The organism is Nonomuraea sp. NPDC050691, from assembly GCF_040654455.1.
Taxonomy (GTDB): domain Bacteria; phylum Actinomycetota; class Actinomycetes; order Streptosporangiales; family Streptosporangiaceae; genus Nonomuraea.
In genome coordinates, this window is the sequence record NZ_JBFAIA010000005.1 from 56127 (window position 1) to 141632 (window position 85506).

83 protein-coding genes, 1 pseudogene and 1 riboswitch (1 of these 85 cut by a window edge) are annotated in these 85506 nt (G+C 71.6%); of the genes and pseudogenes, 42 read left to right on the forward strand and 42 right to left on the reverse strand.

The features are described from left to right. Nucleotides 1–374, forward strand: the 3' portion of a protein-coding gene (locus AB0H81_RS03505) for a type III pantothenate kinase (protein WP_358368625.1). It extends 409 nt beyond the left edge of the window; the window shows 374 of its 783 coding nt (coding positions 410–783); the start codon falls outside the window, past its left edge; its stop codon occupies nucleotides 372–374. Between the two features lie 82 nt (nucleotides 375–456). Here AB0H81_RS03505 and AB0H81_RS03510 read toward each other — a convergent pair whose 3' ends face one another. After that, on the reverse strand, nucleotides 457–939 hold the full coding sequence (locus tag AB0H81_RS03510) for a hypothetical protein (protein ID WP_358368627.1): 483 nt from the start codon (nucleotides 937–939) through the stop codon (nucleotides 457–459). A gap of 161 nt (nucleotides 940–1100) precedes the next feature. Here AB0H81_RS03510 and lysX point away from each other — a divergent pair, with 161 nt between their 5' ends. Together lysX and AB0H81_RS03520 are read left to right on the forward strand one after the other, a co-directional pair. Beyond that, nucleotides 1101–2582: a bifunctional lysylphosphatidylglycerol synthetase/lysine--tRNA ligase LysX gene (gene lysX, locus AB0H81_RS03515; protein WP_358368629.1), complete on the forward strand. Its 1482-nt coding sequence runs from the start codon at nucleotides 1101–1103 to the stop codon at nucleotides 2580–2582. A gap of 374 nt (nucleotides 2583–2956) precedes the next feature. Further along, on the forward strand, nucleotides 2957–3169 hold the full coding sequence (locus tag AB0H81_RS03520; RefSeq protein WP_175603236.1) for a LuxR C-terminal-related transcriptional regulator: 213 nt from the start codon (nucleotides 2957–2959) through the stop codon (nucleotides 3167–3169). Nucleotides 3170–3187: 18 nt separating this feature from the next. On the opposite strand, the gene AB0H81_RS03525 is transcribed toward AB0H81_RS03520, so the two are convergent. Continuing rightward, nucleotides 3188–4228 (reverse strand): NlpC/P60 family protein, encoded by a 1041-nt coding sequence (locus tag AB0H81_RS03525; protein WP_358368633.1) that lies wholly within the window; start codon nucleotides 4226–4228, stop codon nucleotides 3188–3190. A gap of 5 nt (nucleotides 4229–4233) precedes the next feature. Continuing rightward, nucleotides 4234–4389: riboswitch (cyclic di-AMP (ydaO/yuaA leader) on the reverse strand. Between the two features lie 265 nt (nucleotides 4390–4654). On the opposite strand from AB0H81_RS03525, the gene AB0H81_RS03530 reads away from it, so the two are divergent. From AB0H81_RS03530 to AB0H81_RS03555, 6 genes are all read left to right on the forward strand, one after another. Further along, a complete protein-coding gene (locus tag AB0H81_RS03530; RefSeq protein WP_358368635.1) occupies nucleotides 4655–5224 on the forward strand; it encodes an amino-acid N-acetyltransferase in 570 nt (189 codons plus the stop codon). Nucleotides 5225–5309: 85 nt separating this feature from the next. Then, on the forward strand, nucleotides 5310–6725 hold the full coding sequence (locus tag AB0H81_RS03535) for an RDD family protein (RefSeq protein ID WP_358368637.1): 1416 nt from the start codon (nucleotides 5310–5312) through the stop codon (nucleotides 6723–6725). Between the two features lie 103 nt (nucleotides 6726–6828). Further along, entirely contained in the window at nucleotides 6829–7311 is a 483-nt protein-coding gene (locus AB0H81_RS03540) for an RDD family protein (RefSeq protein ID WP_358368639.1), read from the forward strand. Nucleotides 7312–7835: 524 nt separating this feature from the next. Then, nucleotides 7836–8168 (forward strand): Lsr2 family protein, encoded by a 333-nt coding sequence (locus AB0H81_RS03545; protein ID WP_358368642.1) that lies wholly within the window; start codon nucleotides 7836–7838, stop codon nucleotides 8166–8168. An 804-nt stretch (nucleotides 8169–8972) separates the two neighbouring features. After that, nucleotides 8973–11477, forward strand: a complete 2505-nt coding sequence (locus tag AB0H81_RS03550) for an ATP-dependent Clp protease ATP-binding subunit (protein WP_358368645.1) — start codon at nucleotides 8973–8975, stop codon at nucleotides 11475–11477. Between the two features lie 649 nt (nucleotides 11478–12126). Further along, the gene (locus tag AB0H81_RS03555) at nucleotides 12127–13065 is read left to right on the forward strand and encodes a TIM barrel protein (RefSeq protein WP_358368648.1); all 939 of its coding nucleotides are present in this window, start codon (nucleotides 12127–12129) and stop codon (nucleotides 13063–13065) included. Nucleotides 13066–13288: 223 nt separating this feature from the next. Here AB0H81_RS03555 and AB0H81_RS03560 read toward each other — a convergent pair whose 3' ends face one another. Continuing rightward, nucleotides 13289–14164, reverse strand: coding sequence for an A/G-specific adenine glycosylase (locus tag AB0H81_RS03560; RefSeq protein ID WP_358368651.1), 876 nt, complete (start codon nucleotides 14162–14164; stop codon nucleotides 13289–13291). Nucleotides 14165–14242: 78 nt separating this feature from the next. Here AB0H81_RS03560 and AB0H81_RS03565 point away from each other — a divergent pair, with 78 nt between their 5' ends. Then, the gene (locus tag AB0H81_RS03565; RefSeq protein WP_358368653.1) at nucleotides 14243–14938 is read left to right on the forward strand and encodes a hypothetical protein; all 696 of its coding nucleotides are present in this window, start codon (nucleotides 14243–14245) and stop codon (nucleotides 14936–14938) included. A gap of 383 nt (nucleotides 14939–15321) precedes the next feature. Here AB0H81_RS03565 and disA read toward each other — a convergent pair whose 3' ends face one another. From disA to AB0H81_RS03590, 5 genes are read right to left on the reverse strand one after another with little or no spacing between them, the layout of a single operon-like run. Further along, on the reverse strand, nucleotides 15322–16404 hold the full coding sequence (disA, locus tag AB0H81_RS03570) for a DNA integrity scanning diadenylate cyclase DisA (protein WP_358368656.1): 1083 nt from the start codon (nucleotides 16402–16404) through the stop codon (nucleotides 15322–15324). A gap of 41 nt (nucleotides 16405–16445) precedes the next feature. Continuing rightward, entirely contained in the window at nucleotides 16446–17852 is a 1407-nt protein-coding gene (gene radA, locus AB0H81_RS03575) for a DNA repair protein RadA (RefSeq protein ID WP_358368659.1), read from the reverse strand. A gap of 60 nt (nucleotides 17853–17912) precedes the next feature. Beyond that, a complete protein-coding gene (gene trxA / locus AB0H81_RS03580) occupies nucleotides 17913–18218 on the reverse strand; it encodes a thioredoxin (protein ID WP_358368660.1) in 306 nt (101 codons plus the stop codon). Next, complete coding sequence (locus AB0H81_RS03585; protein WP_358368663.1) at nucleotides 18215–18625, reverse strand: MerR family transcriptional regulator; 411 nt, start codon at nucleotides 18623–18625, stop codon at nucleotides 18215–18217. Before AB0H81_RS03585 ends, trxA begins: the two co-directional genes overlap by 4 nt. A 42-nt stretch (nucleotides 18626–18667) precedes the next feature. Continuing rightward, the gene (locus AB0H81_RS03590; RefSeq protein WP_358368666.1) at nucleotides 18668–19366 is read right to left on the reverse strand and encodes a class I SAM-dependent methyltransferase; all 699 of its coding nucleotides are present in this window, start codon (nucleotides 19364–19366) and stop codon (nucleotides 18668–18670) included. 55 nt (nucleotides 19367–19421) lie between these two features. Here AB0H81_RS03590 and AB0H81_RS03595 point away from each other — a divergent pair, with 55 nt between their 5' ends. The 6 genes from AB0H81_RS03595 (at nucleotide 19422) to AB0H81_RS03620 (ending at nucleotide 25398) form a co-directional block, all read left to right on the forward strand. After that, nucleotides 19422–20231 carry a sugar phosphate isomerase/epimerase gene (locus tag AB0H81_RS03595; RefSeq protein WP_358368669.1) on the forward strand — a complete coding sequence of 270 codons (810 nt, stop codon included), beginning with the start codon at nucleotides 19422–19424 and terminating at the stop codon, nucleotides 20229–20231. Beyond that, entirely contained in the window at nucleotides 20228–20809 is a 582-nt protein-coding gene (locus tag AB0H81_RS03600) for a TetR family transcriptional regulator (protein WP_358368672.1), read from the forward strand. Before AB0H81_RS03595 ends, AB0H81_RS03600 begins: the two co-directional genes overlap by 4 nt. Nucleotides 20810–20967: 158 nt before the next feature. Then, nucleotides 20968–23070, forward strand: a complete 2103-nt coding sequence (locus AB0H81_RS03605; protein WP_358368674.1) for a (Fe-S)-binding protein — start codon at nucleotides 20968–20970, stop codon at nucleotides 23068–23070. Between the two features lie 148 nt (nucleotides 23071–23218). Beyond that, nucleotides 23219–24016: a hypothetical protein gene (locus tag AB0H81_RS03610; protein ID WP_358368677.1), complete on the forward strand. Its 798-nt coding sequence runs from the start codon at nucleotides 23219–23221 to the stop codon at nucleotides 24014–24016. After that, complete coding sequence (locus tag AB0H81_RS03615; RefSeq protein WP_358368679.1) at nucleotides 24013–25086, forward strand: glycosyltransferase; 1074 nt, start codon at nucleotides 24013–24015, stop codon at nucleotides 25084–25086. The genes AB0H81_RS03610 and AB0H81_RS03615 overlap by 4 nt, the downstream gene beginning before the upstream one ends. Before the next feature lie 30 nt (nucleotides 25087–25116). Further along, nucleotides 25117–25398: a metal-sensitive transcriptional regulator gene (locus tag AB0H81_RS03620; protein WP_358368681.1), complete on the forward strand. Its 282-nt coding sequence runs from the start codon at nucleotides 25117–25119 to the stop codon at nucleotides 25396–25398. 121 nt (nucleotides 25399–25519) lie between these two features. Here AB0H81_RS03620 and AB0H81_RS03625 read toward each other — a convergent pair whose 3' ends face one another. Then, nucleotides 25520–25681, reverse strand: a complete 162-nt coding sequence (locus AB0H81_RS03625; RefSeq protein ID WP_175589978.1) for a hypothetical protein — start codon at nucleotides 25679–25681, stop codon at nucleotides 25520–25522. 213 nt (nucleotides 25682–25894) lie between these two features. Beyond that, a complete protein-coding gene (locus AB0H81_RS03630) occupies nucleotides 25895–28177 on the reverse strand; it encodes a hypothetical protein (protein ID WP_358368684.1) in 2283 nt (760 codons plus the stop codon). A 75-nt stretch (nucleotides 28178–28252) separates the two neighbouring features. Here AB0H81_RS03630 and AB0H81_RS03635 point away from each other — a divergent pair, with 75 nt between their 5' ends. Further along, the gene (locus AB0H81_RS03635; RefSeq protein ID WP_358368686.1) at nucleotides 28253–29143 is read left to right on the forward strand and encodes a hypothetical protein; all 891 of its coding nucleotides are present in this window, start codon (nucleotides 28253–28255) and stop codon (nucleotides 29141–29143) included. Here AB0H81_RS03635 and AB0H81_RS03640 read toward each other — a convergent pair. Further along, nucleotides 29115–29636 carry a gamma carbonic anhydrase family protein gene (locus tag AB0H81_RS03640; RefSeq protein ID WP_358368689.1) on the reverse strand — a complete coding sequence of 174 codons (522 nt, stop codon included), beginning with the start codon at nucleotides 29634–29636 and terminating at the stop codon, nucleotides 29115–29117. The two genes, AB0H81_RS03635 and AB0H81_RS03640, sit on opposite strands and share 29 nt — an antisense overlap. 147 nt (nucleotides 29637–29783) lie before the next feature. Here AB0H81_RS03640 and AB0H81_RS03645 point away from each other — a divergent pair, with 147 nt between their 5' ends. Then, nucleotides 29784–31073 (forward strand): hypothetical protein, encoded by a 1290-nt coding sequence (locus AB0H81_RS03645; protein WP_358368692.1) that lies wholly within the window; start codon nucleotides 29784–29786, stop codon nucleotides 31071–31073. Between the two features lie 198 nt (nucleotides 31074–31271). Here the strand turns inward: AB0H81_RS03645 and AB0H81_RS03650 are convergent, their stop codons facing one another. The 4 genes from AB0H81_RS03650 to AB0H81_RS03665 form a co-directional block, all read right to left on the reverse strand. After that, nucleotides 31272–31532 (reverse strand): hypothetical protein, encoded by a 261-nt coding sequence (locus tag AB0H81_RS03650; protein WP_358368695.1) that lies wholly within the window; start codon nucleotides 31530–31532, stop codon nucleotides 31272–31274. 123 nt (nucleotides 31533–31655) lie between these two features. Further along, nucleotides 31656–32408, reverse strand: coding sequence for a GntR family transcriptional regulator (locus AB0H81_RS03655; protein ID WP_358368698.1), 753 nt, complete (start codon nucleotides 32406–32408; stop codon nucleotides 31656–31658). Between the two features lie 151 nt (nucleotides 32409–32559). Next, nucleotides 32560–33054: a VanZ family protein gene (locus tag AB0H81_RS03660; protein WP_358368701.1), complete on the reverse strand. Its 495-nt coding sequence runs from the start codon at nucleotides 33052–33054 to the stop codon at nucleotides 32560–32562. 312 nt (nucleotides 33055–33366) lie between these two features. After that, a complete protein-coding gene (locus AB0H81_RS03665) occupies nucleotides 33367–34071 on the reverse strand; it encodes a dienelactone hydrolase family protein (protein WP_358368704.1) in 705 nt (234 codons plus the stop codon). A 109-nt stretch (nucleotides 34072–34180) separates the two neighbouring features. Here AB0H81_RS03665 and AB0H81_RS03670 point away from each other — a divergent pair, with 109 nt between their 5' ends. The 3 genes from AB0H81_RS03670 to AB0H81_RS03680 all read left to right on the forward strand — a co-directional run bounded on the left by AB0H81_RS03670 (nucleotide 34181) and on the right by AB0H81_RS03680 (nucleotide 37522). Beyond that, on the forward strand, nucleotides 34181–34978 hold the full coding sequence (locus tag AB0H81_RS03670; RefSeq protein WP_358368707.1) for a fumarylacetoacetate hydrolase family protein: 798 nt from the start codon (nucleotides 34181–34183) through the stop codon (nucleotides 34976–34978). After that, the gene (locus tag AB0H81_RS03675) at nucleotides 34975–36156 is read left to right on the forward strand and encodes an ABC transporter substrate-binding protein (protein ID WP_358368710.1); all 1182 of its coding nucleotides are present in this window, start codon (nucleotides 34975–34977) and stop codon (nucleotides 36154–36156) included. The genes AB0H81_RS03670 and AB0H81_RS03675 overlap by 4 nt, the downstream gene beginning before the upstream one ends. A 160-nt stretch (nucleotides 36157–36316) precedes the next feature. Then, the gene (locus tag AB0H81_RS03680) at nucleotides 36317–37522 is read left to right on the forward strand and encodes a serine hydrolase domain-containing protein (protein WP_358368713.1); all 1206 of its coding nucleotides are present in this window, start codon (nucleotides 36317–36319) and stop codon (nucleotides 37520–37522) included. A 1-nt stretch (nucleotide 37523) separates the two neighbouring features. Here the strand turns inward: AB0H81_RS03680 and AB0H81_RS03685 are convergent, their stop codons facing one another. Together AB0H81_RS03685 and AB0H81_RS03690 are read right to left on the reverse strand one after the other, a co-directional pair. Continuing rightward, nucleotides 37524–37898: an MmcQ/YjbR family DNA-binding protein gene (locus AB0H81_RS03685; protein ID WP_358368715.1), complete on the reverse strand. Its 375-nt coding sequence runs from the start codon at nucleotides 37896–37898 to the stop codon at nucleotides 37524–37526. Beyond that, entirely contained in the window at nucleotides 37895–38941 is a 1047-nt protein-coding gene (locus AB0H81_RS03690) for a DUF2293 domain-containing protein (protein ID WP_358368717.1), read from the reverse strand. The genes AB0H81_RS03685 and AB0H81_RS03690 overlap by 4 nt, the downstream gene beginning before the upstream one ends. A 147-nt stretch (nucleotides 38942–39088) precedes the next feature. Here AB0H81_RS03690 and AB0H81_RS03695 point away from each other — a divergent pair, with 147 nt between their 5' ends. Next, a complete protein-coding gene (locus AB0H81_RS03695; RefSeq protein WP_358368719.1) occupies nucleotides 39089–39895 on the forward strand; it encodes a hypothetical protein in 807 nt (268 codons plus the stop codon). 169 nt (nucleotides 39896–40064) lie between these two features. On the opposite strand, the gene AB0H81_RS03700 is transcribed toward AB0H81_RS03695, so the two are convergent. Next, on the reverse strand, nucleotides 40065–41498 hold the full coding sequence (locus AB0H81_RS03700) for an N-acetylmuramoyl-L-alanine amidase (protein ID WP_358368722.1): 1434 nt from the start codon (nucleotides 41496–41498) through the stop codon (nucleotides 40065–40067). Next, nucleotides 41495–42451: a M23 family metallopeptidase gene (locus tag AB0H81_RS03705; RefSeq protein ID WP_358368725.1), complete on the reverse strand. Its 957-nt coding sequence runs from the start codon at nucleotides 42449–42451 to the stop codon at nucleotides 41495–41497. The genes AB0H81_RS03700 and AB0H81_RS03705 overlap by 4 nt, the downstream gene beginning before the upstream one ends. Before the next feature lie 113 nt (nucleotides 42452–42564). Here AB0H81_RS03705 and AB0H81_RS03710 point away from each other — a divergent pair, with 113 nt between their 5' ends. Further along, entirely contained in the window at nucleotides 42565–45240 is a 2676-nt protein-coding gene (locus AB0H81_RS03710) for a BTAD domain-containing putative transcriptional regulator (RefSeq protein WP_358368727.1), read from the forward strand. Here the strand turns inward: AB0H81_RS03710 and AB0H81_RS03715 are convergent. Together AB0H81_RS03715 and AB0H81_RS03720 are read right to left on the reverse strand one after the other, a co-directional pair. Then, nucleotides 45200–45502 (reverse strand): ATP-binding protein, encoded by a 303-nt coding sequence (locus AB0H81_RS03715; RefSeq protein WP_358368834.1) that lies wholly within the window; start codon nucleotides 45500–45502, stop codon nucleotides 45200–45202. The two genes, AB0H81_RS03710 and AB0H81_RS03715, sit on opposite strands and share 41 nt — an antisense overlap. Before the next feature lie 21 nt (nucleotides 45503–45523). Beyond that, nucleotides 45524–46870, reverse strand: a complete 1347-nt coding sequence (locus AB0H81_RS03720; protein ID WP_358368729.1) for an NERD domain-containing protein — start codon at nucleotides 46868–46870, stop codon at nucleotides 45524–45526. A 60-nt stretch (nucleotides 46871–46930) separates the two neighbouring features. Between AB0H81_RS03720 and AB0H81_RS03725 the strand changes: the two genes are divergently transcribed. From AB0H81_RS03725 to AB0H81_RS03740, 4 genes are all read left to right on the forward strand, one after another. Then, a complete protein-coding gene (locus AB0H81_RS03725; protein WP_358368732.1) occupies nucleotides 46931–47557 on the forward strand; it encodes a DJ-1/PfpI family protein in 627 nt (208 codons plus the stop codon). Then, nucleotides 47554–48027 carry a MarR family transcriptional regulator gene (locus AB0H81_RS03730; protein ID WP_358368734.1) on the forward strand — a complete coding sequence of 158 codons (474 nt, stop codon included), beginning with the start codon at nucleotides 47554–47556 and terminating at the stop codon, nucleotides 48025–48027. The genes AB0H81_RS03725 and AB0H81_RS03730 overlap by 4 nt, the downstream gene beginning before the upstream one ends. A gap of 258 nt (nucleotides 48028–48285) precedes the next feature. Next, entirely contained in the window at nucleotides 48286–48525 is a 240-nt protein-coding gene (locus AB0H81_RS03735; RefSeq protein ID WP_358368737.1) for a hypothetical protein, read from the forward strand. Between the two features lie 523 nt (nucleotides 48526–49048). Next, nucleotides 49049–49636, forward strand: a complete 588-nt coding sequence (locus AB0H81_RS03740) for a hypothetical protein (protein ID WP_358368739.1) — start codon at nucleotides 49049–49051, stop codon at nucleotides 49634–49636. Nucleotides 49637–49758: 122 nt separating this feature from the next. Here the strand turns inward: AB0H81_RS03740 and AB0H81_RS03745 are convergent, their stop codons facing one another. Then, entirely contained in the window at nucleotides 49759–49908 is a 150-nt protein-coding gene (locus AB0H81_RS03745) for a hypothetical protein (RefSeq protein ID WP_358368742.1), read from the reverse strand. A gap of 372 nt (nucleotides 49909–50280) precedes the next feature. Between AB0H81_RS03745 and AB0H81_RS03750 the strand changes: the two genes are divergently transcribed. Beyond that, the gene (locus AB0H81_RS03750; RefSeq protein WP_358368744.1) at nucleotides 50281–50703 is read left to right on the forward strand and encodes an STAS domain-containing protein; all 423 of its coding nucleotides are present in this window, start codon (nucleotides 50281–50283) and stop codon (nucleotides 50701–50703) included. 10 nt (nucleotides 50704–50713) lie between these two features. On the opposite strand, the gene AB0H81_RS03755 is transcribed toward AB0H81_RS03750, so the two are convergent. The 4 genes from AB0H81_RS03755 to AB0H81_RS03770 form a co-directional block, all read right to left on the reverse strand. Further along, nucleotides 50714–52894, reverse strand: coding sequence for a terpene synthase family protein (locus tag AB0H81_RS03755; RefSeq protein WP_358368747.1), 2181 nt, complete (start codon nucleotides 52892–52894; stop codon nucleotides 50714–50716). 4 nt (nucleotides 52895–52898) lie between these two features. Further along, nucleotides 52899–54425: a family 2B encapsulin nanocompartment shell protein gene (locus AB0H81_RS03760; protein WP_358368750.1), complete on the reverse strand. Its 1527-nt coding sequence runs from the start codon at nucleotides 54423–54425 to the stop codon at nucleotides 52899–52901. 20 nt (nucleotides 54426–54445) lie between these two features. Continuing rightward, nucleotides 54446–55855: a family 2B encapsulin nanocompartment shell protein gene (locus tag AB0H81_RS03765; RefSeq protein WP_358368752.1), complete on the reverse strand. Its 1410-nt coding sequence runs from the start codon at nucleotides 55853–55855 to the stop codon at nucleotides 54446–54448. A gap of 102 nt (nucleotides 55856–55957) precedes the next feature. Next, entirely contained in the window at nucleotides 55958–56956 is a 999-nt protein-coding gene (locus tag AB0H81_RS03770) for a polyprenyl synthetase family protein (RefSeq protein WP_358368755.1), read from the reverse strand. Nucleotides 56957–57244: 288 nt separating this feature from the next. On the opposite strand from AB0H81_RS03770, the gene AB0H81_RS03775 reads away from it, so the two are divergent. The 5 genes from AB0H81_RS03775 to AB0H81_RS03795 all read left to right on the forward strand — a co-directional run bounded on the left by AB0H81_RS03775 (nucleotide 57245) and on the right by AB0H81_RS03795 (nucleotide 62440). Further along, nucleotides 57245–57802 carry a DUF4142 domain-containing protein gene (locus AB0H81_RS03775; RefSeq protein WP_358368757.1) on the forward strand — a complete coding sequence of 186 codons (558 nt, stop codon included), beginning with the start codon at nucleotides 57245–57247 and terminating at the stop codon, nucleotides 57800–57802. A 246-nt stretch (nucleotides 57803–58048) separates the two neighbouring features. Then, the gene (locus tag AB0H81_RS03780; RefSeq protein WP_358368760.1) at nucleotides 58049–59230 is read left to right on the forward strand and encodes a zinc-dependent alcohol dehydrogenase; all 1182 of its coding nucleotides are present in this window, start codon (nucleotides 58049–58051) and stop codon (nucleotides 59228–59230) included. A gap of 36 nt (nucleotides 59231–59266) precedes the next feature. Continuing rightward, nucleotides 59267–60316 carry an NAD-dependent epimerase/dehydratase family protein gene (locus AB0H81_RS03785; RefSeq protein WP_358368763.1) on the forward strand — a complete coding sequence of 350 codons (1050 nt, stop codon included), beginning with the start codon at nucleotides 59267–59269 and terminating at the stop codon, nucleotides 60314–60316. Nucleotides 60317–60422: 106 nt separating this feature from the next. Then, nucleotides 60423–60911, forward strand: coding sequence for a MarR family winged helix-turn-helix transcriptional regulator (locus AB0H81_RS03790; protein WP_358368766.1), 489 nt, complete (start codon nucleotides 60423–60425; stop codon nucleotides 60909–60911). Between the two features lie 80 nt (nucleotides 60912–60991). Continuing rightward, nucleotides 60992–62440, forward strand: coding sequence for an MFS transporter (locus AB0H81_RS03795; RefSeq protein WP_358368769.1), 1449 nt, complete (start codon nucleotides 60992–60994; stop codon nucleotides 62438–62440). A 154-nt stretch (nucleotides 62441–62594) separates the two neighbouring features. Here AB0H81_RS03795 and AB0H81_RS03800 read toward each other — a convergent pair whose 3' ends face one another. The 3 genes from AB0H81_RS03800 to AB0H81_RS03810 form a co-directional block, all read right to left on the reverse strand. Continuing rightward, on the reverse strand, nucleotides 62595–62993 hold the full coding sequence (locus AB0H81_RS03800; RefSeq protein ID WP_358368771.1) for an STAS domain-containing protein: 399 nt from the start codon (nucleotides 62991–62993) through the stop codon (nucleotides 62595–62597). Between the two features lie 179 nt (nucleotides 62994–63172). Next, a complete protein-coding gene (locus AB0H81_RS03805; protein ID WP_358368774.1) occupies nucleotides 63173–63532 on the reverse strand; it encodes an STAS domain-containing protein in 360 nt (119 codons plus the stop codon). Next, a complete protein-coding gene (locus tag AB0H81_RS03810) occupies nucleotides 63529–64842 on the reverse strand; it encodes a GAF domain-containing SpoIIE family protein phosphatase (protein WP_358368777.1) in 1314 nt (437 codons plus the stop codon). Before AB0H81_RS03810 ends, AB0H81_RS03805 begins: the two co-directional genes overlap by 4 nt. 332 nt (nucleotides 64843–65174) lie before the next feature. On the opposite strand from AB0H81_RS03810, the gene AB0H81_RS03815 reads away from it, so the two are divergent. After that, a complete protein-coding gene (locus tag AB0H81_RS03815; protein WP_358368778.1) occupies nucleotides 65175–66524 on the forward strand; it encodes a cytochrome P450 in 1350 nt (449 codons plus the stop codon). Here the strand turns inward: AB0H81_RS03815 and AB0H81_RS03820 are convergent. Together AB0H81_RS03820 and AB0H81_RS03825 are read right to left on the reverse strand one after the other, a co-directional pair. Next, nucleotides 66509–67021 carry a glycosyltransferase gene (locus tag AB0H81_RS03820; RefSeq protein ID WP_358368781.1) on the reverse strand — a complete coding sequence of 171 codons (513 nt, stop codon included), beginning with the start codon at nucleotides 67019–67021 and terminating at the stop codon, nucleotides 66509–66511. The genes AB0H81_RS03815 and AB0H81_RS03820 overlap by 16 nt on opposite strands. Before the next feature lie 83 nt (nucleotides 67022–67104). Continuing rightward, on the reverse strand, nucleotides 67105–67863 hold the full coding sequence (locus AB0H81_RS03825) for a sulfotransferase (protein WP_358368784.1): 759 nt from the start codon (nucleotides 67861–67863) through the stop codon (nucleotides 67105–67107). 137 nt (nucleotides 67864–68000) lie between these two features. Here AB0H81_RS03825 and AB0H81_RS03830 point away from each other — a divergent pair, with 137 nt between their 5' ends. Beyond that, nucleotides 68001–68228 (forward strand): hypothetical protein, encoded by a 228-nt coding sequence (locus tag AB0H81_RS03830; protein WP_358368785.1) that lies wholly within the window; start codon nucleotides 68001–68003, stop codon nucleotides 68226–68228. A gap of 233 nt (nucleotides 68229–68461) precedes the next feature. On the opposite strand, the gene AB0H81_RS03835 is transcribed toward AB0H81_RS03830, so the two are convergent. Next, complete coding sequence (locus tag AB0H81_RS03835; protein ID WP_358368787.1) at nucleotides 68462–68644, reverse strand: hypothetical protein; 183 nt, start codon at nucleotides 68642–68644, stop codon at nucleotides 68462–68464. A 295-nt stretch (nucleotides 68645–68939) separates the two neighbouring features. Here AB0H81_RS03835 and AB0H81_RS03840 point away from each other — a divergent pair, with 295 nt between their 5' ends. The 4 genes from AB0H81_RS03840 to AB0H81_RS03855 all read left to right on the forward strand — a co-directional run bounded on the left by AB0H81_RS03840 (nucleotide 68940) and on the right by AB0H81_RS03855 (nucleotide 73243). Further along, entirely contained in the window at nucleotides 68940–70454 is a 1515-nt protein-coding gene (locus AB0H81_RS03840) for a M28 family metallopeptidase (protein WP_358368790.1), read from the forward strand. 126 nt (nucleotides 70455–70580) lie between these two features. Further along, the gene (locus AB0H81_RS03845) at nucleotides 70581–71090 is read left to right on the forward strand and encodes a SigE family RNA polymerase sigma factor (RefSeq protein ID WP_358368792.1); all 510 of its coding nucleotides are present in this window, start codon (nucleotides 70581–70583) and stop codon (nucleotides 71088–71090) included. Then, nucleotides 71087–72337: a hypothetical protein gene (locus tag AB0H81_RS03850; protein WP_358368795.1), complete on the forward strand. Its 1251-nt coding sequence runs from the start codon at nucleotides 71087–71089 to the stop codon at nucleotides 72335–72337. The genes AB0H81_RS03845 and AB0H81_RS03850 overlap by 4 nt, the downstream gene beginning before the upstream one ends. A gap of 84 nt (nucleotides 72338–72421) precedes the next feature. After that, on the forward strand, nucleotides 72422–73243 hold the full coding sequence (locus tag AB0H81_RS03855; RefSeq protein ID WP_358368798.1) for a DUF1206 domain-containing protein: 822 nt from the start codon (nucleotides 72422–72424) through the stop codon (nucleotides 73241–73243). 37 nt (nucleotides 73244–73280) lie between these two features. Here the strand turns inward: AB0H81_RS03855 and AB0H81_RS03860 are convergent, their stop codons facing one another. The 4 genes from AB0H81_RS03860 to AB0H81_RS03875 all read right to left on the reverse strand — a co-directional run bounded on the left by AB0H81_RS03860 (nucleotide 73281) and on the right by AB0H81_RS03875 (nucleotide 77812). After that, a complete protein-coding gene (locus AB0H81_RS03860; RefSeq protein ID WP_358368836.1) occupies nucleotides 73281–74702 on the reverse strand; it encodes an aspartate aminotransferase family protein in 1422 nt (473 codons plus the stop codon). Between the two features lie 48 nt (nucleotides 74703–74750). Then, nucleotides 74751–75860, reverse strand: a complete 1110-nt coding sequence (locus AB0H81_RS03865) for a class I SAM-dependent methyltransferase (RefSeq protein ID WP_358368800.1) — start codon at nucleotides 75858–75860, stop codon at nucleotides 74751–74753. 161 nt (nucleotides 75861–76021) lie between these two features. Beyond that, a complete protein-coding gene (locus AB0H81_RS03870) occupies nucleotides 76022–76909 on the reverse strand; it encodes a helix-turn-helix transcriptional regulator (RefSeq protein WP_358368803.1) in 888 nt (295 codons plus the stop codon). 219 nt (nucleotides 76910–77128) lie between these two features. Then, nucleotides 77129–77812, reverse strand: coding sequence for a sensor domain-containing protein (locus tag AB0H81_RS03875; RefSeq protein ID WP_358368805.1), 684 nt, complete (start codon nucleotides 77810–77812; stop codon nucleotides 77129–77131). Here AB0H81_RS03875 and AB0H81_RS03880 point away from each other — a divergent pair. After that, nucleotides 77811–78041: pseudogene (locus AB0H81_RS03880) on the forward strand (sigma factor); the annotation flags it as partial. The gene AB0H81_RS03875 and the pseudogene AB0H81_RS03880 sit on opposite strands and share 2 nt — an antisense overlap. A 94-nt stretch (nucleotides 78042–78135) precedes the next feature. Here the strand turns inward: AB0H81_RS03880 and AB0H81_RS03885 are convergent. The 5 genes from AB0H81_RS03885 to AB0H81_RS03905 form a co-directional block, all read right to left on the reverse strand. After that, nucleotides 78136–78606, reverse strand: coding sequence for a hypothetical protein (locus tag AB0H81_RS03885; protein WP_358368808.1), 471 nt, complete (start codon nucleotides 78604–78606; stop codon nucleotides 78136–78138). A 5-nt stretch (nucleotides 78607–78611) separates the two neighbouring features. After that, nucleotides 78612–79187: a hemerythrin domain-containing protein gene (locus AB0H81_RS03890; RefSeq protein ID WP_358368810.1), complete on the reverse strand. Its 576-nt coding sequence runs from the start codon at nucleotides 79185–79187 to the stop codon at nucleotides 78612–78614. Nucleotides 79188–79544: 357 nt separating this feature from the next. Next, nucleotides 79545–80081, reverse strand: a complete 537-nt coding sequence (locus AB0H81_RS03895; RefSeq protein WP_358368813.1) for a hypothetical protein — start codon at nucleotides 80079–80081, stop codon at nucleotides 79545–79547. 26 nt (nucleotides 80082–80107) lie between these two features. Further along, a complete protein-coding gene (locus AB0H81_RS03900) occupies nucleotides 80108–81190 on the reverse strand; it encodes a lytic polysaccharide monooxygenase (RefSeq protein ID WP_358368816.1) in 1083 nt (360 codons plus the stop codon). A gap of 145 nt (nucleotides 81191–81335) precedes the next feature. After that, the gene (locus AB0H81_RS03905; RefSeq protein ID WP_358368819.1) at nucleotides 81336–82535 is read right to left on the reverse strand and encodes a DUF418 domain-containing protein; all 1200 of its coding nucleotides are present in this window, start codon (nucleotides 82533–82535) and stop codon (nucleotides 81336–81338) included. Between the two features lie 104 nt (nucleotides 82536–82639). On the opposite strand from AB0H81_RS03905, the gene AB0H81_RS03910 reads away from it, so the two are divergent. After that, nucleotides 82640–83401 (forward strand): TetR/AcrR family transcriptional regulator, encoded by a 762-nt coding sequence (locus tag AB0H81_RS03910; RefSeq protein WP_358368822.1) that lies wholly within the window; start codon nucleotides 82640–82642, stop codon nucleotides 83399–83401. Between the two features lie 10 nt (nucleotides 83402–83411). Here AB0H81_RS03910 and AB0H81_RS03915 read toward each other — a convergent pair whose 3' ends face one another. Further along, on the reverse strand, nucleotides 83412–83987 hold the full coding sequence (locus tag AB0H81_RS03915) for a DUF2306 domain-containing protein (protein WP_358368825.1): 576 nt from the start codon (nucleotides 83985–83987) through the stop codon (nucleotides 83412–83414). A gap of 378 nt (nucleotides 83988–84365) precedes the next feature. On the opposite strand from AB0H81_RS03915, the gene AB0H81_RS03920 reads away from it, so the two are divergent. Next, the coding region (locus AB0H81_RS03920) for an AAA family ATPase (RefSeq protein WP_358368828.1) at nucleotides 84366–85506 on the forward strand (1141 nt) is incomplete at its 3' end.

The following is an 85506-nucleotide window of genomic DNA, read 5'->3' on the forward strand; positions in this document are numbered from 1 at the left end:
CGTTCGACGCGGTGTCGGCCAAGGGTGAGTACGTCGGGGCCGTCACCGCGCCCGGCATCGAGATCTCCGTCGACGCGCTGGCGGCGGCCGGCGCCCAGCTCCACAAGGTCGAGCTGGTCCGCCCCCGCTCGGTCATCGCCAAGAACACCGTCGAGGCGCTCCAGGCGGGCATCATCTACGGCTTCGCGGGCCAGGTCGACGGCATCGTCGAGCGGATGGTGGCCGAGCTGGCCGACGACCCCGACGACGTGACCGTGGTCGCCACCGGCGGGCACGCGGCGCTCGTGGTCAGCGAGTCGCGCTCCATCGACGTGCACGAGCCGTGGCTGACGCTCATCGGCCTGCGGCTCATCTACAACCGCAACACCGCCTGACCCCAGGCCGCGGCCTCTGACGCGAACAAGCGGCCCCCCGCTCGGGAAGGGGGCCGCTTGAGCAGGTGAGCGCCGGCGCGGGCTACTCGTTCTCGGCGGTGTAGATGTACTCCCAGCGGCTGCACTTGGTCGGGTACGAGCGGTGCTGGTCGACCTGGCAGACCTTCACCCGCACGCCGGAGGAGTCCTCCGTGTGGAAGCCGAACCGCTTGAAGCCGGGGAAGCCGCAGTACTTCTTGCTGTAGACCGGCGACCAGTCGTGGTCGAAGTCGCTGGACTCGAACTTCACGTACGCGCACTTGCCGCCCTCGTCGTAGTCGCGGTCGTCCAGGTCGAAGAGCCGGCCCCTGACGTCGACGGTGTTGGACTCCTGGTCCTCGTCCCACTCGACGTTGATCCAGCCGTCGGCCTTGGCGAGGTGGTTGCGCGAGAACACCGGGCCCCAGGAGTCGCGGTCGTAGTGCGCCGAGGAGGCGGTGGTGGCGCTCGCCGCCGTCGGCAGCGACAGCGCGAGGGCGGTGGTCGCCGCGACAGCCAGGACGCCGGTCGCGATCTGCTTGATCATGATGTCTCCCTGAGCTCTCTCTCCCCGGGCCGGCTCCTTGCCAGGTCCCCCCTGAGCTCTTGGGTCATGGGTAACGCGGAGGTCTTGCAGAGGCGTTGCAGTGGAACTGCAACGAACCGACGAGCCCTTGCAGTTCGCCATATCCCCTACTCTTTGATGCTGTGAGCGACGAACTTCCCGAGCAGATGCGCATCCGGAGGGAGAAGCTCGACCGCCTTCGCAGCGAAGGCGTCGACCCCTACCCGGTGAGCTTCCCGCGCACGGCGACCAACGCCGAGGTCAGGGCAAGACACGAGGGCCTGGAGCCCGACACCGCGACCGGTGAGCAGGTCGCGGTCGCGGGCCGCGTCATGCTCAACCGGATCGGCGGGAAACTCTGCTTCGCCACGCTCCGCGACGGCTCCGGCGACCTCCAGGTGATGATCTCCCTGGACCGCGTCGGCGAGGAGTCGCTGGCCGGCTGGAAGCGCGACGTCGACCTGGGCGACCACGTGGGCGTCATCGGCGAGGTGATCACCTCCCGCCGCGGCGAGCTGTCGATCATGGTCGAGAGCTGGCAGATCACCTCCAAGTGCCTGCGCCCGCTGCCGGAGAAGCACATCGGCCTCACCGACCCGGAGGCGCGGGTCCGCCAGCGCTACGTCGACCTCATCGTCAACGACGAGGCGCGCGAGATGGCCCGCATCCGCAGCGCCACCGTGCGCGCGGTGCGCGACTTCTGGCACGAGGAGGGCTACCTCGAGGTCGAGACGCCCATGCTCCAGCCGATCCACGGCGGTGCGACGGCCCGGCCGTTCAAGACCCACATCAACGCCTACGACATGGAGCTCTACCTCCGCATCGCGATCGAGCTCTACCTCAAGCGGCTCGTCGTCGGCGGCATCGAGAAGGTCTTCGAGGTCAACCGCAACTTCCGCAACGAGGGCGCCGACTCGACGCACAACCCCGAGTTCACCATGCTCGAGGCGTACGGCACCTACCTCGACTACAACGACATGGCCGACCTGACCCAGCGGATGTACCAGAAGGCCGTGGTCGCGGCGCTGGGCACCTCGGTGGTCGTGCACGACGGCGTCGAGATCGACCTCGGCATCCCCGAGTGGCCCCGCATCACCCTGTACGGCGCCGTGTCGGAGGCGGTGGGTGAGGAGATCACCACCGAGACGCCGATCGAGCGCCTGCGCGAGCTGGCCGGCAAGCACGACGTCCCCTGCGACGCCAAGTGGGGGCCGGGCAAGCTGGTCCAGGAGCTGTTCGAGGCGCTGGTGGAGCACACCCTCATCCAGCCGACGTTCGTCATGGACTACCCGCTGGAGACCTCGCCGCTGACCCGTCAGCACCGCGACAACCCGCTGCTGACCGAGAAGTGGGACCTCATCGGGTTCGGCACCGAGCTGGGCACCGCCTACTCCGAGCTCATCGACCCGATCGAGCAGCGCCGCCGCCTGGTCGAGCAGTCGCTGCTGGCCGCGGGCGGCGACCCGGAGGCCATGCAGGTCGACGAGGACTTCCTGCAGGCCCTGGAGTACGCGATGCCGCCGACCGGCGGCATGGGGGCCGGCATCGACCGGATGATCATGGCCTTCACCGGCAAGAACATCCGCGAGACCATCCTCTTCCCGCTGGTCAAGCCCACCCGCTGACGGCTCCCCGTCATCCCGCCGCCCGGGGCGGCGGGATGACGCGCCGGACGGCCGTGTCGAAGCGGCGGCGGAAAGGCGGCCGGAGTACGGGTCGCGCGCAATTGCGGGATCGTGCCGGACGAAATGCGGCGCACGGCGACCGCGTCAGGAACCGTTGTGAGGGCCTGTAAGGGCCGCTGTGATCGCACAGCCCGCCCCCAAGTGCCGACATCCGCCGAGTCCCCCACATACGACGGATCAAGTCAATGGCAGCCGTCAAGTGCCACGGTTATCGCGCTTGACGGCCTTTCCCGTATGCGTTTACCGTCTGCGGAGCGAACAGCTTTGCACGGGCCGACGACGACTCCGGACTGCTGTTGGGGGGAGGGCTCCCGATGGATGTGCTCACCGATCAGGTTGAGCTTAGCCACGCCGATCTAGCCTTGCTGGCGGAGCTTGCCAAGGGAGTCACCGTCGATCGGGTGGGCAGGCGCCTCGACATCAGCGGGCGCACCGTACGCCGCCGGCTGCGCGGCATCTGCGACCGCATCGGGGTCGCCACGGCCATCGAGGCCGTGGCGTGGGCCGCCCGCCGCCAGCTCATCTGACCGCCCTGCGCCTCGCGCTCAGTTGGCGACGCGGACGGCGCCCACGAACGGCCGGTTGGCCAGCGACGCCACCCTGACGACGTCGCCCGTGCGCGGCGCGTGGACCATCATGTTGCCGCCGATGTAGATGCCGACGTGGTGCAGGTCGCTGTAGAAGAAGACCAGGTCGCCGGGCCGCAGCTCCTCCCTGGAGATGTGCCGGCCGGCGGTCCACTGGCTGCCGGTGTAGTGGGGCAGCGAGATGCCGACCCGCTGGTAGGCGGCCATGACCAGGCCCGAGCAGTCGTACGAGCCCGGCCCCTCGGCGCCCCACACGTACGGCTTGAGCTGCTGCGTGAGGGCCCACCTGGCCGCCTCGGCGGCCTTGCCCGCGCCCGCGATCGGCAGGGCGACGCGCTGGGCGCGCGTGCCGGGACGGCCCGCCTCGCCGATCGCCCGCCTGAACAGGTTGCTCTCCACCTTGGCCACCAGCTTGACGATCTTGTCCCGCTTGGTGTCGAGGTCGTCGACGAGCTTCTCGACCTCGTCGATGTGGGCCTTGGCCTCGTCCTTGGCCTGCCTGGCCTGCTCCATGGCCTTGACGACCTGGTTGACCTCCTGGCCCGCCTCCTGCTCCAGCGCGTAGCTGGTGGCGGCCCGGTCGAGGAAGCCGTCGGGGTCCTCGGCGCCCAGCATGGTGAAGGCGTGGCCGAGGCCGCCCGTCATGTACTCCTGCTGAGCCAGCTGCCGGGTCCTGGCGCGCTTGGCGGAGAGGTCGGCCTCACTGGTGGCCAGCACCTTCTTGGCCTGCTCGGCCGACTTGCGGGCGCTCTTCAGCTTCTCGCGCTGGCCGTTGTACTGCTCGCTGAGGGTCTCGATCTGGGTGTGCATCGCTTCGACCCGCTTGGACAGCTCCTCCAGGGAGGGCTCGGGGTCGGCGGTGGCGGCTCCGGACGGGATCACGAAGCTGAGCGCCACCACGGCGGCGCTCAGGACGGCGAAACGGCGCAGGAGCGCCTGTTTCGGGGGGCGGGCATGCCGGCCCGCCCTCGTCCTTCCGCGACCGCGCGTACGCTTCACCGACCAGCTCCTCTCATCGACGCCTACCGGGTTAGCTGACGGGTTCGGGCCGGAGCAGCCCTACCGAGCGTGTGCTCGGATTCACCCCATGTGGTGGCATTCGTGAGCTCGCCACCGGCGGGTCCCCGGTTCCCCGTACGGGGATTGGGCGCGTCCCACGCGGGGGTCGCGCGGGTGACATCGTCGCTGGACATTAGTGCACCTCGGGTTCCTGCTCAACCAGAACTGCCAAGTCTGTAGAGGTATCGCTACCGAAGGGTCACTAGGTGACAAGGGGTCCCCTGCTGCCTGTCCGACTTTATGTCTACTTTGCCATGGGTTGGGACGCGCGTTGCCTGGACGGAAGAGGCTGGAGTGACATGTCGGATGCCGGAGGCGGAGAGGATTTTGGTACGAGCCGTAATGGGATCTGTACTCTGGATGCCCATGGAACAGGTCGCCGAAGTCACCGTGTCTGACACCGACATCGTGGTGCGTCGCGCCCGCACGTCGGATGTCAGGACGATCAGGCGCCTGGTCGACACCTATGCCGGTGCCGGTCCACGTCTCCTGGAGAAGGCCACCGTCACCCTGTACGAGGACGTGCAGGAGTTCTGGGTCGCCGAGCGAGGCGGCGCCGTCGTCGGCTGCGGCGCCCTCCACGTGCTCTGGGAGGACCTGGCCGAGATCAGGACGGTCGCCGTGGACCCCGCCTTCCGTGGGCTGGGCATCGGCCACCGGATCGTCTCCGCGCTGATCCGCACCGCGAGGGAGCTCGGGCTCAGCCGGGTGTTCTGCCTGACCTTCGAGGTCGACTTCTTCGCCCGTCACGGGTTCCGGCGGATCCAGGGCACCCCGGTCTCCCCGGAGGTCTACGCCGAGCTTCTGGCCTCGTACGACGAGGGCGTGGCGGAGTTCCTCGACCTCGAGCACGTCAAGCCCAACACCCTGGGCAACACCCGCATGCTGCTCCATCTGACATCCGGTGACGCCGACCTTGACCAACGAGAAAGGTGATTGTTGATACCTATGTCGATACGTTGGGCAGCACAGGCATGTGTCCTGACATGTGCTACATGCACTCTCGAAGCGAGGTGACACGGTGAGCACCGGACAGCCGCCGTATCCACAGGACGAATCCGGCGAGCACGCTGCCGGGACTCCCCAGTACGGACAACCCCCGAACCGCCCCCACGGTGAGGCCGATCCCGACGCGACGGTCGTGGGCTACCGCGCCGAGGACTACGGTCAGCCGGGCTACGGCCAGCCGCAGTACGGGCAGCAGCCCGGCTACGGTCAGCAGGGCCAGTCGCAGCCCGGCTACGGCCAGCAGCCCCAGCAGGGCTACGGTCAGGGCCAGCAGCAGTACGGCCAGCAGGGCTACGGTCAGCAGGGCCAGCCGCAGTACGAGCAGCAGGGCTACGGCCAGCAGGGCCAGTCGCAGCCCGGCTACGGCCAGCCCCAGCAGGGCTACGGCCAGGGCCAGCAGCAGTACGGGCAGCAGCAGCAGTACGGGCAGCCCGGCGGCCAGCAGCAGTACGGGCAGAACGCCGCGTACGGCCAGCAGCCGCCCTCCCAGCCCGACTACGGCCGGCAGCCGCCCTCCCAGCCGGAGTACGGCCAGCAGGGCTACGGCCAGCAGCCCCCCTCGGGCCAGCAGTACGGCCAGCAGCCTCCCTCAGGCCAGCAGTACGGCCAGCCCGGCTACGCGCCCCCGCCCCAGCAGGGCTACGGCCAGCAGCAGTACGGGCAGCAGCCGCCCTCCCAGCCCGGCTACGGCCAGCCCCAGCAGGGCTACGGCCAGGGGCAGCAGCAGTACGGCCAGCAGGGCTACGGTCAGCAGGGCCAGTCGCAGCCCGGCTACGGCCAGCCGCAGCAGGACTACGGCCAGGGTCAGTACGGCCAGCCCCAGCAGGGCTACGGCCCGGCGCAGTACGGCCAAGGCCAGCAGTACGGTCAGCAGTACGGCCAGCCCTTCGGCCAGCCGGTCGGCCTGCAGCCGCCGGGCGCCCCGGCTCCGCTCGCCGAGTGGTGGCAGCGGCTGGTGGCCCGGGTCATCGACGGGGTGATCTTCGGTGTGGTGAGCCTGATCATCTCGGGCCTCTTCACGGCGATCTTCCTGTCCAGCTTCGACTGGTCCTCCGGGACGTCGTCGGGCTTCATGAGCGGGACGATGCTCACGATCCTGATCGGCCTCGTGCTGACCGCCATCTACGTCGGCTACGAGTTCCTCATGACCAAGATGAGGGGCCAGACGCTCGGCAAGATGGTCATGGGCATCAAGATCGCTCCGGTCGGCGGCCCCGTGCCGGTGGCCGGCCTGCCCTCGGATGTCGCGATCAAGCGGGCCGGCGTCACGTGGGGCGGTTACGTCCTGACCGCGCTCCCGATCTTCCTCTCGACGACCCTCGGCGGGCTGCTGGTGGCCGTGAACGGCGCCTCGCAGCTCTGGGACAAGCCGCTGCAGCAGACGTTCGCCGACAAGGTGAGCGGCACCGTGGTGGTCAAGATCAAGTAATCCGCGCACCCGAAGCAGAGGCCGGCTCCCCGCCGGCCTCTGTTTTGTACCCGGACCGTGTCAATATGAAGGCCACTGGTCCGGTGCCGAGCCGAGGTGCGTTATGGAGGCGACGCGGACGGGCGTGAGACCCGCTGAATGGTGGGAACGCCTTGCCGCGCGGCTCATTGAGGGTCTTGCCTTCGGGGTGTTCTATTACATTCTGTTCATCGCCCTATGGGTGTCCTTCCGGACTGTCGGGGCGCCCGACTTGTCGGCCGGTCGCTTGGCCGGGGCGGTGACCTGGTTCACGGCGGGCCTGGCATATACCGCCTATGAGTGGGAGGCCCTTTGTGGCGCCGGCTGCACGTTCGGCAAAGTGATCATGAAGATTCGGGTGACGCCGCGTGATCTTCCTCGGCGCGCTCTGCTGAAACGTGCCCTGCTGTATCCCGGGCCTGTCATGCTGTTGGGCATTCCGCTGGTCAATCTGGTGGCCGGAATCTTCGTCTTCACCGTGGGGATGCTCATCTTGATCGACAGGCCGGCGCAGCGCGGGCCGCATGACCGGTTGGCCGGAACGAAGGTGGTCAAAGATCTTCGCTGAGGTGGGTGTACCTGCGGCGATGTCTTTCAGCAAAAATTTCGCTTGATCCGGTAAGGAGCCTGGAGAGACTGGCATTAGGCTATGGGGCAACCAGGGCGGCCCAAGTCGCCGGCCCGGTCAGGCGCGGAGCGCTCACGTGCCGCCATGGTCCGGAGCGGATGCCTGTGACCCCGAGCGGCATGAGCCCCGCTCATGCTCCCCGCGCCCCGTCGTGCATAAAGGGAGTCCCCTGAAACCCCGTCCGCTGTGGAGGCGAGGACGAATGCAAGCCGTTACGGACGTATTGTCGGCGCTCATCCCCCCGGTGGTGGTCGGCGGCGCCTTCATCTTTGGCGTGGTGAAGTTGTGGCGGTCGGAGGCCGCCGGGCGCAGGTCAAACCGGCAGGATGAGGCCGAGAACCGCAACTGATCGGCACTGAGCGGTCAGTCAGCCGATTCGCGGCGCCGCTGAATTGTCTCCGCGCCTTTCCGGGTATATGTTTGGGCCAGCGAATGAAACAATGCTCCGGGAAAGGATTGCGTAGATGGCCAAGCAGATCCAGGAGATTCTCATCGATGACCTCGATGGGGGCGAGGCCAATGAGACGGTCAGCTTCGCCATTGACGGCTCCTCCTATGAGATTGACCTCAGCGACCTTAACGCCAAGAAGCTGCGGGACGCCCTCACGCCTTTCGTCCAGCACGCACGCCGGGCAGGCGCCGTGTCGACGCGGCGGCGCGGGCGCGGCAGCCAGCGGGCGATGAGCCGCGAGAAGAGCTCGGAGATCCGTCAGTGGGCGAAGGCTCATGGCCTGCCGGTCAGCGAGCGTGGCCGCATCGCCTCCACCGTCGTCGAGAAGTACGAAGCCGCCCACTGAGCGACTGCGGACCATGCGCTTATGGCGCTCGCCTAGGACCCCGGCGAACGCCATAAGCGCATGATCATTTTTATGCCTCTCAAATGCTGGACAGCCCGCGTGCTTATTGATCTTGGTTTCGTCGCATGAGCGGGTATTTGGGGCCTGACGTCCGTTCTCCTGCCCGTCGCCGAATGCCGCCGGCGTAAGCCCTTTGGTCGCCGGCCCCCGGACACCGTTTCTTCGCCGTGGCCCGTTCCACCCCCGCGGGCCGTCCGCCCCGCGCAATCCCGGCCGCCCGCCCCGCCGCCTGCTGACAGGCCCGGCGGGCGGTCTCCCGGCCTCCGGTAACCGGGCTGACCAGACCACGGATTTCGCCGGTCGTGAACCCCGTCATGAACGATTGGCGGCTCTTTGAGACGGCACGTAGGATGTTGACGCAGGGGTTTCGGACATGGTTCCACGTCATGTGCGGGCGGCGGTCACATCCAAGGCCGGTTCTCCCGAGGCGTCCCGGAGGTGTCCGGTGGCGGTGTCCGATGACAAGGTGATCCCACGTTCGGACACATGGATCCACCCCTGCTGGAGCGGCGAATTGGAGTCGCTTCCCCGAGTCCCCTAAACATCGTTCGCTTGCGGCGTATCGGGAACACGCCACCCCCGAACGGTAGTTGGATAGAGGGTGAACGCCCTGCTCTCGGGGAACGTCTCTGCTATAGAGCGTGTCAGCGGCAGTGGGCACGGTTCGCCGAGCCAGGGCTAGCATGCGGGATGACGGGACCGGACTAAACCGGCCTGACTGACCGCTCTGTGAGGAGCGACGAGATGTTCGAGAGGTTCACCGACCGAGCGAGGCGGGTTGTCGTCCTGGCGCAAGAAGAGGCCAGGATGCTCAACCACAACTACATCGGCACTGAGCACATTCTTCTTGGTTTGATCCACGAAGGAGAGGGCGTAGCCGCCAAGGCTCTGGAGAGCCTCGGCATCAGCCTTGAAGGAGTGCGCCAGCAGGTCGAGGAGATCATCGGCCAGGGCCAGTCGGCTCCGTCGGGGCACATTCCGTTCACCCCGCGGGCCAAGAAGGTTCTTGAGCTGTCGCTCCGTGAGGCTTTGCAGCTGGGTCACAACTACATCGGCACCGAGCACATCCTGCTCGGGCTCATCCGTGAGGGTGAAGGTGTGGCGGCTCAGGTGCTGGTCAAGCTTGGAGCTGATCTCAACCGTGTCAGGCAGCAGGTCATCCAGTTGCTCCACGGCTACCAGGGCAAGGAGCCGGCCGCCGCGGGCGGCCCTCAGGAGTCGGCCCCGTCGACGTCCCTGGTGCTCGACCAGTTCGGCCGCAACCTGACCCAGGCCGCCCGCGAGGGCAAGCTGGATCCGGTCATCGGCCGCGAGAAGGAGATCGAGCGGGTTATGCAGGTCCTCTCCCGGAGGACCAAGAACAACCCCGTTCTCATCGGCGAGCCCGGCGTCGGCAAGACCGCCGTCGTCGAGGGCCTGTCGCAGAAGATCGTCAGGGGCGAGGTGCCCGAGACGCTGAAGGACAAGCAGCTCTACACGCTTGACCTCGGCGCCCTGGTCGCCGGCTCCCGCTACCGCGGCGACTTCGAAGAGCGTCTGAAGAAGGTGCTCAAGGAGATCCGCACGCGTGGCGACATCATCCTGTTCATCGACGAGCTGCACACGCTCGTGGGTGCGGGTGCCGCCGAGGGCGCGATCGACGCCGCCAGCATCCTCAAGCCGATGCTGGCCCGCGGCGAGCTGCAGACCATCGGTGCCACGACCCTCGACGAGTACCGCAAGTACCTCGAGAAGGACGCGGCGCTGGAGCGGCGCTTCCAGCCGATCCAGGTGGCCGAGCCCTCGCTCAGCCACACGATCGAGATTCTCAAGGGTCTGCGCGACCGCTACGAGGCGCACCACCGGGTGTCCATCACCGACGGCGCGCTGGTGGCCGCCGCGCAGCTGGCCGACCGCTACATCAGCGACCGCTACCTTCCCGACAAGGCGATCGACCTTATCGACGAGGCCGGTTCGCGGATGCGCATCCGCCGGATGACCGCTCCGCCGGACCTGCGCGAGTTCGACGAGAAGATCGCCAACGTCCGGCGCGACAAGGAGTCCGCGATCGACGCGCAGGACTTCGAGAAGGCCGCGGCCCTGCGCGACCAGGAGAAGCAGCTCCAGCTCAAGCGCGAGCGGCGCGAGAAGGAGTGGAAGGCCGGCGACATGGACGTCGTCGCCGAGGTCACCGAGGAGCTCATCGCCGAGGTCCTCGCCACGGCCACCGGCATCCCGGTCTTCAAGCTGACCGAGGAGGAGTCGCAGCGCCTGCTCCGCATGGAGGACGAGCTCCACAAGCGGATCATCGGCCAGGACGACGCCATCAAGGGCCTGTCGCGGTCCATCCGGCGCACCCGCGCCGGCCTGAAGGACCCGCGGCGTCCCGGCGGCTCGTTCATCTTCGCCGGCCCGTCCGGCGTCGGTAAGACCGAGCTGTCCAAGGCTCTGGCGGAGTTCCTGTTCGGCGACGAGGACGCGCTGATCAGCCTGGACATGTCGGAGTTCATGGAGAAGCACACCGTCTCGCGGCTGTTCGGCTCCCCGCCCGGCTACGTCGGGTACGAGGAGGGCGGCCAGCTCACCGAGAAGGTGCGGCGCAAGCCGTTCTCCGTGGTCCTGTTCGACGAGATCGAGAAGGCCCACCCCGACATCTTCAACTCGCTGCTGCAGATCCTGGAGGACGGTCGCCTGACCGACGCCCAGGGCCGCGTGGTGGACTTCAAGAACACGGTCATCATCATGACCACCAACCTCGGCACCCGCGACATCTCCAAGGGCATCGGGGTCGGGTTCGCCAAGTCCAACGACACCGAGTCCAACTACGAGCGGATGAAGGCGAAGGTCCAGGAGGAGCTCAAGCAGCACTTCCGGCCGGAGTTCCTCAACCGTGTCGACGACATCGTGGTCTTCCACCAGCTGACGCCGGTCGAGATCATCCAGATCGTGGATCTGATGCTCTCGCAGGTCGAGGCTCGCCTGAAGGACCGCGACATGGGGCTCGAGGTCTCGCCCGAGGCCAAGCAGCTGCTGGCCGACCGTGGCTACGACCCGGTCATGGGCGCCCGTCCGCTGCGGCGCACCATCCAGCGCGAGCTGGAGGACTCGCTGTCGGAGAAGATCCTGTACGGCGAGCTCCGTCCGGGGCAGGTCATCAAGGTGACCATCGAGGGCGAGGGCGACAACGCGAAGTTCATCTTCGTCGGTGAGAACGCGTCGTCCCAGGTGCCCGACTCGGCCGCCGCGATCGCCGGCTCGATCCAGCACTGACGCCGCCCGCAAGGGCGCACCGAAGCCCCCGTGTGACCAGCTCACACGGGGGCTTCCCTGTTTTCACACGTCCACGGCCCCTTTTCGCACGTCTACGGCCCGCCCGTCCAGGGCTCGGCGTGTCGAGGGTCCGCGCGTCTGCGGCTCACGTATCCGCGGCCCGCGTCCAGGGCTCGGTGTGTCGAGGGTCCCGCGCGTCTGCGGCTCACGTATCCGCGTTCCGCGCATCCCATGACCGCGCGTCCGGGCCCGGCCTCCCTCAGGCCCACGTGTCCGCGGCCCACGCGTCCGCGGCCTTTACCCGCGTCCTGCTCGTCAGGTGGCCGCTGCAGATTCTCCGGTGTGACCGCTCAGGCAACCCGGCTCCCAGCAGCGGCGTGGGACGGCTCAGAAGGTCGTTGCGGAATTGTTGGCCGGGAAAGTGTGCCTGCGACGGCGAGTAGTACTACTCTGTGTAGAGCATCGCCAAGTCTTCCCCAAGTAAGCCGCAAGATCGTTTACCTAGGGTGGGACTGCTCCCTGGGGAGTACGAGGCAGTCAACCCAGGGCGGACGCGTGCGTCACCCGGAGCGGGCATGCTCGGCAGGGTCCCACGCGATCCCTGACCGGGTGATGCCAACGATCAATGCGAAAGCCGTGGAGGAAACCGATGCGCCTGCGTCACGACGACGGAACGCTCGTACACCTCGCCTACAACGCGGGCGTCCACCCCGCCGAGGACCTCGAGAACCTGATCGCCCACCTCACCCGCTACGCGGTGCCGGTGCGCAAGCGGCTGGGTGTCGAGCGGATGGGCATCGGTCTGTGGCTCTCGCCGAGCGTGGCCGACCACCTCACGGCCGACCGCATCGAGCTCGTACGGCTGCGCCGCTCCCTGGAGGAGCGCGGCCTGGAGGTCGTGAGCCTGAACGGCACGGGCGGGCGCAACCAGGAGGTCCCCGGCCCCGACTGGGCCAAGCCCGAGCGCTACCGCTACACGATGGCCCTGGCCAAGATCCTGGCGTTCCTGCTGCCCGACGACGTCAGGTTCGGCAGCATCTCCACCATCCCCATCGGCTGGCGCCGCGACTGGCCGGCCGACCTCCACTCCATCGCCACGCGCCGCCTGGAGCGGCTGGCCCGCGAGCTGCGCGGCATCTACAGCGTCACCGGCAAGACGATCCGCGTCGGCTTCGAGCCGTGGCCCGGCTGCGTCCTGGAGACCACCGAGCAGGCGCTGGAGCGGGTGTGCGGCATCGACTCCGAGCACCTGGGGGTGTGCCTCGACGCCTGCCACCTGGCCTGCGGCTCCGAGGAGGCCGGCGCGGCGCTGCGGGGCCTGGCCGCCGCCGGCGCGCCGGTGGTCAAGCTCGGCCACGTCCACAACCACACGGGCGAGACGCCCAGCACGGGCGCGGTGCTGCACGACACGCTCACGGCCATGCTGTCCGGCGCGGTCAGCGGCAGCGCGCACATCGAGGTGGAGACCCACAACCTCGCGGTCCCCGGCCGCGCCAAGGGGCCGGGCGCCCTGGTGTCCATGCTGGCGCAGGAGCTCGACTGGGCCCGCTCCAACCTCACCGGCCTCGGGCTCCAGCTCGCCGCCTGAGAGGCTGAAGGGGCCGGCCGGGTCGTCCGATCGGCCCGGCCAGGTCGCTCACCTGAGAGCGGGGGCGTCGAGCCGCCTGAGGGGCTTACCGGGTCCAGGGGGCCGAACCAGCCGGGGATGTCGACTGGTCATGACGGCGTTGGGGCCGCACGCGCCTGGATGAAGCAGTCGGGGACGCGTGCGGGTAAGGCGTGGTGGTCAGGGTCCGTGAGGTGGCGCGTGGTCAGGAGTGCGGGAGGCGGTAGGTGCCGTCGTCCAGAGCTTCGGCGAGGCCGTCGGCGACCAGGCCGTCCAGGGCGCGCTCCCGCTGCACCGCGTCGTCCCACACCACGTCCAGCGCCTCCTTGGGCACCGGGCCGTGCGCCGCGCGCAGCACCGCGAGCAGACGGCCACGGCACTGCCGGTCGGTGCCCGCGTACGTCTGCCCCTTGCGGGCCGGTCCCTCGTGCGGCGGCTTGCCGGCCAGCCGCCAGGCGCAGGCGTGCGTGACGGGGCAGTCGGCGCAGCGCGGCGCGCGGGCCGTGCACACCAGCGCCCCCAGCTCCATGACCGCCACCCCCCAGCGGGCGGCCCCCAGCTCGGGCAGCAGGGCCTCGGCCAGCCGCCGCTCGGCCGCCGACGTGGCGACCGGCGGGTACTCCTCGCCCCGCACCGCTCGGGCGAACACCCGGCGCACGTTCGTGTCCAGCACCGCGTGCCGGCCTCCGTACGCGAAGCTCGCGACGGCCGCCGCCGTGTACTCGCCGATGCCCGGCAGCGCCAGCAGCGTGGCGTGGTCGGAGGGCACCTCGCCGCCGTGCTCCTCGGCGATGGCCCGGGCGCAGGCGTGCAGCCGCAGGGCGCGGCGCGGGTAGCCGAGCCGGCCCCAGTGACGCACGGCCTCGCCCGGCTGCTCGGCGGCCAGCGCCTTGGGGGTGGGCCAGCGCTCCATCCACTCCTGCCATACGGGAAGCACGCGTACGACGGGCGTCTGCTGGAGCATGATCTCGCTCACCAGCACGCCCCACGGGGTGGCGTCGGCGGCGCGCCACGGGAGATCCCGGGCGTTGGACTCGTACCACTCCAGAATGGGTACGTGCAGGAGGTTCGGCTCAACCACGCGCCCCAGCGTATGCCGAGACCGAAGGCATCGGCGTGTCGTCACGCTAAGTAGCCGTACCATTACCATGCTGTGAGTATGGACCCGGATACGATGCGTGGCGACGGCGACGGCGGTGGCGGTGACGTCTACTGGCGGCGGCGGATGAGCGTGCTCATCGCGGTGCTGGTGGTCGTGGCCGTGGTGGCGTGGGCGTGCTCCAGCGGCTCCGACGGGCCGCAGCGCTCCTCCAGCGCCGAGTCCTCCACGAGCGAGTCGCCCTCCGCCGACCCCTTGCTGGCAGGCCTGCGCACCCTCGCCCTCGGCACGGCCACCCCGACGCCCCAGCCGAGTCCCAGCAGGGCCGCCACCCCGGCCGTGGCCGACGCCAGGCCGGCCCGTGAGGGACAGCCGTGCGCCGAGGGCGACCTGGTGCTGAGCCTGCAGGGCAAGCAGGATGTCTACACCGGCGGCGCGTGGCCCAACTTCCTGGTCACGCTGGTCAACACCGGGCCCGTCATGTGCCGGGCCGACGTGGGGCCGCGGGCGCTGGAGATCCGCATCACCTCGGGCGAGGACCGCATCTGGTCCACGGCCGACTGCGTGAGCGGGCCCGCCGCCGAGCTGCGCGAGCTGGAGCGTGGCATCCCGTACGTCCGCACGCTCGACTGGGACCGGCGCCGCTCCAGCGACGACTGCCGCACGACGCCGGCCACGGCTCTGCCGGGCACGTACGTGGCGGTGGCGCGCATGGGCAAGCTGAGGAGCCCCAAGGGGGTCTTCCACCTCAGGTGACGAGAGCGGCCCGACCCCTCCACGGCGTCGGACGACGCCAGGCGTCGAAGGCCCACGACCGTGACTCGTTCCTCACGTGGGGCGGTCGCTGGAGCGGGCGAGGGCCGCCAGGCCATGCCCCTCGCGCGGCGATGAGCGCGTTCATCCGCCGCGGACGCCGTGCGGCACATCCCCGCCACCACCCCCGCGCTTCCGCGCCCGCACATCCGTCATCGCCCGCCGCCACGACGAAGGACAGGGGGGCGCATGGGGCGTTCGGTGGCCGGCAGTCTCAGGGAGGCGCGGGCGGCCTCGGTGTGCGCGACCCCCGTGCCGCCATCAGGCGTGGACGGCTGAGAGGGCAGGAAGAGGAGGACGCAGCAGTCGGAGGTGCCGAAGGCGGGTCAGACGTAGCGTTCGAGGATGGAGGACTCGGCCAGGCGTGACAGGCCCTCGCGGACGCTGCGGGCACGCGACTCGCCCACCCCGCCGACCGCCTGCAGGTCGTCGATGCTGGCCGCGAGCAGCTTCTGCAGCCCGCCGAAGTGGTTGACCAGGCGGTCCACCACCGTGGCCGGCAGCCGGGGCACCTTGGCCAGCAGGCGGAAGCCGCGCGGGCTGACCGGCGTGTCGAGGGTCTCGCCGCCGTCGTGGCCGAGGACGCGGGACACGACCGTCAGGTCGAGCAGGGCGCTGCCGGACAGTTCGTCGAGGTCGTGCATGGCCTCCGACAGGCGCCGGGCGCGCCGGCCGGAGGGCGCCGGGAGGTAGTCGCGCACCACCAGCTCCCGCTCGGAGTCGACGCCCGCCACCAGCTCGTCGAGCTGGAGGGAGAGCAGCCGGCCGTCGGTGCCGAGCTCGACCACGTAGCCCTTGATCTCGTCGGAGATGCGCCGCACCATCTCCAGCCGCTGGGCGACGGCCGCCACGTCGCGCACGGTCACCAGGTCCTCGATCTCCAGGGCCGACAGCGTGCCGGACACCTCGTCGAGGCGGTGCTTGTAGCGCTCAAGGGTGGCCAGGGCCTGGTTGGCCTTGGACAGGATGGCCGCCGACTCCTCCAGGACGTAGCGGATGCCGTCGAGGTAGAGGGCGATGATCCGCATCGACTTGCTGATCGCGATGATCGGCAGGCCGGTCTGCCGGGCGACGCGCTGGGCGGTGCGGTGGCGGGTGCCGGACTCGTCGGTGGGGATGGCCGGGTCGGGGACGAGGTGGACCGCGGCGCGTACGATCTTCTGGTCGTCGCTGACCACGATCGCGCCGTCCATCTTGGCCAGCTCGCGCAGCCGGGTGGCCGAGAAGTCGACGTCGAGCTCGAAGCCGCCGCTGCAGAGCTGCTCGACCTCGCTGTTGTAGCCGAGCACGAGGAGCCCGCCGGTCTGTCCGCGCAGGATCCGCTCCAGGCCGTCGCGCAGCGGTGTGCCCGGGGCCACCGCGGCCAGGGCTTCGCGACGGCGGTCGTCCAGACTCCTGTCGTTTGGCACCAGACCCCCGTGTCGAAATAGTCAAGCCCAGCTTAGCGGCGCTATGTGACGTGTGTGAGAGCGTCCCAGACGTTCTCCGCCTCCACCACCTCGAATCCGGGGGCGAACGTGACCGGCCCGACGGGCACCAGAGAGCGCTGCCCGTCGCGCCTGCGACCGCCTTCCTCGAGCGAGCCGGCGGGCACCAGCCCCCGGCGGAAGCCCAGCCTGGCGGCCTCGCTGAGCCGCCGCCGCACGTCCTTGACCGGCCGCAGCTCGCCCGCGAGACCCACCTCGCCCATGGCGACGAGCCCGGCCGGGAGCGGTTTGTCGCCGGCGGCGCTGGCCACGGCCAGCATCACGGACAGGTCGACCGCCGGGTCGGCCAGCTTGATGCCGCCCACGGTCGCGGTGAACACGTCGCAGCCGCCGAGCTTGGCGTTGAGCCGCCGCTCCAGCACGGCCAGGATCATCTGCACGCGGTAGGTGTCGAGACCGGAGGAGGTGCGCCGGGGCTGCTGCGCCTCGGTGCGGGCTACCAGGGCCTGGACCTCGGCCGGGAGCGGCCGGGTGCCTTCGACGGTCACGGTCACGCAGGTGCCGGGCACCGGCCTGCTGCGCCGGGAGACGAACAGCCCGCTCGGGTCGGTGATGCCCTCGATGCCGCGCTCGTGCAGGTCGAAGCAGCCGACCTCGTCGGTGGGGCCGAACCGGTTCTTGATGGCGCGGACCATGCGCAGCCGGGAGTGGCGGTCGCCCTCGAAGTTGAGCACGACGTCGACGAGGTGCTCCAGGGTGCGGGGGCCGGCGATGGAGCCCTCCTTGGTGACGTGGCCCACGAGGACGGTCGCCATGTTGCGCTCCTTGGCCAGGCGCACGAGGTTGGCGGCGACCTCGCGGACCTGGGTGACCCCGCCGGGCACGCCCGTGGCCTGGGCCGAGCCGATCGTCTGCACGGAGTCGACCACGAGCAGCCGGGGCTGGACCTTCTCGACGTGGGCCACCAGGGCCGACAGCTCGGTCTCGGCGGCGAGGTAGAGGGTGTCGCGGATGGCGCCGATGCGGTCGCCGCGCAGGCGGACCTGCGCGGCCGACTCCTCGCCGGTGACGTAGAGGACGGTGTCACGCTCGGCCATGCGGGCCGCGGCCTCCAGCAGCAGCGTGGACTTGCCGATGCCGGGCTCGCCGGCCAGCAGGACGACCGCGCCGGGCACCAGGCCGCCGCCGAGGACCCGGTCGAGCTCGCTCACCCCGGTGGTGCGGGCGATCGCCACCTCGGCCTTGACGTTGCCGATCGGCAGGGCGGGGCCGGTGGTGGCGCCGGCCTGGACGACGTTGACGCCGGCGCGGGCGCCTTCCTCGTCGACCGTGCCCCACGCCTGGCACTCGCCGCACCGGCCCACCCATTTGGGGGTACGCCAGCCGCACTCGGCGCAGCGGTAACCGGGTTTGGGGGCAGTCTTGGCCATGTCGAGCAGGCTAGCGGCCCCGACCGACAATCGCGGTGAGGCCGGAGGTCGCCTCCGGTGTCACGCCAGGCCGAGGTCGGAGACCAGCATGCGCTTGGGCTTGGCGCCGATGATCTGGCGCACCGGCTCCCCGTTCTCGAACAGCAGCAGCGTGGGCAGGCTGAGCACGCCGTACCGCGTCATGATCTCGGGGTTCTCGTCGGTGTTGAGCTTGCCGATGGCGAGGCCGTACTCGTTCTCGATCTCCTGGAGCACCGGCGCGACCATGCGGCAGGGCCCGCACCACTCGGCCCAGAAGTCGACGAGCACGGGCTTGTCGGCGCGCAGGACCTGCTCGTCGAAGTTCGCGGTGGTGAGCGTGATCATTTCTCTCCTAGGGTGAGACCTCGGGTGGCGCCCAGGGCGGATCCCCGGGTGACGCAGCCGGAGCAGGACTCGCCGAGCTGGGCCGCGACCTCGGCGCGGCGGGCGAGCAGGTTCCGGATCTCGTCGTCGATCTCGGCCAGCTTGCGCCGGTAGACCTCGGCCGACTCGCGGCACGCCCCGCCCGTCGCGTGGCCGGCCCGCAGGCAGGCCACGAACGGCCGGGTGTCCTCGAGGGTGAACCCCACCGACAGCAGCGTGCGGATCTCCGCCACGAGGCGGACGTCGTCCTCGGCGTACTCGCGGTAGCCGTTGGCGCCCCGTCGTGAGGTGATCAGCCCGTGCTGCTCGTAGTAGCGGAGCGAGCGGGTGCTCGCCCCTGTACGTCCGGCCAGCTCTCCGATGCGCATGGCCCCACCGTAAACGTTGACGCCAATGTCAAGGTCAAGGGGTCAGAACAGGCGCCAGCGCAGCACGTTGGGGTAGTCCAGCTCCAGGCCGGGCGTCTCCGCGATGGCCTGCCGGGCCACGTCCGGCGTGAACTCGATGCGCAGCACGGCCTCCAGGTCGGCCCGCCGCTCGAACACCATCCGCAGGTCGAGCTCCCGCCGCTGCCAGCCGTGCCGCGTCCAGAACGCCTCGACCTCGCGCGCCGAGTACGTGGGCACCGTGTGCGAGAACCAGCGGCCGAACGCCCCGCGGCCCGCGTCGAGGTCGATGACGAAGGCCGCGCCGCCGCGCCGCACGACCCGGGACAGCTCGCGCAGGCCCGGCTCGCTGCCGGGACCGAAGAAGTACGCCCAGCGCGCGACGGCGACGTCCACCGACATGTCGGGCAGCGGGAGGTCCTGCGCGGCGGCGGCGTGGACCTCCACGTTGGGCAGCCCGGCGCAGCGGCGGCGGGCCAGCGTCACCAGGTCGCCGTGCGGCTCGACCCCGATCACCCGCGCCGCGGCGGCCGACAGGCCCGGCAGGTGGTAGCCGGTGCCGCAGCCGATGTCGAGCACGGTGGCGCCGTCCCACGGCCGGATCGCCCGCATGGCCGCCTCGGCCGCGCCGTCGGGGTCGACGGCGCGGTTCTCCAGCTCGTACAGCTGCGGGGTGTTCCAGATGTTGGGGCTCGGGATGGCTCCTTTTGCGATCCGGGGCATGACCCAACCGTAGGGGGCGCGCCGCAGAGCCCCGTCACCGGCTTAGGCTGGCAAGGTGGCTGACGTCATCCGCGTGCCCAATGCGAAGATCGCATTGTCCACCGCCTCGGTATATCCGGAACGCACCCCTGACGCGTTCGAGCTCGCCGCTCGCCTGGGCTACGACGGTGTCGAGATCATGGTCGGCGCCGACCCCGTGAGCCAGGACATCGACGTGATCGAGCGCCTGTCGGACCACTACCAGGTGCCCGTCCTGGCCATCCACGCCCCCTGCCTGCTCGTCACGCAGCGCGTCTGGGGGCGCGACCCGTGGGCCAAGCTGGTGAGGGCCCGTGAGGCGGCCGAGCGGCTCGGCGCGTCCGCGGTCGTGGTCCACCCGCCGTTCCGCTGGCAGCGCGAGTACGCCCGCGACTTCGAGACCGGGATCGCGCGCATGCACGACGAGACCGACGTGATCTTCGCGGTGGAGAACATGTTCCCGCTGCGCGCGAGGAACAACGACGTCGTACCGTACTCACCCGACTGGAATCCGATCGACTACGACTTCCCCCACGTCACGCTGGACCTGTCGCACACGGCCGTGTCGGGCTCCGACGCCATGGAGATGGCCACCAAGCTCGGTGACCGCCTGGCGCACCTGCACCTGGCCGACGGCGTGGGCGTGACGAACAAGGACGAGCACCTGGTGCCCGGGCGCGGCACCCAGCCGTGCGCGCCGATCCTGGAGCGCCTGGCGGGCTCCGGCTACGACGGGCTGGTGGTGCTGGAGATCAACACGCGCAAGGCGGCCAGCCGTACGGAGCGGATCGACGACCTCGCCGAGGCGCTCGCGTTCGCCCGTCTGCACCTCGCGGCGTCCGCATGACGGTCAAGAGGGGGCCCGGGCGCAGGCCGGGGGCGGCCGACACCAGGGGGGAGATCCTGGCGGCGGCCCGGCGGGTGTTCGCCGAGAAGGGGTTCGACAAGGCGACCGTCCGGGGCATCGCCCGGGAGGCGCAGGTCGATCCGGCGCTCGTGCACCACTATTTCGACACCAAGGAGGGCATGTTCGCGGCGGCGATGCGGCTGCCGCTGACGCCCGAGCAGGTCGTGCCGGCCCTGCTCGACGGCCCGCGCGAGGAGATCGGGGAGCGGCTGGTCCGGCTGATCCTCACGGTGACCGCCACGCCGGAGACGCGCGAGCCGATGATCGCCCTCATCCGTTCGGCGATGACGCACGACTACGCGGCCTCGATGTTCCGGGAGTTCGTCTCGAACGCGCTGCTGTTCAAGGTGGCCGACACGATGGGGGTGCCGCACCTGCGGATCGAGGCGGCCTTCGCCCAGATGTTCGGGGTGCTGATAGCCCGGTACGTGCTCAAGTTGGAGCCGATGGCCGGGGCCGACCCGGAGGAGCTGGTGGAGTTGCTGGCGCCCACGCTCCAGCGCTACTTCACGCCGTAGAGCGCCATAGAGCATTGTTCTGTAACGGCCTGTGGCCATAGGGTGGGTCGCGTTACCCCCATTATGTTACCGATGGGTAGGATTCTGGGGATACCTGGTCGTTGCGTGGCGGACCGGCGCTCGTACGCTGGCAGCCAACGTCGTCTGTGGGAGGGCCCGTGCTCTGGGTAGCCATCATCGGACTCGTCATGACCGTCCTGGCGGTGGCCGTGGCGGGCCGTCGGGCGCAGTTCCTCTACAAGCTCGCCACCGTCGGGCCGCCCGCGCCCGAACGCCTGGAGTACGCCAGGACGCACGCCGGCGAGGAGGTCAAGGCGCAGCTCGTCGAGGTGTTCGGCCAGAAGAAGCTGCTGAAGTGGACTCCGTCCGGTGTCGCCCACTTCTTCGTCATGTGGGCGTTCTTCATCCTGCTGACCGTCTACATCGAGGCGTACGGCGCGATCGTGCAGGGCGCGATCACCGGTCGTCCCGACTTCCACATCCCGCTCGTCGGGCAGTGGGCCGTGCTGGGCTTCCTGCAGGACTTCATCGCGGTCGCGTGTCTGCTGGGCCTCGTGGCGTTCGCGGCCATCCGGATCAAGAACTCGCCCAAGACGCTGGGCCGCGGCTCGCGCTTCTCCGGCTCGCACCTGAGCGGCGCCTGGCTCGTCCTGTTCATGATCTTCAACATCATCTGGACGTTGTTCCTGGCCCGCGGCGCGTCGGCGGCCAACGGCAACTTCCCCTACTCCTCGGGCGCGTTCGTCTCGCTCGCCCTCGGCGAGGCGCTGCCGCACAGCTCGCTGCTGGAGGAGATCGCGCTGCTGCTGCACATCGGCTTCATGCTGGTGTTCCTGGTGATCGTGGTCAACTCCAAGCACCTGCACATCTTCACCGCGCCGCTGAACGTGCTGTTCTCCCGCCGTCCCGACGGCCTCGGCGGGGCGCCCGAACTGCGCATCGACGGCAAGCCGGTGGACTTCGAGGACGAGGACCTCGACGCGGAGCGGCTCGGCCGCGGCAAGATCGGCGACACCACGTGGAAGGGCTTCCTCGACTTCTACTCCTGCACCGAGTGCGGGCGATGCCAGTCGCAGTGCCCGGCGTGGAACACCGACAAGCCGCTGTCGCCCAAGATGCTCATCCTCGACCAGCGCGACCACGCCTTCAAGGTGGCCCCGTACCTGCTGGCCGGGGCCGACACCAGCCACGCCGACACCGACGTGCTGGCGCTGCTGGAGAAGCCGCTGGTCGGCGAGGACGGCGTGATCCACCCCGACGTGCTGTGGTCGTGCACCAACTGCGGCGCCTGCGTGGAGCAGTGCCCGGTGGACATCGAGCACATCGACCACATCCTCGACATGCGCCGCTACCAGGTGATGGTCGAGTCGTCGTTCCCGTCCGAGGCGGGGGTGATGGTCAAGAACCTGGAGAACAAGGGCAACCCGTGGGGCATGTCCGAGATGAAGCGGGCCGACTGGATCGAGGAGCTCGACTTCGAGGTCGAGTTGATCGACGAGAAGATGCCCGAGGACACCGAGTACCTCTTCTGGGTCGGGTGCGCCGGAGCCCTGGAGGACCGGGCCAAGAAGACCACGAAGGCGGTCGCGGAGCTGCTGCACATCGCGGGCGTCAAGTTCGCCGTGCTCGGCCCCATGGAGGCGTGCACCGGTGACCCGGCCCGCCGCCTGGGCATGGAGTACCTGTTCAACATGCTCGCGCAGCAGAACATCGAGACCCTCAACGAGGCCGGCGTCAAGAAGATCGTCGCCACCTGCCCGCACTGCTTCAACACGCTCGCGAACGAGTACCCGCAGCTCGGCGGTACGTACGAGGTCGTGCACCACACCCAGCTGCTGGCCAAGCTGGTCGACGAGGGCAAGCTGACCCCGATCACCCCGATCGAGGAGAAGATCACCTACCACGACCCGTGCTTCCTCGGCCGCCACAACAAGGTCTACTCCCAGCCGCGCGACATCATGTCCAAGGTGCCCGGCGTGCAGACCCAGGAGATGCACCGACACAAGGACCGCGGCTTCTGCTGCGGCGCCGGCGGCGCGCGCATGTGGATGGAGGAGCGCATCGGCAAGCGCATCAACACCGAGCGCGTGGACGAGGCGCTGACCACCGATCCCGACACCGTCTCCACCGCGTGCCCGTTCTGCATGGTGATGCTCGGCGACGCGATCAACGAGAAGAAGAACAACGGTGAGGCCAAGGAGTCGCTGGAGGTCGTGGACGTCGCCCAGCTCCTGATCAAATCCGTGAAAACCCCTACCTGACCCGGGAAGTCGGAACTCCTCCACAGGCAAAGTGGAGGAGTTCCGCATGTCAGGGCAGGCACCCGCAAGAAATCCGCCATCCACATAACGGGAAAATCACGGTAACCTCAACGTCGCATGGCTTCATTCGACGGGGAGGGGGCTCGCGATGCGCGTCGTGGTCACAGACGCGGAAGTCACGCTCGCCGATGTGCTCTCCCTCCGGCTGGCCATGGAGGAGCCCCTGAGTGACGGCACGGAGCTCGTGCTCAGGCACCGGGCGACGGGGGTCGAACGCGACGTGCTGCTCGGCACCCCGGGGGCCCGAGCGGGCGAGGCCACGCTGGCCGTCTCGCTGGCTCCGCTCATGCTGACGGCCGGGCGCTGGGACGCCTACCTGCGGCGCGACGGCAAGCGCGTGCGGCTGCGCAGCGTCGATCCGGGCTTCTCCCTCGACCACCTCGACGCGTACGCGCTGTGCAAGCGCACCCTCGCCTACCGCTCCTACCGCACCCGCAACGGCTACCTCGCGCTGAAGATCGCTGACGCCGAGCCGGTCGCGGAGGTGCGCTCGATCTGGTTCAGGGAGGGCCGCATGGAGGTGATGGGCCTGCTGGCCTTCACCGGCCTCGAGGACGACGACGCCCGCCACGAGGCCAGGCTCGCCCTGCACCGCAGGAAGTCCGGCGACCTCATGCGGCGCACCTGGGCGACCGTGCAGGGCGTGCGCTTCCACGCCGCGTTCTCCCTGGTGGACGTGCTCGCGGCCGACCCCGACCAGGCCGGCACCTGGGAGGCGGCGCTGGAGGTCGAGGGCGTGGCCACGCCGCTGAAGCTCGGCTCGCGGCTCGACGACGTCGACGGCAAGCGCCGCCGCCTGCACTACCCGTCGGCCCGGATCGACGGGGTGCCCATCCGGCCCTGCTACACGGCCGACGACGAGCTGCGGATCGAGGTGGGCGGGTGAAGATCACCCTGCTGCTCTCCTCCGCGTACGGCATGCGCGGCGACGTGCGCTCCACACTCAACCTCGCCACCGCGCTGTCCGAGCGGCACGACGTCGAGGTGATCAGCGTCAGGCGGCACAAGGACCGGCCGTTCTTCCCCGTCGGGCCGGACGTGACCATGCGCTCGATCATCGACGCGAGGCCCGGGAGCCGGCGCCTGCTGCCGCGCGGCCAGGTGCGCGCGGAGGTCGCCCTGTGGCGGCTGCTGCGCAACCTCAAGTCCGACGTGCTCATCACCACCAGACCGGCGCTGGGCGTCCAGGCCGCCCGGCACGCCCCGCGCGACCTGCTCAAGATCGCCCGCGAGTGGGGGCGCCCGGCGGTGCCCGCGCCGGTCAAGCGCTTCTACCCCCGGCTGCAGGCGGTCGCCACCGCCACCGACGCGGCCGCCGAGGAGTGGACCAGGCTCCTCGACGAGTCGCCGGCCATCCACACGGTGCCCGACGCGTTGCCGGCCGGTCTGTGGCCGCGCTCGCGGATGGACAACCGCATCGTCGCCGCCGGCGGGCGGTGGATCCCGGTCAAGGGGTACGACCGGCTGATCAGGGCGTTCGCCACCGTGGCCGACAAGCGGCCCGACTGGCGGCTGCGGCTGTACGGCGGCGGCTCCGAGGAGCGGCGGCTGCGCGCGCTGGTGCGCGACCTCGACCTGCACAACCACGTCTACTTCATGGGCATGACCCCCGACCTGGCGGGGGAGTTCGCCAAGGCGTCGATCGTGGTCAACACCTCGCGCAACGGCGACCTCGGCATGACCGTGCTGGAGGCCATGGGGTGCGGGGTTCCCGTGGTGGCCTTCGAGGGCTCGCGGGGGCCCACGGAGTTCGTGGCCACGGGCTACAACGGGGTGCTGGTGCCGGAGGGCGACGGCGACGTCGAGCTGGAGATGTTCGCGACGGCGCTGCTCGCGCTCATCGACGACGAGCGAAGACGGCGGTCGCTGGCCGCCGGGGCGCTCGACACCGCGCTGCGCCACTCGGCCGCCGAGGTCGGCATGCAGTGGGACAAGCTGATCGCGGACCTCAGATGACACATCCCGGATGCGGATATCGTGGTGACCATGCACGGCTACACCGGTGACAAGCAGGCCTATCTGACGCGGCTCCGGCGCATCGAGGGGCAGATCAGGGGCCTGCAGCGGATGGTGGACGACGACGCGTACTGCATCGACGTGCTCACCCAGGTCTCGGCGGCGACGCGCGCGCTGCAGGCGGTCGCGCTGGGCCTTCTTGAGGACCACCTCGCGCACTGCGTGGCCGAGGCCATCAACAGCGGCGGTCCGGAGGCCGAGGCGAAGGTCAAGGAGGCGTCGGCGGCGATCGCGCGCCTCGTCCGTTCGTAGTCGTCCGTTCGTAGGAGGGTGGCCGGCGAACTGACTAGTCATGTCGTGGGAGGTGAGCCACCCTCCACACCACCGTCCCGGACCCCTCAGGAGTCCGGGACCAGGTCATGGTGATCGTTCTTCAGCGACTCGCTGAAGTCCGCAATCCGAGCGCGTCGTCGAGCTCGTCCAAGGTCAGCCGCCGCTCGCTGATGGCAACAGCGGTAAGTACCTCGGCGTAGAGCGCAATCTCGTCCAACGCGACACGGTCGTGGACCCGAGAGTCCAGGTCGTCGTGCCCCACCGCGTCGTCCTTCCTTCCGCAGCCCACACCCTCTACGAGGTTACGGCTGGGGCCCTTCGGGCGACATGGCCCATCGGAGTCATTCCTTTGCGCGCCGCCGGGGCCCCACGGGGGTCATTTCCCCAAACAGAGATCACAATTCAGCTAAATAGCGGCACTTGGGGTCTTGGAACGTTATAGGGGAGGCGAGAGTGAAATAACGGTATTAGTGGGTTAGGAGGGAAGATCGTCTCGCTCGTGGACGATCCTGCGCACCAGCGCGGCCTGCCCCGCGAACCCCCGTCCCGGCACCCTCGCCCCCGACACGGCCTGCCACGCCAGCCCGGCGGCGTACGCGGCGCCCAGCACGGCCGCCGCGGTGGCCCGGTCGGGCGGCTCGATCTCGAAGCCGGACGTGACGCGCTGCCGGCGCGGACCGGCACCACGCGGCATCCGCGACAGCATCCGCCTCGCCACCGCCGCCTTCAGACGTCCTGACCGGGTCCCTTCGCCGCCGGTGGCGTCGGGCACGCTCCGGCCGCCCACGATCTGAGGGAGCCGCCCACTCACGCTCCACCCTCGGCCGGCCCCGCCCGGCCCGGCGTTCCGGAGATCGGTGTCGCTCTTGCCGGTGTCCCGCGCATTGGCGTCCCGTGCATCGGTGTTCCCGGCACCGGTGTTCTCTCCCCGGCCGGTGTCCCCGGCACCGGGGCTTCCTCCTGGGCCGGTGTCCCGCGCACCGGTGTCCGGCGCACCGATGTCTTCGCCCGGGCCGATGTTTTCGCTCGGGCCGGTGTTTCCGCCTTGGGTGGTGTTTCCTGTCCGGCCGGTGCTTCCTGTCTGGGGAGCGTCGGAGCGCCCGCGCTCGCCGGAGCGGCGGAAGAGGCCGGACCCGCCGCGCTCACCGGTCCGCCAGGCGTCGCGATCGTCCGCGCCGGGGCGGTCCGGCCGGCCCGACCGGTCGAAGGCGCCCGGCCCTTTACGCCCGAGCTCGCCCACGCGATCCGGCGCGCCCGTGTGAGGCCTGGAGGAGCCCGCGTCGTTTCCGGGCGAGCCTGCGTGCCCCGGCGCACCCGGGTGAGGCCCGGGGAAGCCTGCGTGTCGTTCGGGGGAGCCCGTGTGAGGCCCAGGCGAGCCCATGTGGTGCACAGAGCCGCCCGTGTGGCGTTCCTCGGCGCGCACGCCGGGAAGACCGGGAGCCGCCGCGGGGCCGCCAGGGGCCCACGCGCCGGTGCTGTCGGCGTCGTCCGCCGGTGTCCAGGCGCCTGTGGCGTCGGCCGGGGACCACGAGCCGGTGGGGCCGTCCGGGGACCACGCGCCGGTGGCGTTCGGTGGGCGCGGCGGGGCCCAGGCGCCTGTGGGCGCGCCCAGGCGCCCCGGAGGGCCCGGAAGGGGCTGGGACGGCCCCAGGACCTCGAAGCCGTCAGGATTCGTCGTCTCAGCCGCCGACGTGCCCGTCAGGCCCGCACCGGCCAGCTCCGCGTACGCGTGCCGCAGCCGGTGGTCCAGCCGCCCCGGCAGCAGCCCGCGCGTGTCGGACAGGTCGGCCAGCAGCGTGGCGGCGGCCCGCGCCGGGTCGCTGGTGAAGGACAGAGCCTCCACCAGGTCGTACACCGTGTGCGCGAAGTGCGTCTCCGGGTCGGTCTCGGGCAGGAGGGCCCGCGCCAGCCGGGCGGGGCAGCGTTCGAGCCACGCCTGCCGTACGGACTCGTCGTCGCGCCGCGTGGCCCGCTCGTCGAGCCCGGGCCGCGACAGCGCCGGCTCGACCATCGTGAGCAGCGCCAGCGCGCGCGGCCGGAAGCGCGTGTCGGACAGCAGGATGTGCGCCGTGTCGGCCATGATCGCCGTCAGTCGGAGCGCCTCGCGGGAGCGGCCCGCCCGTTGCCGCTCGGCGACGAGCCGGACGAGGTCCAGCAGCGGCGGCGCGGGCAGCCAGCGCACCCACTCGTCACCCGGCAGAGGCCGGCGGAGGTACTCGCCGAAGATGGTCAGCAGCCGCTCGTTGCCGTCGAAGGCCGGCGCGTACGCGCACCACATCACGACCCCCCAGACGGCCGCGACCGTGCTCGGCACGTCAGCGGCGAAGATCTCGCCGAACGCCGTCAGCGGGAAGTCGAGCTCCGAGCGGCGCCCCGCGGCCCGTACGAGCACCCGGACCTGCTCCGTCAGGTGGTCGGGCACGTCCGGACCGACGAACGCCTGCGTCGAGCCCGGCTCGGCGGCGAAGTCCGGCCCCCGGGGGATCACCCGGGCGGGCAGCACCGCGGCGGCGTGCTCGGCGGGCCGCACCCGCGCTCCTCGCGGCGGCGGGGCCGGATGCCAGCGGCCGTCGGCCGGATCGTGCAGGTGCCAGCGCGCGTGCGCCCCGAAGAGCCACCGGTCGCCGTCGGGCGTCACCAGCGTCCGCGACGCGATCGCCTGGGCGCGTACGGGTACGGGAAGGTCCTGCCAGCGCGGGTCCGCGACCATCGCGCGGACGTCCGCTTCGGTGGCGGCGAACGCATCCCAGGGGCGCACGGCGGCCATCGTACTTGCCGCTTGGGGATCAACAACCGCCTTTACACGGCAGAATGTCCGAGTATGAGGGCGAAAATGGCAGGGATGTTCGTGGTGGCGATCGGGCTCGCCGGGTGCGGGTCGATCACCGCGGCGCAGCCCTCACCGACCGCTCCCGGCGTGCTGGACGTGGCCAAGGCCTCGCCGCCCACCCCCGGCGGCGAGGTGGGCGGGGCGTCCACCGAGTTCGCGGCGGCCACCGACCTGGCCGCGTGGACCAAGTTGAGCGCCACCGAGAAGGACGTCGACCGCATCGCCAAGCTCGACGTGAACACCACGGCGAAGGGCTCGTTATACCTGGAGCCCAAGACGTCGACGTGGTTCGACGGCTTCCGGGGTCCGTTCGTGTACCAGGAACTGGCCGGCGACATCGTGATGTACGCCCGGGTGAAGGTCGAGGGCAAGAAGGGCGCCAAGCCGAAGCGGAAGTTCTCGCTCGGCGGGCTGATGGCCCGCGTCCCCGCCTCGTACGCCAATCCGAACTGGGTGTCCGTGACCACGGGCACCGCCGAGAAGAGCGGCCAGGTCGAGGCGAAGTACACCTTGAACGGCAGCTCCAAGCCGCTGGAGACCGCGGTCAAGGCGGGTTCGGTCGATCTCGTGCTGGCCAGGGCCGGGCGGCTCGTGGCGGCGTTGTACCGGGAGCAGGGCGGCGCCTGGAAGGTCGCCCAGCGCTGGCCGGCGCAACTGCCCGAGGTGCTCCAGTGGGGCCTCACGGCGTACACCGACTGGGACAGCTACGCGACGCTGAAGAAGGACGCAGCGAAGGGCAACGCCAAGCAGGTCAAGGGCCTGCCCGACCTCAAGATGACCGTCGACTTCGTCCACTTCCTGCGCCCGGAGCTCCCGGAGTACGCCGACCCGCTCAACACCGCCTCGGTGTCGGACGCGGCGCTGATCAAGACGTTGACGCCTGCCGGTGCCTGACCGCCTTGGCCATGTAGTTGTCGGGCGTGCGGGCGAAGGAGGCGCGGTCGTCGTCGGTGAGCTCGCGGACGACGCGGCCCGGCACGCCCGCGACGAGCACGCCGGCCGGGATGCGCTTGCCGGGCCCGATGACGGCGCCCGCCGCGATGAGGCTGCCGGCGCCGACGCGGGCGCCGCCGAGCACGATCGCGCCTATGCCGATCAGCGCGCCGCGCTCCACGTACGCGCCGTGCACCATGGCCTTGTGGCCCAGGCTCACCCGCGGCTCCAGGATCGCCGGCTCGCCCGCGTCGGCGTGCAGGCAGCACAGGTCCTGGACGTTGCACTCCTCGCCGATCTCGATCCGCTCGTCGTCGCCGCGGAGGACCGAGCCGTACCAGATGCTGGACGCGCGTCCCACGCGCACCCTGCCGACCACGACCGCGCCGGGCGCTATGTACGCCTCGGGGTGAATGTCGGGGACGGCCCCGCCGTCCAGCGCTGCGATGTACACCCGCCCCATCGTAATTCCCGCTCCACGTCAGGCGTTCCGCTTGCGGACGTGGGCAGATGGCAGGAGAGTCGTTTCCTGACGTCTCGCTGCCAGACCCTCACAACCCGCAGTTATCCCCCGGCTCACGCAAACCTTTAGGTAACCCCCATGACAAACCAGCACGAGAGCATTCCCGATCTGATGCAAGAGGACACCTTCGAGGTCGTGATGCGCGGTTACAACCGCCGTCAGGTTCACGACTACATGACGCGGACCCGCAACCAGATACGGGATCTCGAGGAACGGCTGGCCAGGGCGATCGAGCAGGCCGAGCAGGGCCGTGTCGAGCTGGCCGAGGCCCGGCGGCGCATGGTCGAGGCGCCGCAGAACTACGAGGACCTCAGTCCCAGGCTGGCGCAGATCCTCAAGCTCGGCGAGGAGGAGGCGGCGGCCAAGCGGGCCGACGCCGAGACCGAGGCCGCCCAGCTGCGCGAGGCCGCCGCGACGGAGGCCGAGCGGCTCGTGTCCTCGGCCCGCGCGACCGCCGACGAGATCCTGACCTCGGCGCAGGCCGAGGCCGAGCGCCGGGTTGCCGAGGCCACGGCGGCGGCCGAGGGCATGCTGGCGCAGGCCGGCTCCGACGCCGAGGAGCAGCTCACCACCGCCCGCGCGGAGGCCGACGAGACCCTGCGCGCCGCTCGGGCCGAGGCCGAGCGGCTGGTCACCGGTGCCGAGCAGGAGGCGGCCCGGCTGCTGGAGTCGGCGAGCACCGAGGCCGACCGGACTCTCACCACCGCCCGGAACGAGGCCGACTCCGCCCTGGAGGAGGCCAACCGGCGCGTGGCCGCGCTGGACGAGCACGCGGGCCGCCGCGTCGAGTACCTGACCAACACCCACACCGAGGTCGTGCGCCGGCTGAGCGAGATCGGCTCGGTGCTGGGCGACCTCATGCGGACCGAGAGCGCGGCCGGGCCGCTGGTGCTGGAGCAGGGCCACGCTGGTGAGAGTCATGCGGGTGAGGGCCACCCGGGGGGCCGGGGCGCCGCCTCGCCGTCCGACCACGCCTCGCCGTCCGACCACGCCTCGCCGTCCGACCACGTCGCGTCCAGCGACCACGCGCCGCACGACGCTCACACCGCGCCGGTCGGCCGCACCCCGCGCGACGCCCACGCTGCCCCGGGCGATCACGCCTCGCCGGACGCTTCACCGCAGGACCAGGCGCAGGACCAGGGGCAGGCACCGGAGCAGGCGCCGGGTGAGCGGCCGTTCGACCAGCGTGCCTTCGAGGGTCAGGAGGCGACCACGCCCCTGCCCGGCTCACCGCAGGAGCCCACGGACCAGGACGACGTCCGCATCATCGTCGAGGACGACGCGCCGCGACCGGGAACGCCGAACGGACCCCGGCTGTCCGACGACACCGACGTCAACCTGGGCCGCCTGTCGGACCTGCGCCAGTAACGCCGTCGCGGGCCGAGTCCTCAGCCAAGTGAGGACGCGGCCATGAAGAGCGGAAGCCTCCGCCCCCGATCGGGTCGGAGGCTTCCGCGCACATGGCCCCGTTGGTGGCCCGGTGCCGGGGCCGCCGAGACGCTGGACCCGGCACCGGGCTGCTCGTGTGTGCGCCCGCCCTCGGCCTGGTGCGGCCGGTGGCGCGCGCTAGGACGGCGCGGGCCCGGCGCGCCGCTCCGGGTCCCCGGTCGCGGCGGCCGGATCGCCGGCCCTGCTCTCCTGCTCCCGGAGTCGTTCGCGCAGGTCGTCCGGGTCGTCCGCGTCGATGGTCATCGCGCATCCGGCGTCGCGCTGCGCGTCGCTGAGCGGTTGGTGACGTGTCGCCCACCAGCGGCCCGCGTCGCTTCGCCAGATGGTCCACTGGGGAAACTCCCGGGCGATGTCGGCGAGGTGCCGGTCAAAGGACATTCTGGTGCATCCTTCCGGGGCCCCCTGCGAGGTTCCATCTCCTTGAAGGGTGCGCGACTTCTCTAGAGAAATCTATGATCGCAAAGGTCAGGTCAACGTACCCGCTTGACAACCTCGCTTGACCTACGCGTCGAAGTCGTACTGGAGTACGTAGGCCGCCGAGTCCAGCACCATCTCGTTGTACTCGACGGGCATGCCGCCCGCCGTGTACGCGGTGCGGGCGATCACGATCACCGGTGTGCCGCCCGGCAGGCCCAGCAGCTCGGTCTCCTTGGGCGCGGGCATGCGGGCCCGGATCTCCTCCGTGAAGTGCGCCGGCGCGAGCCCGAGGTCGCGCAGCCTGGCGTAGACGCCGCCCGGCCCGGTGTCCGCTGTCGTGATGGCGCTGCCCTCGACCGCGCGCGCGGGGAAGTACGAGGTGGCGAGCTGCACCGGCCGCCCGTCCACGGAGTAGCGCCGCCGCCGGACCCACGACTCGCGGCTGTCCAGGATGTCGGCCACGTCCTCGGGCACCTCCTCGCGCAGCACCTCCACCTCGTCCACGGTGAACGGCCGGCCGCGCGCGTCGGCGTCCCAGATGGCGCGTCCCTCACCCCACTGGTCCCGCGCGAGGCGGCGCGAGCCGTGCCTGCGTATCGGTTTGAACAGGCGCACGTAGACCCCCGACCCTCGTTTGGGGACGGCAAGACCTTCGTTGATGAGGACGGCCAGCGCCTGCCGTGCGGTGGCGCGGGCGATCGAGTAGTCGGCCATCAGCGCGTTCTCGCCCGGTAGCCGGTCCCCGTCGCGCAGTTCGCCGGACAGGATCCGGGCGCGGAGGCCGTCGGCGATGCGTCGATAGATGGGGGGATCGTGGGGTACCGGGGATTCAAACACGTTTGACCACCCTCTGTCACCAACCGGGTTTGGCGTCTCCAGAGAACTTGCCCCGTCTTGTCCACGATCGCACAGATACGCAGGTTGGTCGCGTGCTTCTTTTGAGCGAATCGTGCCCATGTGGCGAACCGGAAAGGGTTTCCACCGACCGTTATTCGGAAACCGTGCGCGCCTTTATCGGGGCCGCCCACCAGCGGCGAGTAACCAGTGCGGCCAGCACCGCACCCGCCGTGTTGACGAGCACGTCGTCCACGGACGAGTAGCGGCCGAGCCGCAGGAGGTACTGGAAAACCTCCACCGTGAGCGACGCGGCGGCGGCGACGGCCGCCACGCGCGCCGCGGAGGCGAAGCGGGAGCTGCGCACGGGCAGCAGCGCGCCCAGGGCCGCGAACACCAGCAGATTGCCTCCGACCTGCGTCAACACCGCGCCGGGCGGCGCGCCGGCGAGAGTGACGAGGTCGGTGAACGGGACGAGACTGACTCCTTCCTGACCGGTGGCGGGGGTGAGGATCATCCACAGCCAGGGGAGTGTGCCGGCCACGATGCCGACGTCGGCCAGCGCCGTGCGGGCCGGTGCCGGGTGGCCCGAGCGGGCGCGGCGGCGGGCGAGGAGGTAGGCCAGGGCTGCCGCCAGCGGTAGCGCCATAACCGCAGGGATGATGATATTTCCCCACAGCTCCCAAGTCCGCGCCATCGGACCATCATGAGGGCCGCATCAGGGGTACGAGAACCTGTCCTCCGGGACAGCCCCGCCCCGCCCTTCACACACCTCCCTGACCCGCTCCCTTTACTCCTCCACCTGCTTTCTGGGGGGCGTCCACCGGGCGGCGTCGAGAGCGGGAGGAAGGGAGCCGAGCCCTCCGATCCCTCCCGCTCTCGTCTCCTCGCGCCTCCAGTGCGGGCGGCGAAAGGGAGTGTCCTCTGAGCGGCGCCCGTAGGCGAGGAGGAAGGAAGGTGGTCAGGGGACGGGGAGGTGGGTGTCGAGGAAGTCGAGGGCGATGCTCCAGGCGCGCCGGGCGGCCTCCGGGTGGTGGAACGTCGGCGACTCGCTGTTGTGGAAGGCGTGCCCGGCCTCCTCGTCCACGTACACCCGCACGTCGGGCCGTCCCTTCGCCGCCTCCTCGACCTTGGCCACCTGCTCCCGGGGGATGTACGGATCGCTCCCGCCGAAGATCAGCAGCAGCGGCGAGGTGATCCGCTCCATCAGCCCGGTGGCCTCCGGCACGGCGGAGCCGTAGAAGGACAGGACGGCGTCGAGCTCGGCCTGTGTGGCGAGCATGTAGTCCACCGAGCCGCCCAGGCAGAACCCGAGTGCCCCGAGCCCGCCCGTCACCTCGGGCAGCCCGCGCAGGTGGACGAGCGTGAGCGCGCAGTCGGCCACGCCCTGCGGCAGGTCGAACCCGGAGGCCAGCTCGATCGACGCGGCCGTCCCCTCGGGGGTGTGCTCGCCGATCCAGCCCGGCCGCAGGCGCCAGAACAGGTCGGGCGCCGCCACCACGTAGCCGCGCGCCGCGAGCTCCTCGGCGACCTTGGTGATGTACGGGCCGACGCCGTAGATCTCCTGGACCAGCAGGATGCCGGGCCCGCTGCCCCGGTCGGGCAGCCAGAGGTGGACGTCGAACGAGCCGTCGTGTGCCGTCACCTGATCGATGCGCTTGTCCATGCTGTCCAGCATCGCGCATCCCGTACGAGAGCCGAGCGGAATGACCGCTGCCGCGCGGCGTCCCGCGATGCGAAGCTGATGTCAGGCGACGCGGACAGGACGGTACGGCATGCAGGACGAATGGTCGGACGCGGTGGACATCAGGGGACAGGCGGCCGGGCGGCTGGCCGAGGCGGCACGCTCGGGCAAGCCGTGTCCGCCGGTCAGGGATCTCATCGGCACGCTGGGCGACGCCTACGCCGTGCAGGAGATCGCGACCCGGCGGGCGCTGGAGGAGGGGCGGCGCCCGGTCGGTCGGAAGGTGGGGCTGACCAGCGCGGCGGTGCGGGAGCGGTTCGGCGCCCGCGACTGCTCCCACGGCGTCCTGTTCGCCGACATGGCGTTCCTGGACGGGGTGCCCTTGTCGGTGGAGCGGTTCCTCCAGCCGATGGCGGAGGCGGAGATCGCCCTGGTGCTGGGCCGCGACCTGGTGGGCGGGCCCTTCACGGTGGCGGAGGTGATCAGGGCGGTGGACTTCGCGCTGCCCGCGATCGAGATCGCCGACTCGCGTGTGGCGGGCTGGGACATCACGCCGGTCGACACGGTCGCCGACAACGCCTCCGGCGGCGCGTTCGTGCTGGGCGGCACGCCCGTCCCGCTGGCCGGGCTCGACCTGCGGGCGGCCGCGATGACGATGACCCGGGCGGGCACGGAGGTGTCCACCGGATCCGGCGCGGACTGCCTGGGGCACCCGCTCAACGCGGCCACCTGGCTCGCCGGGGTGGTGGGCCGCACCGACCGGCCGCTGCGCGCGGGCGACGTCGTGCTGACCGGGGCGCTCGGCCCGGTGGTGCCGGTGGAGCCCGGTGACGTGTTCGAGGCGCGGGTCGAGGGACTCGGGTCCGTGCGCGCCGTGTTCGAGCGGTGATCCGGAGGAAGGTGGCGGGCCGGGCACACACGATGAGCCGGGTCCGGCCGGTGATCGGCACGGCCGGGAGGGCCGCCGCGGCGGCCGTGGCGTTGCTGGTGAGCGGGTGCGGCGCCTCGCCCGCGATGCAGGTGCGGCACGACCCCGTGGTCAAGGTGGGCGCGATCGTCTCGCGGACCGGCGTGTACGCCAGGCTCGGCGAGGACATGGAGACCGCCATGCGCCTCTACCTGCAGGCCCACGACGGCATGCTGGGCGGCAGGCCGGCGCGGCTTCTGGTCGCAGACGACGCGGGCAGCCCCGACCAGGGGCGCAAGCAGGCCAGGCGGCTCGTGTCGGACGAGGGCGTGAGCGTGGTCACCGGCCTGGTCTCCTCCCCGGTGGCCGTCGAGGTGGTGCGGGAGGTGGCGGGCACCCCCGTGGTGATCGCCAACGCGGGCGCGGACGAGCTCGGCGGCCCGGCGGTGTTCCGGGTGTCGTTCACCAACCGGGAGCAGGGCGAAGCCGCCGGCCGGTACGCGGCGCAGGTCCGCGGCCGGGTGCGGGCCGTGGCGATGGCCTCCGACTACTCGGCGGGCGTCCAGACGCTCGACGGGTTCGCCGAGGGCTTCGGGGCCGAGCCGATCAAGCGCGTGCTCACGCCGTTCGGCGACGCCACCGACCTCGGTCCGTACCTGGGCCGCGTCCCGGCGGACGCCGAGCTGCTGTACGCGTTCTACGCGGGGGCGGAGGCGGTCTCGTTCGCCAGGGCGTACAAGCAGCTCGGCTACGACCGGGAGGTGGAGCTGCTGGCCTGCCAGCAGCTCACCGACGAGGACGTGACGACGGCCGTCGGCGCCGACGCCGAGGGGATGACCAGTGTGGGCCTCTACTCGCCGGCGCTGGCCAACGCGGCCAACACCGCGTTCACGGCCAGGTGGCGGGCGGCGACCGGGCGCGACCCGTCCACGGTGGCCGTGCAGGGCTGGGACGCCATGCGGCTGATCGACCTGGCCGTGTCCGAGGGCGGGGCCGAGGAGGGCGACCTGGCGCGGGCGCTCGGCGAGGTGCGGGAGGTGGACAGCCCGCGCGGCACGTTCCGGCTGGACCCGGTGACACACAGCCCGGTGCAGAACTGGTACGCCCGCCGCTACGAGAACGGGGTGAACCGGGTCATCGCCACCATTCCGCCCAGGTGAATCCCAGGGGCTGACGGCGGAGGGCTCGCCCGGCGGGGCGAGACGCGTTCCCTCCTGAGAGGGAGGCGGAAGATCGCCGGTCTCGGCGATCCGGTGCCAGGGCGTGATCGACAGGATGGAGGCAGCTCAGAAACCCCTTCCGACCTGGAGATACGCTGCCATGAACCGCACCCGCCTCGCCGCCGCCGCGCTGGCCGTCGCCGCACTCACGACCGTCGCCGCCGGCCCGGCGGCCCTCGCCGCGACCCCCACCGCCACCGCCCTCACCGCCACGCAGGGGACGGCCGCGGAGATCCCGCCGATCAACGAGGCGGCGCTCAAGGCCGCCATCGCCGGCCTGCCCGGCGCCGACGCCACGGCCGCCGAGGTCCGGATCGGCGGCTCCAAGGGCTCCTGGCGCGGCGTCACCGGCGTGACCGACCTGCGCGCCAAGCGGCCCGCCCGCGAGGGCGCCCGGTTCCGCGCCGGGAGCGTCACGAAGATCTTCACCACCGCGGTCGTGCTCCAGCTCGTCGCCGAGGGCCGGATCTCGCTCGACGGCACCGTGCAGGAGTACCTGCCCGGCCTGCTCCCCGAGGACTACCCGGCCGTCACCGTCGGCCAGTTGCTCAACCACACCAGCGGCCTGCCGTCGCCGAAGGTCCCCGGCGGCATCGAGTGGGTCTACAAGACCCGCTTCCAGAAGTGGACCCCCGACCAGTACGTCGCCAAGGCCGTGGAGAACCCGATCGAGTTCACCCCCGGCACGCGGCAGCACTACCTCAACACCAACACGTTCGTCGCCGGCATGCTCATCGAGAAGGTCACGGGCCGCTCGTACGAGCACGAGATCACCACGCGGATCCTGCGGCCGGTCGGCATGCGCGACAGCTACCTGCCCGGCGACTCGGTCCGGATCAAGGGCCGGCACAACCGCGGCTACCAGGTGGTGCCCAAGGGCTTCCCCGGCTCGTTCGCGCACGGTGACGCGTACCTCGTCGACATGACCGAGATGAGCGTCACCTCGACGTGGGCCTCGGGCGACCTCATCTCGACGACCCCCGACCTTGAGAGGTTCGTCAAGGCGCTGTTCTCCGGCAAGGTCGTGCCCGCGGCGCAGCTGGAGCCGATGTTCACGGTCCCGGACGTCAAGACGTACGGCACGGACAAGCCCGCCGTCTACACCTCGGGCCTGTCGCGGATGGAGCTGCCCGGCGGCATCGTCGCCTACGGCAAGACGGGGGCGCGGTACGGCTCCGCGTCCGGCCTGGGCGCCACCCGCGACCTGAGCCGCACCCTGGCCTACTCGGTCAACTCCACCGACGCCAAGGCCCAGGGCCAGAACCAGCGGGCCCTCGCCATCGCGCTGGCCGCCTTCGCCAAGTAGGTCAGGGACGCTCGTCCAGCGCCTTGACCGCTCGCTTCGGCGCGATGGCCCGGTAGCTCTCCTCGACCCAGTCGAGCAGGATCTCCGTCTCGGGCAGCTCGGCGAGGAACGGCACCGTCACCCAGCCGGCCTTGCCCAGCCCGTAACCGGTGGGCGCCGCGCCCTCGACGGTCAGCGCGTGGCCGTTCGCCTCCGAAAGGAGCTTCACGGTGAAGCTCGGCGCCCACTTCTCGCTCGGCTCGTCCATGCCGAGGAAGAGGAAGACCTTCTTGCCGACCTTGACGACGCTCTCGCCCCACGGGTGGTCCTCGCGGGTCTCGGGCAGGCCGAGCGCGAAGTCCCGCAGCTCGTCGCGTACTCGTGCCCACTCGGTCATGTCGTCCTCCTGAAGTCCGCCAGCTTGGCCTCGATGGCGTCGCGGATCCGGTCCCGGGCCTCGGCCCGGGGAACGCCCGCCATCAGCAGCCGGTCGTAGTCGGTGTCGAGGTGACGGATCGACGCCACCACGGCGAGGGTGATCGCGTTCGCGTCGAGCGCCCTGGCCGCCGCCGTGCGGCCGACCCGGCCGCTGCCGCGCAGGGCGGCGTGCGCGGCGATCTCCTCGGCCCGCTCGGCCGGGCAGCCGGGGAACAGGACCCGGATCTCGGCCGCCATCCGCGTACGGTACTCGACGTCCTGCTCGGCCCGGCGCTCCCGGTCGCGGTCGCGGCGGCGCAGCCGGGCCTCCCCGTCGGCCAGGCAGCGCTCCTCGGCCAGGGTGAGCGCCCGCTCCTCCACCAGCAGGCCCTTGCGCTGGTAGACCTTGCGCCGGCGGTTGTACTGGACGACCACGGCCGCGAGGCCGCTCTCCTGCTTGGCCCGGCGGCTGAGCGCCGCGTCACCCGACGGCAGGAACACCAGATGGTCCATGTCCGCGCACGTCAGGCAGTGCGGCCGGTCGTCCTCCATGATCAGGTACGGGCCGGTGTCGCCGCACGAGGCGCACGTCCACGCCTCCAGCGGGGCGACGGCCACCAGGTCGGGGGCCTTGCTCTGGCGCTCGGCGAGCCGCCGCACCCGCGCCTCGCTCAGCTCCGGCGACACCCAGTGGACGCGGAACGCCTCCTGCGGATGGTCGCCGGCCGTGAACCGCAGGTCGCGCCGGTCACGCCCGCCCGACACGTACGACGCCTCCATCGGCCGCAGGCCCTGCTTCTCGGCCCACTCGCGCAGCAGCGCCGCCGCGGTGAGCAGCCGGTCGTCGTCCACCGCCGCCAGCTCGGCCAGCGTGGCGGCCCTGCCCTGCCGCCAGGTGTCGACATGGCGCGAGTGCAGCCAGCGCAGTCCGGTGACCACGTCCACGAACGTCACGTACTTCCGGTTGGCCAGGGCGATCCCGGCGGCCTCGGCCACCCGGCGGGACAGGTTGGGCTTGCTCACGCACCCCAGTGTGCCGCCTCTTTGACCTTCGATCGGCTTCGCTTGGGCCGATCCCGGCAAGGATGCCAGCGGATCCGGCGTGCCGGGTCAGGCAGTTCCGGAGGGATCTCGCCCCTCCGGAGATGTCCGGCACCTCCGGAGGGGATCGTGCGCCTGTTCTGGCCCGCCGTACTCGTGCTCGCCACGTCCTGCGGAGTCGGCGACAGCGGGCTGCCGCTGGTGACCGGCGCGTTCGGGACGGAGCCGGCCGTCGCGATCCCCGCAGGCGAGCCGGGGCGCATCCCGCGCGTGGCCGTGCTCTCCGCCGGCCAGGGCCGCCGGACCGCCACCGGCGACGTGGTGCTCGCGGACGTGTCCGTACGCCTGTGGTCGGACGGCAGCAGGCAGGCCGGCACGTACGACGACCGGCAGCCCGTCGCGGCGGTCTTCGACGGCCGCGAGGTGCCCGCGACCTGGCACGAGGCGCTCCTGGACCGGCCGGCCGGCAGCCGCGTCGTGCTGGTCGCCGAGGCGGCGCAGGCGGCCGGGCCCGGTGTCCCGCTGGACGGGGTCGACCCCGAGGCGGTCGTGGTCGTGGTCTTCGACGTCCTCGGCGGCTACCCGCCGGACGCGCGCCGGGTGGGCAAGCCGCTGCCGACCGTGCCCGACGGCCTGCCGCTCGACGGGCCGAGCACGCTCATCGACGGCTCCGGCCCGGAGGTTCGGGCGGGGGCGAGGGTGGTGGTGCAGTACCTGGCGATGCGGCTGCCCGGGCGCCGGATCGTGGACTCGTCCTACCGGCACGGCGGGCCGAGCGCCGTGACGCTCGCGCCGGGAGCGGCGCCCGCGTCCTGGGTGTCGGGGCTCGTGGGCGGGCACGTGGGCGCCCGCCTGGCCCTGCCCGAGCCCGGCCGGGCCGAGGGGGAGCGGACGGTGTACGTCATCGACATCCTCGACGCCCTGCAGCCCGCCTGAACGTCCGTACCCGCCCACCCTTCAGACCTTCACCCCACTCGTGCGAGACGGGGAAGAGGCCCGGTGAGTGCAGAGGGCGGCGAGACGTGGGGCGGTGGGAAAAGGGCGGTGGCCCGGCGTCAGGAGGAGACGCCGGGCCACCGGGAGGAGGGAAGGAGATGGCTTCAGATCAGCTGCAGTGCTCGAACTCGCTCGTGTAGGTGGCCGTGCCGACCGAGCCGCCCCACTTGACGCACTTGTCCGCGGCCGCGGCCTGGACGGGGCCCGCGTAGTACGTGAAGTTGCCCGAGTCGGTCTTGCGCGTGGCGCCCTTGACCTCCAGGAAGGCGCTGGTCGCGCTGGCCTTGCCGAGCGAGGTCTTCTTGATCGTGGCGACGCAGTTCTTGCCGGACGCGCTGCTGTACATCAGGTAGACCGTGCCGCTGGTGCCGAGGGCCTGTGAGTCGATGGTCTTGTAGCCGGTGCCGCAGACCTCCTCGGCGGTGTGCGGGTTGGTGGCGCCGCCGCCGCCCGTGCCGCCGGTCACGTAGCTCATGTACTTCGTCCAGTTCCAGTTCGAGCCTGGGTCGGTGTGGTCGGCGCCGGGAACCTGGTTGTGGCCGACGATGTGGCTGCGGTCCTTCGGGATGCCGTAGCGGTCGGCGATGCTGCGGGTCAGCGCGGCGGAGGAGCGGTACATCTGGTCGGTGAACCAGGACGCGTTGTTGACGTAGCCCTCGTGCTCGATGCCGACCGAGCGCCGGTTGTAGTTGCCGGCGTGGAAGGCCCGGTTCTTCTCGCGCACCATCTGGGTGATCTGACCGTCGGAGGAGCGGATCACGTAGTGGGCGGAGCTGGGGTTCGGGCGGGGACCGGTCTGGAACCAGGAGATCGAGCCCGCGTACGAGCCCTGCGTCACGTGGATGACGATGCGATCGATCTTGTCGCTGGTCGGCCGGTTGGAGACGGCGTAGTTGCTGCTGTGCGCCGCCTTCCAGAGAGCGCCCGGGTAGTCGACGGCCGCGGCGAGGGCGCGCGGCGCGTCGTCGGCGTACTTGCCGCGCTCCGGCGTCACCTGCGCGGGCTGGGTCTGCACGCCCTCCGCGTCGACGCCGGAGGCGAGGGCCTCGTAGACGGCGTCGGCGTAGATGCGCGCCGTGGCGTCGTCGGCCACGTTGCCGTACGCGGCCACCGCGCCGTACCACTTGCCGGCGTTCTTGCGGGCGGTGGCGTCCAGTTCGAGCGCGTCGGCCTTGGCGCGCAGCACGGCGGCGCCGCCCAGGATGTTGGCCGCGTCGTCGGTCTTCAGCTTGGCGACGGTGAGGGAGGTGAGCTTGGCCGCCTCCTCCAGGGACTTGGTCTCGGGGTTGCTGACCAGGTGCATCACGCCGTAGCCGCCGCTGGCGCTGGGCTCGCCCTCGTGGTTGTCGAGGTGGGTCTCGGCGTAGCCGAGGGCGACCAGCAGGTCGCGGGGCACCTCGTACTTGGTCGCGGCCTGGGTGAAGGCGTCAGCGAGGGGGTTGGCCGCGGTGGTGGCGGCGGGGGTCGCGGTGGCGGCCTGGGCCACCTGCTGGCCGGACAGTGCGATGAGTCCGGCGATCACAAGAGTTGTAGTCTTCATCATCCGCAATGCTCAGAGGGACTGTTGTAGGTGGTGGAACCGGCCGAGCCGCCCCACTTGACGCACTTGCCGGCGGCAGAGGCGGTCACGGGGCCCGCGTAGTACGCGAAGTTGCCGGAGTCGGTCTGGCGGGCGGCGCCCGCGACCTCCAGGTAGGCGGAGACCGCGCTGGCCGTGCCGATCGACCTCAGCTTGATCGTGGCTACGCAGTTCTTGCCGGTGGAGCTGTTGTAGAGCAGGTAGACCGTGCCGTCGGCGCCGAGCGCCTGGGAGTCGATCACCTTGTAGCCGGAGCCGCAGACGGACTCCGCGGTGTGGGGGTTGGTGCCGCCGCCGCAGGTGTTCCTGGAGGTGACGGTCTGCACCGGGTAGCCGAAGGTCACGCCGTCGAAGACGGCCTTCTGGATGTTCGCCGGGTAGCTGCTCCCCTTGCGGACCTCGAAGTGCAGGTGCGGGGTGATGTTGTTGCCCGGCTTGCTGGTGTTGCCCACCGTGCCGATCGTCTGACCCTGCGACACGGTCTGGCCGGCGCTGACCGCGCGGCTGTTCAGGTGGGCGTAGTAAGTGGCGTAGCCGTCACCGTGGTCGATCTTCACCAGATTGCCGAAGCCGTTGGTCGAGCCCTGGTGCGCGGAGATCGCGACCGTGCCGGAGGCCGCGGCGACGACGGTGTCGCCGAGGTCCGCGTCCGCGGTGCTCCCCCGGTTGAAGTCGATCTCGTACGACTGGTGGGCGCTGCTTCCGCTGGAGTTGCCCGTCCAGCTCTGGCCGCACGGGAACGGCAGCTGGAAATTCGGTGCCGCGAAGGTCGTGGCCGTCTCCGCCGTGGCGGTGGAGGTCGGCGCCGGCACCGGCGAAGCCGTGGGAGACGGCGCGGGGTCCGCGAAAGCGGCCGTGCCCGTCCCCAGGGTGACTAAGAGCGCGAAACCCGTGATCAGCGCTCCGTTGAGCTTCATCGGGTGATCCTTTCTAGTGGGATCTCTGAGACAAGGGTCTGCATATGGCGCACAAGAAACGTCCAGACCCGGTACAAAGAGCTGTCACGCCTCCATAAGGAGCAGATGCGGTCATGACGGTCACTTTTCACGTGCTTGGGCCGCTGGAGGTCCGGACATCGGGTCAACCCGTCCGGATCTCCGGCAAGAAGCCACGCCTGCTGCTGGCCACGTTGTTGCTGGAAGCGGGCGGGGTCGTCGGTGCCGACCAGTTGGTCGAGGTGCTCTGGCCCGAGCGCCCGCCCCGATCCGCGCAGGCGAACCTGCGCACCTATGTGAGCTCGCTCCGGACAGACCTGGGCGAGGAGGGCCGATGCCTGCGCGGCAACGGCTCGGGTTACGCCATCGACGTGCCGGAGGGCGCGCTCGACCTCTTGGTCTTCGAGAATCTGGTGGGCCAGGCCCGCTACGAGGAGGCGCTGTCCCTGTGGCGCGGCGCCCCCCTCGCCGACCTGCCGGGCAGCCCGCTCTGGGACCGCCGCATCGATCCCCTCCACGAGGTGCGGCTGCGCGCGGCCGAGGAACTGATCAGCCGGAGGATGGACCGGGGCGACCACGCCGGCGCGGTCAGCGAGCTGCGCGGCCTGCTCGCCGAACACCCCTATCGCGAGGACCTGTGGGGACGATTACTCCTGGCCCTGCACCGGGGCGGCAGGAAGGCCGAGGCGCTGCGCGCCTACGCGACGGTCCGGCAGCTCCTCGTGGACGAGCTCGGCGTCGAGCCGGGCGCCGGACTGCGCGCCGCGTACGAGTCGATCCTCGCCGACGAGGCGCCGCCCGCCGCCCCCCGCCAGCTCCCGCCCGACCTTCCCGACTTCACCGGCCGGGCCGACGCCCTCGCCGCGCTGAACGAGCCGTTCCAGGTCGCCGTCGTCTCCGGGCGGCCCGGAGTGGGCAAGACAGCGCTGGCCGTGCACGCCGCGCACGCGCTGCGCGAGAGGTTCCCCTCCGGTCAGCTCTACCTCGACCTCGACGGCAGGGAGCCGACCGACCTCCTCGCCGAGGCGCTGCGGGCGCTCGGCATCGACCCGCCCCCACCCACGCTGCACGAGCGCTCCGCGCTCTTCCGTTCGCTGCTCGCCGAGCGCCCCATGCTCGTCCTGCTGGACGACGCGCTCGACGCCTCCCAGGTACGGCCGCTGCTGCCGGGCAACGACTCCGTGGTCATCATCACCAGTCGGCGGCGCATCACCGAGCTGCCCGGCTCCCGCCACGTCGACCTCGGCGAGCTGCCGGCCGACGAGGCCCTGCAGTTCCTCGGCCGGATCGTCGGCCCCGACAGGGTGGCCCGCGAGCAGGAGGACGCCCGTGCCATCGTGGAGGCGTGCGGCCGGCTGCCGCTGGCCGTGCGCAGCGCCGGGGCGCGGCTCGCCGGCCGGCCCGGCTGGTCGCTCGCCGTGCTGCGGCAACGGCTGGAGGACGATCGGCTCAGCGAGCTGCAGGAGGTGCGCGTCAGCCTCGACCGCAGCTACCGGGACCTGCCCGACGAGGCCGCCCGCATGCTGGGCACGTTCGGCCGGCTCGGCACCCTCGCGCAGCCCGGCTGGGTGGTCGACGCGGCGCTCGACCGGCATCGCGCTGACGATGTGACCGATCTCCTGGTCGACGTGAACCTGCTGGAGCTCGTCGGCACCGACCCCGTCGGCCAGCCGCGCTACCGCGTGCCCGACCTGATCCGCCGCCACGCCCTCGAACGCTCGCCCGACCGCGACGCCCTGGGCCGCGTGCTGGCCGCCTGGACCGCGACCACCGAGCACGCCATGGCGCGGCTGCCCACCACCGTCTTCAGCCTCATCGCGCCCCGCACCCCGCGCTGGCGCCTGCCCGAGCAGACGCTGGAGCGGCTCACGTCCAACCCGCTCGGCTGGTTCGAGGCCGAGCACGACTCGCTCGTGGCCGCCGTCGGCGTGGCCGCCGAGGCCGGGCTCGCCGAGTCGGCCTGGGGCCTGGCCGCCGCCATGGTCCCGTACCTGGACCTGCACTGCCGGCTCGACACCTGGCAGCGCACCCACAGCGTCGCCCTGGGGGCCGCCCGCGCCAACGGCGACACGTACGGCGAGGCCGCCATGCTGCGCGGGCTCGCCCAGGTCGCCCTCTACCAGGACCGCTACGAGGAGGCGGTCGACGGGTTCGTGCGTTCCCGCCAGCTCTTCCATGAGCTGGGCGACGTACGGGCCGAGGCCACCACGATCTGCGGGCTCGGCGCGGTCAGCCAGTTCCGCGGCCGGCCGGCGCAGTCGCTCGGCCACTTCAAGCGGGCCCTGGCCATGTTCCTGGCCGCCGACGACCCCCAGGGCGAGGCGCTGGCCCGGCAGGCCATCGGCAGGGTCTGCCTCAAGTCCGGCGACCTGACCCAGGCGTCCGAGTCGCTGGGCCAGGCCATGCGGCTGGCCCAGGAGCTCGGCGACTCCCACCGCGAGGGCTGCGTCTGCCTCCAGATGGGGCAGCTGCACGAGGCGATGTCCTTCCACCACCACGCGCTGGACATCTTCGAGTCGCTCGGCGACCGGCACTGCGGCGCGTACGCCCTGCAGAGCCTGGCCCGGCTCCAGGTGCGCCGCGGCGAGCTGGCCCCCGCCTCGGCCGGGCTCGAACGCTCGCTCGAGGTCTTCCAGGAGCTGGGGGACCGCAGCGGCGAGGCGTCGACCACGCAGCTCCTCGGCGAGCTGTACCGCACCGCGGGCCGTACGGGGCTGGCGCTCGACTACCTCAAGCAGGCGAGCGACCTGCGCCGCCGCCTGCCCGTCTAGACCCCGCCCGTCTGGGCGTCCCCGCTCGGCTGGACGGGCCGCTTCGTCGGGACGTGCCGGATCGTTCCGGTCGTCCCGACGTGGCGGCGGGCAGGGGCTCCTGGCCGGCCGGCGGCTCCTCCACCTCCACCCGCCCTCCGTGCGCGTCCGCGACGGCGGCGACGATGGCGAGGCCGAGCTCCGTGCTCCCGGCCCGCCGCGAGCGTGAGCCGTCCCCGCGCGCGAACCGGCCGAACACGTGCGGACGGGATGTCGTCAGGATGCCGTCGTCGGGATGCCGTCGTCAGGAACCGGAGACGATGCGGCGGACAAGCCGCCTGAGGCGGGACCGCTGCGGGATCCCGCGCAGGGCGTCGAGCGCCTCGGCCGCCGAGGGCCGCTTGGCCGGCGAGTGGTCGAGCATCCGCCGCACCACGTCGGGCACCTCGGGGCCGAGCGCGTCCGGCCCGGCCGGCAGCTCCCCGGCGAGGAGCTGGTAGGCGATCACTCCGGCGGCGTAGACGTCGGAGGCGGCCGTCATGCGGTCGGGCCGGTCCTGGCACTCGGGCGCCACGTAGTGACCGTCGAGGACATTGCTCAGCTCGTGGGCCACCGTGAAGTTGCGCGGGCCGGGCTTGGAGTAGTCGAAGCCGGTCAGCACGGCGTGGCCGTCGTCGGTGACGAGCACGCAGGCGGGTGTGAGCGCGCGGTGGATGACGCCGTGGGCGTGCGCGTGCGCCAGACCGCTCAGCAGGTCGGGGATCACGAACGGCGACCCGGCGCCTCGGCCGGGGCTCAGATGCAGCGCCTCGCCGTGGACGTCGTCGAGCACCAGCACGAACCGGCTCTCGTCGTCGATGGCGAAGAAGTCGCGCGACCGCACCACGCAGGGATGGGGCGGGATGCGGGCCAGCGACTGGTAGGCGTTGGCGATGCGCTGCCGCTCGGCGGCCCGGGCGGCCTCGTCGGCGAGCGGGTCGGCCTGGTAGACGCGCAGCAGCACGGTCTCGCTGCCCGGCAGCGTCGCATTGAACGCGCGGTACTCGGTGACCCTGGTGTCGCCGCCGAGCTGCTCCTCGACCTCCCAGTTGCCGTACCTGGGGGGCGCGGTGCTGCGCCGTACGGTCTGGTTCAGCGCGTCGAGGATCGCCGTCAGGTACGGCCGGGCGTCGGGGCTGCACCCGCGCTTGACCCGCGACGCGTCGGCCAGCATCGGCACCAGGCCGGCCAGGTCGGTGACGTGCGCCGCGTCGCGCCCGGTGGGATCGACCAGCTCGGCGTCGGGCGAGGTGAGCACGACGAGGCTGTCGACGTAGACGCGTTCGAGCTGGGTGGCCCGGGACACCAGCAGGCCCTTGAGCGCCCGGGCGGTGCCCCGCAGCTTCGTCACCGGCGACCCGAACGCCTCCCGGCGCGGCGGGAACCAGCGCGACCCGGACACCTGGATGCGGCCACGCGTGCCCTTGACGTCGACCACCACCAGGGAGTGGCCGGTCAGGACCAGCAGGTCCACCTCGAACACGTCCTCGCCGCGGGGCACCTCGACGTTGTGCAGCAGCAACCACTCGGCCGGGGCGTGGTCGCGCAGGTAGGCGATCACGCGCCGTTCGGCGTCGTTGACCGGACGTCCCCCGCCGACGATCTGTGCCATGGGCATATCCTCGCACGTGGATGCATTGACAGCATGTTGTCGTTATGACAGTATGTTGTCATGATTAAGACGAAGAAGCCGGTACATGTAGGGATTTACGACACGTGGGCCGACTGGGAGGTCGGGCACGCGATCGCCCACCTCCGGGCCGAGCGGTTCCACCGCGAGCCCGGCGGCTACGAGATCGTCACCGTCGGCCTGTCCGCCGAGCCGATCACCACCATGGGCGGCCTGCGCGTCGTCCCCGACATCGCTCTGGAGCGGCTCTCGCCCGACAGCAGCGCCATGCTGATCCTCCCGGGCGCCGACCTGTGGGACGCGGGCGACACGCTCGCGCCCTTCGCCCGGGCGGCCCGCGCGTTCCTCGACGCGGGCGTGCCGGTGGCCGCCATCTGCGGGGCCACGGCGGGGCTGGCCCGCGAGGGGCTGTTCGACGAGCGCGACCACACCAGCGCCGCGCTGCCCTACCTGGAGGCCCAGCCCGGCTACGGGGGCGCCAAGCGCTACCTCGACCGCGACGCGGTGACGGACGGCGACCTCATCACCGCCGGGCCCACGGAGCCCGTGGCCTTCGCCCGCGAGATCCTCGGCCGCCTCGACACGTACCGGCCCGAGGTGCTGGACGCGTGGTACCGGCTGTTCGCCAAGAGCGACCCGTCGGCGTTCGACGTCCTGATGTCGGCATGACCGGGTCCTCCGATGCCTCTGGGCCGGAGGCGGGCGATGCGGCGGCCTTCCTGTCGGCCGCCGCGTTGACCGCCTTCCGGCTCAACGGCCAGTTCCTGGAGGTCGCCGAGGAACTGGCCCGGCCCGCCGGGCTGACGGCGGCGTGGTGGCAGGTGCTCGGCGCCGTCCTGCCCGAGCCGCTGCCCGTGGCCGGCATCGCCCGCGTCATGGGCATGACCCGCCAGGGGGTGCAGCGGATCGCCGACCTGCTGGTGGAGCGGGGGCTGGCCGAGTACCGACCCAACCCGGCCCACCGCCGCGCCAAGCTGCTCCAGCCGACCCAGGCCGGCCGCGACGCGATCGCTCTGATCGACCCCGGGCACCGGCGCTTCGCCGAGCGCCTGGTCTCCCGGCTCGGCGAGGCGGAGGCGCGCGAGTGCCTGCGCGCCCTGCGCCGCCTCTCGGCGACTCTCGACGAACTCTCCTCCTGACCGAATGGCGCGCTCAAGATTTGGATGATCGTGCTTAAAAACGTCCGCGGGTCGCGCCATTCTGTATATGCCGGTGATTCGTACGTGCCGCGGAAAGCGTGTGTGCCAAGAAAACGAGGTGGCTCCTTGACCGCCAGGAGGCTTTCTTGGGTTGCGACGCCCGCCCGGTGCCGGGATCGTTATTGACGGCACCTCACCGCCCCGTACAAACGACTATGGCGCCGGTGATTTCCGCGCCGATCAATGGAGGAAACAAACATGATCCGTCGTATTCTCGCCGGTGCTGCCATCGCGGGCATCGCGCTCGGTTTCTCCGCCACCGCTGCCTCGGCCGACCCCAACCCGTACAACAGCGGCAACAGCGTGCTGAGCCAGTTCAGCGCGCTCGACAACGCCACCGTGCTGAACGGTGTGCTCAACGACTCGGTCAAGGACATCGACGTCCTCAACGTCGGCAAGCTCGAAGAGGCCAACGTCATGGTCCTCAACAACGGCTGACCCATCGTCGCGGGGCGCGGGCGCGCGGTGCCTCGCCGGCTCTCCGGCTCCCCGCCGGTCGGCCGGCGGCCGCCATCCCCGTGCGATCCAGCGCCTCATCGACCTCAGAACGGCCGCGACTCCCCACGCGGGAGCGCGCTCCGTCCGGCTCGCCGAGCCCGACGTGACGGCGGCCCGGGACGTTCCGCTCCAGAGCGAGACGTCCCGGGCCGCCGTCGTCGTTTCCGGCCCGGGTCACCCCGGGTGTCCTCTCCGCCCTCCGCCCTCCGGCCGCCGCGTCCCCAGGTTTCGCCGTCACCCCAAGAGTGATCCGCCAAACTCGGAGTATCGGGACATATCCGGGCGACGCATAATCAAGCGCCAAGTAATTGAGGGGCGCATTTGACTTGGGCTTAGCGAATTCGAGTTGCGGTGGGCCGGTGTCGCGCGGGATCGTTATTCGGCCTCTCGCGGTCCCGTGAGAGAGCGATGTAAGAAGAAGCGCCTCCCCTTCCGCGCTGATTCCCACGAAGGAGAAATCAAAATGATGCGTCGCATTCTCGTCGGTGCAGCCCTCGCCGGTGCCGTCTTCGGCCTCTCTACCGTGAGCGCCCACGCGGACAGCGGCACCAGCGCGCTCTGCACCCCCAAGCCGGTCGTGGCGACCGACTGCGCCCCCAAGCCCGTCATCCTCACCCCCAAGCCGGTCGTCCTCGCTCCCAAGCCGGTCATCGCGGTTCCCTGCGCCACCAAGGTCGTGACGACCGCCACGCAGTGCACCACCACCTGCACGACCCAGTGCGCGACGAACTCCGGGGCGACGCAGTCCACGCAGTCCAGCCAGTCCACGCAGTCGTCGCAGTCGTCGCACTCCTCGTCCACGCACTCCACGGCCACCAGCTCCACCGCCACGAGCTCGATGAGCTACCAGCCGCTGGAGGGCGCGGTCAACACCGGCAACCAGATCGGCAGCCAGTGGTCCGCGGCCAACGACCTCGTTCTGCTGAACGACGTGGCCAACAACTCCGTCAAGCACATCGACGTCCTCAACGTCGGCAAGCTCGACAGGGTCAACGTGGGCGTGCTGAACAACCACCAGGCGGCGGCCACCTCCGTGCTCGCCCCCTGCTGAACCACGGGTAGACACGGACCGGCCTCCTCGCCTGTTCCGGAAGCACGCGCGCACGCCGTGCTCGTCTGAACGGGGGCCCGCGTTCTCAGACGGCCTGGGTCCGGCCGGCACCCGTGTTCGAGTCATCCCGAGTGGCTCGGACACGACGAACGCCCGACGGGGATGAGCACCAGCTGGATGGCGGCGGTGCTCACCCGGATCGGGCCGACGGTGCCGGTGGGATGGTGCACTCCCAGGTGGACCCGGGCCCGCGTCTGCGCGGTGACGAGCACGAGAGTGATCCGCCGGCGGGTGTGGGCGGGTGATGGCGATCCTGTACAGGGGAGCCCATGCCCGGCCCGGCGGAGACCAACGCGAGGGTCAAGGCGGCCGCCCCGGGCCATCAGGTCCGCGGCGGCCCGGCAGACAGCCCATGCGGTGGGGTGACGGGCTTGGCCCAAGTGGGTACGTACCGGGCAGAGCCTCCTCAGACCAGCTCATACCCCCACAGCCATACCGCCCCTTTATCCTGAATATCACTTATCGAAAGACAATTCGTGTAATCTGGTTCCGGACTGGCGAGGCACGCGGCGCCGGTCCGTTCCCCCAGTGCGCAGGGGCCGGGAGACGACCCCCACGCTCGGAGAGATGGGGGTGCGCGGCCGATGAGCGGCGACACGGACATGAACGAGCGGCTGCTCTACGCGGACCGGCTCGTCCGGATCTCCGTGCGGACACCCTTCCGGGACCCGCGGACGACACCCCACCACCTGCTGTTCGCTCCGGGAAGCGCCGACCCCGTGATCACGCTCGTGGGCGAGATCGACGTGAGCAACTGCGAGGCGCTGACGCGGGCGCTGACCGCCTGCCGGGCCGGTGGCGGGCACGTGACCGTCGACACCGGCCGGCTGACCTTCATCGACCTGGCGGGCCTGCGGGCGCTGCTCATGCCGGCGCTCCCCGCGCCACAGCGCTGGGTGCGTCTGCGCAACATCACGCCGTACCAGGAGAGACTGCTGCACCTGATCGGCTGGTTCTACGAGCTGAACCCGGAGCCCGACAGCGCGGCGCCGCAGGCCGCCCCTTGACCGAGATCAGCTAGACGGCCGACCCCCACATCATCGCGGCCGAGGTGCCGAGACCCGTGGGACCGGCCAGCCGCCACCGGGGCGGCTGGTGGTGGCGGCGCAGGGACTCCTCGTCGTAGCGGCGGCAGTCGCGATGCCACACGAGGATGCCCGACATCCAGTTCTCCAGGTCCCTCACGTAGCCGCGCAGCACCTCACGCGCCTCCTCGCCCAGCCCGGCGTCGTCGTAGAGCACCGGCAGCTCGTGCTCGGCGACGTGCTGGAACTGCCGCATCCGCGAGTTGATGAGGTCGGTCGCGATGCCGAGCGCCTCGGGGTAGCCGCAGCCGAAGAACGTCTCGGAGACCAGCACGACGTTGTGCGTCTCACCCTCGAACTCGATCTCCTTCTGGTACGAGAACACGTCGTTGAGCAGGGCCGCGTAGTCCATGGCGGAGTTCTCCAGCGACCGCAGCGGCCCGCTGTCGTAGATCTCGGGCGGCACCCGGTCGCCGTGGGCCAGGCGGCACAGGCTCATCGTGAGCTCCGAGCCGAACGTCATGCGCCGCATCTCGACGTAGTCGACGGGGTCGGGCACCCGGTTGGCGATCTGGTTGGCCAGCTCCCACAGCCAGCTCTCGACCATGTCCTCGATCGCCCCGCGGAACCTGCGGCGCGCCACCGGCTCCATCGGCCCGGCCGTGCGGGCCCACAGGTCGGCCAGGCCGCGTTCGAGCGCGTTGACCGGCACCGCCAGCGGCGGCCCGTCGAGCGGCATGAACATGGGCAGCCGCTCGACGCACGCCTTGGCGGCGAGCAGGTTGCGGGTGCGGCCGAACACGACGGGGAAGTAGTCGTCGCCGTAGGTGCCCCAGGCCAGCCAGGCCGACGACAGGTCGAGCTGGCCGGGGGAGGCGTCGGGGTGGATGCCCGCCGCGCACAGCGGCAGGTCGTAGTCGACCAGCTTGTCGGCGTCCCACACGGCCGAGCCCGCCACGCCGGGCTGCGCCTCCAGGATGCCCATCTCGCGGGCCCAGGTGACGACGTTGACGCGGGCCGCGGCGAGGTGGGGCGACAGGCGGGGCTCGAACGGCATCAGCAGCTCGGGGATGACCGACGGCCCCACCCGCCGGTGGGGGACGTGCGCGTACGAGCGGAACCGCTTGGCGCCGAGCAGGTCGACGACCGAGCGCATGCCGAGCCCGGCGCCGCGCCCGGCGCGCTCGTTCATGTAGCGGCTGGAGCGCATGTGCCATTCATGGCCGCCGGACTGCCAGTCCTGCAGCCCCTTGACGTAGGCGAGCACCCCGGCGCACGACAGCGGGTCGAGGCCGTGCTCGGCGAACAGCGGGCCCAGCTCGGTGGCGACCGTGTGCTCGAACTGCTGGAGCCGGGAGGTGAGCAGGTCGTTGACGGAGTCGGCGGCCTCCTGCGTGGTGCAGCCGAGGAACGTCTCCAGCACCAGCACCCCGTTGCTCAGCTCGCCCTCGTCCTCGACCTCCCGCTGGTAGGAGAACAGGTCGTTGCGCAGGTGGACGCCGTCGGAGAACGTGTCGCGCAGCACCCGCATGGGCCGGGAGGCGGCGATGCGCGCGGGCACCTCGGCTCCCACGGCGTGCTCGATCAGGCCGGCCGACCACGGCGCCCCGCCCACCTTGCGGCGCATCTCGATGTACTCGACCGGGTTGGGCACCCGGCCGATGTTGATGTTGGACAGCTCCCAGAGCGACTCGTATAGCAGGTTGCGGGTGCTCTCGGCGAACCGCTCCCGCCACTGCGGCGAGCGGCTGGGCACCGTGCGCGCCCACAGGTCGGCGAGGCCGGCCTCCACCGGGTTGGCCGGCTCCGGCATGCCCGCCGTCAGGTCCGGCGGCATGAACGCGGCCAGCCGGTCGAGGTGCTCCTTGCCGCCCTCGCGGTCGCCGGTGCGCTTGAACAGCTCGAGGAAGTGGTCGTCGAAGAAGAACACCCACACGTACCAGTCGGTGATCAGGCTCAGCTCGGGCCCGTCGCAGTCGGGGTGGGTGTAGGCGCACAGCAGGGCGTAGTCGTGGGAGTCGAGGTCACGCTGCTCCCAGACGCCGGAGCCCTCCAGCATGCCCATGGCGCGGGCCCACTGCCGGGAGTGCCGCCGGGCCTCCTCCAGGTGGGGGTTGAGCCGGGCGGGATACGGGAGGTAGAAGTCGGGCAGCTCGAACGGCTGGGCGGTCATGGGATCACTCCGTTCTGCTCGTAACCCTCTGGTCGTGCACCTGGACGTCGGTGAGCATGCCGAGCGCGTCGGGCACCAGGACGGCCGCCGAGTAGTGGGCGCTGACCAGGTAGGAGGCGATGGCCCGCTCGTCGATGCCGGTGTGCCGCACGCTCAGCCCGGGCAGGTGCTCGCCGGGCAGGCCGGTCTGCCGCAGCCCCACCACGCCCTGGTCGTCCTCGCCGGTGCGGAACGCCAGGATCGCGGTCGTGCCCGTCCGGCTGACGGGCAGCTTGTCGCAGGGCAGGATCGGCACCCCGCGCCAGCCCGGCAGCGCGCGTCCCTCGACGGTGACGGGCTCGGGGTGGACGCCCCGGCGGTTGCACTCGCGGCCGAACGCGGCGATCGCCTGCGGGTGGGCGAGGAGGTAGCGGGTCTTCTTGCGGCGGCTGAGCAGCTCGTCGAGGTCGTCGGGGGCGGGCGGGCCGCCGCGTGTGGGGACACGCTGCCGGGGATCGACGTTGTGCAGCAGCCCGAAGCCCGGGTCGTTGACCAGCGCGTGCTCCCGCGCCTCCAGGACCGCCTCGATGGTCAGCCTGAGCTGCTGCTCGGTCTGGTCCATCGGCTGGCTGAACAGGTCGGCGACCCGGGTGTGGACCCGGAGCACGGCCTGGGAGACGCTCAGTTCGTACTCGCGCGGGCCGGGATCGTAGTCGGCGAAAGTGCCGGGCAGCACCGGCTCGCCCCGGTGACCGGCGGCCACGGCGATGGCCGCCTCGCCGTGCTTGTTGCGCGGCCTGGACAGCTCGGCGCGGTGCCGGTCGAGCCGGGCGCGCAGTGACGGCGTGCGGTCGGCCAGCGCGTCGAACACTTCCCACGGCAGGTACAGCACCGTGCAGGGCGTGCGGGCCTCCAGCGTGTACGGCCAGCGCCCCCCGGCCCCGGACTGCTCAGCCCCGGGCGGTTCGGACCCTGACCGTTCGGCGCTCCGGGACCCTTCGCTCCCGGACCCTTCGACCCTGGACCGTTCGGTCCAGGAACGCTCGGTCCCGGCGTGGTCGCCCGTGGACAGCGTCGCCCGGACCAGGGCGTCGCCGTAGGGGCCGCGCTCCAGCCGGGCGGCCTTGCCGTACGCGAGCAGCACCAGGCCGCCGGCGGGTTCGCCGGCCCGTGTGATGGCCTCGCCCGGGGCGTACTCCCGCTGCTCGAACAGGCCGGCGAGCCGCCCCAGGACGGCGGCGTCGTCGTACCCGCTCAGCGGCGGCAGCTCGGCCAGGCTCGGCGGGATCACCCGGACCCGCGCCCCCTCGAAGGCGAAGCCCACCCGGCCGCCGCCCACGGGATAGGTGTGCCGGCGGTTGACCCGGTAGACGGCGCCGGCCACCTCCACCCAGGGCAGGACCCGCGTCAGCCAGCGAGGCGTGATCTCGCGTGCCTGCGGCGGGGTCTTGGTCGTCGTGGCGAGCAGCCGCGCGGCCTCGGTGCCGAGGCTCTCCCGCACTGCCTCAATGCCGAGGCTCTGCGGCGCCGCTTCCCGATGCTGCTCCGTCAAACCGGCACCGTCCATCCTCGTCAGTGCTCGTGCCCGAGCTCGACGTCCTCCAGGACGGCCAGCGCGTCCGGGACCAGGACGGCGGCGGAGTAGTAGGCGGTGACGAGGTAGGAGATGACCGCCTTCTCGTTGATGTTCATGAAGCGGACCGACAGGCCCGGCTGGTACTCGTCGGGGATGCCGGTCTGGTGCAGGCCGACGACTCCCTGGCTCTCCTGGCCGGTGCGCATGAGCATGATCGAGGTGGTGCGGGTGTCGGTGACGGGGATCTTGTTGCACGGGAAGATCGGCACGCCGCGCCAGGCCGGCACCCGGTGCCCGCCGACCTCGCTCGCCTGCGGGTAGAGGCCCCGCTTGGAGCATTCTCTGCCGATGGCGGCGATGGCCTGCGGATGGGCGAGGAAGAAGGCCGGCTCCTTCCACACCTTGGCGAGCAGCTCGTCGAGGTCGTCGGGGGTGGGAGGGCCGCTGCGGGTGCGGATGCGCTGGGAGAAGTCGGCGTTGTGCAGCAGGCCGAAGTCGCGGCTGTTGACCAGCTCGTGCTCCTGGCGCTCGCGCAGCGCCTCGATGGTGAGCCGGAGCTGCTGGTCGAGCTGGCTCATCGGCTGGTTGTACAGGTCGGAGACCCGGGTGTGGACGCGCAGGATGGTCTGGGCGACGCTCAGCTCGTACTCACGCGGCGCGAGGTCGTAGTCGACGAACGTGCCGGGCAGCGTCGGCTCGCCGGTGTGGCCCGAGGACATGTCGATCGCGGCCTCGCCGTAGTCGTTGCGGGCGCGGCTCTCGACGTCGCGGATGCCGGCCAGATGGTCGCGCAGCTCGGGCGACTGGTCGTAGATCTGCTGGAAGTCGTGCTGGGAGAGCACGAGGACGGTGCAGGAGGTGGCGGCCTTGGCGGTGAAGGGGAAGCGGCCCGGCTCGGTCAGGAGCTGCTCGCCGAGGTGGTCGCCGTCGGCCAGCACGCCGAGGGCCTGCTCGTCGCCGTAGGCGCCGTGGCCGCTCTTGGCGACCCGGCCGTGGGCGATCAGCACGAGCTGGTCGACGGGGCTGCCCTCGGTGACGATCGCCTGGCCCGCCTCGTACTCGCGCTGGATGAACCGGGCGGCCAGCGCCTCCAGCACCTCCATCTCGCAGAAGCCGCGCAGCGGGGCCAGCTCGGTGAGCTCCGCCGGGATGACCCGCACGTCGGCGCCCGTCGTGGTGAAGGTGATGCGGCCGTCGCCGAGGGTGTAGGTGAGCCGGCGGTTCACCCGGAAGACGCCTCCGGAGGTCTGCACCCAGGGCAGCAGCTTCAGCAGCCAGCGGGAGGTGATCTCCTGCATCTGGGGGACGGTCTTGGTGGTCGTCGCCAGATTGCGGGCGGCCTCGGTGCTGAGGCTGAGCTGCTGGCTGGGCCCGTTGGAAGCGGTCAACTCGGGTGATTCGGTCATACTGCACCACCAATCTTCATGGGGGACGACGCCGGTGACCCGGCGCAGGGGGGATGGAACGTTCCAGATCCGGGGCGGGCGGCCCCGGTGGCCGCCGGGCGCCTACCGGTCGCGGTGGGCGAGCCGCTCGGCCAGCACGGCCAGCGCCTCGCGCGCCTCGGCGGTCATGGGGGCGGCCCGCAGCTCGGCGGTCGCCTCGCGCACCCGCTCGGCGATCATGTCCTCCACCTCGGCGAGCGCGCCGGTGGCGACGATGATCTGGCGCAGCTCGTCGGCCTGCTCCTCGGTCAGGTCGGGATGGCCGTGCCAGGTGCGCAGGTAGGAGCGCTGCGCGGACGTGGCGCGCTGCACGGCGTGGGCGAACAGCACGGTGTGCTTGCCGTCGCGCAGGTCGTCGAGCGCCGACTTGCCCGTCTCGGAGGACGAGCCGAACGTGCCGAGGACGTCGTCGCGGAGCTGGAACGCCTCGCCCAGCGGCAGGCCGAAGCGGGAGTAGGACTCCAGCAGCTCCGGCGGCGCGCCGGCGAGCGCGCCGCCGATCTGCATGGGGCGCTCCACGGTGTACTTGGCCGTCTTGTAGCGGATCACGGTGAGGGACTCGGGCACGGAGGCGCCGGCGCGCAGCTGGGCGAGGATGTCGAGGTACTGGCCGCTGATGACCTCGCTGCGCATGGCGTCGAACAAATGGTGGGCCACGCGCAGCCGGCCGGGCTCCACCCCGCAGGACGACAGCAGCGCGTCGGCCCAGGCCAGGCTGAGAGTGCCGAGCAGGATGCCGCCGGCCTGGCCGAAGGTCTCGGCGCCGGGCCCCGCGTGCAGCTGGGACAGGCGCCGGTGGACGGTCGCGTGGCCCCGGCGCAGCTCGCTGCCGTCCATGATGTCGTCGTGGATGAGCAGGCCGGCGTGGCACAGCTCCAGCGCCGCCGCCGCGCTGATGATCTCGTCGCAGTCGTCGCCGCCCGCCCCGCGCCAGCCCCAGTAGCACAGCTGCGGGCGCACCCGCTTGCCGCCACTCAGGATGAAGTCGGTCAGCAGCTCGTACGCCGCGACCACGTCGGGGTCGGACACCGGCGCCCGCCACGCTTCGAGGAAGCCGGTCAAGCGCTGGTCAACGCGAGCTCCGACAAGGTTGTGAGTGAAGCCGACTGTCATGACTGAAGGCCCCTTCCGCCAAGGCCACACTACATGTAGTTATTCATCGAACACGGAGTGTGTAAAGTCTCTTCTGTGGCTCCAGGTGGGCGGCGCCGGGGCGGAGTGCCGGTCCGGGGGCTCTGAGCTGGGAGGACCCGGCGACACGCTGACGCGCATGACTACGCAGCGCATCCGAAAGGTGTCTACTTGTAATTACTCGCAGTGCGTTTCCAAACAAGTGGGGATTCCATGTCCATGCGCCGCTCCCGTCTGAGCCTGCTCCTCGTCGCCGTGGCCGCCACCGCAACCGCCGGTTGCGGTGGCGGCGTCACCGATTCCTCCGCCTCCAGCGAGGCGTCGTCGTCCGCGTCCGCCCCGGCCGCGCAGGCCTCCGGCCAGGACCGGGCCTGGATGCGGCAGCTCCACCTGGGCGGCCTGGCCGAGGTCCAGGCCGCCAGGCTGGCCCAGGACAAGGGCTCACAGGAGGTCAAGGCGCTCGGCGACACGCTCGTCAAGGACCACGGCACGCTGGACGAGCAGCTCGTGCGCGCGGCCGAGCGGCACGGCGTCCGCCTGCCCACCGGCCTGTCGGCCGCCCAGCAGAAGGAGGCCGCCGCCCTGGAGAAGGCCGCGCACGCCCGGTTCGACCGGCGTTTCATCAAGGAGATGGCCCAGTCGCACAAGCGGGCGATCAGCTCGACCAAGCAGGAGATCAAGAAGGGGTCCGCTCCCGAGATCGTCTCGCTGGCCAAGTCCACGCTGCCGTCCCTGAAGAACCACCTGGCCCGGCTGCGCGAGGCGGACGGCTCCTGATCCCGGGTCGTCCGATCCGGGGTCGTCCGATCTCGGATCGCCCGATCCTGGGACATCTGATGGATCTTGGGGCGTCCGCCCCCAGGGTCGCCGTACGGCGGCTTCCGGCCGGGGCACGGGCCGCGTCCGGCCGGAGCCGTTCGACGGGGGATGTGAGGGTCGTTTGGCGGTGGACGTGAGGGTATGGGACGCCGGGTCCGGTGGCGGCGAGGTCACGAGCGCGCCACTCCGGCGGGAGGAGCAGCCATGAAGGCCGTCACCTGGCACGGCAAGCGGGACGTGCGGGTCGAGGAGGTCGCCGACCCGGCGATCAAGGAGCCGACCGACGCGATCATCAAGATCACCACCACCGCGATCTGTGGATCCGACCTCCACCTGTACGAGGTCCTCGGGCCGTTCATGAGCCAGGGCGACGTCCTCGGCCACGAGCCGATGGGCGTCGTGGAGGAGGTCGGCGCCGACGTCGAGCACATCAGGCCGGGCGACCGGGTGGTCGTGCCGTTCAACATCTCCTGCGGCCACTGCCACATGTGCGGCATGCAGCTGTACGCCCAGTGCGAGACCACCCAGGTGCGCGAGCACGGCATGGGCGCCGCCCTGTTCGGCTACACGAAGCTGTACGGCCAGGTGCCCGGCGGGCAGGCCGAGTACCTCCGGGTGCCGCAGGCCCACTTCGGCCCGATCAAGGTGCCGGACGGCCCGGCCGACGAGCGCTTCGTCTACCTGTCGGACGTCCTGCCCACCTCCTGGCAGGCCGTGGAGTACGCGGAGGTGCCCGACGGGGGCAGCGTCACGGTTTTCGGGCTCGGCCCGATCGGCCAGATGTGCGCCCGCATCGCCCGTCACCGCGGCTACCGGGTGATCGCGGTGGACGGCGTGCCGGAGCGGCTGGAGATGGCGCGCCGCCACGGGATCGAGGTGGTCGACTCGCGCGCGGCGGACGACGTGCCGGACGCGGTGCGCGGGCTGACCGGCGGGCGCGGCACCGACTCCGTCATCGACGCCGTCGGCATGGAGGCGCACGGCTCGCCCGGCGCCAAGCTGGCCCAGACGATCACCGGCTTCCTGCCGGACGCGGTGGCCGCGCCGCTCATGACGCAGGCGGGCGTCGACCGGCTGGCCGCGCTCAACCAGGCCATCGACACCGTGCGGCGCTGTGGCGTGATCTCCGTCATTGGCGTCTACGGCGGCATGACGGACCCGCTGCCCATGTTGCGCCTGTTCGACAAGGGCGTCACGCTGCGCATGGGGCAGGCGCACGTCAGACGCTGGATCGACGACCTCATGCCGCTGGTCACCGACGACGCCGACCCGCTGGCCGTGATGGACCTCGCCACCCACCGGCTGCCGCTGGACGAGGCGCCGCGCGGCTACGAGATCTTCCAGAAGAAGCGCGACGGCGCCATCAAGGTGCTGCTGCGGCCCTAGGGTTTCGGTCCCCCGTCCGGGGGCAGCCGGGCCGGTATGAAAGTGGTGGTGGTCGGCGCGACGGGCAACGTCGGCACGAGCGTGGTGGAGGCCCTGCGAACGGACGACCGGGTGCGGTCGGTCGTGGGCGTGGCCCGCCGGATGCCCGGGTGGCAGCCGGAGAAGGTCGAGTGGCGCAGGGGCGACGTGGTGACCGACGACCTGACGCCCGTCTTCGAGGGCGCCGATGCGGTCGTCCACCTGGAATGGCTGTTCCAGCCGACCCGGGACGCCACCGTGACCTGGCGGGCCAACGTGCTGGGCGCCATGCGGGTCTTCCGGGCCGTGGCCGAGGCGGGGGTGCCCGCCCTGGTGTACGCCTCCTCGGTGGGCGCGTACTCGCCGGGCCCCAAGGACCGGCCGGTGGACGAGAGCTGGCCCACGCACGGCTGGCCGGGCGCCGCGTACGGGAGGGAGAAGGCGTACGTCGAGCGGGTCCTGGACGTCTTCGAGAACGACCACCCCGACATCCGCGTGGTGCGGATGCGGCCGGGCTTCATCTTCAAGCGGGAGGCCGCCACGGAGCAGCGCCGCCTGTTCGGCGGGCCGTTCGTGCCGCGCCGGCTGGTGCGGCCGGGGCTGATCCCGTTCGTGCCGGACATGCCGGGGCTGCGGTTCCAGTGTCTGCATGCCGAGGACGCGGCCGAGGCGTACCGGCTGGCGGTGGTCCGGCAGGTCAGCGGGGCGTTCAACCTGGCCGCCGAGCCGCCGATGGACGCCGCGGGCCTGGCCCGGCTGCTGGGCGCCCGCACGGTGCCCGTCCCGCCGTTCCTGGCCAGGACCGCGATGGCGGCAGGGTGGCACCTGCGGCTGATGCCGGCCGCGCCGGGGCTGCTCGAGATGCTGCTTCAGGTCCCGCTCATGGACGTGACGCGGGCGCGGGAGGTGCTCGGCTGGACGCCCGCGCATTCCTCGCAGGAGGCGGTCGAGGCGGTCGTCGAGGGGCTGCACGAGGGCGCCGGGGCGGACACCGCCCCGCTCGCGCCCGACGAGGGCCCGGCCGGGCGGCTCAAGGAGACCACCACGGGGGTCGGCGGCCGCCCCTAGGTTCCGCCCCTCGCCTGGGTCGCCGGCCGCTGGAGCCGAGGTGCGCCGGCTCGGATCGTCCGTTAGCGGATAATCCACAGCTGGACGACTTGGGTAGGCTGACGGCATGACCGCGATGGCGCCCACGCGCACCGAGACCGACCTGTCCTTCCTGCTCGACCACACCGGCCACGTGCTGCGCACCCGGATGGCGGCGGCGCTGGCCGAGATCGGGCTGACGGCGCGCATGCACTGTGTGCTGGTCCACGCGCTGGAGGAGGAGCGCACCCAGATCCAGCTCGCCGAGCTGGGCGACATGGACAAGACGACGATGGTGGTGACCGTGGACGCGCTGGAGAAGGCGGGGTACGCCGAGCGCCGCCCGTCCAGCACCGACCGGCGGGCGCGGATCATCGCGGTCACGGAGGCGGGTGCGGCCGTCGCCCGGCGCAGCCAGGAGATCGTGGACGGCGTGCACCGGGCGGCGCTGGGCGCGCTGCCGAAGGACGAGCGCGAGGTCATGGTCCGCGCCCTGAACCGCCTGGTGAGCGGGCATCTCGCCGAGCCCGCGGAGGGGTCCCAGCCGGCCCGCCGGGCGCGGGAGCGGGCGAAGTAGGTCCGAAGAGGATCGTCTATTACGGAACTATCTGCTACGGTCTTTCTTGTCGACCTGAGACGGGAGAGACCATGTCGTACGTGCGTCATTCACGCTGGACCGCGCTGGGTGTGCTGTCCGCCACCGGACTGATGACAGTCCTCGACGGCAGCATCGTGACGGTGGCGATGCCGGCCATCCAGCAGGACCTGGGCTTCTCGCCCGCCGGGCTGAGCTGGATCGTCAACGCCTACCTGATCCCCTTCGGCGGCCTGCTCCTCCTGGCGGGCAGGCTGGGCGACCTGATCGGGCGCCGGACGATGTTCCTGGCCGGGAATGTGATCTTCACGGCAGCCTCCTTGCTGGCCGGCGCGGCCACCGGCCCCGGGCTGCTGATCGCCGCCCGGTTCCTGCAGGGCGTCGGGAGCGCCCTGGCTTCCGCCGTGGTCCTGGGCATCCTGGTGACGCTGTTCGGCGACCCCGTCCAGCGGGCCAAGGCGATCGCGATCTTCAGCTTCACCGGGGCGGCCGGCGCCTCGATCGGCCAGGTCCTGGGCGGTGTGCTCACCGACGGGCTGAGCTGGCCGTGGATCTTCCTCATCAACGTGCCGATCGGAGTGATCACCGTCGCGCTGGCGCTGCTGGTGCTGCCCGCCGACCGCGGGGCCGGCCTGGCCGCCGGCGCCGACGTCGCCGGGGCCGTGCTGGTGACCGGCGGCCTGATGCTGGGCATCTACACGGTCGTCAAGGTCGAGGAGTACGGCTGGCTCGCCGCCCACACGGTGGGCCTCGGCGCGGTGTCGCTGGCCCTGCTGGCCGCCTTCGTCGTCCGGCAGGCCACGGCCAAGGCCCCGCTCATGCCGCTGCGGATCCTGCGCTCGCGCAACGTGACCGGCGCCAACCTCGCCCAGATGCTGGCCCTGTCGGGGATGTTCGCCTTCCAGGTGCTCGTCGCGCTCTACATGCAGCGGGTCCTCGGCTACGGGGCGCTGGACACCGGCCTCGCCATGCTGCCGGCCGCGGTCGGCATCGGTGGGATCTCCCTGTTCGTCTCGGCCCGCCTCAGCGCCCGCTTCGGCGCCCGCGCCGTCCTGCTGGCCGGTCTGGTGCTGCTGATCGGCGCGATGCTCCTGCTCACCCGGATCTCGGTGGACGCGGGCTACGTCACCCACCTGTTGCCGGTGATGGTGCTGATCTCGGGCGGCGGGCTGGTGCTCCCGGCGCTGGCCACGCTGGGCATGTCCGGCGCGCGGGAGAGCGACGCCGGGCTGGCCTCCGGGCTGTTCAACACCACCCAGCAGGTCGGCATGGCCATCGGCGTGGCGGTGCTGTCCACGCTGGCCGCCTCGCGCACGGGTGAACTGCTGGCCGCCGGGGCGGGCGAGGCGGTCGCGCTGACCGGCGGGTACCGGCTGGCGTTCGGCATCTCGGCCGGGTTGCTGGTCGCGGCGTTCGCCGTGGGGCTCCTGGTCCTGCGCCGGCCCGCCCCCGCCGCCCAGCCCGTTTCCGGGGACGACGCGGCGGTGGCGAAGCCCCCCGTCACCGTCTGAGAGGAGCCTCTTGAGGCGAGTCTCGTGAGACGGCCTCCTGAGAAGGGTCTCCGCCCGGCGCGCAGTGGCGCGCCGGGCGGTTCGGCGTCAGGCGGCGGACAGTCGGCTCGGCCTCGAGGGCGTCAGTCCCGGCCTGCGCTGAGCTGGTGGAGGGTCAGGCGACGCCGGTGTTCTTGCCGCTGGCCGGGCGGCGCGGGGGTTCGGGTGAGCTGAGGACGGCGGTGAGCGCCTCCTGAACCGTCGCGTGGACCGGCATGTGCTCGTCGACGCGGGTGATCTCGACCAGGCGGGCCGGCATGGGCTGCAGCGCCGCCAGCCGCACGCTCCCGCCATGCGCCTCCGCGTACAGGTAGGCGTTGAGCAGGGTGCGCAGCCCCGCGCTGTCCATGAACCGCACCTCGGTCAGGTCGAACACGAGATGCTCGCCGGGCCGGCGGCGTGACTCGGCGACGAACGACTCCAGCCGGGCGGCGTCGGCCGAGTCGATCTCGCCGCCCACGGCTATCACGGTGGCTCCGGGCAGGTGCCGGCAGGCGAACGTCAATCGGGACATCAGGGCTCCAGCCGGCCGTGGGGTCGTACGGCGCAGGTCGCCATGAGCGAACGATATCCTTTCGGCCCTCCGGCGAACGGCCCGGAGACCCGGCATTCGCATCACGAATATCGCGGCGCGCCTGCGGGCGCCCGCGAATTCTCCGTGCCGTCCCCTGGTCGCTCCGGCCGGGCCGGGGGTCAGGCCGTGATGGCCGCTCGGGCCTGATCGGCGTCGGGATAGAGGTCGAACGCCTGGGACAGCCCGGTCATGTGGAAGACACGTTCGAGCCGGCTGGTCAGCCCGGCCAGCGCGATCGACCCGCCGCGTTCCAGGATGAGCTTGCGGAAGACCAGGAAGAGACGGATGCCGGTGGAGTCGCAGAACTCCAGCCCGCTGAGGTCCAGCACGAGGTGACGGTGCTCGGGCTGGAGGGTGCTCTCCATGTCGGCCCGTAGCTGGGCCGCGGTGATGTAGTCGAGCTCGCCGGCCAGGGCCAGGACGCACGCGCCCGTGGCCGGGTCGGCCGAGATCTGCTTCAGGTGAACTGGTGTGGTCACCGTGAGTGCCTTTTCACGATCGGAGGAACGGTCATGGACAGGATGGCCGTGTCGTCGGTCAATCCGGGCCCGAACGCGGACAGAGTCTCCTCCAACCGCGTCACCACCGCCTGGGCGGGTTGTCCGGCCAGTGTGGCGGCCAGGTTTCGCAGGCGGTCCTCACCGTACATGTGGCCGGCGGGCGTGCGGGCTTCGGTGAGGCCGTCGGTGTAGAGCAGCATGCCGTCGCCGGGGCGCAGCGTCGTCTCGGCGACGGCGAAGCGTGCCTCCTGCAGCAGGCCGACGAGCATGCCGCCGTCGGTGCGGAGGGCCTCGACGTCGCCCCCGGCGCGGACGACCAGCGCCGGGGGATGCCCGCCCCCCGCGACGCTGACGTGCACGCCCTCGTCGGACGGCGTGAGCACTCCGTACAGGACCGTGCAGTAGCACGGGTCGGCGCCCAGGAACTCGTCCATGAGCACCATGTTGAGGTTGGCCAGCACGGCCTTCGGGTCGACCGCGTAGACGGCGGCGGCGCGCAGGGTGTGCCGGGCCAGGGCGGTCACGACGGCCGCGTCGGCGCCCTTGCCGCACACGTCGCCGAGGAAGAACGCCCAGTGCTCCTCGTCGAGACGGAACACGTCGAAGAAGTCGCCGCCCACCTGGTCGGCGGAGGCCACGTGGTAGTGCGTGGAGATGTCCAGCCCCGGGACCTTCGGCGGGGACGGGGGGAGCAGCACCTTGCGCAGCGTGGAGGTGAGCAGCTCCAGCCGGCCACGTTCGGCCTCGGCCTGCTGGCGCAGCCGGCGTTCGAGCGTGACGGCGGCGCGGGCGGACAGCCGCGTCTCCAGTTGACCGGCCACCAGGGCGGCCAGGTCGGTCAGGGTGTGCAGCCCGGCCTCGGCCACCTCGCGCGGCTCGACGTCCATGACGTTGACGGTGCCCAGGCAGTGGCCGTCGGCCGTGACGATCGGCGCGGCGGCGTAGAACCGCACGCCGGGCTCGCCCCGGACCAGCGGGTGGTCGCACGCCTGCGGGTGGGCGAGCGTGTCGGCCACCACGTACGGCCCCGACTCGAGGATCGCGGACGCGCACAGGCCGGGGTCACGACCGAGGTCTTCGTGGACCTTCGCCAGCCCCGTGTGGGCCTTGACCCAGACGCGGTCCTCCTCGACGAACGTCACGGACGCGATCGGTGCGCCGAAGGCGCGGGCCGCGAGCGCGACGACCCGGTCGAACGCCCCCTCGGGCGGGGTGTCGAGGACGTCGTACCGGCGTAGGGCTTCCAGCCGCGCGGCCTCGACGCCGGGGTCGATCAGCGTTGCCGTCATGTGCTCGCGTCACCGTTTCTCTTTCGAGGACGCACGAAGTTTACTTGTCAAGCCTCGCTGCTCCCGTCGGGTTCACTCCAAAACCCCCAATACTCCCATTGTTCCCAAAAGATCAGGCGTGAAGACGGATCGCGGATTCGGCGGAGTACAGGTGTGACCCCGTCGAACTCGGCGCGAAGCGCGGGAAGCCGGTCGCCTCCGAGCCTGCGTGCGAGGGCGAGGTCACCGATCAGCTGGGACGCAAAGGGCCAGGCGATCGTCTACCGCTCGGCCACCCGGGCGGGAGTGACCGGAGAGGTTTCCGTGGCCTGGCCTGGGAAAGAGGCCAGGCCATGACCACTCTGGAATCGCCTTCACGCCAGGGCGAGCGGGAGCCGGCAGCCACGCGGTGCCCCAGGGGCGGCGCCGAGATGTCCGCGCCGCCCGTCCTGGGGGTGGACAACACTCCCGCCTTCCGGCTCAGCCCGTACACCTTCATCTCCGAGCGGGCCAGGGAGCTCGGCACGGACGTCTTCGACACGCGGCTGCTCCTGCGGCCGACCACGTGCATGACCGGGCCTGAGGCGGCCAGAGTCTTCTACGGCGAGCGCCGGCTCGTCCGCCACGGGGCGGCGCCGCGCCGGCTGCTGCTGACGCTGTTCGGCCGGGGCGGGGTGCAGTCGCTGGACGGCGAGGCGCACGGCGTCCGCAAAGCGATGTTCATGTCGCTCATGACGCCGCAGGCGCGGGAGCGGATGCGCGAGCTGGCCGAGGCGGCGTGGCGGGAGCGGATCGGCCGCTGGAGCCGGATGCCGAGCGTCAACCTGTTCGAGGAGGTCAGCGAGCTGCTGTGCGAGGTGGCGTGCGCGTGGACGGGCGTGCGGCTCGACCGCCGGAGCATCCCGCACGCGACCGCGCGGCTCCTCGCGATGATCGAGGCGCCCGCCGCCGTCGGCCCGCGCTACCTGCGCGGCCGCACGGCCCGGATCCAGGCCGAGAAGGGCGTCGCCGAGCTGGTGAAGCGGGTGCGTGAGCGGCCCGAGCGGTTCGCGGGCACCGCGCTGGAAGCCGTCGCGCTGCACCGCGACGCGGACGGCGCGCCGCTCACCCCGCGCGTCGCCGCCGTGGAGGTGCTGAACGTGCTGCGGCCGATCGTGGCCGTCGGCCGGTTCGTCGCCTTCGCCGCGCTCGCCCTGCACGCGAACCCCCACTGCCGCGAGCGGATCCAGTCCGGCGACGACGCCTACCTGGAGCACTTCGTGCAGGAGGTGCGGAGGTTCTACCCGTTCTTCCCGATGGTCGCCGCGAAGGTGGCCGAGCCGTTCGAGTGGAACGGCCACCGCTTCCCGAAGGGCCGGCGCGTCCTGCTCGACCTGCACGGCATCGACCACGACCCCCGGGTGTGGGAGCGGCCGGAGGAGTTCCGGCCCGAGCGGTTCGCCACCTGGGACGGCGGCGCCTTCGACCTCGTGCCGCAGGGCGGCGGCGACCACTACCGCGGCCACCGGTGCCCGGGCGAGTGGCTCACCGTCGACCTGATGAAGGTCGCGGTGACCGCGCTCACCCGCTGGATGTCGTACGGCGTCCCGCCGCAGGACCTCAGCATCCCGCGGTGGCGCGCGCCCGCCCTGCCCGCCAGCGGCTTCGTCATCGACCGCGTGATACCCGCCGAACCGGACGGGACGGGTCAGCGGGTCCAGTAGGTGTCGTCGATCGGCTCGCCCGCCAGCAGCTCGATGAACAGGTCCTCCCACATCGGCATGACCGCCTCCGGCGCGTAGCCGCGGGCCGTGCGGGCGGCGCGCGCGCCGATCCGCAGCCGCAGCTCCCGGTCGCCCATGAGCCGGTCGAGCGCCGCGGCCAGCGCGTCGACGTCCTGCGGCGGCACGAGCAGCCCGTCCACCTCGGGCGTGACCACGTCGCCCGGCCCGGTCGGGCAGTCGAAGGCCGCGACGGGCAGGGCGTGCCCCATGGCCTCGATCATCACCATCGGCAGCCCTTCGAAGCGGGAGGACAGCGCGTAGATCGAGGCGCCGGCCAGTTCCTCGTCCATGCGGCTGGTCCGCCCCATCAGCCTGACCCGGCCGGTCAGGCCCTCGCCGTCGATGAGCTCGGCGAGCCGCTCCTTCTTCGGCCCGGAGCCGAAGATCCGCAGCCGCCACTCCGGGTGCCGCCTCGCCGCCCGCCCGAATCGCGGCACATGGGTTTCAGCAGGCCGGGGACCTCCTCGGGGGCCGGCAGGTCACGCCCCGGCTGGACGGCGCCCGAGCGGATCTTCTCCTGCTAGTCGCCGAGCCCCTTCCGGATCACGCCGGGCGTGCCGTACGCGAGCATCTCGGGCGCCCAGGGCACGTCCAGGAACGCGCAGATCTCCCTGGTCACCCGCTCGGGGTCGGCGGTCAGTTCCTCGTAGCGGACGGTCAGGCCGTCGAGCGCCTTGCGCGCCCGGTGGACCGCCTTCATGTAGCGCAGCGCGTCGGCCGCGGCCTCCTCCGGGGTGCGCCTGCCCGCGCCCGCCTCGTGCCAGGACGCCGCGATGGAGGCGGGATGGCGCAGCAGGAAGACGAAGCGGGCGTCCGGCCAGCAGGTGGCGATCCGCTGGTAGGCGAAGGCGTTGGCGGGGGTCTTGTCCACGACGTACCGCTTGCCGCTCCGGGTGAGCTCCCGGTGCAGCACCCGGTCCCACAGCAGGTGCTCCAGGTCGGCCTGGTTGTGGCCGAGCTCCTCCATCGCCCTGCGCGCGAGCGAGGTCCCGAAGCCGACGCTCAGCCGCCGCACGTGCAGCTCGTGCGGCGCGTGCAGCTCGGGGTGCGCGTCGAGCATCGCGCGCAGCAGCGTGGAGCCGGACCGTACGGGGGACAGGATGAACACGGGCGCGCTCAGCAGCCGGTCGTGCGCGGGGTCGGCGGGCGGCCGAGGAGGGCTCTCCACCGGGCCGGCGGGTCCGCCGGGCGAGTCGCCCGGACGCGTGGGGGTGACGCGTTCGAACCGGACGCCGGTGTACCTCCCGAGCGCGTCGTTGAGCTTTCGCTGCCAGGTCATGCCGTTGGAGGCTATCCGGCGTTCCTGGTAATTCCCTGTCAATGCCCTCGTCAGGGGCGCTACCGGCTTCTCAGGGGAAGGTCTTTGGCGCGATCGCGCTTATGTACGGTCCGCGACGGCGCCCTTACGTTCGAGTCATGTGCGATCTGAACCCACAGGAAAGCCGTGACGTCCTCGACTCCCTGAGCGAGATCCGCGCACTGTCCGACCAGGTGGCCAAGCACGCCTCGGCCATCGGGGAGAGCGCCTACATGGACCACGCCGGCCTCGCCGCGCTGCTGACGGAGCTGCGCGACCGCGCCGACGCGACCCGGGTGTGGGTGGAGGCCAAGCCTCACCAGCACGCCGCGCACCACGGCCACTAGCGCCGTTCGGGCGTGCCGGTTCCGGTCGGGCGGCGGGGCCCTGCCGGAACCGGCCCTTTCCCCGCGTGATTCGCCGACATTCATGCGTGATTCAGCAGGTCCTCATGGCGGCGTGTGCGAGTGGACTTTCCGCGCTTTTCCCGTTCTGATGATCTCGCCGGTTGATCCCGTTCATTCGGCGCGTGTTCGCGGAGCGAGGGGAAGGCCCATGGGACCTCGGCGGCCGGCGCGGCTCAGGCCTCGGTGGGCCGGTCGTAGCCTTCGGCCTCGCCGTAGACCTCGCGGTGCGGGTCCTGCTCCGGCTGGTTGGCCGGGTCCGTGGGCGACGGGTCGAACTCCTCGGCGAAGTCCGCGTCGTCGAACTCCTCGGGGTTCTCCCGCCGGTCGGCGAGCGGCCGCTCGTCGGGCTGCGACATGGCTCCTCCTGCGATCGGATGCTCCACCCGCGGCCGCGGGCCGGCGGGCGGCGGACATCGGGTCCCTGCCCCCGACGGGCGCGCTCATGTCGGCGAACGTCCCGCAGGCGCCTCCCGGCGCCCGGTTACGGCTTTCCCCTTTCGCGAAATCCGGTCATTCACCTGTTTGCGGCATCGAGGTCCACGGTGACAGCCGCCGGACAATTGGGCTCTAGGCGCGCATCACAAGCGGCGCTACCTTCCAATAAGGCGGCATCGGGGGATCATGCCGCCTTTTTCGCTGTGGAGGAGCCATATGCGCGTATCCATCATCAAAGGGGTCACCGCTGTCGTCGCGGCCCTCGCCCTGCCCCTGGCCGTCTCCAGCCCGGCGCAGGCCAGAGGGCTCGACGACTCCTTCGCCAGACTGCTGATGAAGGAGGTCACGGGGGCGAACGTGCAGAAGCACCTGGCCGCGCTCCAGGGCATCGCCGACGCCAACAGCGGTACCCGCGCCGCGGGCACGCCCGGCTACGCCGCCTCGCGCGACTACGTGGCGGGCAAGCTGCGCAAGGCCGGCTACAAGGTCACGCTCAACCCCATCAACTTCGTCGAGAGCTGGACCGAGAACAGCCCGCCGACGCTGGAGCTGACCGCGCCGAGCCAGAAGACGTACGCCCCGAACGAGGACTTCCACACCTTCGAGCCGTCGCCCGCCGGCGACGTCACCGCGCAGGTCCAGGGCGTGGACCTGACGCTGCCGCCGACCCCCACACCCACCTCCACCAGCGGCTGCGAGGCGTCCGACTTCAATGGGTTCGTGGCCGGCCGGATCGCGCTGATCCAGCGGGGCACGTGCGCGTTCGCCACGAAGATCCGCAACGCCGGGTTCGCCGGGGCGTCCGGCATCATCGTGTTCAACGAGGGCCAGCCCGGCCGCACCGACGCGTTCCCGCTGAACATCGGCGAGTGGCGGGCCGGGGTGCCCATGGTCTTCGCCGACTTCGCGGTCGGCAACGAGCTGGCCTCCACTCCCGGCGCGACCGTCCACCTCAAGGTGGACGCCACGCTCAACCTCGGCACCGACCACAACGTCATCGCCGAGACGCGCCTCGGCGACCCGCGGAACGTGGTCATGGTCGGCGCCCACCTCGACAGCGTGACGGCCGGGCCGGGCATCAACGACAACGGCTCCGGCACCGCCACCATCCTGGAGACCGCCCTGCGGATGGCGCACTACCCGGTGCGCAACAAGGTCCGCTTCGGGTTCTGGGCGGCGGAGGAGATCGGCCTGCTCGGCTCCGACCAGTACGTGGAGAGCCTGACCGACGCGCAGCGCGACCGGATCCGGCTGTACCTGAACTTCGACATGGTGGCCTCGCCCAACTACGCCTACAAGTTGTACGACGGCGACGACTCCGACGCCACCGGCTCCCCGGCGGGCCCGCCCGGGTCCGCCCAGATCGAGAAGCAGCTCGAGGCGTTCTACGACGCCCGAGGTCTGGGGCACGTGGGCACCGACTTCGACGGCCGGTCCGACTACGGGCCGTTCATCACGGTCGGCATCCCGTCCGGCGGCATCTTCACCGGGGCCGAGGGCATCAAGACGGCCCAGGAGGCCGCCGTGTTCGGCGGCACGGCCGGGGCCCCCTACGACGCCTGCTACCACCAGGCGTGCGACACCACGGCCAACATCAACGCGACCGCGCTCGACGTGAACGTCGACGCGATCGCCGACTCGACCGCCCGGTTCGCCTTCAACCTGAGGTCGATCCCGGAGCGGGCCGCTACCACGGGCGCGTCCCGGGTCGCCCTGCGCACCGCGAGCTGACCCCGTCCGTCCCGAGGGCGGTCGCCGTGAGGCGGCCGCCCTTTCGCATGGGCCGGGATCGGACGCATAGCGGGAGGCGCGGCGCGGCGTCTGATGGGATGACATCCACATCTCTTGGAGGTGATCGTGGACCCCGCAGACGAGCGAGGTTTCCGCGAGTTCGTTTCCGCCCGCTCGCCCGCGCTGATGCGCCTCGGCTATCTGATCACCAGCGGTGACCAGCACGCGGCCGAGGACCTGGTGCAGAGCGCGCTGGCGAAGCTGGCGTCCCGGTGGGGGCGCGTCGACGCGCCCGAGGCGTACGCCAGGCAGATCATGTACCGCCAGCACATCAGCTGGTGGCGCACGGCGGTCCGGCGCGGCGAGGTCGTCCAGGCCGCGCCGCCGGAGCTGCCCGGCGCGGACCGCACCCACCAGAGCGAGCTGCGCATGGTGCTGCGCGCCGCGCTGGCCCGGCTCACTCCTCGGCAGCGCACCATGATCGTGCTCCGGTACTTCGAGGACCTGCCCGACCACCAGGTCGCCCGGGAGCTCGGCTGCTCCGTCGGAACAGTGCGCAGCACCACCCACCGATCCCTCGCCCGGCTGCGCGAGATCGCTCCCGAACTCGCCGAGGAACTGGAGGCCGCCCGATGACCCGACTGCTGCGCGACACCCTGGAGGAGTGGGCCGGCGAGGTTCGGGTGCCGCACGACCTGGCCGACCGGGCGCTCGGCGTCCGGCGCCCGACGCGGGCGCCGCGGGGGCGCGGCCGGTCGTGGGCGCTGGTCGCGGGCGCGCTCGCGCTGGCCGCGGGGGTGACGGTCGCCCTGGTCGTCCCGGGGGCGGGTGTGGAGGACCGCGGGGCCACCGTACGGCCCGCGACGGGCCTGACGCTCCCGGAGCGGCCGTCGCCCGCGCCGACGGACATCCGCACGGACACCCAGAACCGGCCGCCGCGCACGCTCATCGCGGCCGGGAACGTCGCGGTCTCCGCCTACTGGACCACCACCACGGAGAAGCTGTCCGAGAAGCTGGAGCGCTACCGGCGGACATGGTGGCTGTACGACACAAGGAACGACGGCTACGAGAAGACCGACTGGGCCTGGGTGGACGTTGCCCCGGGGCTCCGGACGGCCGCCGCGATCCAGGGCGACCTGCTGGGCAGGCAGATCGTGATCCTGGACATGGCGACCCGCGAGGTCCGGTCGGTCATCGGCCTGGACCACGACGCCGGCTCGGTCGTCTGGTCGCCGGACGGCACCAAGCTCCTCGTCACTACGTACTCCGGCTATCCCGACGAGCAGCCTGTCGACCACACGATCATGGACGACCCGAACACGAACGGCACCCGGACGGGCTACTACGTCATCGACGTGACCACCGGCGAGAAGGAGTACCACGCGCTGCCCGCGCTGCCCGACACCTTGGACGCCCCGGCGGGCAGCGGCCCCGGCAACGGCAACCGCCGCCAGGACCTCGGCTGGAGTCTGGACGGCTCACTGATCTGGGGCCGCACCTCCATCGTCAACCCGGACCGCCTCTTCTACACCGTGGACGGCAAGCGTCATGACCCGCCCGCCGACCGGTACATCCCGGACACCGGCGCGAACGCCCTGTCCCCCAGCGGGAGGCTGGTCATCGGTCCCCGGCAGCTCGCGCGGTCCACGGAGATCAGCGACGCGCGGTCGGGTTCGGTCGCCGGCCGCCAGAAGGTGATCAAGCTTCTCGCCTGGGCCGACGACCACAGCGTGGTCGCGCTGGGCTGCGCCCAGGAGTGCGACGACGACTCGGACTACAGGCTCGTGCTCGTCAGCGTGGACGGCAGCCGGACCACCCAGCTCGCCGCCATCGGCAGAAGCGAGGACGTGGCGGCCTGGGGCGCTGTCCTGACCCCGCGCTGACCTGCGTACACACCCCACAGAGGCTTGGACGCCGCGTTCTCGGGCACCTGGAAGGTCGTCTTCGGGCGATTTGAGGAGGTTCCGGTGACGACTGTGGAGAACGCCGGGCGGCAGGCCCGCACGATGGCGCGGCGGGCGGCCGACCATCCGATGCTCGACCGGCTGGCCAGGGTGGGCCTGGCCTGCCGGGGTGTGTTGTACGCGCTCATCGGGGTGCTGGCGGTGCAGATCGCCCTCGGCAGCGGGGACAAGCAGGCCGACAAGGGCGGCGCGATGACCGAGATCGCGAGCCTGCCGTTCGGCTCCGTGCTGCTGTGGGTGATGGTCGTCGGCTTCGCCGCGCTCGCCGTCTGGCAGGCGTCCGAGGCCCTGTTCGGCGGGCTGCGGATCACCAAGGACCGCGTCGAGGCGGCCTTCCGCGCCACCGTGTACACGCTGATCGTCGGCTCCCTGCTGACCCTGCTGCTGTCCGGGAAGTCCGGCTCGGACGACAAGAAGTCGCAGGACGTGACCGCCAAGCTGCTCGACCTGCCGGGCGGTCAGTTCATCGTCGGCCTGATCGGGCTCGGCCTCATCGGGCTCGGCGTCTACTGGATCTACCAGGGGTGGAAGAAGAAGTTCCGCGAGGAGCTGGACCAGGGCCGCATGTCGCCGAGGGCGCGCAAGGTCATGGACCGCCTCGGCACCGCCGGCTACCTGGCGCGCGGCGCCATCGCCGCCCTCGCGGGCGTCTTCGTGGTGCAGGCGGCGATCACCTACGACCCGGACAAGGCGGGCGGCATCGACGCCACCCTGCGGGCCTTCGCCGACACCCCGGTCGGGCCGTGGCTGCTCGTGGTGGTGGCCCTCGGGCTGCTGCTGTTCGCCGGCTACTGCTTCGGCGAGTCGCGCTGGCGCCGCACCTGATCCGCGCCTGATCCGCGGGCCCGCGGCCGGGCCGGGGTCAGCCGTAGAGAACCGAGAGGAACCTGACCAGCACGGCCTCCCGTTGAGCCGCCGGGAGGGCGTCGAGGACGGTGTTCACCACGGCCATCTCCGGCTGACCCCGCCCCGGCCGCAGGTCCACGCCCACGGAGGCGGCCAGCTCGGCGAACGTCGGGTCGTCCAGCGCCTCCAGGTCGAGCCCGGCGACCAGCTCCACCAGCCCCTCGGGCAGCGCGACGGGGCCGCGCGACCGGGCCGCCTCCGCCGACTCGGCGATCACCTTGAGCATCGCCTCCACCCCGGCCCGCGTCACCCCGGTCACGGTGACGTGCAGGTTCGCCGGGATTCCCGCGTACGAGAGCTGGGGCTGCAGGAACCAGCCGCGCGCCCGCGCCTCGTCGGCCAGCACGAACACGTCCACCGCGCTGTCCACCGGGCCGCCGGCGGCGGTGAAGGAGACGAGTGACGACTCAGGCTCGCCGAGCACGCGCAGCCCCGGGACGCGGGCGACGCCCTCGCGCAGCGCCGCCGCCGCCTCCAGCGTGGCCCGGCCCAGCTCCAGGTAGCCCTCGCGGCCGAGCGCGCGCAGCGTGGCCCAGGCGCCGGCCAGCGGCCCGGCGGAGCGGGAGCTCTGCACGGTGGCGTTGATGACGGTGTAGCCGGGCCAGGCCGCCGAGGCGAAGTACGCCTTGCGACGCATCGCCGGGTCGGCGAACAGCACCACCGAGGCGCCCTTGGGGGCGTAGCCGAACTTGTGCAGGTCGCAGGAGAGCGACGTCACGCCCGGCACCGACAGGTCGAAGGGCGGCACGCGCGCCCCCGCCTCGCGCAGCCACGGCAGCAGCCACCCGCCCACGCACGCGTCCACGTGGCACGGGACGCCCGCGGCGGCGGCCACGGCGGCGATCTCCTCGACCGGGTCGACGACCCCCTGGGGATAGGAGGGGGCCGAGGCCACGACGAGCACCGTGTCGGCCGTGATCGCCGCCTCGACGTCGGCCGCCCGCGCCCGGTACGTGCCCAGGTCCACCGGCACCGGACGCACGCGCACGCCCAGGTAGTGGGCCGCCTTGTGGAAGGCCGGATGGGCGGTGACCGGCACGACCATCTCCGGCCGCTCCCGGCCGGCCAGGTCGCGGGCCGCCTTCACCGCCAGCATGATCGACTCGGTGCCGCCGCTGGTGAAGACGCCGTGGCCGCCGCCGAGCAGGTCCGCGACCGCGCCCACGACCTGCCGCTCCATCTCCACCACGCTGGGGAAGGCGGTCGGGTCGAGGCAGTTGACCTCCAGCATCTCGACGTACGCGCGGGTCGCCGCCTCGTGGACCTCGGGGCGGCCGGTGTCGTAGACGTACGCGGTGACCTGGCCGCCGCGTACGGGCAGGTCGTGCTCCTTCAGGCGGGCGACCTCGGCCAGCAACTCCTCGGCCGTGCTCCCCATGGCGGGCAGGTTCACGCGGCCGAATGTAGATCTGTTCGTACGAAACGGTCAATCAGCGGCCGGGACGGGGCGTGCGTCGCACCGCGTGCGGAGCCGATGGATCCGCCGGTCGCCGCCCCAGCGGGCGATCGCCTCCTCGTCGGCGAAGGCCAGCGCGCGCATCATGTTGCCGCCGTCGGTCGCCTCGACCGTGCGGCGCAGCCGCCGGCGCAGCGGCTCCGGCAGCCGGTCCGTGCCGGCCTCCACCGCGTCGCCGTAGTGCGGGGCGTAGGAGACCCCCGCGAAGCCGGTACGGCCCAGCAGCGTGCGCAGCGTCTCGGGCGAGTAGAACATCAGGTGGTTCTTGGTGAAGCCGCTCCACTTCGGGCCGTACGCCTTGAGCAGCAGCGAGCGGGCGTTGACGGTCAGCACGAGCAGCACGCCGCCCGGCGCCAGCAACTGCCTGAACCGCGAGAAGTCCGACAGTGGGCGCGGCAGGTGGGCGAGCACCGACCACAGCGTGATCACGTCGAAGCCGCCCTCGGCGATCTCCGGCACGTCCTCCGGCGCCCCGAAGTAGGCCCGTGCCCGGGTCAGCCGCGCGTTGGCCTGCTCCACGGAGTCGGGCGACAGGTCCACCCCGTACGCCTCGAAGCCCCGCTGCTCGGCCAGTTCGAGGAACAGCCCGGCGCCGCAGCCGAAGTCGAGCAGCCGCCGGTCCCGCCCGTCGCTGAACACGGGTGCGAACGCGTCCATCGTCAGCCGGTAGCGGCGCTGCCGGTTGGCCGCGTACGTGCCGGTCAGGAAGCCGCTGTAGCCGGTGGCGTACAGGTCGCCGAGGTGCTCGGGCCGCACGTTGGGGTTGCGGTACAGGAAGCCGCACGACGGGCAGCGGACGACCCGGTAGCTCCACCCGTCGCCGTTGGCCGGCTCGAACAGCGGCTGCTGGCGCGACTGCCCGCACATCAGGCAGCTCACGAACTCCTCGATCGCGCCGAGCGGCGTGCGGGCCGCGTAGTCCGCGAGCGGGATCACGGGCGCGCGCCGCAGCCGCCAGCGCCACTGCGCCTCGCGGGCCAGCCGCTCGCCGGGGCGCACGTAGACGCGCTGGCCCCAGGAGACACGGTCGTAGCGGGAACCGTAGACGATCCGGCTGATCAGCCGCCGCGCGGAAACCATGGCAACACCTCGAAAAAGAGTGGAATGCCGGGGATTTGCCCTCGTCTGTGAACGGCTACGCCCCTGCCCGGGTCAAGACGGGGTCCCCGATGCCTCTGCGTCCGGTGTGGTGCCCGGCGAGGCGCGCCCGGTCAGGCGAACGGCGGGGCGGAGGGCTGTGGTCAGGCGAGCGGAGGCGCGGCGGCGCCGTGGGTGAGGCCGCGCGCCTCGGCCCAGGCGTCCAGCTTCCGGATGGCGGCCTGGTCGGGGCCGCCGGCCGGGGCGCTCATGAGCACGATCATCTGGTCGCCCTCGTCCACGCTGGTGAGGACCTGCCAGTCGACGCTGAACCGGCCCGCCACCGGGTGGTCGAGGCGGCTGCTCCCCGAGGTGCGCATGGTCACCAGGTGCTGGGCCCACCAGGTGCGGAAGTCCTGGTCGCGTACGGACAGCTCGCTCACCAGCTCCCGCAGCCGGGGCTCGTCGCACGCCACGCCGGCCGCCAGCCTCAGCGCCGACACGGCCTCCTGCGCGCGCTCGCGCCAGTCCACGAGCATCGAGCGGACGTGCGGGTCGAGGAACGTCATCCGCACGTAGTTGCGGCGCCGGGGCTCCATCGCGGCCAGGTCGCCGAGCAGCGCGGCGGCCAGCCGGTTCCAGGCGAGGACGTCGAAGTAGCGGCTCAGCACCAGGGCGGGGGTGTCGGCGAGGTTGGCCAGCAGGCGCTCCACCTGCGGGCTCACCCGAGGGGTCGAGCCGCCGCGGCGTTCGGCCTCGTCGGGGTGCGCGAGCTGGATGAGGTGGCGCTGCTGGTCGTCGTTGAGCATCAGGGCGCGGCCGATGGCGTGCAGCACCGGCCGGGAGGCGGTGCGGACCCGGCCCTGCTCAAGGCGCGTGTAGTAGTCGATGCTGATGCCGGCGAGCTGGGCCACCTCTTCCCGGCGCAGACCGGGCACACGTCGCGGGTAGCCGGTCTCGGGCAGGCCCACGTCCGCCGCGGTGATCAGGGAGCGCCGGGCGCTCAGGAAGTCGCCCAGCGGCCCTCTCGGGCTCCCGTCCGGTGGTCGCATCACCGGGATTATGGCACCTATACGGAGCTTTCACCGGGGAAAACCGTTCCTCGGAACGACGCATCCTTCCAGGTCAACGCGGCAAGCGGCAAGCTTTGACGTGGAGGGGGGAGGGGGCCGGCCGCCGCTGACCGGGAGGGAATCCGCAGCGGCCGGCCCCTTTCATTGGGTCCCGTCCTGATTTGTCCCGAGTGGCTCTCCGCCACGGGCGCCGACGGCTCAGAGCTGCGCGGCGGCGCGGTACGCCGGGTGCGTGACGCCGTACGCGTGGAGGTCGTACGGGCTCTCCACGACCGGGCGGGTCAGCAGGAGCTGCGCGGGCACCGCCCTGAGCAGCGCGGCCACCCGTACGGCGGGCGCGAGCGTCAGCGCGAACAGCGCGCCCGCGGCCGTGTTGAACATCACGAACGCCGTCGCGCCGGTGCCCAGGCCGAGGAACGCCGGCAGCCCGCCGTCCACGTCGGGGATCCCCGCGATGATCCAGCCGTACAGCGGGAACGTCAGCCCGGCGACCGCGCCCGCCCACCAGACGGTGGTGATGACGAACGCGACCAGGGCGAACGGGAACGCCACGACGGCGTGCAGCAGGTCCATCCATGCCTGGGGGCTCGCCAGCGGGTTCAGCGTCCGCCGCCACCGGCCCGCACCCGCCGGCGGCCGGGCGTACACCGGCCGCCCGACCGGCCGGCGCAGGACATCGGCGAGCGACTCCCGCTCGCTCTCCGCGAAGTTGCGCGCGAGAACGGCGGTGGCGGCGAGCACGGGAAGCCCGACGACGGCGACCGCGCTGCCGAGCCCGGCCGCGACACCGGTCACCACCAGGCCGAAGGAGGCGAGCGTGGCCGGGAGGCCCATGAACGTGTAGCGGGTGTCGGTGGCGATGCGGCGCCGGAGGGTCGTCATGGTGAGAACGCTACGGAGACGGACGGCGCGCGACGATGCCGCCGGCAGGTCAGCCGGGGGTAGGGACAGCCCTACCCCCGGCCGAGGGGACGCCGACGACCTGATGTCCGAAACCTTCCTGGCCGCGTTCAAACAGCGCGATCGCTTCACCTCCAGCCGGTGTCCCGCCGGCGCGTTGCCGTGGCTGCTGGGCATCGCGACCAATCTGCTCCGCATGCATCAACGATCCGAGACCAGGCGCTGGGCCGCTATGGCGCGCACCGGAGCCGACCCGGCGGTGGCGGCACCGACCGATCAGGTGGTCGATCGAGTCGACGCGGCTGTCAGGCGCGGCGCGGGTCCGGGCGGGGGCGGCGCAGCCAGGCGAGCAGCCAGCAGGTCTCCGCCGCCGCGTCCAGCAGGTACGCGGGCGAGATGCGCCCCAGCGGCACGTACACCAGGTCGACGGCCAGCAGCGTGGCGGCCGTGGCCCGGCCGACGCGCCGCGCCTGCTCGGCGCCCGCCACGGTCGAGGCGCCGTGGAGCTGTGTCCAGCCCACTCCGACCAGCAGCCCGGCCACCGTACGGACCAGCCAGCGGTCGGTCTTGGGGCCGAAGACCCGCTCGAAGCTGCGCATGTGGAGCAGCGGCCACAGCCCGCCCACCACGTTGAACAGGCCGTGCGCCCGGACCAGGGCCCTCGTCCCCCGGTCGGGAGCCGCGGCCGCCCTCGTGCCGGGACCGCCCGCGCCGAGCAGATCCCCGCGCGCCGGACCGCTCGTGCCCGCGAGCCGCGTACCAGGGGCGTCCGTCACGCCGGTCATCTCATCGCCTGGCGGATGACGTCGCGGACGCGGTCCATGATCGCGATGGGCGTGCCGACCAAAAGGTTCTTGGTGGCCGACTCCACGCCGGGATGCGGGTGGGTGGGGGCGATCGCCTCGGCGGCCTTGAGCCCGGCGGCCATCGCGCGGCGCTCGGCCGGCCCGGTCGCGGTGCGCAACTTGGCGAACTCGTACCGCTCCTCGCTGCGCGCGTGCGCGGTGACGGCGGTACGCAGCAGCGCCAGCTTCTCCAGGAAGCCGGGGGCGTTGGGCCCCGCCTCCTCCAGCTGCTGGAGCAGTTCCTTGGCCTCGCGCTCCTCGGCCAGCCGGTCGTCGACCACGGCCTCCCCGCCCTCGACGGCCTTGCGGACGTACGGGTGGACGATCTCCTCCTCGGCCGTCTCGTGCACGGCCAGCAGGCGCACCAGGCGCGTGAAGGCGGGCCCTCGCTCCTGCGGGCTCGCCTGCTCGACCTCGTCGAACATGTCCCTGATCATCGCGTGCTGCGCGATGAGGAGGTCGACGACGTCCGTCTCCTCCATCGTCTCCGGCCGGCGCGGGTTGTCGGTCATGGCGGTCTCCTTTCCGACTACGCGGCCGTCTACCCGGGCAGGGGCGCGCCACGCCCGTCATGACCGACTCCGGAAGCTGCTCCCACGGGGTCGTGAAAGTTTCACGCGGAGATCCAGGTGGGACCGGAAGTATCCTCGCGCGGAGCCGTCTTTCGTTGACATCCGGGCGCCGGCTCGCACAATCCTGCTTGGGAGCGCTCCCATAGAGTGCTCCCCCGAGTCCAGGAGGTGAGGCCGCCCCCGAACCGTGTGACCGTTCCATGACACCATCCCGCCCGGATGGCAGGGACGCGGCCGGCCGTGAGACCTCCCCCTTTTCCGCCGGCCGCGTCCTTCATGCCGTGGCGCGCCCCACGCTCAGCGAGCCGCCTGCTGCCGCTCGAACCGTTCGCGAGCCGCCTCGATCACCCCCTCGTCCGCGAACTCCTCGAACGCCTCCTCGTGATAGCGCTCCGGGACGATCTCCCTGACCCGGTCCGGATAGCCCGGGCCCGGCTCGGGCACCCTGACCCACGGCGCGCCGCCCAGCCGTACCGCGATCGGGCCGGAGGCGCGGACCGACATGGCCCAGTTCGTCCCCGAGCCCGTGATCGCGCACATGTGCCGGGCGTAGACCCACCGCACCTGCGACGCCTCGCGGGCGTCCGGCGGGTCGAAGCCGAACGGCTCCACCGCGCACACCACCCGGCCGGCGTCCTCGCCGAAGTCGTGGCCGTGCTCGTGGTGCTCGGCCGGTGTCGCCTTCTCGAGCAGGGCGGTCACCTGGTCCGCGAGGCTCCGCTCCAGGTCGTGCCGTGCCGCCCGGTGGACGCCCAGCACCACGCTCACCCCGGCGAGCAGGACGAGGGCCGCGGCGACCGCCGCCACGACCCCCTTCCGCCGGGTCAGGATCATGCCGCCCTCCCCGGGACGGCCGTCGCCTACGGGCTCGTGCACGTCAGCGCGGGCGCCGGGTCGGGGGCGTTGCCGGTCGCGTTGAACCCGAACGAGGTGCTGGAGTTCGCCGCGATCTGCGCGTTGTGGGTCGTGTTCTTGACCGTCACGTCGGGCGGTTGCGAGGACAGCAGGCCGTTCCACGGCTGGCCCTCGAAGCCCTGGCCGCCGGAGTACGTCCACTTGACCGTCCAGCCGTTCAGCGGGGTGGAGCCGGGGTTGCGGACGGTGACCTCGGCCTGGAAGTGGCCCGCCCAGCCGGGCGTGGCGATGGTGCGCCATGTGGCGGTGCAGGCGCCGGAGGCGGTCGGGGTCACGGTGGGGGTGACGGTGGGCGTCACCGTCGGGGTGGACTGGCCGTTCGGGCCGACGCCGGTGACCTCGCCCTTGCCGCCGTCGAAGACCACGTCGGAGCAGCTGTAGAAGTTCTCCTGGCTGTCGGCGCGGATCCAGTGGATGAACAGGATGTGGCGCCCGCTCTTGCCGGACGGGAGCTGGACGTTCCAGTAGTAGTAGTTGAGCCCGCCCGTCCCGCCGGACTGGGGCGGGTTGGCCGCGCTGCCGAACGACTCCAGGTCCGACCACTTGAGCGGACCGTTGGGGTTCCAGCCGTTCTTGGTGATGTAGTAGACGAACGAGCCGGGGTGCGCCGCCCAGTTGCTGTGCCGGACCTGAATGGTCGCGCCCGAGGTCAGGTGGGTGAGGGGCCAGTCGGAGCGGACCGCGTTGTAGGCGGTGAAGTCGTACGGTCCGCCCTGGCCGCCGCTGCAGATCTGGCCGTCCGGGATGAACCCCGACGTGCGGCCGGCGCCGTCGGAGCGCAGCACCGCGAACCAGTTGTAGAGCGGGGTCGTGCCGCTCTGCGCGACGGCCGCCGCGCAGGCCGGGTTGTAGGGGATGATCTGCCCGTTCTCGCGCAGACCGTCCTGCCAGCACAGGAACGTGCGCGCGCCGGGGAACATCGTGACGCCGTGGGCCTGCGCCTGCTGCGGCGACGACGCCACCAGCAGGCTCGTCAGCAGCGCCACGGCCATCGCGGCCATCAGGGCCGCCGACCGGATCGGTCTCATGGAGGAGTCCCTTGTTCGAGCGAAAGAGGAACCCGTCCACGACCCGCCCCGCCCGGCAGCACCCGTGTGTGCGCATTGAAACACGCCGCCGGCGGCCGGGCAACGCGCGATGAAACTTTCAGCCGGCGACCGTCCCGCACGGTTGCTACGTCCGGGGCCCGTAGGTGAGGCGGCGCAGGACGGTCTCGGCCGGGCCGGCGTACCGGAGCCTTTCGAGCAGGCGGGCGACCAGGACGGTCGCGAGCCAGACGGCCACCGCGACGACCAGCCCGGTCACCGTGGGGCTGCCGAAACGGCCGCCGAGGTCGAGGGCGAAGGGCGCGAGGAGGACCAGCCAGGCCACGGACTGGAACAGGTATCCCGACAGGGAGCGCCGGCCCAGGGCCGCGAGTGCGCCCACGACGGGGCCGGGCCGGGAGATCCGCAGGACGATCAGGCCGAAGACGGCCGCGTACCCCGGGCCGGCGAACATGCCGCTGCCGCCGTGCAGCAGCATCATCAGCCGGGCGGCCGACTCGTCGACGTGCAGCCATCCGGCACTGAGCAGGGCGGCCGGCAGGCCGCCGGCGATGGCGACGCCGAGGCCGAGGACCGCGGTCCAGGCGAGCAGGCTCCGGTGGTGGGCCGGCTCTTCGAGGACGCGGCGGCGGGCGGCCCACATGCCCAGCCAGGCGATGAGGATGAAGGGCAGGACGGTCAGGGTGTGCGTCGGCCATTCGGCGAGGCGGTCCAGCATGGACTCCAGGTATCCGGGCGCGGCGAGGGAGTCGACGTGGCCCGCCGGCAGCGGGGCCGACCCGCCCGAGCCCGTGAGGATGCCGCCCGCCACGACGGCGCCGAGGGCCAGCACCTCTACCGCGGCCAGGGCCCAGAGCGCCAGCGCGATCCGGTGGAACTTGTCGCCGCGGCGCAGCAGCACCAGCGTCATCACGACGCCGACGATCCCGTACGCGCCGAGGAAGTCGCCGTAGTACAGCAACGCCGCGTGCGCGAACCCGAAGACGACGAGCCAGAGGTTGCGGCGCATCAGCACCGAGCGGACCCGCTCGGGCGTGGCGCCGGAGGCGTCCTGGCGGCGGGCGAGCTGGACGAGGCCGTAGCCGAACATCATGGCGAAGACCGGGTACCCGCGGGCGTGGACGAGCTCGAAGAGTAAGAAGTTCAGGCCGCCGTCGACGCCGTCCGGCGTGGGGTCGAGACCGGGCTCGCCGGCGAAGACGACGCCGGCGGCGTTGGCCAGCGCGATGATCAGCAGCATCGCTCCCCGGGCCAGGTCCGGTGCGAGGGCGCGTTCGGCGCGCCGCACCGGCCCTCTCGATGTCCGCGATGTGAGGTGAATGCTCATGTCCGTCCTTCCGCGACTTAATTTATGAGAGAAACTATCACGCATATACTAATGATGCTCTGCCATGATGAGTCCCCCGATCTTCCAGGGCGAGTGAGGGAGCCATGACCAGCGAGAACGTTCCGGCAGTACTGCGTCGGCTGTGGCGGGTCCCGGAGCCGTCGGAGTCGTCGCGTCTGGGGCGGCCCGCGACCCTGGACGTCGACCTGGTCGTCGCGGCGGCGGTGGAGATCGCCGACAGCGACGGGCTCGGCGGCGTGACCCTTCCCAAGGTCGCCAAGAGCCTCGGTGTCACCGGGATGTCGCTCTACAGGCACGTCGGATCGAAGGAGGAGCTGCTCACGCTGATGACCGACCACGCCGTGGGGATGCCGCCGGCCCTCGACGCCGACGACTGGCGCGAAGGGCTGCGCAGGTGGGCGTTCGCGCAGCGCGCGGTGTACCGGCGGCGGCCGTGGCTGACCCGCGTGCCCATCTCCGGGCCGCCCTCGGGGCCGAACCAGATCGCGTGGACGGAGGCGGCACTGGCGATCATGTCCCGCACGGGTCTCGACTGGGCGCACCGGGTCGGTGTCCTGTCGGTGATCGGCGGCTACGTGCTCCAGTCGGTGCGTCAGCACAGCGACCTCGCCGAGGGCAGGGCGAGAACTCAGGGGCAGGCTGACGCCGCGCGCGACCATGCCCGGGCGCTGGTGCGGCTCGTGGACCCTGAGCGGTTTCCCGAGACGGCCCAGCTCTTCTCCGCACTGTTCCAGGCCCCGCCGCCGACCACGTCCGAGGAGGCGGCCGCCGACGCGGACTTCGCGCTCGGCCTGGAGCTCATCCTGGACGGTGTCGCCGTGCGGATCGAGCCCTCCGGCCGCTGAGATGCGCTCCTCAGCCGGCGGCCTGCCTCTCCCCGGAGCCGGCCCTCACGGTGGCGCGTCCCCGCGAGCGGCCACGGGACTTGGGCTTGCCGGTGTGGTCCGTGTACTCCAGCCACCATTCCGCGAGCAGCAGGTTGACGACCCAGCTGAGCCATACGCCGGCGGAGCCGATCTCCACGATCATCGCCTGCTGGTCGCCGCCGTACGCGCTGTCGAGCCGGGGGAGCTGGACGGCGAGCAGCACCCCGGCCCACAGCCGGCTGGCCACGATGGACGTGGTCAGCGCGAAGCTGCGGATCATCCACCTGCGGTGCTCGGGGAAGCGCCGCTGCCGGGCCATCCGCCAGCCGGCGAAACCGGTGACCAGCCACACCAGCCCGAGCATGGTGTTGCCGGTGTTCCCGCCGAACCCCGTGTGGCCGAACGGGGCGACCCCGAGCACGGTGATCCCCGCCGGGAACACGCCGCAGAAGAAGTACGCCCGCCCCGTCAGGCGATGGGCCTTGGGGTGAGTGCGCCGGAACCACGGCCACACCTGGAAGCACCCCGTCAGCAGGGCGACCGTGCCGAAGATGATGTGCGCCACGAGGAGGGGATAGAAAAATGATGGCGAATTGGACACATCTACTCGTGATTGCGCCGGGTCCAAGGTGAGGTACGGCGGTAGGGAATACACCACGAACCCGAGCATCACGATGAGCAACGGAACGATCCAGCCGAGCTGGCGTCGGCGCCTCGGCCCCGCCTTGCGGCGCGTAGGCGACGTCTCCGCCCCTTCCTCGCCGGGCGCCGGGCCCGAGTCCGTCAATGTCGTGGCCACAGAAGGTCTCCTCGTCAACGTCGGGGCGGGCGCGCGACGCCCGCCGATCGCGGTCAGCTTCGCGGGGACGCGGATCCCCGGCCAGAGTCGAACCGACTGCAGTCACACGGGACGCCTCCGCCGGACAGACGGATGCCGCCCGTGATGTACGGCAGGGACAGGGAGCGGGAGGCGATCGCACGGCTGCTCGCCGACGCCCGAGAAGGACGTGGCGGCGTGCTGGTCCTGCGCGGTGAGGCCGGGATCGGCAAGAGCGCGCTGCTGCGCCACGCCGCCGAGACCGCGGGGACCCCCGCGCCCATGCGGGTGCTCACGTGCGCCGGCGTGGAGTCCGAGGTGGAGCACGCGTTCAGCGGGCTGCTGGGGCTGCTGCGGCCGGTGCTGGACCACCTGGACGCGCTGCCCGGCGTCCAGGCGGAGGCGCTGCGCGGCGCTCTCGGCCTCACCCGCTCCGCCGCCTCGGACCACCTGGTCTCCGCGGCGGTCCTGACGCTGCTCGCGGCGGTGGCCGCGGACCGCCCGCTGCTGGTCACGGTCGACGACGTGCAGTGGCTGGACCGAGCCTCCGCCGCCGCCCTGCTGTTCGCCGCCCGCCGGCTCGCCGGCGAGCCCGTCGCGATGCTGCTCGCCGTACGCGAGCCCGAGTCGCCGCCGGTCAACACGGCCGGGTTGACCGAACTGGCCGTGGACGGGTTGCCGCCGGAGGACGCGGCGCGGCTGCTCGACGCGCACGGCTGGACGCTGCCCGACCGGCAGCGTGACGCCCTCATCACGGCGACAGGGGGCAACCCGCTCGCCCTGATCGAACTGGCCCGGCTCGACGAACCCGAGCTCGCCCTGCCCGATCTCGCCATGCTCGGGACCCTGCCCGTGAGCGCCAAGGTGCGAGCGGCATTCCTGCGCCAGGTCGACGCCCTGTCGGCGGACGGCCGCGCGGCACTGCTGGTGGCGGCCGCCGAGGAGAGCGGGGACGCCGGCACCGTCCTGGGGGCCGTCGCCCGGCTCGGTCTGCCCGCGGACGCTCTGGACGGGGCCCAGCGGTCGGGACTGGTACGGCTCGGCGGGCTCGACCTGCGGTTCCGGCACCCGTTGCTCCGCTCCGCCGTCTACGCCGACGCGTCCTTCGAGCGTCGCCGGGCCGCGCACCTGGCCATCGCCGAGCATTTGAGAGCCGCCGGCGAGAACGATCGGGCGACCTGGCACCGCGCCGTGGTCACGACCGCGCCGGACGAGGAGATCGCCGCCGCGCTGGAGCGCAGCGCCGACGCCGCCCGCCGGCGCGGCG

Coding starts and splice junctions, on each gene's coding strand:
- AB0H81_RS03895 (WP_358368813.1), bottom strand. CDS start 80,081: ATGATCCTGACCCGGCGGAAGGGGGTCGTGGCGGCGGTCGCCGCGGCC.
- AB0H81_RS03555 (WP_358368648.1), top strand. CDS start 12,127: ATGCGCCTGCGTCACGACGACGGAACGCTCGTACACCTCGCCTACAAC.
- AB0H81_RS03730 (WP_358368734.1), top strand. CDS start 47,554: ATGACCGGGTCCTCCGATGCCTCTGGGCCGGAGGCGGGCGATGCGGCG.
- AB0H81_RS03765 (WP_358368752.1), bottom strand. CDS start 55,855: ATGACCGAATCACCCGAGTTGACCGCTTCCAACGGGCCCAGCCAGCAG.
- trxA (WP_358368660.1), bottom strand. CDS start 18,218: ATGATCACGCTCACCACCGCGAACTTCGACGAGCAGGTCCTGCGCGCC.
- AB0H81_RS03875 (WP_358368805.1), bottom strand. CDS start 77,812: ATGACGACCCTCCGGCGCCGCATCGCCACCGACACCCGCTACACGTTC.
- AB0H81_RS03720 (WP_358368729.1), bottom strand. CDS start 46,870: ATGGCACAGATCGTCGGCGGGGGACGTCCGGTCAACGACGCCGAACGG.
- AB0H81_RS03830 (WP_358368785.1), top strand. CDS start 68,001: ATGTGCGATCTGAACCCACAGGAAAGCCGTGACGTCCTCGACTCCCTG.
- AB0H81_RS03520 (WP_175603236.1), top strand. CDS start 2,957: ATGGATGTGCTCACCGATCAGGTTGAGCTTAGCCACGCCGATCTAGCC.
- AB0H81_RS03840 (WP_358368790.1), top strand. CDS start 68,940: ATGCGCGTATCCATCATCAAAGGGGTCACCGCTGTCGTCGCGGCCCTC.
- AB0H81_RS03725 (WP_358368732.1), top strand. CDS start 46,931: ATGATTAAGACGAAGAAGCCGGTACATGTAGGGATTTACGACACGTGG.
- AB0H81_RS03510 (WP_358368627.1), bottom strand. CDS start 939: ATGATCAAGCAGATCGCGACCGGCGTCCTGGCTGTCGCGGCGACCACC.
- AB0H81_RS03665 (WP_358368704.1), bottom strand. CDS start 34,071: ATGGACAAGCGCATCGATCAGGTGACGGCACACGACGGCTCGTTCGAC.
- AB0H81_RS03800 (WP_358368771.1), bottom strand. CDS start 62,993: ATGTCCCGATTGACGTTCGCCTGCCGGCACCTGCCCGGAGCCACCGTG.
- AB0H81_RS03670 (WP_358368707.1), top strand. CDS start 34,181: ATGCAGGACGAATGGTCGGACGCGGTGGACATCAGGGGACAGGCGGCC.
- AB0H81_RS03785 (WP_358368763.1), top strand. CDS start 59,267: ATGAAAGTGGTGGTGGTCGGCGCGACGGGCAACGTCGGCACGAGCGTG.
- AB0H81_RS03780 (WP_358368760.1), top strand. CDS start 58,049: ATGAAGGCCGTCACCTGGCACGGCAAGCGGGACGTGCGGGTCGAGGAG.
- AB0H81_RS03790 (WP_358368766.1), top strand. CDS start 60,423: ATGACCGCGATGGCGCCCACGCGCACCGAGACCGACCTGTCCTTCCTG.
- AB0H81_RS03710 (WP_358368727.1), top strand. CDS start 42,565: ATGACGGTCACTTTTCACGTGCTTGGGCCGCTGGAGGTCCGGACATCG.
- AB0H81_RS03825 (WP_358368784.1), bottom strand. CDS start 67,863: ATGACCTGGCAGCGAAAGCTCAACGACGCGCTCGGGAGGTACACCGGC.
- AB0H81_RS03850 (WP_358368795.1), top strand. CDS start 71,087: ATGACCCGACTGCTGCGCGACACCCTGGAGGAGTGGGCCGGCGAGGTT.
- AB0H81_RS03890 (WP_358368810.1), bottom strand. CDS start 79,187: ATGACCGACAACCCGCGCCGGCCGGAGACGATGGAGGAGACGGACGTC.
- AB0H81_RS03585 (WP_358368663.1), bottom strand. CDS start 18,625: ATGCGCATCGGAGAGCTGGCCGGACGTACAGGGGCGAGCACCCGCTCG.
- AB0H81_RS03550 (WP_358368645.1), top strand. CDS start 8,973: ATGTTCGAGAGGTTCACCGACCGAGCGAGGCGGGTTGTCGTCCTGGCG.
- AB0H81_RS03545 (WP_358368642.1), top strand. CDS start 7,836: ATGGCCAAGCAGATCCAGGAGATTCTCATCGATGACCTCGATGGGGGC.
- AB0H81_RS03735 (WP_358368737.1), top strand. CDS start 48,286: ATGATCCGTCGTATTCTCGCCGGTGCTGCCATCGCGGGCATCGCGCTC.
- AB0H81_RS03705 (WP_358368725.1), bottom strand. CDS start 42,451: ATGAAGCTCAACGGAGCGCTGATCACGGGTTTCGCGCTCTTAGTCACC.
- AB0H81_RS03750 (WP_358368744.1), top strand. CDS start 50,281: ATGAGCGGCGACACGGACATGAACGAGCGGCTGCTCTACGCGGACCGG.
- AB0H81_RS03530 (WP_358368635.1), top strand. CDS start 4,655: ATGGAACAGGTCGCCGAAGTCACCGTGTCTGACACCGACATCGTGGTG.
- AB0H81_RS03600 (WP_358368672.1), top strand. CDS start 20,228: ATGACGGTCAAGAGGGGGCCCGGGCGCAGGCCGGGGGCGGCCGACACC.
- AB0H81_RS03810 (WP_358368777.1), bottom strand. CDS start 64,842: ATGACGGCAACGCTGATCGACCCCGGCGTCGAGGCCGCGCGGCTGGAA.
- AB0H81_RS03900 (WP_358368816.1), bottom strand. CDS start 81,190: ATGAGACCGATCCGGTCGGCGGCCCTGATGGCCGCGATGGCCGTGGCG.
- AB0H81_RS03650 (WP_358368695.1), bottom strand. CDS start 31,532: ATGTCCTTTGACCGGCACCTCGCCGACATCGCCCGGGAGTTTCCCCAG.
- AB0H81_RS03590 (WP_358368666.1), bottom strand. CDS start 19,366: ATGCCCCGGATCGCAAAAGGAGCCATCCCGAGCCCCAACATCTGGAAC.
- AB0H81_RS03620 (WP_358368681.1), top strand. CDS start 25,117: ATGCACGGCTACACCGGTGACAAGCAGGCCTATCTGACGCGGCTCCGG.
- AB0H81_RS03700 (WP_358368722.1), bottom strand. CDS start 41,498: ATGATGAAGACTACAACTCTTGTGATCGCCGGACTCATCGCACTGTCC.
- AB0H81_RS03905 (WP_358368819.1), bottom strand. CDS start 82,535: ATGAGCATTCACCTCACATCGCGGACATCGAGAGGGCCGGTGCGGCGC.
- AB0H81_RS03860 (WP_358368836.1), bottom strand. CDS start 74,702: ATGGGGAGCACGGCCGAGGAGTTGCTGGCCGAGGTCGCCCGCCTGAAG.
- AB0H81_RS03870 (WP_358368803.1), bottom strand. CDS start 76,909: ATGCGACCACCGGACGGGAGCCCGAGAGGGCCGCTGGGCGACTTCCTG.
- AB0H81_RS03740 (WP_358368739.1), top strand. CDS start 49,049: ATGATGCGTCGCATTCTCGTCGGTGCAGCCCTCGCCGGTGCCGTCTTC.
- radA (WP_358368659.1), bottom strand. CDS start 17,852: ATGGCCAAGACTGCCCCCAAACCCGGTTACCGCTGCGCCGAGTGCGGC.
- AB0H81_RS03775 (WP_358368757.1), top strand. CDS start 57,245: ATGCGCCGCTCCCGTCTGAGCCTGCTCCTCGTCGCCGTGGCCGCCACC.
- AB0H81_RS03680 (WP_358368713.1), top strand. CDS start 36,317: ATGAACCGCACCCGCCTCGCCGCCGCCGCGCTGGCCGTCGCCGCACTC.
- AB0H81_RS03685 (WP_358368715.1), bottom strand. CDS start 37,898: ATGACCGAGTGGGCACGAGTACGCGACGAGCTGCGGGACTTCGCGCTC.
- AB0H81_RS03835 (WP_358368787.1), bottom strand. CDS start 68,644: ATGTCGCAGCCCGACGAGCGGCCGCTCGCCGACCGGCGGGAGAACCCC.
- AB0H81_RS03540 (WP_358368639.1), top strand. CDS start 6,829: ATGGAGGCGACGCGGACGGGCGTGAGACCCGCTGAATGGTGGGAACGC.
- AB0H81_RS03660 (WP_358368701.1), bottom strand. CDS start 33,054: ATGGCGCTACCGCTGGCGGCAGCCCTGGCCTACCTCCTCGCCCGCCGC.
- AB0H81_RS03635 (WP_358368686.1), top strand. CDS start 28,253: ATGGCAGGGATGTTCGTGGTGGCGATCGGGCTCGCCGGGTGCGGGTCG.
- AB0H81_RS03910 (WP_358368822.1), top strand. CDS start 82,640: ATGACCAGCGAGAACGTTCCGGCAGTACTGCGTCGGCTGTGGCGGGTC.
- AB0H81_RS03645 (WP_358368692.1), top strand. CDS start 29,784: ATGACAAACCAGCACGAGAGCATTCCCGATCTGATGCAAGAGGACACC.
- AB0H81_RS03865 (WP_358368800.1), bottom strand. CDS start 75,860: ATGGTTTCCGCGCGGCGGCTGATCAGCCGGATCGTCTACGGTTCCCGC.
- AB0H81_RS03565 (WP_358368653.1), top strand. CDS start 14,243: ATGGACCCGGATACGATGCGTGGCGACGGCGACGGCGGTGGCGGTGAC.
- AB0H81_RS03755 (WP_358368747.1), bottom strand. CDS start 52,894: ATGACCGCCCAGCCGTTCGAGCTGCCCGACTTCTACCTCCCGTATCCC.
- AB0H81_RS03610 (WP_358368677.1), top strand. CDS start 23,219: ATGCGCGTCGTGGTCACAGACGCGGAAGTCACGCTCGCCGATGTGCTC.
- AB0H81_RS03815 (WP_358368778.1), top strand. CDS start 65,175: ATGACCACTCTGGAATCGCCTTCACGCCAGGGCGAGCGGGAGCCGGCA.